Here is a 115,343-nt window from a genome sequence, read left to right on the forward strand (position 1 = left end):
CGGTACGGCGGAGAGCAGCGCCTGCGTGTACGGGTGCGTCGGCCGCTCGTAGATCTCCGTCTCCGTGCCCACCTCGACGATCTTGCCGAGGTACATGACCGCCACCCGGTCCGCGATGTGCCGGACCACTGACAGGTCGTGCGCGATGAAGATGTAGCTGAGCCCGAATTCGTCCTGCAGCCCTTCCAGCAGGTTGATCACCTGGGCCTGGATTGACACGTCGAGCGCGGACACCGGTTCGTCGCAGACGATGACCTGCGGGCGGAGCGCGAGCGCGCGGGCGATGCCGATGCGCTGACGCTGGCCGCCGGAGAACTGGTGCGGGTACCTGTTGACGTGTTCCGGGTTCAGGCCGACGACCTCGAGCAGCTCCTGGACTTTGCGGCGGCGTTCACCGCGGGGCGCCGCGTCCGGGTGGATCTCGAACGGTTCGCCGATGATGTCGCCGACGGTCATGCGCGGGTTGAGCGAGGTGTACGGGTCCTGCATAACCATCTGCACGTTGCGGCGCAGGCGGCGGAGTTCGGCGCCGCCGAGCGAGAAGATGTCCCGCCCTTCGAGCAGTGCCTTGCCGCGGGTCGGCGTCTCCAGCCGCATGAGCAGCCGGGCGAGCGTGGACTTGCCGCAGCCGGATTCGCCGACCACGCCGAGCGTCTCGCCGCGGCGCAGCTGGAAGCTGACGCCGTCGACGGCCTGCACGGCGCCGACCTTGCGCTTGAAGACCACGCCCTGGCTGATCGGGAAGTGCTTGACCAGGTTCTGCACGTCGAGGAGCACTTCGCCGTGCCGCGGGTGGTGCTGGGTGACCGAGGACGCGAAGCCCCGGGCGGCGGGATTAGTTGCCACTGGTGACGACCTCCTGGGCGAAGTGGCAGGCGCTGTAGCGCGGCCCGAGCACGTGCTTCGCCGGTACGACCTCACGGCAGACCGGCTGGACGTACGGGCAGCGGGGGTGGAACGGGCAGCCCGGCGGGATGTTCGTCAGGTTCGGCGGCAGGCCCTTGATCGTCGTGAGCTGCTGTCCGCGCTGGTCGAGGCGGGGGATGGAGGCCAGCAGCCCCTTGGTGTACGGGTGGGCCGGTGCCTCGTAGATGTCGAAGACCGGCGCCTCCTCGATGATCCGGCCCGCGTACATGACAGCGATCCGGTCCGCCACGTCCGCGACCACGCCGAGGTCGTGGGTGATCAGGATCAGGCCCATGTTGAGGTCGCGGCGCAGGTCGCCGAGCAGGTCCATGATCTGGGCCTGCACTGTGACGTCGAGCGCGGTGGTGGGCTCGTCCGCGATCAGCACCTTCGGGTCCTGCGCCAGCGCCATGGCGATCATGACGCGTTGCCGCATGCCGCCGGAGAACTGGTGCGGGTAGTCCCCGACACGCTCGCGCGAGGCAGGGATCTTGACGAGGTCCATCAGCTCGACGGCCCGCTTGCGCGCCTCGGCCCGGGACTTGCCTTCGCGTTTGCGGAGCACCTCGCCGATCTGCCAGCCGACCGGGAAGACCGGGTTCAGTGCGGAGAGCGCGTCCTGGAAGATCATGGCGATCTCCTTGCCGCGCACCTCCCGCCGCTTGTCCTCGCTGAGTTTCAGCAGGTCGACGCCGTTGTAGAGGACCTGGCCGGACGGAATCGCCGCGGGCGGCGTCTCCAGGATGCCCATGATCGCCTGGGCGGTGACGGACTTGCCGGACCCGGACTCGCCGAGCACCGCGAGCGTCTCACCGGGATCCAGGTGGTACGAGACGCCGTTGATCACCTTGGCGACGCCGTCCCGGCTGCGGAACTCGACGAAGAGGTCCTTGACCTCGAGGAGGTGATGTTTCACAGGGACAGTCATCGGGTCACCGCAGCTTCGGGTCGAAGGCGTCGCGGATGGCGTCGCCGAGCATGATGAACGCCAGCACGGTCATCGCCAAAAACATCGACGGCGCGACCAGCGGCGGAGCGGACTCGCGATAATGCTTCGACGCGGTGGAGATGTCGATGCCCCACGAGATCGCGTTGCCCTTCAGGCCGATGCCCAGGAACGACAGCGTCGCCTCGGTCGCGATGAACTGCCCAAGCGCGATGGTGAGCACCACAATGAACGGCGCGATCGCGTTCGGCAGAATGTGCCGGAACATGATCCGCATGTTGTTCGCGCCGAGCATCCGCGCGGCCGCGACGTAGTCCTGGCTCTTGGCCGAGATCACGGACGACCGCATGACACGGGCGGCAGTGGTCCAGCCGAGGATGCCGAGCACGACCACCACGGCCATCAGGCCGGACGAGCCGCCGGTGTCACCGTTGGCGAGGCGTTTGCCGAGCACGATCGCGGCGAGCAGCAGTGGGATGCCGAGCACGATGTCGGTGATCCGGGACAGGATCGCGTCCAGCCATCCGCCGAAGAACCCGGAGGTTAGGCCGAAGATCAGCCCGATGGCCGAGGCCAGCGCCGTGGACAGCACGCCCACCCAGATCGACGCGCGGGCGCCGTAGACGGTCCGGGCGTAGATGTCGCAGCCCTGGAAGTCGAACCCGAACAGCGCCCAGCCGGTGCCCCCGGCGTGCTGACGCGACAGCGAGCAGTCGCCCGGGTCGTTGGGGGTGAACAGCGACGGGAACGCGGCCATCAGGATGACGATCAGCGCGATCGCGGACGCGAACCAGAACACCCAGTTACGCCGCAGATCCCGCCAGGCATCCTGGCCCAGGCTGCGGGACCGCTCCACCGACGGGATCTCGGTGGCGGCCATGGCCTGCATGTCACTCATAACGGATCCTCGGGTCCAGGACCGCGTAGAGCAGGTCGACGATCAGGTTGGCCAGGATGAAGACGATCACCAGGACACTCACGAAGCCGACCACGAGCGGGCCGTCCTCCGTGGTGATGCCCCGGAACAGTGCGGAGCCGACGCCCGGGACGTTGAAGACGCCCTCGGTGATGATCGCGCCGGCCATCAGGCTGCCGAGATCCACGCCGATGTAGGTCACGACCGGGATCAGTGAGTTGCGCAGCACGTGCACACCGATCACCCGGTTCCGGGTCAAACCCTTGGCCTTCGCGGTACGCACGTAGTCCGCCCGAAGGTTCTCCACCACCGACGTCCGCGTCAGCCGGGAGTAGGTGGCAAGCGAGCCGGCACCAAGCACGATCGCCGGGAGCATCAGCGCGTAGAACGACGGGCTGGAACCCGCGGTCGGTGGGAACAGGCTCAGCTGTACGCCGAGGAACAGCTGCAGGACCGGTGCGAGGACCACGATCGGGATCGAGATCAGCACCAGCGTGATCACAAGCGTGATGTTGTCGAAGATGCCGGCCCGGCGGATGCCCGCCACCACGCCGGCCACGACGCCGATGAGCGCGGCGAACACCACGGCCATGACGGCCAGCTGGGCGGTCACCGGCCAGGCCCGGTCCAGCAGGTCGGCGACCGGGCGGCCGGTCAGCGAGATGCCGAAGTCGCCCTGGAACAGGCCGCGCATGTAGTAGCCGTACTGGACGATGAACGGCTCGTTGAGGTGGTAGCGCTCGGTGAGCGCCTGGCGGACGTTGTCCGAAATCGGCCGCTCGCCGGCGAGCGCCTGCAGCGGGTCGTTCTGGTTGGCGAACATGAGCGCGTAGACCACGAACGTGGCACCGAAGAACGTGAGCACGCCTTGGAGCAGGCGTCGCACGATGTAGCGAATCACGCGAGGAAACCCCCAGGAGAGGGCGACGCGTCCCCTGGGTCAGGGGGAGGACACGCGCCTAGAGACAAAGGTGTGGCGGCGTCACCGGCCTGTTGGACCGGTGACGCCGCCACCGTCACGCCCAGCTGGTCAGCTGACCGCTTCGATCTTGAACAGATCGACCCGCTGGAACAGGTCGAGGTTCACGTTGCGCACCTTGGCCGAGGTACCGAAGTTGTTCTGGCCGAAGCGCAGCGGGATCACCGGCATGTCGGCGGCGAGGAGGTCCTCGGCTGCCTGGTACTTGGCGATTGCCGCGTTCTCGTCAGCCGCCTTGGTGCCCTCGGTGACGAGCTTGTCGAACTCCAGGTTGCTGTAGCCGTAGTAGTTCGACGAGCCCTTGGTGGTGAAGATCGGGCCCAGGTAGTTCTCCATGGACGGGTAGTCCATGACCCAGCCCATCCGGAACAGGCCGACGTTCTGCTTCTTCTCGACCTTGCTCAGCAGGTCCGCGAACTTGGCCTCGGCGACGGCGGTGCACTCCACGCCCAGGTTCGTCTTGAGCTGGTTGCAGGTCGCGTCGACCCAGTCCTTGTGGCCGCCGTCACCGTTGTACGAGATCTGGATCTTCGCCGGTCCGCCTGCCGCGGTGTACTGCGTCTTCGCGGTAGCCGCGTTGAACTGGCAGGACGCGCCGCAGGTGTCCTCGCGGTACCCGCCGACGACCGGCGACACGAAGGAACGGGCGGACTGCTGCGAGTTCTTGAAGATCGACTTGATGATCTCGTCGCGGTCGATCGCCATCGAGATCGCCTTGCGGACCTCGGGCTTCGAATACTCGGTCTGGAACGTCGGGAACGCCAGGAACTGGAACGTCGACGCCGGGCTGGTCGCGTAGCGGTCACCCAGGTCGGTCGGCGCGTTGCCCATGTTCTCGGTCGGGATCGTGACGATCACGTCGAGGTTGTCGGCAAGCACGTCCGCGTAGGCCGCGGTCAGCTGCTGGTAGATCCGGAACTCGACGCCGCCGATCTTCGGCTTGGTTGCCGGGTACGCGTCGTACGCGGTGACCTCGATCTTGGCGTCGTGCTGCCAGGTGCCGTTCATCTTGAACGGACCCTGCCCGATGACCGCCTCTTCGAAGCCGTCCGCGAGCACGCCCTCGGCGGACCAGGCCGCCGCCGGCAGCGGGTAGAACGCGGTGTAGCCGAGCATCGTCTTGAAGTCGACGTACGGCTCGGCGAGCGTCACCGTGAACGTGAGGTCGTCCACCTTGGCCAGGCCGGACAGCTTGTTGGCCTTCGGCGTTGGCGCGGCCTGCGGGCCGTCGTCGTCCGGGTCGACCGACTGCAGGTCCGCGTAGCCCTTGACCTTCTCGAAGAAGTACGAGTTGCCCTGGGCGTTCGGTGCGTAGGCGCCGTAGTTCCACGCGTTGAGGTAGCTGTCGGACGTGACCTTCTCACCGTTGTGGAAGGTGAAGCCGTCCTTGAGCTTGATCGTCCACGTGGTGTTGTCCGTGGAGCTGACCGACTCGGCGGCGTTCTCGATCGGCTTGTTGTCGGCGTCGTAGCTCACGAGCGGCGTGAACAGCGAGGCCAGCACCTGCGACCCGGCGGTCTCGTTCGTGTTCGTCGGAATCAGATGCTGCGGTTCGGCGATCTGGATCGAGACCACCGCGGTCGTGTTGCTCTCAGCCGCATCGTCGCCGCCTTGGCCGCACGCGACCAGGCCGAGGGACGTGACGACGGGGAGAGCGGCCAAGGCCGCGAATCTGCGGACCTGCATGGAGCCTCCTTGTTTCCTAACGCTGCGCAGCTTCGCCCCTGTGTGAGTAACGCTGAGCAACGCCCGGGCAAAGGTAGGGCGGGTCTGTCCCTCCAACAAATCGGTGGATTGCGGAGGCCTGCTCTGGCACGTCTCCATCGATTTGCGTTATCCCTGCTCACCCTGGTAGCAGCCGCGACAATCACCCAAGTGGTTAATAGGCATTATGCACCATTATTCGGACTAATCGGCCCGGTCTTGGCGGGTTGAACGAACGCGAGGTTGCTGCCCGGCTGACCGTTTTGTAACCACAACACAGCTCACAGTGTGGGAAGTGCCACAGTCGAGGTTACATAGCGTTAAGTGCAGGAAATCTACGCAGTGTCACCTACGGGCGGTATCCGGCGCCTTACTTAACGATCATTGGACCGCCGACGGCAGCGCGTAACCCGATTGATACGGTCGGGAAAAACCGCCTCGTCCAGAGAAGAGTGACGCGACATGGGCAAGAAGGTCACAGTCGTCGGCGCCGGGTTCTACGGTTCGACGACCGCGCTACGCCTCGCCGAGTACGACATCTTCGAGACCGTCGTCCTCACCGACATCGTCGAGGGCAAGCCGGAGGGTCTCGCGCTCGACATGAACCAGTCCCGCGCGATCGAGGGCTTCGAGACCAAGATCGTCGGCCAGGCCACCGGCAAGAACGGTGAGGGCTACGAGGCCATCGCGGGCTCCGACGTCGTCGTGATCACCGCCGGCCTGCCGCGCAAGCCCGGCATGAGCCGGATGGACCTGCTGGAGGTCAACGCCGGCATCGTCCGCGGCGTCGCCGAGCAGGTGAAGAAGCACGCCCCCAACGCCGTCGTGATCGTGGTCTCCAACCCGCTCGACGAGATGACCGCGCTGGCCCAGATCGCCACCGAGTTCCCGAAGAACCGGGTGCTCGGCCAGGCCGGCATGCTCGACACCGCGCGCTTCACCAACAACGTGGCCGAGGAGCTCGGCGTCAAGGTGAGCAGCGTCAAGACGCTCACGCTCGGCTCGCACGGCGACACCATGGTCCCGGTCCCGTCCCGCTGCACAGTCGACGGCAAGCCGCTCGCCGACCTGCTCCCGGCCGAGAAGATCGAGGAACTGGTCGTCCGCACCCGCAACGGCGGCGCCGAGGTGGTCGCGCTGCTCAAGACCGGTTCGGCCTACTACGCGCCGTCCGCCGCCGCCGCCCGCATGGCCAAGGCCGTCGCGGAGGACTCCGGCGAGGTGCTGCCGGTCTGCGCCTGGGTCGACGGCGAATACGGCATCTCCGGCGTCTACCTGGGCGTCGAGGCCGAGATCGGCGCCGAGGGCGTCAAGAAGGTCGTCGAGACCGCGCTCACCGACGCGGAGCTGGCTGACCTCAAGGCCGCGGCCGAGGCCGTCCGCACCAAGCAGGCGGACGTCGCCACGCTCTAGCCGACACGCTCCAGTCGCCACGCGAATGCCGGGTCTCGATCACCGAGGCCCGGCATCGCTGTTCCCCCGCCCAGACGGAAGCCACCTCCCGTGACCCGGCCAGGGCACTTCCCGTGTCCAGGTCACAGGCACGATCGTGTCCAGGTCCAAGGCACGATCAAGCGCCAGATCACGATCAAGATCTGGCTTTCCCGCTTCCGGCGTGGTGCGACCCGCATGCTCCCGCGGGCACCGGTCGGCCCCCAGGGGGCCTCCCTTCCGGTTCCGCCGCTGGTCGCCACAACCCCAGCTGGTCCCCGCCCCGGCCGGCTCCCGGTCGCCCCCGCCGACCGGCCCGCTGATCCGCCCCGGCTGGCTGCGGGTCGTCCCCGCCGGCCGGGCCGCTGGTCCGCCTCGGCTGGCTGCGGGTCGTCCCCGCCGGCCGGGCCGCTGGTCCGCCCCGGCTGGCTGCCGGTCGTCCCTGTCGACGGGGCGGCTGGTCCGCAGCGGCTGGGATCCCGGCGGCTCGGCCGTTCTGCTCCGTCTGATCGGCTGACCTGCCCGCGGCGGATCAGGCGCGGAGGGGGAACGCGTCCTGGTCGTCGTGGACGTCGTAGATCGGGCCGGCGTAGGGCGTGGATCGTGCGAGTGGCCGCGCCTCCTGAGAAGCCACCTGGACGCCCGGCCGTCCCGCCTCCGTGACGAACTCGGCCGCCGTGTGGATCGCGGCGTCGTCGGTCCAGACGCTGTCCACCACGCGCAGGTGGGAGAGCAGGCGCTCGGCGGTCACGTCGCACACGACGTACCCCCGGCGGTTGTCGATGTATTTCCAGTGTGGGCTGTCCGCCATGATCGGGTCGTAGGTGGCGTGGAAGCCCGCGATGTCCGGGTTGCCGCCGGAGGTGATCGAGGTGCCGGTCAGTTCCGCGCCGACCACCGGCGACGCGGGATCGTCGAAGTCGGTCCGCAGGTCGCACACCCAGGTGCAGTGCCGGTCGCCGGTGAGCACTACCGGATTCTGCACGCGCCCGGAGCCGAAGTAGTCAAGGAGTCGACGCCGCTGTACGCGGTAGCCGTCCCAGTTGTCGAAGCTGAAGACCGCCTCCGGCCCAGCCCGGCGATCATTTTGCGCCCACATCACCTGGTTCGCCAGCAGGTTCCATCGGGTGCCGGAGGTGCCGAGCCCGTGGACCAGCCACTCCTCCTGATGCGGGCCGGTCATGGTCCGCGCCGGGTCCTGCGCGGCCTCCAGGCTGCCCGGCTGGTCGCTGCGGTACTGCCGGGTGTCAAGCACGTGCACGCTGGCCAGGTCGCCGAACCGCAGCCGCCGGTATACCTGCATGTCCAGCCCTTGCGGCAGCGCGGAACGGCGGAGCGGCATGTGCTCGTAGTACGCCTGGAACGCCGCGACCCGCCGCGCCCGGAACGCCTCAGGTGTCTGCAGCGCCGGGTCCCGCGGCACCTCGTCCGCCCAGTTGTTGTCGATCTCGTGGTCGTCGAGCGTGACGATCCACGGGTACGCCGCGTGCGCCGCCCGCAGGTCCGGGTCGCTCTTGTAGCGCGCATGCCGGTTCCGGTAGTCGGCGAGCGTGTACGGCTCGCCCACGCCGTCGTGCCTGCGGAACGCGTTCGGGTTCGGCGCACCCTCGTAGATGTAGTCGCCGAGGAACGCCACGAAGTCCAGCTCCTCGTCCACCAGGTGCCGGTACGCGGTGTACTGCCCTGCCTGGTAGTCCTGGCAGCTGGCGAACGCGAACCGCAGCCGCTCCGGTTGCGCGTGCACGTCCGGGGCGGTCCGGGTGCGCCCGGCCGGCGAGATCTCCGCGCCGGCCCGGAAACGGTAGTGGTAGTACGCGCCCGCACGCAGTCCGCGCACGTCCACGTGCACGGAGTGGCCGAGCGCCGGGTCGGCGATCGCGACGCCCCGGCGGCGTACCTGCCGGAAGCCGTCGTCCTCCGCGACCTCCCACTCGACCTGCACGGGCCGGTCGGGCATTCCGCCGCCGCGCAGCGGGTCCGGCGCGAGCCGGGTCCAGAGGACCACGCCGTCCGGAAGTGGGTCGCCGGATGCCACGCCGAGTGTGAACAGCCCGGCCGGGAGGGGTTCCTGCACACCCGCTCTGACGTGTGTGAAGCCTCCTTCGGGGCGCAGGAGCAGCAGGCCGGCGGCGGCGCTCGCGACCAGGCGGCGCCGGCGGACGGGAAACGCGAAAGGTGGCGACATGCCTCGATGCCTTCGGTCGTGGGTTATGGCAGCTCCAATACCGTCCGTCAGAACGGGGGGACAGTAGGCGACAATTCGGGAAAGTCCGATTTGCCCATCGGGCGTGTCGCGCACGGTGCTTGACTGATGGGGGTCCGAGGGGACGCGCACAGTCGTTGCAGTACGCTCGTACTGCTTGAGAGTCCACAGTTCGCGAAAGGGCACAGCCCCCGAGAGGAGCGCCGGCGGATGGCGAAGATCAAGGTAAACAAGCCGGTCGTGGAGCTCGACGGCGACGAGATGACCCGGATCATCTGGAAGCAGATCCGTGAGCAGCTGATCCTGCCGTACCTCGACGTCGAGCTCGAGTACTACGACCTGTCGGTCGAGAAGCGTGACGAGACGAACGACCAGATCACGATCGACGCGGCCAACGCCATCAAGACGCACGGCGTCGGCGTCAAGTGCGCCACGATCACGCCGGACGAGGCGCGGGTCGAGGAGTTCGGCCTGAAGAAGATGTGGCGCTCGCCGAACGGCACGATCCGCAACATCCTCGGCGGCGTCGTGTTCCGCGAGCCGATCATCATGTCGAACGTGCCGCGGCTCGTCCCGGGCTGGACCAAGCCGATCATCATCGGCCGTCACGCCCACGGTGACCAGTACAAGGCCACCGACTTCGTGGCGCCCGGACCGGGCACGATGACCGTCACGTTCACGCCGGACGACGGCTCCGCGCCGATGGAGTTCGAGGTCGCCAAGTTCCCCGGCGGCGGCGTCGGCATGGCGATGTACAACTACGACGACTCGATCCGGGACTTCGCGCGGGCCTCGTTCCGCTACGGCCTGGACCGCAACTACCCGGTCTACCTGTCGACCAAGAACACGATCCTGAAGGCGTACGACGGCCGGTTCAAGGACCTGTTCGCCGAGATCTTCGAGGCCGAGTTCAAGGACGACTTCGCGAAGGCCGGCATCACCTACGAGCACCGCCTGATCGACGACATGGTCGCGGCGGCGATGAAGTGGGAGGGTGGCTTCGTCTGGGCCGCCAAGAACTACGACGGTGACGTGCAGTCCGACACCGTCGCGCAGGGCTTCGGCTCGCTCGGCCTGATGACCTCCGTGCTGATGACGCCGGACGGCCAGACCGTCGAGGCCGAGGCCGCGCACGGCACTGTCACCCGGCACTACCGGCAGTGGCAGAAGGGCGAGAAGACGAGCACCAACCCGATCGCCTCGATCTTCGCCTGGACCCGGGGCCTGGCGCACCGCGGCAAGCTGGACGGCACGCCGGCCGTGACCGAGTTCGCGGACACGCTCGAGCAGGTCGTCATCGACACCGTCCAGGGCGGTCAGATGACCAAGGACCTGGCCGCGCTGATCGGCCGCGACGCGCCGTGGCAGACCACCGACGAGTTCATGGCCACGCTCGACCAGAACCTGGCCAAGCGCCTCGGCTGAGCCTGTGGCAGTACAGAAGCCCGTACCTGTTGGTACGGGCTTCTGTGCGTATTCGGGATAAAAGTGCGTTTATTGGCGTAACTGTGAGGTATTGCCCGTCGTTTCTGTACATAGACGATGCACGGTCACACTCCGAGCCGTCCCTTCCCTCGTGCGGGAGGCCCTGTCCCGGGCCTCCCGCACACCCCCTTACAGCGCCACCTCGCGCAGTGCGGTGGCTGCCTGCTCCGGCGTCACGTCGTTGATGAAGACGCCCATCGCGGACTCGGACCCGGCCAGATACTTCAACTTGCCGGGCGCACGCCGGATGCTGAACAGCTGCAGGTGCAGGTAGCCCAGCTCGCGGCCCTCGTTCACAGGTGCCTGGTGCCACGCGGAGATGTACGGCATCGGCCCGTCGAACAGCCCGTCGAAGCGCTTCAGAATCTCCAGGTAGATGGTGGCGAACGCGTCCCGCTCGTCCGAGGACAGCTCCGGGATGTCCGCGACCCGCCGGTTCGGCGCCAGGTGCACCTCGAACGGCCAGCGGGCGGCCGCCGGCACGTACGCGGTCCAGAACTCGTTCGACGCCACGATCCGGTCCCCGGCCGTGATCTCGGCGGCCAGCACGTCCGCGTAGAGGTTCCGCCCGGTCTTCTCGTGGTGCCGGCGGGACGCCGCCTGCATGGCCACCGTCTTCGGCGGCAGGAACGGGTACGCGTAGATCTGCCCGTGCGGGTGGTGCAGCGTCACACCGATCTCCACGCCCCGGTTCTCGAAGCAGAAGACCTGCTCGATGCCGGGCGTCGCGGACAGCACCGCGGTACGGTCCGCCCACGCGTCGACGACCAGGCGCACCCGGGACGGCGGCAGCGCGGTGAACGCGGTGTTGTGGTCCGAGGTGAAGCAGACCACCTCGCAGCGCCCGAAGCCCGGCTTGATCGGCACCAGGTCGGTGATGGTGTCCCCGGGAGAGTCCACGGTCCGCGCGCTGAACGACGGGAACCGGTTCTCGAACACGGCCACGTCGTAGTCGCCCGGGATCTCGGTCAGGAACTCGTCGGTCGACGGGTCGAGCGGGCACTCGTTCGCAGGCGGCAGGAACGTGCGCGTCTGCCGGTGCGCCGCGACCGCCACCCACTCGTCGGTCAGCGGGTCGTACCGCAGCTGGGACGCGGCCGGCGGCGGGGGCAGTTCGCGCCGGTCCACAGTCTCCCGGACCGCATCGTCGTTCTCGTCGAAGTAGATCAGCTCGCGGCCGTCCGCAAGCGTGATCGGGGTGCGCTTCATGGTTCCACCACTCGTAGGTCCGAAACGTAATCTGCAAGTACCGCCCGCGCCGGGTCGGGCAGACCGGCGTCGGAGATCAGGGTGTGGGCCTCGCCGAGCGCGGCGAAGGACGAGATGCCGACCGTGTCCCACTTGGTGCCGTCGGCAAGCACCACAAGCCGCTCGGCCGCCTCGACAAGCGCCCGGTTGGTCTCGGACTCCTGCAGGTTCGGCGTGGTGAAGCCGGCGCGCTCGCTCATCCCGTGCACGCCGAGGAAGACCAGGTCCAGGTGGAGCGAGCGGATCGCGGCCACGGCCACCGGCCCGACAAGCGCGTCCGACGGCGTGCGGACGCCGCCGGTAAGCACCACCGTCGAGTCCGGGCGCCCGGCCCGGTAGAACACGTCCGCGACCGGGATCGAGTTCGTCACCACAGTCAGCGACGGGACGTCGATCAGGCGGCCGGCCAGCTCGACAGTGGTGGTGCCTGCGGACAGCGCTATCGCGGTGCCGGGCCCGACAAGCGTGGCCGCCTCCGCCGCGATCGCGGTCTTCTCCGGGCGCTGCTGTGCGGACTTGGCCGCGAAGCCGGGCTCGTGCGCGGAGCCGGGCAGCCCCGGCGTGGCGCCGCCGTGCACCTTGGCCAGCAGGCCACGGTCGGAGAGCAGGTCCAGGTCGCGGCGGATGGTCATGTCGGAGACGCCGAACTCCGCGGCCAGCTCGCTGACCCGGGCGCCGCCTGCCGACCTGACCCGCTCCAGGATCGCCGCCTGCCGTTGCTGAGCGAGCATCACGCCTCCCGGAGCACGACGACGCCGCGACCCGGCACCTCGGCCGGGCCGGTCCAGGCCGTGCCGGTCAGCAGATCGGTGCCGCGCGCGTCGACCACGGCCGGGCCGTCGCCGTGGTTGAGCAGGAAGAGGTAGGAGTTACCGCCGTCGTGTCGCCGCCGCACGGCCTCGACCTGCGCCGGGACCCGGTGCGTGACAGGCGCGCCGGTGGCGGAGGCGAGCAGGGCGGTGAGCGCGTCGTCGGAGAGCCGGGTGCCGAGGTACCACGTCTCGCCGAAGCGGGTGATCGCCGGCTCGCCCGCGACCGGGCCGTCCAGGTAGGACGCGAGCACTGTGGCCTCGGTGACTGACAGCTGCTCGGTCCAGACCGCGGCCGTGGAGCCGTCGTCAAGCGCCACGCTCGCGGCCTCCGGAAGCGGGAAGAGCTCCTCCACCCGTACCCCCAAGAGCTTGTGGAATGCTCCTGGCAGCGGCGCGGTGCGGAGGTGGTCGTTGCGGTCCACGAGCCCGCTGTACGGCCCCATGATCAGGGTGCCGCCGGACGCGGTGTAGTCGGTGATGTTCGCGATCGCGTCGTCGTCGGCCAGGTAGAGCGAGGGCGCCAGCACCGCCACGTAACGGCTCAGGTCCGCGGCCGGGTGCACGAGGTCGGCCGCGATGCCGGCCCGCCAGAGCGCCGCGTGCCAGCGCTTGATCTCGTCGAACGCGCCAAGGTCGGTGCTCGGCTGGTTCGGCGCCTCCTGGGCCCAGCCGGACGGGTAGTCAAGCAGGATCGCCACGTGCGCGACCACCCGCGCGCCCTCGACCTCGGCGAGCCGGCGCAGCGCGCCGCCGAGCGCGACGACCTCGCGCCACACCTTCGACGCGGTGCCGGCGTGCGGAAGCATCGCGGAGTGCCACTTCTCCGAGCCGGCCCGGCTGGCCCGCCACTGGAAGAACATCGCGCCCTCGGAGCCGCGCGCCACGTGGCCCAGGCTCTCCCGGAGCAGCGCGCCGGGCGCCTTCGCCAGGTTGCGCGGCTGCCAGTTGACAGCGCTCGTGGAGTGCTCCATGAGCAGCCAGGACCCGCCGCCGGCCAGGCCACGGGTGGCGTCCGCCGCGTAGGCGGTCTGCGCGGCCGGTGGCGTCGGTGCCTCGGCGAGCACGTAGTGGTCGTTGGAGATCACCGGTAGCTCCCGCGCCCACTGCCAGTAGTCGAGCGCGTAGCAGCTGGCGGCCATCAGGTTCGTGGTGATCGGCACGCCGGGCGAGACGCGCGTGAGCACGTCGCGCTCAGCCGTGAAGTTCGCCAGGTGCGCGTCCGAGGAGAAGCGGCGGAAGTCGAGCAGCTGCGTCGGGTTCGACGAGGTGACTGTGGCACGCGGCGGCTGTACCTGCGCCCAGTCCGTGTAGGTCTGCGACCAGAACGCGGTGCCCCACGCTGCGTTCAGCCCGTCGAGGTCGGTGTACCGGGCCTGCAGCCAGGCCCGGAACGCGTCCGCGGAGATCTCGCAGTAGCAGTGCGCGTTGTGGCACGCGTACTCGTTGTGCACGTGCCACATGGCCAGCGCAGGGTGCTCCCGATAGCGCTCGGCCAGCCGCTCAACAAGATCAAGCGCCTTTCGCCGGTACGCCGGGGAGCTTGGGCAGAACGCCTGGCGACTACCGTAGGTGAGCGTCCGGCCGTCCGGGTCCACAGGCAGCGACTCCGGGTGCGCGACCGAGAACCAGGCCGGTGGCGACGCGGTGGCCGTGGCCAGGTCGACTGCGACGCCGCCGGCGTGCAGGATGTCCATCAGACGGTCGAGCCTGTCGAACTCGTACCGGCCGTCGGCGGGCTCGAGCCACGCCCAGGCGAAGATGCCCAGGCTGACCACGGTGACGCCGGCCTCGCGCATCAGCGCGACGTCCTCCGCCCAGACGCTTTCCGGCCACTGCTCGGGGTTGTAGTCCCCGCCGTAGCTGAGGCCTTTCACTCTGGGTGCCAGCCGCTCGGACACTCAACCTCCCGGGGTGGGTCAACGCTTCCGCACTAAAACCAACAGAAACGAACATACCCTGGCCCGGTGGCGAACGAGAAGAGCCTTCTCCTTTAAATACCCCGGCCGTGTCGGTGCAGCGTGGCCAGCACGTTCTCGACCTTGACCGCGCCGGTCATCGCGGCGAGCGCGATCGCGGTCCGGGGCTCCCGCCAGTTCGCGCGGACCGCCTCCTTTGTCCAGCGCCAGGCGTCCGGGCGGTTGCCGGTCGCGGCGGACCAGCAGGCCAGCTGGCCGTAGACGCGGGCCGCGCCCGGTGCACAGCCGGAGATCTCCGGGTGCCGCGACATCATCCAGCGCAACGACGAGATCTTGGTGCCGTACTCGTAGGCGTAGTGCGAGCTGCGCCCCCACAGCACCCGGACCAGCGGCTCGTCCACATGCACGATCGGCGAACGGCGGGCCGCGCGCAGCAGCAGGTCCCAGTCCTCGTTCTGGCTGCCCGGCGCGTCCTCCGCGACCAGGCCGAACCCGTGCTTGCCGAGCAGTGCCTCGCGCCGGATCAGGAAGCTCGACGAGTGAAGCATCGCCATCCGCGAGCGGGCCAGCTCCTGCACCGTCACCCGGTCCTGGCCGGCCAGCCGTGCGGTGCGCCGCCCGTCGAACTCCACCTCCATGCCGCACGTGACGAACTCCGCCTGCGGCTCGGTGAGCAGCGCCGCGACCTGCTTGCGCAGCTTCGCCGGCGTCCACTGGTCGTCGTCGTCCAGGAACGCCACCAGCTCGGTGTCGAGCGCGGTGATGCCGGTGTTGCGGGTGCCGGCCAGCCCGGGGGTACGCCAGTTCGCGAGCATCAGCACCGGCGGGCCGTCCGGCGCGGCAAGCGAGAAGTCCGGCTCGGTGCCGTCGAACACCACGATGATCCGGATCTTGCCCGGGTAGTCCTGGGCGCGGACCGAATCGACGGCCTTGCGCACCAGCTCGGGTCGACTGCGGGTCGGGATCACCACGCCGACCGTGGGCCAGCTGGTCACGAGATCTCCTTATAGCCGTATTTATGGAGCATGGGCGCGCACACCGCACCGACAAGCGCGCGCTGGCGGGGCGGGAGCGCCTGCCGCCACGCATCGTCCCGGCGCAGCGGCACCCGGCCGACGGTGAACCGCATCGGGTTTCCCGCGGCGCTGTGCCCGGTGCGCAGCTGGGCCGCGTCAGTGCTGACGAACGCGAGGTCCTCGTCGCGTACCGGCAGGTCCGCGTGGGTGGCGAGCCTTCTCAACTCCGCGTGCGGGTCTTCGAGTAAGTGCTCGTATCGGAGCCGGACCGTGGGCACACCCCGGCGGGCCAGCAGGCCGAACGCGGCGTTGTGGCCGGTCCAGAGCAGCGCCGACCGTCCGGCCGAATAGCGCGTCATCTGCTCGGCGCCGTCCGTCTCCGGCCGGTCCACCGACTTCGTCCACGAGTACGCGACGCCGCGCGGGTCCCGGACCACGTGCGCCACCCGCAGGTCAAGCGCCGGCGCCCAGCGCAGGCAGTGCGCAAGCGCGCTGTGCTTGGAGGAGTCGACGATCACCCGGGCCCCGGAGACGAGCGCCGCAGCCTCGTAGACCGCGGTGTAGAACGACGTGTACTCGACGACGGCCTCGCGCAGCCCGCTCGGAAGCGTCTTCCCGGCCAGGCGGGGAATGTGCCGGGTCCGCTCCACGGTGGCCCGCAGCCGGGTGATCCGGTCCACGTCGACGTGGCCCCAGCCGCCGAACGCGGCCTCGCCGATCTCCTGCCAGAACTCGCATACGGAGAAGCGCAGGCCGCAGCCGCAGCGCTCGTCGTCCCGGAGGTCTCGTTGCCAGAGGTGCACCACCTCGCCGAGCGCACAGATCCCCGGCAGTTCACCGAGGAGGCGTTCTACGAGGGTTGTACCACTTCGCCCTAAACCACCGAGAAAGAGTACCCGTGCCACTTTCACCACTTTCGGTCGTTTCGTTAAGTAACGAGTGATCGAGCGTGGGGGAGTGCTTACGGTGCGCGTCGTCCTTGACGGGACGGGCTTCGACCCGGTCACCGAGTCGCAGGTGGTCACGCATGTCCGCCACGCCCTGGAACGGGGCGAGGGCGGCCGGATCGTCACCCCGAACGTCGACATCCTCCGCCAGGCCCGCACCTCACCCGAGGTGCGCGACCTGCTGTCCGTCGCGGAGCTGGTGGTCGCGGACGGCATGCCGCTGGTCTGGGCCAGCCGGCTCGCCCGCACGCCGGTCCCGGAGCGCGTCGCCGGCTCCAGCCTGATCTGGTCGCTCTCCTCCGGCGCCGGTGACGACGGCCGCTCGGTGTTCCTGATCGGCGGCGCCCCGGACAACGCCTCCAACGGGGCCGAACGCGCCGCATCCCGCCTCGCCGCCGCCTGCCCCGGCCTGCGCATCGCCGGCTGTGCGAGCCCGGGCTTCGGCTTCGAGCGCCGCCCGGCCGAGCTGGCGGCGATCTGCCGCGAGGTGGTCGAAGCCAAGCCGGACCTGGTCTACGTGGGACTCGGCTTCCCCAAACAGGAGTGGGTGATCTCCGCGCTCACCGACTACCTGCCGTTCACCTGGTTCCTTGGCTGCGGCGCCGCGATCAACTTCGTCGCCGGGGACGCGCGCCGGGCGCCGGGCTGGATGCAGCGCTCCGGCCTGGAATGGGTGCACCGGCTGGCCGGCGAGCCCGGCCGGATGGCCCGGCGCTACCTCGGCCACGACGCGCCCTACGCGATGCGGCTGCTTGTCGGCGCGATGGTGGGGCGGGTCCGTTAGGTCCTCTGCCGTCGCGGCGCCGCGGGCTGGTTGAACCACGGGTCGCGGGTCAGCTCAGCGAACGCGTCGAACGCGGGCGGGTCGCCGGTCAGCTGGAACTGCTTGCGCGGCCCGTTCCCGTCCGGGTTCGACTCAAAGTAGCAGACGCCCTTGATCTGCGGATTCGCCTTGAACAGCCGGGTGGCGTCGCGCAGCCACGCGGCGCGCGCCTGCGATCCCCACGCGGCGGCCACGCCGTACTCCCCGATCAGAATTGGTTTCGGGCGTTCCGCCGCCCAGCGCAGGAACGGGTCGAGCAGATCGCCGAGCGACCTGAAGTCCTCGCCGGCGTAGACGTCCACGCACGTCCAGTCGACCGCGTCGTCGCCCGGGTAGAAGGCCGGTGCCTCGCCGTTCTCGAAGCCCTCCGACGTCGGGCACCACACCCAGGACGCGTTCCGGGCGCCCTGCGCGTCGAAGATCCGCCGGACGTGCCGCCAGGCCGCGATGTAGTCGTCGCCGGACCACATGGACGGCCGCAGATTCGCCCGGTCCATCTCCCAGCGGAACCGCAGCAGCACCGGGCGCTTCACCTTCGCCACCCGGCGGGCCTGCGCCTGGATCAGCTCGTCGTGCTCGCCGGACGTGATCGACCGGGTGTCGCCTGATGCCCAGCTCAGCATGACCGTCGCGCCGGAGTCGATGAACTCCAGATCCGACCGGGTCCCGAAAGCCTCATCCCATTTCCGGTACGTGTGGACGATGTCGAGATCCCGGTCCAGCCGCGTCTCCAGGCCGTCGATCGCCTCCAGCCGGCCGGGCTGGCTGATCACGGCCGGCTTCACCCACGCGCCGAGGTAGGCGCCGAGCGACGGCACCCTGATCGGGCCGGCATCGTAGGGGCCGGCGTTCACCGCGATGGCCGGGGGCGGGCCGTCCAGATCCGGGGACGGCGCCGGCGCGGGTGCGGGGCCGTCCGCGTGGGTGCACCCGGCGACGCCGAGCGAGACCACGAGCAGCAGCGATGCGACGACGGCGAGGCCGCGGGCCGCCCCGCGCGCCGGGCCGCGGGTCGTGACATGCGCCGGGCCGCGGGTCGTCACGCGCGCTGGGCCACGGGTCGTCACGCGCGCCGGGCCGCGGGTCGTGACATGCGCCGGGCCGCGGGTCGTCACGTGCGCCGGGCCACGTAGAGGACGTTCACCGCGACTCCGGACAGGAACGGGAGCCGGGACGCGACCCGGTCCGCCAGCCGGGCGAGCGACCGTGCGCCGCGCCGGGCGTAGACCGACTGCGGGAATAGGCTGAAGCCGCGCCGCTCCACAAGTGTGAAGCCGTGCCGGGCGAACAGCGCGGAGACCTCCGCGTGGGACAGCTCCGCGAACCACCGCTTGCCGGAGCGCCGGCGGGCCGCGAGGTGACGCAGCGAGTGGCGGTTGCCGTGGTTCTCCACCACGAGCAGGCCGGCCTCCGGTGTGGGCAGCGCCGCCGCCGCGAACTCAAGCAGCCGGTCGCGGACCGACTCGTCCACGTTGAGCAGCAGGCGGAACGAGGTGACGAGCACCGGGCCGTCCTCGAGCACGGGCGCCGGCACCGGCCCGTCCTCGGTGATCCGGTGCAGCCGGGCCGCGGTGCCGACGGTGGCGGCCTTGGCCAGCATCTCGGCTGACGTGTCGTAGCCGTGTGCGCCGCGGACCATGCCGTGCAGCAGCCGGATCGCCCGGCCGGTCCCGCAGGCGAAATCGTGCTGGATCGGGCGGCGTACCGGGAAGGAGCGCTTGATCAGATCCCGGAGGTACGCGCGCTGCCGCTCGTTGATCGCCGATCCGTAGCTGTCCGGCGCGTAGGTGACTGTCTCGTACTTCTCGACCGCATCCGCGTTCTGGAACACTGAAGCGTAATTTGTCGACATAAATCCTCCAAAGGGGGTTAGGAACGGCGGAGACGGGCGAAGTCGGAGAGGCCGAGCAGCTCGCGAAGCCGATGGACGCCAAGCGCGTACAGGCCGCCACCGATCACGACCGCCGCGGTCAGGCCCGGCACTGTCGCGCCAAGTGAGGCCACCGAGAGCGCTGCCACGCCCCCGAAGCAGACGACCGCCAGCCCGCCCGCCACCATCGTGCCGCGCCCGAACGGATGCAGCCCGAGCGAGAGCCCCACCTGCAACAACGGCACCAGGTTGTTGATCAGCACGGCCACGGCCAGCCCGATCGCCGCGCCCAGCGCGCCAAGCGGCGGGATCAGCAGCAGGTCGAGCGAGATCGTGACGACAAGCGCGAGCACCACGTTCCACAGGTTCCAGGTGGTACGGCCGGCCATGGTCAGCACCGAGTCGACCATGCCGCACCCGGTGGAGAAGAGCATCGCGCTGCCCAGCACCACCACGATCGCGCCCCCGGTCCGGTAGTCGTCGCCGAACGCACCCAGGTAGACCGGCGCGAACATGATGACAAGCAGGTACAGCGGCCAGGTGGCGAGCACCAGCCAGCCGGTCGCGGCCTGGTAGAGCGCGTTCGCCCGGCCCCGGTCGCCTGTTGCCAGCGCCTCCGCCAGCCGTGGCTGCACGGCCTGCCCGATGCCCTGGTTCGCGAACTGGCCGAGCACCACGAACCGCCCGGCTACCGCGTAGAGCGCGGCGGCGGCCAGCCCGCCAAACGCGGCGACAAGCAGCACGTCAAGGCGTTGCAGCGCGAGCTGGGCCACGCTCGCCACCGCGCGCGGGCCGGTGAAGCGCCAGAAACGGCGGCGCAGCAACCGGCGGGCCCGCGAGGTCGGCTCCGCGGCCGGTTCCCGGGCGGTCAGGTAGACGCGGCGCAGCGCGTACCCGCCGAGCAGCGCCACCGGCAGGTAGGGGCCGGCCCAGGCGAGCGCGTACCAGCTCGGGGGCAGCGCCACCCAGGCCGTGGCCAGCGCCAGGCCGCCGATCCCGGCCAGCTGCAGACCCGGCCGGATGATGCGCTCCAGCATGATCGTCGGCCGCAGCATCCGGTAGCCGCGGGTCGCGGTGAGCACCGCGTCCGCGACCGCGGCCAGCGGCAGGAAGACCGCGAGCACGCGCAACTGGCCCGCGTGGTCCACCACCAGGTCCGGCGTGGAGTGCGGCGCGGTGAGCCGGGCCAGTACGGGCGCGCAGGTCCACAGCACGCCGGCCATCACCAGCGCGACCGCGCCGACCGGCGTCAGCCCGGTCCGCAGGCACTCGCCGAGCAGGTTCGTGTGGCCCCGCGCGCGCAACCGGGCCGGCCAGTAGACCAGCCCGGTCTGGGTGCCGAGCCGGGCCAGCCCGACCGCGAGCGCGAACAGCGCGGTCGCGGCGAAGAACGCGCCCGCGTGGTCGGTGCCCAGCCCACGCGCGACAAGCCAGGTCACGGCCAGCCCGGTCAGCCCGGTGAAGCCCACGCCGATCAGGTTCGCCAGCCCGCCGCGGGCGGCCCCGCCGACGCCGGTCCGGGCCGCCGGCTGCCGCAGCGTGTCGTGTGCGCAGAACATGCCCGGCACGCTGCTGCACATGGAGTGGTCGACGGTGCGGGGCAGGGCGCGCGCCGACGCCCCCATCAGGCGCGCCAGACCGGAGTGTGCCCGAGCCATGACGCCAGCGCGCGGTCGTGCGGTGCGAAGTGGGCGGTCAGGTCCGCGCGGACCTCGGCCTCCATCGGCGCGCCGCGCGGCCGGGCGTTGTGCTTCTCGAACGGCGGCCGTTCCAGGTGCGGCAGCTCCAGGAAGTCGAGCACCCGGTCGTAGACCTGCTCCGGGTCGGCGAAGAAGCGCTCGCTCTCCACCACGAGGATCTGTTCGCGCGGGATGTGGCAGGCGACCTGGTCGAGGTAGCGGGCGTACTCGCCGCGGGCCCGGTAGGCGTGGTGCTGGTGCGAGAACGAGTAGTACTCCGGGTCCTCGGCCAGCCGCTGCTCCTCGCGGTGCAGCCGGGACGGCTCCAGCGCCAGCGCCCTGCCGAACGACGGCTCCTGCTCGAAGCCGCGGGCCAGCTCGTGCGCGTGCTGCGAATAGGCGCGCTCGACCGGGTCGCGGACCAGCGCGATGAGTCGTACCCCCGGAAGATCTTGAGCGATCCTGGAGGCGGCCTGCGGATGGTAGAGGTAGTAGGGGCTCGACTCGAACGTCTGAGCCGGTGCGCCGTAGCGCTCGGTGACCCGCCGGCCCGCGCTCTGCCGGGGGAAGTGCCCGCGGTACCAGTTCAGCCCGCGGTCGTACGACGTGTCGAAGTAGTGCACGCCCTTGTGCAGGACGGCCTTCAGCACGGCCGGGTGCTCGGCGAGCGCCCGGTAGAGAGACGTGGTCCCGCACCGCTGGCCGCCCGCGATCAGGAACGACGGCAGCATGCGCGAACCCGAGGTGAGCCGCCCGTAGGACCGGGACCCGAGGTGCACGATGTGCTTCACCGCACCCGGAACCCGCGACGATGTGATCATTTCTGGTTGCCCTCCACACGACGGATGAGTACCGGCAGCAGCCAGCTGCCGAGGACGCCGAGCCGCGCGCCGGCCTCGGCCTGCCGGTCGATCAGATAGCGGGCGGCCAGGTCGACCAGGTAGAGCAGCGCGGTCAGCTCCCGCGCGCCCGGCGCCACCTCGAACGGGTGCAGCAGCTCGCCGGCCCGCTGCATGGTCTCCTCGAGCGCGGCGGTCGCGTCCGGCGTGGACTGCACCCGGCGCTGCAGCTCGTGGTGGATCGCGTCGAACCCGGCCGGCACACCGGCGGTGAACCGCTCCCAGTCCCAGAGCAGGATCGTGTCGTCGAGGCAGGCCATGTTCCACGGCGCCCAGTCGCCGTGCCAGGCGCCGTACCGCAGGCTGATCCCGCCGGCCCGGTCCGCGAGCAGCCGGGCCGCGCGGCCGAGCTGCGCGCCCTCCGGCCGGTCCGCGATCTCGGCCAGCCGGCTGGTCAGCGTGGCCCAGTACGGGCTGGAGGTCAGCGGCGCATACGTGTATCCGAGGCACCCGGCCACGTCCCGCATCGCGGTGGCCAGCCGCCGCGGTGAGAGCGAAGCCCGGGACCGCCACACCGGCAGTGCGGACTGCACAAGCACCTGATGCGCGCCCCACCGCCCGGCGTGCAGCACCCGCGGCACGCTCAGGTGCGGCAGCGGCGCGTCGGCGAGCGTGGTCAGCGCGACAGTCTCCGCCTGCACCAGGTCGCGGGTCAGCGGCCCGGTGCCGAGCTTCACGAACCCGCGGGTGGCGCCGTCGTCGTCGAGCAGCTGAAGCACCGGCTTGCGGTTGGCCCGCGCCGGGCCGATGTGGACGCTCATCGCCATCCGGGCGCCGAGCGCACGCTCCAGGTATGCGTCGATCGAAGCGTCCCGCGGCCCGCCGATCCGGATCCGGTCGCGCAGCAGCAGGCCGGACGCGCCGGTCTGCAACGCGGCGACCACGGCCTCACGTTTGAGCTTCGCGCCCCGGGACTGCGGCTCGGCATAGCGGCGGACCGCGGCAGCCGCGATCCGGCGCGGGCTGGACGGGACCAGCAGCCGGGCACGGGCGCGGTCCGGGACGACCACGAACTCGAACAGGCCGGGCCCCTCCGTGGTGAACATGGGTGGCGGGTAGAGCACCGCCAGCACCTCGTCCAGGTACTGCGCCCGCAGCGCGGCGTCGTCCGCCGTGAGGCGTACCGGCGCGGTTTTGACCGTCACGTGGGGTCTCCCTCGAGTGTTTCGTTTCGCCATAGCAGGGCGTAGGCGAGGAACATGAACGCCAGAGGGGTGACCAGCGCGTTGTACCAGAGCGTGGCCGAGAACGACGCGACGATCGCGCAGCTCGCGGCCAGCCCGGACGGGGTGCGGTCGCGGCGGAACCGCCACAGGCCGTAGCCGAAGAATCCGAAGTAGGCGATCGTGCCGGTCAGCCCGTGCGCGTAGAGCAGCTGCCAGAGCTGGCCGTTGCCGCCGACAGTGAAGTTGCCGCAGCGCTCGCAGGCGGAGCTCTCGCCGACCGCGATCGAGTTCCGGCCGCCGATCGTGGTGCGGGTGGAGCCGTACCCGATGATCGGGGAGTGCACCGCGCCCTCAAGCGCCAGCCCGACAAGGAACGAGCGCACACCGTCCGACTTGCCGTTGTCCAGCCGCGCGCTGACAGTGGCGCCGAGCGGGCTGACCAGGATCACAAGGACCAGCAGCGCGCTCGCGCCGACCACGCCGAGCAGCGGCAGGATCCGGCCGGACCGCAGCGCCAGGTAGAGCACCGAGACGCCGAGCCCGATCCACAGCCCGCGGTTGAGCGACTCGACCACCGGGACCAGCGAGACCAGCAGGCACAGCGCGGCGAGCACCCGGTGCCGCCGCGCCGCGACCAGGAAGAAGCCGGCCAGCAGGCAGAAGTTGTTGCCCCAGGTGTTGGTGTAGCCCCACGGCGCGGCCGGGCGCGGGCGGCTCTCACCCACCACGTCCATGATCTGCGCCGCGTACGGATGCACCATCGACTGCACGAAACCCCGGCTCCGGACGCCGTGCGGCAGGATCATCTCGACCGGCGAGGTGAACGCGAAATGCCCGGCGAACACGCCCAGCAGCCCGCCGGCCACTGTCACCACGAACAGCCAGCCGAGCAGGTTGATCAGCCGGCGGCGCGGCAGCTCACGCTCGGTGAGGTTGCCGGCGTAGACAAGCAGCACGGTCAGCGACAGGTACTGCGCCAGCCGGAACGCGACGCCCACCACGCGCGCGCCGGCCCGCTCCGGCACCGTACCGGCCGGGTCCGCGCCGAGCGCGCCCACGCTGATCACCACGACCGCGAGGAAGACCAGCCACCACGCGAAGCCGGGCGGCATCTGCACCGGGCGCCCGCGCGCGGCGCCGCGGATCAGCAGCACGACCATCGGCGCCGCCATGATCGGGAAGATCAGCACGCCAAGGCCGAGCGCCCACCACAGCGGATAGAGCAGCAGCAACCCGGCGAGCGGCCACGCGGGGAGCGCGGTCTCACCACCTTCCCGGGTGTACGCCGCCGCCCGTGCCGCGAGGTGGGCCGAGCTCACCGGCCCGATCCGTCGCGGTCCGGGCGCTTACCGGCGGCCGGCTCGTCCCGTCCGGTCGCTGCCGCGGCGGCGTCACGCCCGGCGGCGGCGTCACGCCCGGCCGCGGCCACGGCGGCGACGTCGATGATCCGGGTGTCCGCGTCCGACTCACCGAGCCAGGCCGGGATCTTGGGCTCGGACTTCTCCTTGGCCGCGTTCTTCGCCGCGGTCCCCGTCCCGTACGTGCGCGGCGTCGGCTTCTTCGGCTGCGGCTGCGGCTTCGGCTGCGGCGGCGCGAGCGTGGGCCTCGGCGGCGGCAGCTCCTCCGCGGCCTTCGGCTCGATCCGCGGCAGCACCACGGCGCCGAGCAGCGGCGTCCCGACCCGGCGCAGCTGCTCCGCCGCGTCTGCCACCTCCGGGCGGCGGGCCCGGCGCATCTCGACCGCGAGGATCGCCGCGTCCGCGAGGCTGGCCAGGCTCTGCGCGTCCGCGCTGCTTGACGTGGACGGCGCCTCGATCACCACGAACGCGGCCTGCCGGCGCAGCGTGGCAAGCATGTCGGAGAGCGCCTGCGACTGCATCAGCCCGCCCGCGGCGGCGGTCCCGCCGGTGGTCACCACGCGAAGCGACGGCACGCGTGGTGCCTGCTGGACCGCGTCGGCAAGCGGCGCGCGACCGGCAAGCACCTCGGACAGGCCGGGCTTGGCCGCGATGCCGAAGATCCGGGCGATCGGCGCGATCTCCACCATGCTCTCCGGCAGGTGCGCGCCGATCAGCACCACCTCGTTGCCGGTACGGGCGAGCGCGGTGGCCAGGTTCGCCGCGACAAGCGTGGTGGCGGAGCCGCGACTGGCGCCGGTGACCACCACGATCTGGTCGTCCCGGTCCAGGCTGGCCAGCACCTCGTTGCGCAGCCTGTTGAACGTGCGGCCGCCCGGGCCGTACGGCTGCAGCACGTCGTCGAACCGGGGCGCGCTGCGGCCGTTGAGCACGGCGAGCACCGGCACACCTGCCTGTGTCACGTCGGACGCGGATCGCACCCGCCGGTCCAGCCGCTCCCACAGCACCGCGATCAGCAGGCCGGCGAGCAGTCCGATCATGCCGCCGGTGGCCAGGTTGAGCATGGTGTTCGGGCTGCTCGGCCTGGACGGCAGCCGGGCGTCGCTGATGATCGAGCCGACGCTGACGGTGGTGGTGGTCAGCTCGTTGAGCTTGCCGTTCAGCGAGTTCAGCTGGTTCTGCGTGGTCTGCCGCTGGCTCTCCAGGTTCGGCCGCTGCGGGCTGTCCCGGTCCACCCGGGCCAGCTGGTTGTTGACGTCCGTGAGCGTGGAGCTGAGCTGCTTCACCTTGTCGGCGAGCGCCTTGATCGCCGCCTCGGTGCTTGCCGTGGCGGTCCGCTCCCGGTTGCGCAGGTACGCCTCGGCGAACGCGTGCGACCCGGCCTGCGCCGCGGCCGGCTCGGTCGCGGAGTACGTGATGACAAGCACGGACGTGTTCGCGGGCACCTCGACGCGGAGGCTCTTCGCCAGCTCGTCCGGGGGCAGCGGGCTGCGCAGGAGTTCGGCCGCGCCGGTCGCGACCGCTGTGGAGCGGACCAGCTGCGCCTCGGTGTCGAGGTTGACCTCGCCCTTGGTCCGCCCGCCGGACACGTTGGTGTCCTGGCCGGCCGGGGTGACGAGCACGCTCGTCGAGCTGTCGTAGGTTTTCGGCATCTGGGAGGTGACGCCGGCTGCGATACCCAGTCCGAGTAGCGACAGGACCGCGAATACCCACCAGTGTCGCCGGAGTATCCCGAAATAGTGGGACATGTCATGGGACACCGGAGGAGACGCGTCCATGGGTGAGGCGGCCCTTTCCACGGGGTGCCGACCGTACCGGTCGTAGGCGGGGCCGCCGGGAAAACACCACAAAGCGGCCGAGAGCGGCGAATCGCCCCCACAGGGGTTCAACGCCCGTCTCTCGGCTACGTAACTATCAAGCTGTCGACCCGATCGAGTCGTGTGCTCGGGAGCAGGCCCGAGGGCTCGCTCAGCGGCGCGGCTCGGACCAGCCGTGCTCGGTCAGGAACTCAAGGATCGTCTTCACCGACTCGGCAAGCGACAACTCACTGGTGTCGATTGTCAGCTCAGCGTCCGTGGGCGTCTCGTACGGGTCGTCGATGCCTGTCATCCCGGTCAGCTCGCCGGCCCGCGCCTTCGCGTACAGCCCCTTGCGGTCGCGCTGCTCGCAGACCTCGAGCGGCGTCGACACGTGCACCAGGACGAACCCGGCACCGGCCTGCGTCGCCCTCCTCCGCGCGTCGGCACGCGCCTCCGCGTACGGCGCGATCGGGCAGCAGATCACCAGACCACGGTGCCGGGCCACCTCGGCCGCGACCCAGCCGATCCGGCGCACGTTCAGATCCCGGTCCGCCTTGCTGAACGTCAGGCCGGCCGACAGCTCCCGGCGCACCACGTCGCCGTCGAGAAGCGTCACCGTCCGCTCGCCGGCCTCCCGCACGGTGTCCGCCACCTGGCGCGCCACCGTGGACTTGCCCGAACCGGACAGCCCGGTCAGGAACACCACAAGACCCCGCTGGCGGCGCGGCGGACGCGCCCTCACCAGCTCCTTCGCCACGGCCGGCGGCGTGTGCCACTCCGGAAGCGGGAAGCCGCGGTCAAGCAGATCGTTTATCTCCAGCTGGGAGAGCGCCAGCTTGCGGCTGGGGGGCGGAATGTCGTCCCGCCAGCGCCACTGGCCGTCCCGGTTGTCGTAGGCCAGCTCGCGCGGCACAAGCACGCGCAGCCCGCCACCGGAGAGTGAATCGCCTGTCGAGAGCAGGTGGGTAACGCCGTACGCCGCGGCCACCCGGGCCCGCAACAACGCGTCCGCGATCTCCTGGCCACGCCGGATCAGCGACACCGCGACAAGCGTCGCCGAGGGAAGACGGTCCCGCGCGGCGAAGATCGACCGGACCAGCGCCTCGGGCGGCAACCCGTCCGGGCTCGCCTCCGCGGTCGGGATCATCACCAGCACGTGCGCGCTCAACTGCTTCGCCGCGTGCGCGATCTGGGCGAGCTGCGGGCGGTGCAGCGGCTTGTCCGCGATCACACCGAGGACCCTGCCTGCCGGCAGAAGAGCCTTGATCTCCTCGGGGGTACGCCGCAGCCGCTGGAACGGGCCGTGCGTGCCGTCACCGAGCCGGCGCACGTCGCCGCCGACGCCGTACATGCCGTTCTTCGTCGGCCAGGAGTCGGAGACCTCCATCGCCGCGACCGGTGCGCCCTCCAGATCGGTGAGGACGATCGCGCGGCCGAGCGGGCTCGCCAGATCGAGCTGCTCCGCGATCGAGGCCGGGATCTCCAGCGTCACCGCCGCCGGCCACGAGCGATCGTCCGCGAGCCGTCCGCGGCGCGTCAGGCTCGCCAGGTCCTCGCGGCCGAGGAAGCCGGTCAGCGGGGCATAGGCGCCGGAGAGCAGCAGCTCAAGGTCGGCAAGCTCGTACGCCCGGGGCGTATAAGCCGGCGCGTCCCGCAGCACATCCTCAGGCAGCAACCAACCACCGCTGTTCATCCCACCCCCAAGACCAAGTAAGGCAGACAGTCTCTCAGCAGAACGCCCGATCGTGAAAGTCGGAGGGGGTCGGAGCGACAAAAGCTTTCGCGGGTCGTTGTGCGGTGGAGGTAGTTCGGCGGCACGTCTGGAGGATCTTCGGTATGCGCGGCCGGTCCCGCCTCATCCTGGCACTGATCGTGATCGCCGTCCTGGTCGCGGGGTTCGGCCTGCTCTGGGCGGGACGACGGGACGGCGGCGGGCTTCCACCGTCCGCACCCGGGACGGTCCCGCCGCCGCGTGCGGGCGCCGAGCCGACAGTGGCGCCGCCGCCGGGTGGGCCGTCCGCCTCGGCCGGCCTGGGTGTCGCGCCCACGCCGTCGACCTCGTCCTCCGCGGGGAAGGACTGCCGGGCCGGGGCGAAGCTCGTGCCGACCTGCAACGTCCTCTGGGGAGCGGCGCCCGGGGCGTTCACCGAGGAACGGGGCGCGCCGGCACTTGCCGAGTACGAGGAGAAGACCGGGCGGACGCAGACGGTCTACCACGCGTACCACCGGGGCATGAACGGTCTTTTCCCGACCGAGGAGGAAGTGGCGATCGCCGGTGATCCGGCGCGGCCGCGGGTGCTCTTCCTGAACTGGAAGCCGTGGGACGCGAGCTGGGCGGAGATCGCGTCCGGTGCGGCTGACGACTATCTGGATCGGCTCGCGGAGCACATCAACGCCTCCTACGACGCACAGTTCTTCTTCACCGTGCACCACGAGCCGGAGGAGGAGGTGCGGGAACGGGCGGGGTCGGGCTACACCGCGCGGGACTACCGCGAGATGTTCCGGCATGTGGTGGACCGGCTGCGGGGGCGGGGCGTGGACAACCTCGTCACAGTGGTGGTGCACATGGCGTATGTGCCGTATGTGAGCGAGCCCTGGTTCGAGGATCTGTATCCGGGCGACGACGTGGTGGACTGGGTCGCCTGGGATACGTACGCGTACAGCGAGCAGGGGCAGTACGGGCACGGTGACTTCGCGGAACTGATGAACCGGACGTCGGATGCGTCGCCGAGCTGGCCCGGGTTCTACAACTGGGCGGCGGAGCGTCATCCGTCGAAGCCGCTGATGGTGGCGGAGTGGGGGGTCTGGGCCAGCGCGGAGAATCCGGGTCATCAGGCGGATTTCTACCGGAGTGTGGCGCGGCAGATAACCGACTTTCCGCGGATCAAGGCGCTTGTCCATTTTGATACGCCGAGCGATCAGCGCGGGCGGGACTCACGGCCGGAGCGGACGTCTGATGGTCTGGCGGCGTACCGCGAGCTGGGGCAGATGCCGATCTTCCAGGTGAAGGTGCGGTAGTGCGGTTCTGCCGCCGAGCTTCACACCCGGCCGGTGCCCGCGAAAGCGCGAGCACCGGCACGTCAGAGGTGAATTCCTCAGCTCGTCTCGGAAGCTGCGGTGAACGACCGGAGGCGGAAGACCGCGTAGATCAGGCAGAGCACGGTGATGATGATGCTCATGGAGATCGCGACGGGCAGGGAGACGTTCGCGTCGAGGAACTCGGACGGCGCGATGCGATCCGCGTAGCTCAGGGTGTACTGCTCGACGGAGAGGACGCGGGTGCCGCTGACCAGGTTGCCGAGCAGGCCTTCCCAGATCAGCACGTAGAGCAGGCCGACCAGGACGGGGCGGCGGCTGAGCAGGCTGAGCAGGAGGAAGATGGCGGAGTAGACGACGGCGCCGATCGCTGCGGCGGCGGCCAGGCCGAGGCCGAAGCGGACGCTTTCGATCAGGACGCCGACGACGTAGAGCGGGATGGCCGCGGTCAGGGCGGTGACGCCGGAGGCGACAAGGAACTTGGCCCAGACGATCTCGGCGCGGGACAGCGGCTTGGTGAGGATGTGGACGATGGTGCCGTCGTCGATCTCGGAGCCGAGGACGCCGGTGCCGACGATGAGCGCGATGACCGGCAGCAGCACGGCGAAGCCGAGGCCGTTGACGACCGGCTGGGCCCAGTCGCCGGTGTTGATGCCTGTGACACGGGCGAAGACGGCCAGGGCGATCAGCATCAGCGGCAGGGGCAGCAGCAGGAGGAAACGGCGGCGGCCGAAGAGGCCGCGTGCGGTCATCCAGGCGATGGTGGTGTTGATGGGCATGGTCAGGCCTCCACCAGGTAGGAGAAGACGCTCTCCAGGGACTCGTCCGAGGGGGTGAGCCGGCTGACCCGGATGCCCTCCTTGAGTGCGATCTTGGGTAGGGACCGGGTGAAGCCGCCGTAGTCGCTGGCGCGGACGGTCAGGCCGCCGGTGGCCAGTTCGACGCCGGCGACCGACGGCTGTGCCATCAGGGCGACGGCGAGGCGGCGGTCGTCTGTGGAGGAGACCGCGAAGACGTGCGGGCGGTTCGACATCAGGCGGCGGATCTCGCGGTAGTCACCTGAGGCGGCGAGCCGGCCGGAGACCATGACCTGCACGGTGCCGGAGAGCTGCTCGACCTCCTCAAGGATGTGCGAGCTGAACAGGATGGTGCGGCCCTCGCCGCCGAGGCGGTGGAGAAGCTCCATCATGTGCATGCGCTGCCGCGGGTCCATGCCGTTGAACGGCTCGTCGAGCAGCAGTACCTGGGGGTTGTGGACCAGCGCGGCGGCCACCCGGGTGCGCTGCCGCATGCCCTTGGAGTAGGTGGCGATGCGCCGGTCCTTGAACTGTGTCATCTCGACCAGGTCGAGCGCTGCCGCCGCCGCTGCCGCGGGGTCGGGGAGTTTGTGCAGGCGCGCACTGGCCAGGACGAACTCGTCGGCGCTGAGGAAGCTGTGCACCGCCTCCCGCTCGCTGACCAGGCCCAGGTGGCGGTAGACGGCCGGGTTGCGCCAGGCGGGCTGGTCGCCGACCGTGACGGTGCCGCGGGACGGCGACAGGAAGCCGGCCATCATGTGCAGCAGCGTGGTCTTGCCTGCGCCGTTCGGCCCGAGCAGGCCTGTAACGCCCGGCTCAAGCGTCATGGTCACGTCGTTGACGGCCACCACGTTCCCGAACCAGCGGGACACGCCGTCCATGGTCACCGTGGTCACGAGGCCACCTTCCGGTATCGGACGAGCAGGAGCGAGACGCAGAGAACGATGAGGCCGAGCGTCACCGCGCCGTAGAGCGGGCCGAACCCGCCGATGCCGAGCTCCTCGGGCATGCCCTCCGGCCTGCCGAAGATCCACAGGCCGACGCCGCCGACAAGCGTTGCCGGGCTGGCCAGCTGGGCGAGCTGCTGACCCGTCGTGGTGGTGGCGAACGCGAGCACGCCGACCACCGGTGCGGTCACCAGGAACACCGCGACAGTGGCGCCGGCCGCGACCGCGCGCCGGGCGACGAACGAGGAGACAAGCAGCGCGATCGAGCTGTAGACGAGCGCGAACAGCAGCGCGTACGCCAGGCCGGGCGCGAACTCCTTGGCCTCGTCCCAGACCGCGCCGATCCCGTCGCCGCTGAACGCTGCGGTCAAGAACATGATCAGCATGGGTACGGCCATCACGGCGAACGCCGAGGTGATCATCGCGGCGAGCTTGGCCAGCGGGTAGTCCGCGCGGCTCAGCGGCCGGGAGAAGTAGAGCGGGAGCACGCCGCTGCGCAGGTCACGGGAGACCAGTTCGGGCGCGACCACGGCACAGAAGAGGATGAGCAGCATGCTCATCTGGTCCGGGTACGTCTCGTAGGTGAGCAGCTCCAGGTTGGTCTGCGACTTGACCGCGGCCGCGACCACGCCGACGACGAGCATGATGCCTGCCACCGACCACGGGAAGATCTTAGCCTTGAACGTCCGGCCCAGCCCGAACGCGGCCCGCATGCCGTGCACGTAGAGCGAGGCGAAGACCGACCCCCGGCCGAGCCGTGGCCCCTGGTACCGGCGATAGCCGATGTCGTGGATGACGGACATCAGGCGTCCTCCCTCGCGGCGAAGAGCTCGGCCACCCGGTGCCGGCGCTGTTCCAGGCGGTGCAGCGGCAGGTCCAGGTCGGCGACCGCGGCAAGAATCGTGTCGTATGCGGCATCAGGTGCGGAACCCAGCGGCACCAGCAGCAGCCGTCCCTCGCGGGTCGGCGGCAGTCCGGCCGCGGCGAGCCGCTCGCCCAGCTCGTCCGTGCCCTCGCTGACCTCCACCGCGAGCAGGTCGGTGGCGGTCGTCATCGTGGAGAGCTCGGCGGACCGCAGCAGCTTGCCGCCGTCGATGGCGATAAGCGAGTCGCAGATCCGCTCGACCTCGCCGAGCAGGTGCGAGCAGACCACCACGGAGATGCCGAACTCGGAGCCGATCCGCGCGATCAGGTTGAGCATCGCGTCGCGGCCGGCCGGGTCGAGGCCGTTCGTCGGCTCGTCGAGCAGCAGCAGGTCGGGGTCGTGGACAAGCGCCTGCGCCAGCTTCACCCGCTGCTTCATGCCTGTCGAGTAGCCGCCGATCTGCCGGTAGCGCTCCTCGTACAGCCCGACGTGGCGCAGCGCCTCGGAGGCGCGCTCCCGGGCGGCGGTGCGCGGAAGTCCGCTTATCCGGCCGAGGTGGGTCACGAACTCGGCCGCGGACAGCTCCGGCGGCAGGCAGTCGTTCTCCGGCATGTATCCGACGCGCTTACGCACGTCGGCAGCCTGGGTCGTCGGGTCCATCCCCAGCACGCGCAGGGAGCCGCTTGTCGGCGGCATCAACCCCAGCAGCAGCTTGATGAGGGTGGACTTGCCGGCCCCGTTCGCGCCGACCAGGCCCACAACGCCCGGCCCCACGCTCAGCGTCAGGTCCGACAGCGCGGTGACGCGTCCGCCGTAGACCTTCGTCAGGGATTGGGTCGCGATCAATGTCACGGGGTTGAGCCTAGGCGGCGCGCGCATCCGGGGCCTCAGGAATCAACCCTGCAAAAACAAGATCAAAACCCTGAGACCCCATCAGGGGTACGGTCCGGTGCCTGCCGGACCGTACCGCCGCCGAAACGCTCAGCCCGTGTTGCGCATGCCGGCCGCGATGCCGTTGACAGTGGTCAGCAGCGCCCGCTCAAGCGCAGTCGCATCGCTGTAGCCGCGCCGGGCGCCCGGCTTGGTGACGACCGTCTGGCTGGCGCCGCTGTCGCGGTACTGCCGGAGCAGCGCGACCTGCAGGTGGTGCAGCGGCTCCAGGTAGGTGTCCCGGACGCCGAGCGTGCGGGACAGCACCGGGTGCGCCTTCAGCAGGCCTGACTCGCCGGTGATCGCAAGGACCTCGCGCACGGTCCGCGCGTACTCCTCCTCGATCGTGCCGAAGATCGGCTGCAGCTCGTCCGGGACCAGCGTCTCGACGTACCGGCGGGCGATCGACAGGTCGGTCTTGGTGAGCATCATCTCGACGTTGGACAGGAACGTCCGGAAGAAGTGCCAGTCCTTCCACATCTCGTCGAGCACGTGGCCGAGGCCGGCCTCGCGGGCGGCGGCCAGGCCGGTGCCGACGCCGAACCAGCCGGGCACGATCTGGCGGCTCTGCGTCCAGCCGAACACCCACGGGATGGCGCGCAGGCCGCCGAGCCCGGCGTCCGCGTTGGGGCGCTTGGCCGGGCGGGAGCCGATGTTGAGCGCGCCGAGCAGCTCGGTCGGCGTGGACGCCCAGAAGTACGCGGGCAGGTCCGGGTTCTCCACAAGCCGCCGGTACGCCCCGAACGCCGCCTCGGACGCGGTGTCCATCGCGCCGTCCCAGCGCTCCAGGTTCTCGTCGGAGACGCGCGGCTCGGTGTGCAGCAGCGTGGCCTGAAGCACCGCGGCCACCGTCAGCTCCAGGTTCTCCCGGGCCAGCGCGGGCAGCGTGTACTTGTCGGAGATGACCTCGCCCTGCTCGGTGACCTTGATCGCGCCGTCCAGCGTGCCGTACGGCTGGGCCAGGATCGCCTCGTGGGTGGGGCCGCCACCGCGCCCGACAGTGCCGCCACGGCCGTGGAAGAGCCGCAGCCGGACGCCGTGCCGGGCGGCCACGTCCCGCAGCGAGCGCTGGGCCTTGTGGATCTCCCACTGCGAGGTGGTGATCCCACCCTCCTTGTTGGAGTCCGAGTAGCCGAGCATGATCTCCTGCACGTCGCCGCGCGCCTTGACGATCGCCCGGTACGCCGGCAGCGACAGCAGCTCGTCCAGCATCTTCCCGCCGGTGCTCAGCTCCGCGGGCGTCTCCAGCAGCGGCACGATGTTGATCCGCGCGCGCCGGGAGTGCACGTCGATCAGGCCGGCCTCGCGGGCCAGCACGGCGGCGGCGAGCACGTCGTCCGCCCCGAGCGTCATCGAGATGATGTAGGTCTCGACCACGTCGTCGCCGAAGCGCTCCTGCGCCTGCCGGATCGTGCCGAACACGTCGAACGTCTTGCGGGCCGCGTCGGTAAGCGGCGTGTCCGCGCTTGACAGCGGGCGGCGGCCAGTCAGCTCCGCGGCAAGCAGCGCGGTGCGTTCCACCCGGGTAAGCGTGTCGTAGTCGCCGACCTCGCCGAGCTGCCCGTACATCTGGGCGAGCACCGCGTGGTGCGCCTCCGCGTGCTCGCGCACGTCGAGCGTGGCCAGGTGCAGGCCGAACGCGGAGACGGCGCGGATCGTGGACGACAGCCGGCCGACCGCGGTGAGCTGCCCGGAGTTGCGGGCCAGCGACGCGCGCATCAGCTCCAGGTCCGCGATCAGTTCCTCGGTGCCGAGGTAGTCGCGGCCGGGCACGTGCGGCGTGCTCTGCGACAGGCGGGTGCGCGTGTTCGCCAGCTTCGCCTTGATGCAGCGGATCTTCAGCCGGTACGGCTCCTCCGCGTTGACCCGGCGGAAGCGTGCCGCCACCTCGGGCAGCGCGTCCAGGTCCTTGGCCAGGCTCGCGGAGAGGTCGAGCGAGACGCCGCGCAGCCGGCGGGACACCGAGATCTCGGTGATCAGCGAGTCCATCGCGGCCTCGGTGGCCTGGATGCCGTGCTCGTGCTGGATGATCAGCACGTCCCGGGTGACGGCAGGCGTGACGAACGGGTTGCCGTCCCGGTCGCCGCCGATCCAGGTGCCGAACGTGATCGGCCGCGCGGTCGGCGAGGTCTCCACGCCGAGCGAGCGGAGCGTCTCGGCGAGGTCGTCGAGTACCTGCGGCGCCGCGTCCGCGTAGAGCTCCCTGAGGTAGAAGACCGCGTTGCGCGCCTCGTCCGTCGGGTCCGGCCGGTCCAGGCGCAGCTCGTCGGTCTGCCAGATCAGGTCGATCAGCTCGGCGAGGCGGCGGGTCGCGGGGGCGTCGTCCCGCGCGCCGTAGAGCACCGCGGCTGCGGTCTCCGCGTCGAGCTGGTCGGCGACCGCGCGCAGCTTGGTGAGCACGGACCGGCGGGACGCCTCGGTCGGGTGCGCGGTGAAGACCGGGCGGATCGCGAGCCGGCGGGCCGCGGTGGCCACCTCGTCGGCCGGTACGCCGGCCTCCGCGATGAGCTTGGCGGCCTGGTCGAGCCAGCCGCCCTGGGTGGCCCGCTGGCGGCGCAGGTCCCGCGCCCGGTGCACCTGCTCGGTGATGTTCGCCAGGTGGAAGTAGGTGGAGAACGCGCGGGCCAGCTGGGTGCCGGTGCCGACCTCCATCGCGGTCAGACGAGCCGCGGCGGCGCCCGGGTCCGAACGGACCTGCGCACGGATCTCCTCGACCAGGTCGAGGAGCGGCTTGCCCTCCTGCCGCGCGAGCGTCTGCCCCAGCAGCGTGCCCAGCCTGCGGATGTCAGCGCGAAGTGCTGCGTCAGGACCGTCGTGGTCGCTGTGCTCGGTCACAGAAAGCGCTCCTTCCATGCGAACGAAGGACAGCGCTGTCCGACTTGTGCGCGATCGTATCGGCGAAGCGTAGCGCCGGGGTCACGGTGGTGAGCCTTGTCTCAAGCTGTGGTCCCGGCTACACCCTATGACGCGCTGACGGTCCGGTCGTGGCGTTCCTGTGCCTCGACCAGCGCCTCCGTGTTGCTGCCGAACCAGATCATCATCGCGGTCAGCGGCTCCGCCAGGCTCTCGCCGAGCGCGGTCAGGCTGTAGGTGACCTGCGGCGGGATCGTCGGCTCCACCGCGCGGGCGACCAGTCCGTTCCGCACCAGCGCCTTGAGGTTCTGGGAGAGCATCTTCTGGCTGATGCCGCCGATCTTCTGGTGCAGCGCGGAGAACCGGTGCGGGCCGGTGATCAGCGCCGCGATGATCAGCGTGCCCCACCTGGTGGTGACCTGATCCATGATCGGCCGCGACGGGCACCTGCTGTCGAAGGTGTCACCCGCGAGCAGGCGGTGTGCGGACTTGAGCTGCTCACTCACTGTCATAGCAGCAGCTTACAAAAAGGTACGTACTTCCCGCTGGTAATCAACTCTCCTAACGTCACCGGCCATGGACATCTCTCTGCAGGACCGCACCGCCATCGTCACCGGCGCCTCCAAGGGCATCGGCGCCCGGATCGCCGCGGACCTCGCGTCGGCCGGCGCCGCGGTCGTCGTCACCTACCACTCGGACGAGGCCGGCGCGGACCGGGTCGTCAAGGAGATCACCGCGGCGGGCGGCCGGGCGCTCGCGGCCCGGGCCGACGTCGGGCGCCGCGCGGACGTGACAGCGCTGTTCGAGACCGCCCGGGACGCGTTCGGCACGGTGGACGTACTCGTCAACAACGCGGGGATCAGCGTCTTCGCCCCGATCGAGGCGATCACCGACGAGGACTACCGCCGGCACGTGGACACCAACCTGTGGGGCACGCTGCTCACCACACAGGCGCTGATCGGCCAGCCCGGCCTCGACCGCGCCTCGATCATCAACGTGTCGACCGCGGGCACCACGTTCCACCCGGCCTACAGCGCGCTCTACATCGCAACGAAGGCGGCCGTGAACGCGGCGACGCTTGTCGCGGCCAAGGAACTGGGCCCGCGCGGCATCCGGGTCAACGCGATGCTGCCCGGCTACTCGGACACCGAGGGCACCCGCGCGATGGGCTTCGTCGGCTCGCCCGCCGCCGACCAGGCCGTGGCAGGCGTGCCACTCGGCCGCCTCGGCGTCCCGGACGACTACGGCTCCCTCGCGGTCTTCCTCGCCTCCGACGCGGCCCGCTTCATCACCGGCGCACTCATCCACGCCAGCGGCGGCGTGCGCTGACCCTCAGATCCACAACCATGTTCTTCCGCTCTGCTCATCGAAGCCGGGAGTTCCGCAGGACGCGGGCCGGTCGCGGCACTTCGGCAGGCGCTGGGCGGAGGCGAGGCGAAACACCCAAATCCGATATGTTCCGTCACGGCCTACGCTCACCACCCGCCGTGCTGAACTTTCGAAGCCAAGGTCTGGCGCCGAGGCTGCGGCACCGTCGAGGACATCGACTGCCAGGTGCTGCGCAGCCGAACTTCGGTATTCACCGACCTTCCGCAGTCAGGTTGAGCGCGCGTCACAGGCACCTATATAACGAAATTTCGGGCACGGAGTGCCCGATTGGGTGAGGACCTCGCGGTCGCGCAGGCCGCGAGCCCGCACCCCGACGGCGAAGCCTCGGGATCACCCAAGCGCGGCCCGTGCCCTGCCCCGGAAGATCAGTAAGGCCGAATCAAGATCCTTGCGGCTCTGGTGGCCCCTACCAGGCCTTGATATGGGCCACCAGAGCCGCAAGGATCTTGCTACCCGCAGGGTGCGGCACTCTTCGCGATCTGTTGTCCCGGCCGCCGCGCGCCCCTGGGTTGTGCCCTTGCGCGCACGGCACGTGCAGAGAGGCCCCTTGGGGCCGACCGGTGCCCGCGGGAGCTCGCGAGGCTGGACCTCGGCGGAGCTGGGACAGCGATCTAGATCTTCGGCTTCTGCTCCGCACCGCCGTCGCCTTCTGCACCGCGGCCTGCTTCTGTGGCGCGGCCCGCCTCTGTGGTGCGGCCCGCCTCTGCGGTGCGGTCCGCCTCTGCGGCGCGGACGGCCTCGGCGTGGGTCAGGGCGGCGCGGCGCAGGGCGGCTTCGGCGTCGAGGTCGGCCGCGTGGGCTTCGGCGACCTTGTGCAGCAGCTCAGAGCCAAGGTCAAGGGCTTCTGGCAGGGGTACGGTGATGCCTGCGCGCGCGGCCCGCTGGAGGATCTTGGCGGTCAGGGAGAGGGCGGGCTGGGCGAGTGCGATGCCGTCCATCGAGGAGCCGCGGGCCTTTTCCGCACGCTTGATCTGCTCCCAGTTGGTGATGATCTCGTCGATGCCGCTGACCTCGGTGTCCGCGAAGACGTGCGGGTTGCGGCGGATCATCTTGTCGACAAGCGTGCCGGCCACGTCGTCGACGTTCCACCGCTCGTCCTCGGGCAGTTCCTCGGCCAGGCGTGCGTGCAGCACCACCTGGAGCAGCACGTCGCCCAGTTCTTCGCGGAGCGTGTCAAGGTCGCCGGCGTCGATCGCGTCGATCGCCTCGTAGCTCTCCTCGAGCAGGTACTGCGCGAGTGTGGCGTGGGTCTGCTCCCGCTTCCACGGGTCGCCGCCGGGGGAGGCCAGCCGGTCGATCACGGTCACCGCGTCGAGCAGGCGCGCGCCCGGCGGGTCCCAGGAGCCGTAGCGCAGCTCCAGCTCGGCCAGGCCTGGCTCGCGGGCCAGGCGCAGGCCGAGCGCGCGGGCCATGTCCTGGTCGCCGGTCGGGCCGGCCAGCCAGACCACTGTGTCGTGGGCGGCCGCGGCGGCCAGCACCGGCGCGGGATCGGGTTCGACGACTGTCACGTCCGCGCCGGCGGCCCGCAGCGCGGCGGCCTGCGGGCTCTCCTCGGAGGCGAGCACCGGGTGCCTGCGGACCAGGTCCCAGGCGTCGGCGGTCAGCAGGCCCGCGGGCAGGCGCGGCGAGGTGACGAGCAGGACGATCTGCGGCATGCGGACCAGCATGCCGCAGCGGGTCAGCGGGTCGCGACGACGGTCCCGTCCTGGAGGTACGGCATCCGGTACGCGAACGACCTGTCGTTCGCCGAGGCGATCATGGGTGCGGCGGCCGGCAGGTACTTCGGGTTGACCACGGCGCCGGCCTTCTCCGCCTGGGCGTGCAGCGCGTCCGAGATGGCCAGCGGCCCGCCCGCGAAACCGCCGTTGCCGAACTGCTCGCGCACCACAGGCACGGACAGGCCGTCATCGATCGCGTCCGCCTCGACAAGCGCCTGGTAGACGGTCATCAGGCCGTCGTCGGAGACCTGGGCCGGCGCGATGCCGTCCTGGAGCGCGCCGTAGACCTGGTACCAGTCCTGGTAGAGCGACACGTACCGGGTGGCGGCGGGCACGCCGAGCACGGACTCGACCAGCTCGGCCGGCACGCGCTCGCCGGTGACCGGCAGGTTCCGCTCGGCGGCGGCGCGGCGGCCGAGGTCCAGCGTGAGCAGCAGGTCGACCACGTGACGCCGGGTGATCGGCACGCTCGGCCGCTCCGGCCCGCCGCCCGGCGCGTTCTCGGCGGCAAGCTTCTTCTGCTTGTCGTCGAAGGCGTCCCGCGCCTCGTCGAAGATCGCGTCGACTGTGTGCTGCGTGTAGGTCACGTCGCCGACGTATGCGGCGACGGCCGGACTCTGCTTGGCACAGCCGGAGAGGGCAAGCGCGGCCACGGCCACAAATGCCGCATAACGGGCGGATCGCATAGAGATCACTCTATCACGCCGGTAGGTGACCACTCAGCGACCCGCCGCCACCGGCTCGCCAAGCACGTCCTTCAGCAGCTGCGCGCACCACTCCAGCAGCGCCTGGTCACGCACCGGCTCGCCGCCGACCCGGCGGGTCATCGGCCGTGGCACGCTCACCTGCTCAGTCGCCGGCTTGTAGACCGAGTCCGGGTGGTAGCGCTTGAGCCGCATCTGCTTCGAGTCCGGCAGCGGCAGCGGGCCCAGCCGCACGTGCTTACCCTGCAACGTCACCTCGGTCAGGCCGTACGCCTTCGCCACCAGCCGGAACCGTGCCACCGCCAGCAGGTTCGCCACCGGGGCCGGCGGCTCGCCGTAGCGGTCGGTCATCTCGGCCACGATCTCCTTGAGCGCGACCTCGTCCCGCGCCTCGGCCAGCTTCCGGTACATCTCCAGGCGCAGCCGCTCCACGCCGATGTAGTCGTGCGGCAGGTGCGCGTCCACCGGAAGGTCGATCTTGACCTCCTGGACCTCGTCCGGCCGCTCGCCCTTGAACTGCGACACCGCCTCGCCGACCATCCGCACGTAGAGGTCGAAGCCGACGCCCTCGATGTGGCCGGACTGCTCGCCGCCGAGCAGGTTGCCGGCGCCGCGGATCTCCAGGTCCTTCATGGCCACGTACATGCCGGCGCCCAGCTCGGTGTGCTGCGCGATGGTGGCCAGCCGCTCGTGCGCGTGCTCGGTAAGCGGCTTCTCCCGCGGGTAGAGGAAGTACGCGTACGCCCGCTCGCGGCCACGCCCGACCCGGCCGCGGATCTGGTGCAGCTGGGCCAGGCCGAGCAGGTCGGCGCGCTCGACGATGAGCGTGTTCGCGTTCGGGATGTCGATGCCGGACTCGACGATCGTGGTGCAGACCAGGACGTCGAACTCCTTCTCCCAGAACCCGACCATCACCTTCTCGAGCGCCTCCTCGGACATCTGCCCGTGCGCCACCGCCACCCGCGCCTCCGGCACCAGCTCGCGCAGCTTCCGCGCGGCCCGGTCGATCGACTCGACGCGGTTGTGCAGGTAGAAGACCTGGCCGTCGCGGAGCAGCTCGCGGTGGATGGTCGCGGCGATCTGCTTGTCCTCGGACGGGCCGACGAAGGTGAGCACCGGGTGCCGCTCCTCCGGCGGCGTGGCGATCGTGGACATCTCCCGGATGCCGGTGATCGCCATCTCAAGCGTGCGCGGGATCGGCGTGGCGGACATGGTCAGCACGTCCACGCTGGCCCGCAGCGTCTTCAGATGCTCCTTGTGCTCGACGCCGAACCGCTGCTCCTCGTCCACGATCACGAGCCCGAGCTGCTTGAACCGGGCCGCGGCGGAGAGCAGCCGGTGCGTGCCGATCACGATGTCGGTCGTGCCCTCGCCGGCCATCTTCAGCGTCTGCTCCGCCTCCTTCGGCGTCTGGAAGCGGGACAGCTGCCGGATCTCCACCGGGAACTGGCCCATCCGCTCGGTGAACGTGTTGAAGTGCTGCTGGGCCAGGAGCGTGGTCGGCACCAGCACCGCGACCTGCTTGCCGTCCTGCACCGCCTTGAACGCGGCCCGCACCGCGATCTCGGTCTTGCCGTAGCCCACGTCGCCGCAGATCAGCCGGTCCATCGGGACCTGCTGCATCATGTCGTGCTTGACCTCTTCGATCGCGGACAGCTGGTCGGGCGTCTCGGTGTAGGGGAACGCGTCCTCCAGCTCGCGCTGCCACGGCGTGTCCGGGCCGAACGCGTGACCCTTCTGCGCCTGGCGGGCCGCGTAGAGCTGGATCAGCGAGGCGGCGATCTCCCGGACCGCCTTCTTCGCGCGCGCCTTCGCCTTCTGCCACTCGCTGCCGCCCATCTTGTGCAGCGTGGGCGTCTCACCGCCGACGTAGCGCGACAGCTGGTCGAGCTGATCAGTGGGGACGAACAGGCGGTCGCCGGGCTGGTTCTTCTTCGCGGCCGCGTACTCGATCACCAGGTACTCGCGGTCGGCGCCGTTGACCTTGCGCTGCACCAGCTCGACGTACCGGCCGATGCCGTGCTGCTCGTGCACCACGTGGTCGCCGGTCTTGAGCTCAAGCGGGTCGATCGTGTTACGCCGCCGGGACGGCATCTTGCCCATCGCCTTGGCGGTCGAGCCACGCCCACCGGTCACGTCGTTGCCGGTCACCACCGCGAGCCGGGAGCGCTCGTCCACGAAACCGTGGTTCAGCCCGCCGCAGACGATGGTGATCTGCCCGGCGGGCGGTGCCTTCTCGATCGTCTCGGTCGTGATCGTGCCCAGGCCGGCGTCGCGCAGCACCTCGGCCGCGCGGTTCGCCGGGCCCTTCGCCTCGAAGACCAGCACCACCGACCAGCCGTCGCCGGCCCAGCGCTTCAGGTCGTCGACAAGCCGCCCGGTCTCACCGTGGTAGAGCGGCGCAGCCTGTGCCGCGAGCGTGATGTCGTCCCCCGCGTCCGGCGTGACCTGGGTCTGCACGGAGTCCTCCCAGGGCGGGGTCTCCGTCTCCCCGGTGTCCAGCCCGAACGGTGACACCGACCACCATGCCTGGCCCAGCCGGCCCGCCTCCGCGCGCACCTCCGACAGGCTGCGGAACGCGGCCGCGCCCACGTCGATCGGGGCCTCGCCGCCGACCGCCGCCGCGGCCCAGCTGGCCTGCAAGAACTCCTCGCTGGTACGCACCAGGTCGTGCGCCCTGGTGCGGATGCGCTCCGGGTCGCACAGCAGCACGTGCGTGTCTCGCGGCATGCAGTCCAGCAGCAGTTCCATGCTGTCAGTGCCGTCCAGCAGCGCCGGGGCCAGCGACTCCATGCCCTCGACCGGGATGCCCTCGGCCAGCTTGGTCAGGATTTCGCCCAGCTCCGGGTGGGCGGCGGCCAGCGCGGCGGCCCGCTCCCGCACCTGCGGCGTGAGCAGCAGCTCCCGGCACGGCGGCGCGAACAGCTCGGCCGCCGGCTCGATGGTCCGCTGGTCCGCCACCGCGAACGTGCGGATCTCCTCGACCTCGTCGCCCCAGAACTCCACGCGAAGCGGGTGCTCCTCGGTGGGCGGGAACACGTCCAGGATGCCGCCGCGCACCGCGAACTCGCCGCGCTTCGTCACCAGGTCGACCCGCCCGTAGGCCAGCGCGACAAGCCGCTCGACCGTCTCCTCCAGGCCCGCCTCGACCTTCGGGCGCAGCACCACCGGCTCCAGGTCGCCGAGGCCCTTGAGCTGCGGCTGCAACACCGACCGGACCGGCGCCACCACGACCCGCACCGGGCCGGACTCGCCCGGGTGCGCCAGCCGCCGCAGCACGGCCAGCCGGCGGCCCACCGTGTCGGACCGGGGGGAGAGGCGCTCGTGCGGCAGCGTCTCCCACGCCGGGAACGCCACCACCTGCTCGGCCGGGATCAGGCAGCCCAGCGCGTCGACCAGGTCGTCCGCCTCGCGGGAGGTGGCGGTCACCGCGAGCACCGGACGGCCCGCGCCGCCTGATGCCGCCGCGGCCGCCACGGACGCGACGATGAACGGCCGCAGCGGCGCCGGTGCGGTCAGACCCAGCTCAGCGGCCTCCGGCCCACCGGCGCGGGCGAGGTCGCGGGCACGGGCCAGGCCGCCGTCGGCGAGCGCGGCGGGAAGGAGGCCGGCGAGCTTCATGAATCCCCCGTAGGACGGCACGGTGTTCTACCCCGCGCCCAGCATGGACGGGGGGTACGACAAACCAGCCTACGCCGGTCGGGCGGCCGTCCCGTGGATCAGCTGTGGGTCGGCCGTCCGATCCGGTCCGGCGATCGGCTGAATCCGAACGTGGCGGGCTTCCCGCCGTCGCACCGGGAGTGCGACCGCCCAGCTCGGAGCGCTTGCAAGGTCGTGCGGCCGGGCTTTGACGATCTTTTCCACACCATCACGCGAGGAGGACCACACGGTGCGGGTACTACTGCTCGTCTCCGCCTTCAACGGACTCAGCCAGCGTGTCTGGTGCACGCTCCGGGAGGCGGGACACGAGGTCGGTGTGCTGCTCGCGACCGGCGAACGGGACATGGTCGAGGGGGTCCGAGCCGCGCGCCCGGACCTGATCCTGTGCCCGTTCCTGACCCACCGGGTCCCGGCCGAGGTGTGGGCCAACTGGCGCACGATCATCATCCACCCGGGACCGGTCGGCGACCGTGGGCCGTCCTCGCTCGACTGGGCGATCACCGAGGCGGAGCCGTACTGGGGTGTCACCGCGCTTCAGGCCGAGCAGGAGATGGACGCCGGCCCGGTCTGGGCCACCCGCATCTTCCGGCTCTCCAGCACCGCGCCGCGTAAGTCCGCGCTCTACAACGGCCCGGTCGCGGACGCGGCGATCGCCTGCGTGCGGGAGGTGCTGGCGAAGGCGGCCGACCCGTCGTTCGCGCCGGTCCCGGCCGCGCGCATGCCGCACGAGGTCCCGAACGCGCGGTTGCGACCGCCGATGCGCCAGGCGGACCGCGCGTTCGGCTGGGAGGAGCACAGCGAGCGGATCATCCGGCGGATCCGGGCCGCGGACGGTGCGCCAGGCGTGCGTACCGAGGTCCTCGGCATGCAGGTCTTCGCCTACGACGCGCACCCGGGCGCGATCTACAGCGGCGCGAAGCCGGGCACCGTGCTGTGCCGCCGGCAGGGCGCGATCCTGGTCGCGACCGGGGACGGCAGCGTCTGGATCGGTCACCTGCGCGCCGCCGAGCCGGAGACTGTCGCGTCCGGCGGCGAGGGCCCGGCCGGCACCTGGCCCCGGGGCGTCAAGCTGCCCGCCGCGGTGGTGCTGGGGAAGCGGCTGCACGGCGTACCCCATGCGCCGTTGCCGTTGGGTTCCGAGGCCGAGGTGCCGGGCGCCTACCGGCAGATCAGGTACCGGCGGACCGCGGACGTCGGCTGGCTCACGTTCGACTTCTACAACGGCGCGATGTCGGCCGGGCAGTGCCGCCGGCTGCTCGCGGCGCTCCGGCACGCCGCCGCGCAGGACACCCGGGTGCTTGTACTGCGCGGCAGCACTGAGGCGTTCAGCAACGGCATCCACCTGAACCAGATCACTGCCGCGACCGACCCGGCCGGCGCGGCGTGGGCCGCGATCAACGCGATCAACGCGGTCTGCACGGAGATCATCGAGTGCACGCGGCAGGTGGTGATCGCGGCGTTGCCCGGCAACGCCGGCGCGGGCGGCGTGATGCTCGGCCTCGGCGCCGATCTCGTGGTCGGCCGCGAGGACATCATCCTCAACCCCTACTACGACATGGGGTTGTACGGTTCCGAGCTGCACACCTACACGCTGCCCCGGCGGGTCGGCGCGCTCTGCGCGGAGCGGCTGCTGGGCGAGAAGCTGCCCGTCGACGCCGCGCACGCGCGCACGATCGGGCTGCTGGACGAGGTCGGGCCGCGCCACCCGGACGCGTTCGCGGACTGGCTGGCGGACCTCGCGGCCCGGCACACCGAACCGGTGCTCAACCGGCGGATGCGTACCCGTAAGACGCGCATGCTGTCGTCCGGCATGCCGCTCGCCGTGCATGAGGTGCGGGAACTTGCCGAGATGAGCCAGGACATCTTCGACGACCGGTCCGGGTTCGCGGCGGCGCGGCACGCGTTCGTCCACAAGGTGCGGCCGACCTCGACGCCGGCCCGGCTGCTGCTGAGCACGCCGTCCGAGGCGTTCCTGCCCGGCATCAAGCGGCCCGCGCCCCCGCCGCCCGGCGCGCAGAACCAGGGCAAGAACCGGCAGCACGTACGCCCGCGGCCGGCCCCCTCCTCGGACGGGCCGCAGCCGGTGCGCCCGGCTGTGCCCGTGCAGGCGGGCTGAACGGACCTTGAGGCCGGTCGACCGGTCACGACCGGCCTTTCTGGCGGGCCCCGTCGGGCGGGTGGTGCGCCGCGACGGGGCCCGCTCCCCATGTCTGCGCCCGGTGGGCAGCCGACCGGGCGGCCCAGCTCAGATCCGGACCCCGGGCGGAGTCCCGGGCCGGCTCCCGGCCGACTCCCCGGCGGGCTCCCGGGCCGTCATCGCGCCGCAGACCACGGCCACCGCGGCCAGCACCAGGCGCCCGGCCGGGCGGCGGCCGGCGAGCAGCGGGCCGAGCAGCGGGCCGAGCAGCGCGAGCCCGAGCGGCGCCGCGCCGATCATCGTGCCGACCACGGCCGGGTCCGCGTGCCGCAGCGCCAGCAGCACGCACGCGTTGAATCCGGCGAGCCCGCGCCGGACGTGGTGGCGCACACCGGCTCGGCGAGCAAGGCGCTCGCGCCCGGCCTGCGGATCGGCTGGCTCGTCGTCCCCCCGGAGTGGTCTGGATCTGTTCTTGCCGCGAAGGAGGCGGCGGACCTGGGCGGCCCGGTGCTGGAGCAGCTGGCGTTCGCGGAGTTGATCGCGGGCGGCGGGTACGACCGGCATCTGCGCGCGGCCCGGCGGGAGCACCGGCGCCGGCGGGACGCGTTGCTCGACGCGCTCACCCGGCACCTGCCGCGGGCGCGCGTCACAGGCATCGCGGCCGGGCTGCATCTGGTGGTGGAGCTGCCGCCCGGCACTGACGACCGGCGGATCGCGGAGGACGCGGCGCGGGCCGGGATCGCGCCGATCGCGCTCAGCACGCTGAGGCTGGACGCGCCCGGGCCGCCGGGGCTCGTGCTCGGGTACGCCCGTGACTCACCGTCCGTGCTTCACGCCGCAGTGTTCACCCTGGCCGGGGTTCTCCGGTTAGATTGATCGCCATGTCGGATTTCGAGCCCGTGGCCGAGCGCATCGTCGACGCGATTCTCGCGAGCGAGCCGGTCACCGCCTTCTTCGCCGGTGACCACAGCCAGGACCGGCACCTGCCGGACTACTCCGCCGGCGCTGTCGCCGAGCGCACCGCCATGCTCCGGGACGCGGGAAACGCGCTGGCCCAGCTCGACGCGGACGCGCTCGACCCGCAGGACCAGGTGGATCACGCGATCCTCACCACGATCGTCGAGCAGCGGCTGCTGGAGGCGACCGAGATCCGCGAGCACGAGTGGAACCCGCTTGTGCACAATCCGGGACCGCTGCTGCACGGCCTGATGTCCCGGACGTTCGCGCCGCTCGGGGAGCGGCTGGAGTCGCTGGCCGCCCGGCTCGACGCGGTGCCGGACGCGGTCGCCACCGCGCGCGAGGTGCTCCGCGACTGCCCGCGGGTGCATGTGGAGACCGCGACCGGGCAGTTCGCGGGCGCGGCCGCGCTGATCCGCGACGAGCTGCCCGCGCTGCTGGCCCAGGAGCCGTCGCTTGCGGGCCGCCTCGCAGCGCCGGCCGCCCGCGCCGTCGCCGAGCTGGACGGGTTCGCGGACCACCTGAGGACGCTTGACCAGGACGGCAGGTCGCCGCGGCTGGGTCGGCGACTCTGGGAGGCGCGGCTCTGGCACACGCTCGACACCGAGCTGTCCGCGGCCGAGGTGCTGCGCCGCGCGGAGGCGAACCTGGAGCAGGTCACCGAGCGCATCCGTGGGGCCGCGGCGGAGCTGACCGGCGGGCCGGCCACTGACGACACCGTGCGCCGTGCGCTCGCCACGCTTGCCGAGGAGCGGCCGGACAACGACTCGATCGTGGACCTGGCCAAGGCCACGCTTGCCGAGACGACCGACTTCGTCCGTGAGCACGGGATCGTCACGGTCCCCGGCGACGAGTGCGTCATCGAGCTGATGCCGGAGTTCGCACGCGGCATCAGCGTCGCCTACTGCGACCCGCCCGGCCCGCTGGAGACCGCGGACGTGCCCACGTTCTACTGCATCGCGCCGGCGCCGTCGGACTGGACGCCGGAGCGGGTGGACTCGCTCTACCGCGAGTACAACAACCACATGGTCCGTAACCTCACCGTCCACGAGGCGATGCCGGGCCACTTCGTCCAGCTCGCGCACGCCCGCCGCTACCGGGGGAACACCCGGGTCCGCTCGCTCGGCTGGTCCGACCCGTTCGTCGAGGGCTGGGCCGTGCACGCGGAGGAGTCCATGGCGGACCACGGCTACGGCGGCCTGCCGGTACGCCTGCAACAGCTGAAGATGCAGCTCCGGATGACGATGAACGCGATCCTGGACCAGCTCACCCACTGCGAGGAGCTGTCCGAGGCGGACGCGATGGCGATGATGACCGGCCGTGCGTTCCAGGAGGAGGGCGAGGCGGCCGGCAAGTGGCGGCGCGCGCTGCTCACGTCGACGCAGCTCTCCACCTACTTCGTCGGCTACACCGAGGTGTCGGCGATAGCGGCCGCCCGCCCGTCCGGCACCCCGGTCGGAGCCTGGCACGACGCGATGTTGTCGCACGGCTCGCCGGCGCCACGCCACCTCCGCACGCTGCTTGACGTCTAACGGTCCTTCGCGCGGGCCCGGGCGAGACGCTGCAGGTTCATCACGTGGCGGCGGATCGCCTGGGCCTGGCGCTCGTCCGCGTCAAGCATCAGGACGATCTGGATCTCGGACGTGGCGGCCTGGTCGACGACGCGGTAGACCTTGCCCTGCAGCGTCATCTGCTCGTCCTCGAGCATCAGGCGCAGCGAGACCTCGGTGCCCGCCGCGATGTCCAGGCGTTTGAACACGGCCTTGACGCTTCGTTCGCTGACGTCGATCGCCTCGCCGCGGTGCGTCTCGCCGCCCTCGCCGACTGTCAGCTCCACCGGTTCGCCGCCGCCACCGCGTACGTATTCGCGGTTCTGCTCGATCTCCGGCGTCGAGGTGATCTCCACGACCCAGGTGCTGACATGGCTGTGCACGACGCGGTTGATCACGGCGTCGGCGGCGTACCTGCCGCGTTCGCCCGCGATCCAGCGCACGGTCAGCTCCAGGCCGGCGTCCGGGACGTCGGTGACCAGGAGGTCGAGCGGCGCGGCCAGGGAGAGCAGCGCGCCGTCCACGTCTTCCACGCGGGAGCGGTAGGTGCCACCGCGCCTCACCGTGATCTCGACGCGTTCGTTGATGCCGGGGGACGTAAAACTCACGTACACCCATCGGTCGTCCGCGCGTCGCTTCTGAGGGTTTTCCCCAGCAGCGCACCGAGGGTCTTTGTGCGGGGCCCGCGCTCGGCTGGATAGGCTCAGCATCGTGGTCGGCCGCAGGGTGGCGGCGATCCGGGGTTCGGCTCATGGCCTGCCACGCGGGCCGGCGAAACACACATCAAGGAGCGACACGACAAAATGGCCACCATCGAGGGAATTGTCGCCAGGGAGATTCTCGACTCGCGGGGTAACCCGACGGTCGAGGTCGAGGTCGGCCTGGACGACGGCACCATCGCGCGCGCCGCTGTCCCGTCCGGCGCCTCCACCGGCGCTTTCGAGGCGATCGAGCTCCGCGACGGGGACTCGGGCCGCTACCTGGGCAAGGGCGTCGAGAAGGCGGTCGCCAACATCGAGGACCGCATCGTCGACCAGCTGCTCGGCTACGAAGCCAGCGAGCAGCGCCTGATCGACCAGAAGATGCTCGACATCGACGGCACCGCGGACAAGTCCGAGCTGGGTGCGAACGCGATTCTGGGCGTGTCGCTTGCGGTCGCCAAGGCCGCCGCCGCCTCCGCCGAGCTGAGCCTGTTCCGCTACCTCGGCGGGCCGAACGCGCACCTGCTGCCGGTGCCGATGATGAACATCCTCAACGGCGGCGCCCACGCGGACTCGAACGTCGACGTCCAGGAGTTCATGATCGCGCCGATCGGCGCCTCCACGTTCCGTGAGGCGCTGCGCTCGGGCGCGGAGGTCTACCACGCGCTCAAGTCCGTGCTGAAGAAGAAGGGCCTGGCGACCGGCCTGGGCGACGAGGGCGGCTTCGCGCCGAGCCTGCCGACCAACGCCGCCGCGCTGGACCTGATCGCCGAGGCGATCGAGAAGGCCGGTTACACGCTCGGCACCGACTTCGGCCTGGCGCTGGACGTGGCCGCGACCGAGTTCTACAAGGACGGCGCGTACACCTTCGAGGGCGGCTCCAAGTCGTCCGAGGAGATGATCAACTACTACGCGAAGCTGGTCGAGACGTACCCGATCGTCTCCATCGAGGACCCGCTGAACGAGGAGGACTGGGCCGGCTGGACCGCGATGACCGCGGCGCTCGGCGACAAGATCCAGATCGTCGGCGACGACCTGTTCGTGACGAACCCGGTCCGCCTGGGCCGCGGTGTGGTCGAGAAGGCCGCCAACGCGCTCCTGGTCAAGGTGAACCAGATCGGCTCGCTGACCGAGACGTTCGACGCGGTCGAGTTGGCACACCGCAACGGCTTCAAGTCGATGATGAGCCACCGGTCCGGCGAGACCGAGGACACCACCATCGCGGACCTGGCCGTCGCGGTCGGCTCCGGCCAGATCAAGACCGGCGCACCGGCACGGTCCGAGCGCGTCGCGAAGTACAACCAGCTGCTGCGTATCGAGGAGGAGCTGGCGGACGCCGCGCGCTACGCCGGTGCCTCCGCCTTCCCGCGATACAAGGCCGCAAAGTAACCCAGAGTCACCTAACACCCACGTAGGTCGCTTGGGCCGAGGGCACTTTCCGCATGGGTTTGCAGTATCTGATCAAAAAACCCGTGGATTTGCCCTCGGCCCCCGCGCCCGTCATGGTTGCTTAGCGTGAGACTGGGTACGGCGGGGGCAAGGGGGTGGGTGTCGTGACGCAACGGCGTACGCCCGGCGGTCAGGGACCCGCCCGGAGCGGACACGGAACGCGACCGACCCGCAGGGCCGGTGCCGCCTCGCGGGGCGCCCGGGGTGCCCGAACCGCGATCCGCGACTCGAGCATCGTCCGCGAACCCCGCCCCACCGAGGCCGGCCGTTCCGCGAGCCGTCCCGCGGCCGCACGACGCGCCGCGGCCGCCGGCGCCGCGAAGCGGACCACCGCCACCCAGCCCCGCCGCTACACAGGCCGGGCCGCGGTGCTGATCGTGGTGCTGATCGCGCTCGCCCTGGCCTACACCTATCCGGTCCGCCTCTACCTGTCGCAGGAAGCGGACATCGCCGCCATGGAACAGTCCCAGGCGGAGCAGCGGGAGCGCATCCGGCAGCTCACCGAACTCGTCGACAAATGGCAGGACGACGAGTACGTCCGCACCCAGGTGCGCAATCGTTTCTACTACGCACACCCCGACGAGACGCTGCTCATCGTGATGAACCAGGATGCCGTGGCCGCTCAGGACGCGGGCGGCCTCACCGCCGCGCCGGCCGAGAGCCCCGACAAGTGGTACGACACGTTGTGGTCAAGCATCGAGGAAGCCAACAAATAAGTGACTGAGACGTCCCCCCACGAGCCCGCCACCGAGGCCGATCTCGCCGCCGTCGCCGCCCAGCTCGGCCGCACCCCGCGTGGCACCCGCGCGGTCGCCTACCGCTGCCCCTGTGGCAACCCGGCGGTCGTCGAGACCACCCCGCGGCTCGCCGACGGCACGCCGTTCCCCACGCTCTTCTACCTGACCTGCCCGCGCGCGACAAGCGCCTGCAGCCGTCTCGAGTCGGGCGGGCTGATGAAGGAGATGACCGCCCGCCTGGCCGACGACGAGGACCTGGCCGCGCGCTACCGGGCCGCCCACGAGGACTATCTGGCCCGCCGCAAGGCGATCGGCGACGTCCCGGAGATCGACGGCGTCTCCGCCGGCGGCATGCCGGGCCGCGTGAAGTGCCTGCACGTCCACCTCGGCCACGCACTCGGCGCCGGCCCCGGCGTCAACCCGTTCGGCGACGAAACCGCGGAACTGGTCGGCGAGTGGTGGGCCGACGGCCCTTGCGTCGCACCCGAGTGACGCCCTGACCCGAGGGCCGGTCGCCTCCGGCCGGCCCCGGGCGAAAGATCAAGATCCCGAAATCCGTCTCCCGCCTCCGCGGTGGCCCGGTTCCGCGAGCTCCCGCGGCCGTCAGATCCGTGGATGGCCGGGAAACCCCACCGCGGGTTCCCGCCCGTGCCACGGCGGAACCGGCTCCGGAGCGACGTGCGAAGCGACGTGCGGAGCGCCAGCGGAGCCCGGCGCTCCGGTTTGCCCGCGGGAGCGAGTCTGTTGCCCATTCGCGTCCGGCCGCCTGGGGATCCAGGATCGCGGGCTGGGGCGTGGTGAGTGGCTTCGCCTGTTCGTTGCGATTTGCGGAGGTCGAGAGCAGCACGCCGTCGTCTCGGCGACTGCGGACCGAGGCGACTGCGGACCGAGGCGACTGCGGACCCAGACGACTGCGGACCCAGACGACTGCCGACCCAGACGACTGCGGACCGAGGTAACTGCGGACCGCGGTAACTGCGGCGTGGGTGGGCGCAAGGGCCGGCATCGAGGCCGCGAGTTCCGCAGGTGTGCGGGTCTGTCGCGGCACTTCGGCAGGTCTCAGGGCCAGGCATGAACGCGGAGCTACACCGGATCCGCATATGTCAGGACACAGCCCGCGCTCGCGACCCGCGTCAGGTGGAGATCCGCGATAAGTGCCCAAAGGTTCGCGCGCTACGCGCCGGACATTTCCTTATTTGAGTGCCTCCCTGTGCGTTCTTCCTGACGTCGAAGGGTCAGGAAAGGCCCACGTCAAGATCCTTGCGGTTCTGGTGGCCCTTATCCGCGCGCAATAAGGGCCACCAGAACCGCAAGGATCTTGCATCCCGCCAGATGGACGCGAGATCCCACACAACGAACCCAGCTCGGCGCGGAGCGCCCGAGCTGCCGTTGCCCTGGCGCGGCGACACGCGAGAGCCAAGATCGACTGACGTTTCAGCAAGCTCTCGGCTTCGGTGCTGGCCTTTGCGACAGCTCAGGTCGAGCCCAACCGCCCTCCCGCAAGCCCCGGCACCGGTGCTGGCCTTTGCGACAGCTCAGGTCGAGCCCAACCGCCCTCCCGCAAGCCCCGGCACCGGTGCTGGCCTTTGCGACAGCTCAGGTCGAGATCAACTGACTTCCCGGCCGCATCGTTCTCTCGGTGCCGGTCCTTGCGACAGCTCAGGTCGAGATCAACCGACTTCCCGTCGACATCGTTCTCTCGGTGCTGGCCCTTGCGACCGCCCAGGCCGCGGCCGCCCAGATCAGCCACCGCTTAGACGATGACCGCGCTGCCCCCGCGTGCAGCGAGACCGCCGACCAGCCGGAACGGCCCGTCAGACTCCTGGCCTCGATGCCAGCCTTCGATCGTGAGGCCCCAGACCACCGCATGCGAATGGGCAACAGAGTCGGGAGTGTGCGGGCCGGGACCACCGCGGGAGCGGGAAACCGCACCGGATCTTGATCTGGCCCGGCCACGCCGCCGCGCAGGCAGTGGAGGCGGCAGGAGCGCGCTAGGCCACCAGCGAGGACGAGTCCGCCGACTCGGACAGCCGCGTCAGCTCAAGCGTGGTCTCGCCGTCGCCGCGGAAGGAGGCCAGGATGCCGTTGTCAGTGACACAGACCGTGAAATCGGACATGCTCTGCACGTCGGCGCAGAGTGCTTCCTCGCCGGCGAACGATTCGGTGGACAGGGCCACGTCCGCGCCGGGGGTGTGGGCGGCGGCGGTCACCATCGCGCGGACCTGCTCGGGAGTAACTATCCCGGTCGCGCCCGGTGGGTCGTCGGCGCCGGGCGGGCGGGAGCAGGTGCCGTCCTCGCAGGCGATCACGCCCTCCGGGCCGATCAGCAGCCGGTCGTCGCCGCTTATCGTCGCGGTACGCGGCGGCGCGCTCACCACTGTCGCCATCTCGCCGGTGCCGAGCGCGTAGACCGCGGTGTAGGTCTGCGAGGCGGCCCGCCCGAGCCGGTCGGTCAGCTCCGCCAGGCGCGTGCCGGCGTCCATCGTGTCCCGGCCGTCGTCGGCCGAGGCGCAGCCGGTAAGCGTGAGGCAGCCGGTCAGCGCGATCGCGGCGGCGAACGCGGGCAGGCGCGGGGGCACGCGGGTCATGTCTACGAGGATGCGCCACGGATGCCGCTTTCCGGCTCCTGCGGTCGGGGACAGTAGGGTTGGCCGTATGGAGGTTGTGGTTCGCCGCGCCCGGACCGCCGACGTGCGCCGCATTCGTGCGCTGATCGACACGTACAGCGGTGAGCGGCGTCTGCTGAGCAAGGCCACTGTCACGTTGTTCGAGGACGTGCAGGAGTTCTGGGTCGCGGAACGCCTTGCCGACGGCGCGATCGTGGGCTGTGGCGCGCTGCACGTGATGTGGGAGGACCTGGCCGAGATCCGCACGCTCGCGGTCGACCCCGCCTGCCGCGGGCAGAAGATCGGCCACCGGATCGTCACCGAACTGCTCAACAACGCGCGGGATCTCGGTATCGCCCGGGTCTTCTGCCTCACGTTCGAGACCGGGTTCTTCGCCTCGTTCGGGTTCGTGCCGATCGACGGTGCGCCGGTGCCCGGCCCGGTCTATGAGCAGCTGCTGCGGTCGTACGACGAGGGTGTCGCGGAGTTCCTCGGCCTGGAGCGCGTCAAGCCGAACACGTTGGGGAACACCCGGATGCTCGTGCATCTCAAGTCCGCGGACGTAGGCTGACCGGCATGGCACGAGTTGCGGCGATCGACTGCGGCACCAACAGCATCCGTCTGCTGGTCGCCGACCTTCCGGCCTCCTACGCGGGCCCCGGCGCCCAGCTGCTCGACGTCACCCGGCGGATGGAGATCGTCCGGCTCGGTGAGGGTGTGGACCGGACCGGCCGCCTCGCACCGGCCGCGATCGAGCGCACCCGGGTCGCGCTGGCCGGGTACGCGGAGGCGATCTCCGAACTCGGCGCGGACCGGATCCGGATGGTCGCCACGTCCGCCACCCGCGACGCGGAGAACGCGGACGACTTCCGCGCCATGGTCACCGAGACGCTCGGCGTGCCGCCCGAGGTGGTGACCGGCGACGAGGAGGCGCGGCTCTCCTTCACGGGCAGCGTGCACGGCCTGCCGCCCGGCACCCATGCGCCGTACCTGGTGGTCGACATCGGCGGCGGCTCCACCGAGTTCGTGCTCGGCGGTACGCACGTGGACGCCGCGATCTCGGTGGACATCGGCTGTGTCCGGATGACCGAGCGCCACCTGCACAGCGATCCGCCCACGATCGAGGAGATCGACGCGGCCCGGGCGGACATCACGGCCGAGGTCGACCGCGCGCTCGCCGCCGTTCCCGGGCGGGAGGCGCAGACGCTTGTCGGGCTGGCCGGCTCGGTCACCACTGTGGTCGCGATCGCGCGTGGGCTCACCACGTACGACCCGTCCCGCATCCACCACGCGCGCCTGAGCTACAGCGAGGTCGCGAAGGTCACCGACGACCTGCTCGCGGCGACCCGGGCCGAGCGGCTGGCGATCCCGGTCATGCACCCGGGCCGGGCCGACGTGATCGGTGCGGGCGCGCTTGTGCTGCGCACGATCATGGAGCGCGCGGAGCTGTCCGCGGTCGTGGCGAGCGAGCACGACATCCTCGACGGCATCGCCTGGAGTCTGCGCTGATCGGTGCTCGGATCACCCCGTCACCGTCCGATTCCTGAGAGTGGCCTGAGCGGTCGCTGTACGACTTTCAGTCATGGGATCCTGCCCCTTCGGCCGTCACCCTCGTCCGGTCGAAGGGCGGGTCGGAGTTGCCTCGACCGATTACCGTGTCGAGGCACTTCCATGTGAGCCGGCCCGGCCGGTATCCGTGAATGATTGAAACGGGGATTACGACAGTGACCGATCAGCCCGCCGGCTTCCCGCCGCCGCAGCACAACTCCGGTTTCGGCGCACCCGGCGCGCCTCAGTACGGCCAGCCGCAGCAGGGCCAGCCGCAGTTCGGCCAGCCGCAGCAGGGCCAGCCGCAGTACGGTCAGCCGCAGCAGGGATTCGGCGCGGCGCCGCAGGACCAGGCGGGCTTCGGCGCGGCCCCCGGCCAGCCGGTCTCCGGCGTTCCGGGTCAGCCAGCGTACGGCGCTCCGGGCCAGCCGGCCTTCGGCGCCCCCGGTCAGCAGGCGTACGGCGCTCCCGCCTTCGGTGCCCCCGGCCAGCCGCCAGCGTTCGGCGCCCCGGGCAGCTACACCCCGGATGAGCCGAAGAAGGGCGGCAAGGGCAGGCTCGCCGGCATCCTCGGTGTCGTGGGCGTGGTCGGCATCGGCATCCTGATCAAGGTGGTGATCGGCCTCGGCATCGGTGCCGGTGCGGCCGCCGCCGGGCTGTACGACGACCCGACCGCGAACGCGAAGGTCGGCGACTGCCTCGACGACACCCCCGAGCTCAAGGAGGGCCAGGAGGGTAGCGCCAACAACGTCGGCCTGGTGGCCTGCACCGACGCGGACGCGACAAGCGTGATCATCGGCCGGGTGGACAACCTGACCCTGATCCAGGCCCAGGACGAGGAGCAGTGCTACAGCTTCGTCCAGGAGGGCGAGTCCTTCACCATGCTGTGGCCGACTCAGGCGGACGCGAACAAGTACTACGTCCTCTGCCTCAAGGACAAGTAACCGGATCTTCGCCGACGGCGCCGTCCCGCACCCGCGGGGTGGCGCCGTTCGTGCCTCTTCCCCCGCAGTCGGCATCGTGGCAGGCTACGCGCACGCACATCACTCATATGTGTGAATTGGTAACTCTGTGCGACCAGCCAACGATGACTGATTGAACAGGAGGCGGCCATGGGCTCGATGGTGAGCTACCGCAGCAACGGGGGAACGAGCGAGGGATACCTCGCGAAACCCGCGTCCGGCACCGGCCCGGGTGTGATCGTGATCCAGGAGTGGTGGGGGCTCGTCGAGCACATCACCGCGCTCGCGGACCGTTTCGCGGAGGCCGGGTTCGTCGCGCTGGCCCCGGATCTCTATCACGGCCGGCAGACCACGTACCCGGACGAGGCCGTCAAGCTGCTCATGGGCCTGGCCATCGACCAGGCCGCCAAGGACATCGCCGGTGCCGCGGACTACGTGGCCGAGTTGCCGGAGACCAGCGGGAAGATCGGCGCGGTCGGCTTCTGCATGGGCGGCAGCCTGGCGCTCTGGTCCGCCACGCTCTCCGCCCGGATCGTCGCCACGTCCGGTTTCTACCCGGCGGTGCCGTGGGAGCGGATGGCCCCCAAATGGGACAACTACGCCGGTAAGGCCGCGATCGTGCACTGCGCCGAGGAGGACGGGCTCTCCGCGGCCGAGGGGCCGCAGGCGGCGAAGGCGGGCATCGAGTCGGCCGGCGGCGAGATCACGCTGCACGACTACCCGGGCACCGCGCACGCGTTCTTCAACGACGACCATCCGGGCACCTACGACCGGCCGGCCTCCGCCACCGCGTGGGCGCGCACGCTTGAACTGTTCCGGACCCGGCTGTAGAGCGTGGCCGTCCGCCGTGATCTGCTACAGATCATGGCGGACGCCCTGCACAGGCTCGACGACGAGATCAGTGACTGCTTCGCCTGCCCGCGCCTGGTCGCCTGGCGGGAAGAGGTGGCAGTGGTGAAGCGCGCGGCGTTCCGGGACCAGACCTACTGGGGGCGCCCGGTGCCCGGCTTCGGCCCGGGTGACGCGCGGATCGGGATCCTCGGGCTGGCCCCGGCCGCGCACGGCGGCAACCGGACCGGCCGGATCTTCACCGGCGACCGCTCCGGCGACGTGTTGTTCGCCGCGATGCACCGGGCCGGCCTGGCGAACCAGCCGACGAGCGTGTCCGCCGACGACGGGCTGACGATCAACAACACCAGGATCTTCGCGGCGGTACGCTGCGCGCCTCCCGACAACAAGCCCACGCCCGAGGAACGGGACCGCTGCGCGCCGTTCCTGCACCGCGAGCTGACGTTGATCCGGCCCACGCTGCGGGTGGTGATCGCTCTCGGCGCGTTCGCCTGGGCCGCGTGGTGGCCAGCGATGCGCGCGGTCTACGGCGTGCGCCCGCCCAGTCCCCGGCCCGCGTTCGGCCACGGTGCACAGTGGACGGCGGAGAACGTACCGACGCTGCTCGGTTGTTATCACGTCAGCCAGCAGAACACCTTTACCGGGCGGCTCACACCCGCGATGCTTGACGACGTGTTCGCCCGAGCCCGGTCGCTGGCCGCATGAGCCTCGCATCGCTGCGCCGGTGGTGGCCGGTCGCCGCCGCCGTCCTGATGGTCGTGCTGATCGCGGTCGCGGCGGAGAACTCGTCGATGGGCCTGCGTGACGCGCCGCCGCTGGGCCAGCAGCAGTTGCCGACCGACCTTCCAGAGCTTGAGGAGCCTCCGCCGGCGGCCGGCGGCGGAGGTCCCCCGCTTCCGGAGAACGACGCCGGTTTCACGTTGCCGTCGTGGCTGAAGACCGCGGCGATCGTGCTCGCGATCGTGGCGCTCGCGGCCGTGCTTGCGACAGCGGTGGTGGTCGCGGTCCGGGACCAGTTGCGCAGGCGGGCCGACGCCCGGCCGGCGCGCCGCCGGGGTACCTCCACCGAGGAGATGGTGGCCGCGCTCGATGCCGGGCTCCAGGAGCTGGCCACCGACCGGGACCCGCGCGGCGCGGTGATCACCTGCTGGGTCCGGCTGGAGCAGGCCGCCGCGGACGCCGGGACCCCGCGCCGGCCCGGCGACACCCCGGGTGAGCTGGTCACCCGGCTGCTGCGCGAGCACGCGGTCGACGCGAGCGTGCTGGCCGGGTTCGCGGAGGTCTACCGGCAGGCGCGCTATGCGACGCACGTGGTGGACGAGCGCATGCGCGCGGAGGCGGTGGCCGCGCTGCACCGCGTCCGCGACGATCTGACCGCGGTGGAGACGGCATGAGGGTGGCGGCGCCACGGCGTACCGGCGAAGGGGGCCGGTGTGGGGATTGAGGATCTTTTCTCGTACAGCGACGAGCGGCCGGTCCAGGTCCGCACCCGCCGTCCCCGGGTGCGCTGGTTCACGTCGGTGCTTGCCGCCGCGGCCGGCACCGCCATCACCTACTTCCTGCTTCGCGCGTCGGAGCTGACCGCCTCGCTGCCGGTCCTGTTCGCCTCGTTCCTCGCGCTCGCGGTGCTGTATCGCGTGGTCACGTCGGTCGGCATCCCCCGGCGGCCGGAACGCTCCGGCGGGCCGGCCGGCGGCGAGGAGCCCGGCCACTACAACTGGACCGGCGGCGACGGCCTGCGGCGCGCGGTCGGCCGCTGGGAACGCGTGCTGACCTGGAGCACCGAGGACGCGAAGCGGTTCCACCGGCTGACCGTCCCGGCGCTGCGTGAGCTGGCCGACGAGCGGCTGAGGCAACGACACAACGTCACCATCGCGTCTGACGAGCAGCGGGCCCGTGAGCTGCTCGGCGACCAGCTGTGGACCCTGTTGACCACGCCGCCCAAGCGCGCACCGAAAGCACGACAGTTTGCGTCGCTTGTCACCCGCCTGGAGGAACTATGACGGAGATGCCGCTGCTGCCCCACGAGGTGGGCACGCTCGCGCGGGCGGTGCTTGACGCGGTCGGCACGGTCGTGGTCGGCAAGCGGGAGCCGCTGGAGCTGGTGCTGGCCGGCATCCTGGCCGGCGGGCACGTGCTGCTTGAGGATCTGCCGGGTCTGGGCAAGACGCTTGCGGCCCGCAGCTTCGCCCAGGCGCTCGGGCTCGACTTCCGGCGGCTGCAGTTCACGCCGGACCTGATGCCTGCGGACGTGACCGGCTCGTTCCTCTATGACCAGAGCCGCCACGACTTCACCTTCCGGGCCGGCCCGATCTTCACGAACCTGCTGCTCGCCGATGAGATCAACCGCACGCCGCCGAAGACGCAGGCCGCGCTGCTGGAGGCGATGCAGGAGAAGCAGGTGTCGGTGGAGGGTGTCACGTACCGGCTGGACGCGCCGTTCCACGTGCTCGCCACCGCGAATCCGATCGAGTACGAGGGCACCTACCCGCTCCCCGAGGCGCAACTGGACCGGTTCCTGCTGCGCGTCTCGTTCGGCTACCCGAGCCACGAGGAGGAGTGGGAGGTGCTGCGCCGCCGGATCGCCCGCCGCCGCGAGGAGGCGGAGATCGCGCCGGTGGTGGACGCGGAGACGCTGTTGCGCATGCAGGCCGGTCTGGAGCGGGTCGCGGTCGAGGACTCGATCGGCCGGTACATAGTCTCGCTCGCGGCCGCCACCCGGGAGCACCCGTCAGTGCTTGTCGGCGCGTCCCCGCGCGGCTCGCTGGCGTTGCTGCTGCTCTCCCGCGCGCGGGCCGCGATGGCCGGCCGGGACTTCGTGATCCCGGAGGACGTCAAGGACGTCGCGATCCCCGCGCTTACCCACCGGATCACGCTGCGCCCGGAGATGTGGCTGCGCCGGGTCGACCCCGCGTTCGTGGTGACCGAGGTGCTGGACGCGACGCCCGCCCCGGCCAGCGGCGCGATGCCCAGCTACGCGGGCGCCGGCGGGCACGCGCAATGAGTTCGCTGCGGCCGGCGGTGCCGCCGTCAGCCGCCGCCGGGCCGCTCGCACCGCAGCCCGGCGCGGACGGCGCGCCCGCCTGGCGGCCGACCCGTGCGCTCGGGCGTGCGGTGCTGGTCTCCGGGCTGCTCCTGATCATCGGGGTGGTGCTTGGCCGGACCGACGTGGTGCTGCTGGCCACGCCGTTCCTGATCGGGACCGCGTACTCGCTTCGCGTCCGGCCTGTCGTCCCGCCGGATCTGGCGATCACGATCGAGGCGATCAACCGGGTCGAGGGCGGCGAGGTGGTCGCGGAGCTGGAAGTGATCAACGCGGATCGGGTGCGCTACGACCTGGTGCTGGTCCGGGTACGCCGGTCCAGCTGGCTGCGGGTGGACGCGGCGGATCGCGCGCACGGGCTGGCGGTCGAGGCCGGCACCGGCGGCGTGATCATGCTGGAGGGCGAGGCGATGCGCTGGGGCCGGCACGACCTGGGCCCGGTGGCGGCGGCCGCGGCGGCCTGCGACGGCCTGTTCGCGTCCGCGCCGGTGGTGCTGCGCGCGGCACGGATCGCTGTCTACCCGCGCACCGAGCCGTTCCAGGCCGTCGACGCGATGCCGAACGCGGCCGGTCTGGTCGGCGGCCACCGTTCCCGGCGCCCCGGGCAGAGCGGCGAGTTGGCGGGCGTCCGCGTGTTCGGGCCCGGCGACCGGCTGCGGCGCATCGACTGGCGGACGTCGCTGCGCACCGGTCAGCTGCACGTGGCCGCCACGCTCTCCGACCGGGACGCGGAGGTGGCGCTGCTGCTTGACGTGACGGCCGAGACCGGCAATTCCGGCGGCGTGCACGGCGGCGCGTCAGTGCTCGACACCACGGTCCGGGCCGCGGCCGCGATCGCCGAGCACTACCTGCACCGCGGCGACCGGGTCTCGCTGCTCGAGTACGGCCCGGCCGCCCGCCGGTTGCGCGCCGCGGCCGGCCGCCGTCAGTACCTGACCGTGCTGGAGTGGCTGCTTGAGGTGCGCCAGCAGGGCAGCGTCGACGGCGGTGACCCGGTCGCCGCCCACCTGGTCTCGTCGAATGCGCTCGTGGTGGTGCTGACGCCGCTGCTCGACCCGGGCGCGGCGGAGATGCTGGCCCGGCTCGCCAGGTCCGGCCGGTACGTGGTCGCTGTGGACACGCTGCCCACCTCCGGCCTGACGGTGCCGGCCGGCGGCCCCTGGACGGAGATGGCGCTGCGACTGTGGCGGATGGAGCGGGAGAACACGCTGGGCCGGTTGCGTGAGCACGGTGTGCCGGTGGTGAGCTGGGCCGGAGCGGGCAGCCTGGACCTGGTGCTGCGGGACATCGCGCGGTTCGCGGGCGCACCCCGGCCGGGCATCCGATGATCATCGTCGACCGTTACCGGCGTCTGGAGGCCCGGGTTCGGCGCACCACTGCCGTACCGCTGATGGTTCGGCTCGGTCTGCTCGTCGCCTCGGTGACCGCGCTGCTTGTGGCGCTGCCGCTGCCGTTCCTGGACCTGCGCGCGTGCGGGGTGCTGGTCGTGGTGGCGCTGCTCCCGGCGGTGCGGCCGGACAGCGCCCTGCCCACTGTCGTGTCAGTGGCCGCGATCGGGCTGTACCTGGTCGCCACGGCCGGGTACGGCGAGCGGATCACGATCTGGCGGGTGCTGGCGCTCGCCTGCCTGCTCTACGCCGTGCACAGCCTGGCCTCGCTTGCGGCATGTCTGCCCTACGACGCGGAGGTCCGCACCGAGGCCGTCACCGGATGGGTGATTCGGCTGCTCGGCGTGCTGCTCGGATCGGCGGCCGTACTCGTCCTGGCGCTGGCAGCGGTCGGCCGGTTAACGCTCGGCGGTTACGCAGCGTTCTCGATCGGTGGCTTGGTGGCAGCGGTCGGCGCGACCTGGCTGTTGGCCCGGATCTCTCGATAAACGCCGCTGACCTGCACTTATGCTGGCGTAACACGGTGTTAACCTGGCCCGGGACGCGTCGTGGATCACAGAACTGGCCATCCCCCGCACAAGGTCAAGAGGTTAGGAGAAAGATAACCCTCGTGAGTCCTCAGCGGATCCTTGTGGTTGGAGCGGGGCACGTCGGCCTTTTCGCCGCACTGCGCCTCTCCAAGAAGCTCAGCGCGCGCGAGGCAGAGGTAATCGTCGTCGATCCTCAGCCACACATGACCTATCAGCCGTTCCTCCCCGAGGCGTCGGCCGGCAACATCTCCCCGCGGCACGCCGTTGTGCCGCTGCGACGGGAGCTGCGCCGCTGCACGATCATCTCCGGTGAGGTCACTCGCATCGACCACGCGAACAAGAAGGTCCTGGTCGAGACCATCTCCGGGCCCGCCCGCGAGGTCGAGTACGACCACATCCTGGTCGCGCCCGGCTCCGTGTCCCGCACGCTGCCCATCCCGGGGCTCCGTGAGCAGGGCATCGGCTTCAAGACCATCGGCGAGGCCATCTACCTGAGGAACCACTTCCTCGACCGGCTGGACGTCGCCGCCACCACCACCGACGCCGAGACCAAGAAGCGGGCGCTCACGTTCTGCTTCGTCGGCGGCGGGTACGCGGGCATCGAGGCTCTGGCCGAGATGGAGGACATGGTCCGCGCCGCGCTCAAGTACTACCCGGAGCTCAAGCAGGACGAGGTCCGGTTCGTGCTTGTCGAGGCGACCCAGCGCATCCTGCCGGAGATCGGCCCGGACATGGGGGCGTACGCGGCCCGTCAGCTGCGCAAGCGCGGCATCGACATGCGACTCGGCACGTTCCTCGAGTCCTGCGTCGGCGGCCACGTGAAGCTCTCCGACGGCGAGTCGTTCGTGACCGACACCGTGGTCTGGACCGCCGGCGTGAAGCCGTCCCCGATGCTTGCCAACACCGACCTCCCGCTCGGCCCGCGCGGCCACGTCAACTGCCTGCCCACGCTGCAGGTGGCGGACGGCGAGACGGTCGTCGAGGGTGCCTGGTCCGCCGGTGACTGCTCGCAGGTCCCGGACCTGACCGGCGGCGTCGGCGCCTGGTGCTCGCCGAGCGCCCAGCACGCGGTCCGGCAGGCGGTCGTGGTGGCCGACAACATCGCGCGGACCATCCACGGCCGCGAGCCGAAGACCTACCGTCACAAGTACCTGGGCTCCGTCGCGGGCCTCGGCCTCTACAAGGGCGCCGCGAAGGTCTACGGCGTGAAGGTCCCGGGCTTCCCGGCGTGGCTGATGCACCGCTTCTACCACGTCAGCCAGATCCCGTCGTTCAACCGCAAGGTGCGGGTCGTGGCGGACTGGACGCTCGCGTTCTTCCTCAAGCGTGAGGTGGTCGCGCTCGGCCAGCTGCACGCGCCTCGCGAGGAGTTCACCGAGGTCACCCCGCCGCTGGAGCCGAAGCCGGCCGAGACCGCCAAGCCGGTCGAGACCGCGGAAGCACCAAAGGTCGAGGCGACCGCCTGATCGTCGTCGAAAGGGGCAGGCCCGAACGGGTCTGCCCCTTTCTCATGCCCGCCAGTACACGACGTCGGCCGATCGGGTTCCCGGCACGCCGAGCAGCGTCTCCATCGTGGCCCGCAGCGCCGGCGCGTTAGGCGTCGAGTCCGCCACCACCACGCACGACGCGCTCCAGTACTCCAGATCCAGCCGTACGTTCGCGCGCTTCTGATCATCGATCGTCGCCGGCTGCCCGGTCTGCAGCACCTCGGTGGCGATCACCGACAGCGTCCGCCGGTACGTGCCCATCGCGGGTGTCCCCTCCGCGCCGTAGGGCCCGATGAAGAAGCCCTCCGGCAGCCCGAACTCCGCGTCCGCCGCCGCGGCCCAGCGCATCGGCCACGGTTCCTGCGGCGTCGGCAGCGGCAGCGGCACCAGCACGCCGCCGGGCGGCACGCACTCCCGCCAGTGGCCGTCCGCGATGAAGACCGGCAGCGGGGGCCGGTCGCCTGTCGCAAGCGGCACCGGTGTCAGCGGCAGGAGCGCCACGGCCACAAGCGCGGGCGCGACGTAGCGGGCGGGACCGGCGAGCGTCAGACCGTGCCGGACGCCGCGCACGATCACCACCGCGATCACCGGGATCAGCGGCAGCGCGAACCGCATCGGCAGCGCCGCGTCCACCACCGGCACGTCCTCCAGCAGTGCGAACGGCCCCGGGATGTCAAGGTTCTCGCGGTTGAGGACGAGCGACGGCCCGAGCGACAGCGCAGCCATGGCCAGCCCGGCGAACGCGGCGGCAAGCACCGCCCGATCCCGCCGCAGCCACACCGCAAAGCCGGCGAAGAGCAGCAGCACCGGCCAGCCGAAGAAGGTGTTGTACTCGCTCGGCCCGGTGGTCAGGTCCGCCGCCTCCGGCCCACCGCCGACCGTCAGCGGCGAGAACGCGGCGAAGCTCGCCAGGTCCGTGACGAAGAACCCGGGCGCGAACAGCACCCCGCTCACCCCGTGCGAACCCGAGAACTGCACCCACAGGGGGTACGCCAGCAGCGCGCCCGCCACCACCGCGGTGATCGACATCCCGGCCAGGAACGGGCCGCCCACCCGCCGTGCCTCGCCCGGGAGCAGCACCGCGTAGCCGGCCGTGAGCAGGGCAAGCGTGCACGCGGTGAGGAAGAGCACCTCCTCGCCGATGAAGACCTGTGCGACCACGGCAGCGGCCAGCCCCAGCGCGGAGGTGATCACCCGGCGGCGGTGGCGCTCCCCGGCGGCCCGGTACAACCGCACCACAAGCCACACCATCACCGGGACCAGCCACTGCGCGGTCATGTGCAGGTGGCTCACCGACTGGGAGACCATGCCCGGCGCGAAGCCGGCGAACAGGCCGCCCAGCCCGGCCGCGAGCGGCGAGGCGTCAAGCACCCGGCGGAACAGCACGTGCCAGGCGATCGCGGTGCCGGCCAGGTTCAGCGCGACAAGCAGCGCGAACGTCACCGGCACGCCGAACGCCAGCGTCACCGGCGTCAGCAGCACGCCGAGCAGGATCACCGAGGTGTTGGCGAGCAGGTTCACCCCGTCCGGCACGTTCAGACGATCAGTGATCAACGTGACATCGCCGGTGGCTATCCGGGTGTCGTACGCCAGGAACCACTCGTAGAGCGTCTGATCGGCTGGATTCAGCGCCAGTACCCGTGCGGCCGGGTCAGGCCACAGCCCGGCCGTCAGCCAGCCCGCCAGGAACAGGTAGAAGGCGCAGAAACCCAGGTCAACAGGGTCGAGCCGGGACCACCATCGGCCGGTCGCCGGGTCGCCGGAAGCGTCCGTCCCGGTGGGTGTGGGGCTCGTCACGGGAACGACAGTAGTGTGCCGGAGGGCTGCCGACGCGCCCGGCGGGCTCGCAACCACTACCGTGGCATCTGCGACGCACACCCGGCCCGGGTGGTGGAATGGCATACACGGCCGCCTTAAAAGCGGCTGCCGAAAGGCATGCGGGTTCGACCCCCGCCCCGGGCACTCTCCTTTACTCCCTCGGTGTCCGCTCCCACAAGATGTAGGTCCACCTGTTCAGGAATCTCACAGGTCTGCGGGTCCTCCTTCCTGGTGACCACCCCTTACTCTTGGCAGGAGTGTCATTACTGGCAGGAGGCCATAGACGTGAAGACAAGCAACCCGGTGCTGAGCCAGCTCGGCCGGGCTGCCGAGCGCGAGCGGGCCGGCGCGTACGGCGCCTACGGCCCGGGCGGCGCGCCCGGCTACGGTCCGGCGGGGTACGACCAGCCTTACCCGTCCCAGGCGTACCCGGCGGCACCCCCCGCCGTCCGCCCGATGACCGTCGATGACGTCGTCGTCCGCACGGTCGCACTGCTCGCGATCACGGCGCTCTCCGCCGCGGCCGCCTGGGTCCTCGTGCCGAACGGGCTTGCGTTCCCGCTTCTGATCGGCGCCGCGCTCGTCGGCATGGTGCTCGGTTTCGTCATCTCGTTCATGCGGATGGCCAACCCGGTCCTGGTCAGCGTCTACGCGGTCGTCGAGGGCGCGTTCCTCGGCTTGGTCAGCAAGGCGTTCGAAAGCTTCTACGACGGCATCGTCCTGCAGGCCACCACGGCCACGTTCGGCGTGTTCTTCCTGATGGCGATCCTCTACCGGGCCCGCGTCATCCGCGCGACCCCGAAGTTCGCCCGCATCATGATCGCGGTCATGACCGGCCTGTTCGCCGTCATGATGATCAACCTGGTGCTCTCGCTCTTCGGCGTCAACACCGGCCTGCGTGACGGCGGCGCGCTGGCGATCGGCTTCAGCCTGGTCTGCATCGTCGTCGCGTCGCTGAGCTTCGTGCTCAACTTCGGCGAGATCGAGGAGAGCGTGCGGATGGGCCTGCCCCAGAAGTACGCATGGACCGCGGCCTTCGGCATCCTGGTCGGCCTCATCTGGCTCTACCTGGAGATCCTGCGCCTGCTGAGCTTCCTCCAGGACGATTAGCCGCAGGACCCACATGAACGAGAAGCCCGCCCGAGCCCTCCCCGGCCCGGGCGGGCTTTTCCATTCCTACCCCACGCCGGCGATCCGACACGACCGAGGGGCACCGGTAACCTCGGCGTGTGAGCACCGCGACCCTCGATCAGGCCCTGGAGCGTTTCGTCCGGCAGACCGGCCACTGGGAGGCCCCGCGCTGGGCCCTTCCGCTCGACGGCACCCCCGGCACCCGCGCGGACGCGCTCCACGCCCTGATCACCTGGGTGGCGGACGCCGCCGCCGACGCCGACGGCGAGCCCCACCGCCCGGTCCCGCGCCTGCCCCACGACCCGGCCCTGATCGATCAGCTGCGGGTGGTCACCGCCGACCTCCGGGCCGCCACCCCACCCGACGCGATCCTCACCGAAGCCGCCGGCCGCCTGACCGCGCTGCGCAGCCGGCTCTGAACAAAGGCGGCAGATGCGGAGGTGCCCACTCACGTCGTGGGCACGCCCGTTTGCTCCCGCGGGCAACCTGCCCCGCGTCACCCGGTCAAGATCAGCTCAGCCGCTCGATGACCATGGCCATGCCCTGGCCGCCGCCGACGCACATGGTCTCCAGGCCGATCGTCTTGTCGTGCCAGGAGAGCGAGTTGAGCAGCGTGCCGGTGATGCGGGCGCCGCTCATGCCGAACGGATGGCCCACCGCGATCGCGCCGCCGTTCACGTTCAGCTTGTCGATCGGGACGCCGAGCTGCTGGTAGGACGGGATGACCTGGGCCGCGAACGCCTCGTTGATCTCGACCAGGTCGACGTCGTCGATTGTCATGCCGGCCCGGGCCAGGGCCTGGCGGGACGCCTCGACCGGGCCGAGTCCCATGATCTCGGGGGAGAGCGCGGTGACACCGGTGGAGACGATCCGGGCCAGCGGCGTGATGCCGAGCTCGCGGGCGCGCACGTCGCTCATCACGATGACCGCGGCCGCGCCGTCGTTGAGCGGGCAGCAGTTGCCGGCGGTGATCTTTCCATCGGGGCGGAAGACCGGCTTGAGGCCGGAGACGCCCTCAAGCGTGACGCCGGGCCGCGGGCCGTCGTCCGCGCTGACCACGGTGCCGTCCGGCGTGGTGACAGGCGTGATCTCGCGGGCCCAGAAACCGTTCGCGATGGCCTTCTCCGCGAGGTTCTGACTGCGGACGCCGAACTCGTCCATCTCCTCGCGGGAGACGTCGTAGAGTCCCGCCAGGTTCTCCGCGGTCTGTCCCATCGTGAGGTAGATGTCCGGCAGGTCGCCGTCGGCGCGCGGGTCGTGCCACACCGGGGCGCCGCCCTTCGCGCGGTCGGCGTTGCGGGCGACCGCGTCGGCGAAGCGCGGGTTCTCCCACCCACCGCCGACAAGCGCCTGCGCGGCCGAGGGGAGGCCGTCGGAGCTGCCCCGGGCGTACCGGGAGACGGTCTCGACGCCGGCCGAGATGAAGACGTCGCCCTCGCCGGCCTTGATCGCGTGCATCGCCATCCGGGTGGTCTGGAGCGAGGAGGCGCAGTAGCGGGTCAGCGTGGCGCCGGGCAGGCCGTCCAGGCCGAGCAGCGTGGCGACCACCCGGGCCATGTTGAAGCCCTGCTCGCCGCCGGGCAGGCCGCACCCGAGGTAGAGGTCCTCGACCGTGGCCGGGTCGAGTTGGGGCACCTTGTCGAGCGCCGCCTGCACGATTGTGGCGGCCAGATCATCGGGGCGCAGGTCACGCAGGGAGCCCTTGGCAGCGCGTCCGATGGGGGAGCGGGCAGTGGCAACGATGACAGCTTCCGGCATGAACGAACGTTAACTCACCGGTAACATCATGTCACTGGGTACGGCGATTTGTCATCGATGCCGCATGCGCCACGGACGGCAGCAGCGCGTGCGCCCACACCCGATACCCGTCCGCGGACGGGTGGTACCCGTCGTAGCAGAGCGTCCCCGCGTCGGCCCGGAACACGGCGCCGGTCTCGACGGCCAGGTCCACCACCGTGCCGCCCGCCTCCCGCACGGCTCTGGCCTGCGCGTTCGCGATCTGGCGGCCGAGCACGCCGACGAGCTGCCGCAGCGGCTGGGCCAGCGCGCGTGCCGCCCCCAGGTCCGGGCAGGTGCCGACCACGACCTCGACGCCCGCGTCGCGAAGCCGGCGCACGGCCGCGCTCAGGTGCGCGCCGGCCTCGGCGGGGCGGCGCAGCGAGGTGGCGTCGTTCGCCCCGATCAGGATGACTGCGACGTCCGGCCGCTCACCGAGCAGCGCGCGGGCCACCTGGGTGGCCAGGTCCGTCGAGCGGGAGCCGGAGACGCCGACGCTTGACAGGTGCACGTGCCGCTCGCCGTGCCCGGCCGTGCCCTCGGAGAGCAGCCGGGCCAGGTGCCCGCCGACCGTGTCGGCAAGGAACTCGACGCCCACGCCGAGCGCGCCGGAGTCGCCGAGCAGCACCAGACGCAGCGGCGTGGCACTGGCCGGGCCCATCGAGGTGCGCAGGCCGAGGCCCATGGAGGGCTTGGCGTAGCGGCGGCTGCGCGCAGCGATGATCTCGCCGGCGAGCAGTGCGGCACCGCTCACGGTGCCGGCGAGCGCCGTCATGGCCGCCGCGCGGCCGATCTGGCGAGCCTCCCGACTCATGCTCATCACCGTCCTCCTCCATGCGTAGCTGACATCACATCATGCCTTCGATGCGCCGGGCCGGTCCGGCAAGGGGACGACCGGAGATCAATCCTCGTGGCTCAGACCGTCCTCCGACAATCGGCTGCTTTTCCCTGTTTCCGACAAAACCCCTCCCAAGGGTACGACCGGCGTCTCCCCGTCGTGGGCCTGCTGACGCGGCACCACGGCCAGCCGCCGCAGCCGCACCCAGCGGCCCAGCGGACCCCTGTCGTGCCCGGCCACCCGCTCGGCCGACACCTCAGTGCCCGCATGCTTGACCGCCACCTGCGCGGCGTCGGACAGCGAGTGGACGCCCTGGTCCAGGCGCAGCGCGGACGCCGGTGTGCCGCCCGGCGCGCCGAGCGCGGACACCACTGTCGGGAGCATTGCGGCGGCCGCCAGTGCGTACCCGTCGGCGGAGGGGTGGAAGTGGTCCCAGGCGAACATCCGGGTCGGCTCCGCGAAGAAGCGCGGGCCGAGCAGGTCGCCGAGCGACACGGTGCGCCCGCCGGCCTCGATCACCGCGATCGTCTGCGCGGTCGCCAGGTCCCGGCTCCACTTGCGGGCCAGCCAGCGCAGCGGCGGCTTGACCGACCGGATCGTGCTCAGGTCGGGGCAGGTGCCGACGACCACCTCGGCGCCGACGCCGCGCAGTGCGCGCACGGTGTCGGCCAGCTGGCGGGACGCGACCGCGACAGGCGTCCGCTTGGTGACGTCGTTCGCCCCGATCAGGATCACCGCGACGTCGGGACGCGCCTCCAGCGCGTCGACAAGCTGGTGCTTCAGCCCGTCAGTGATCGCGCCGACCACGGCGAACCGGTGCAGCCGGACCGGCCGGCGCAGGCGCCGGGAGAGCCCGTTGGCCAGCAGTGCGCCAGGCGTCTCCCGGGTGCGCAACACGCCGTAACCGGCCGCGGTGGAGTCCCCGAGCACGGCCATGACAAGTGGCTTTCCGGCGAACTTGGCGCCGAAGACACCGTCCGCGCGCGGCGGCGGCCCCTCGGCGAGTGGGATGGTGCGGCGGGCGTGCTCGGCCTGTGAGGCAAGCAGGCCCACCGATGCGATCGTCGCGCCGGTCAATGCGCCGGCCGACAGCACCGCGGCCTTGGCGATGCGTCGTGCGGTCCGCCCGTTCATCAGCGCCCCTCGACGGTGTGTTGCTGTCCGCGCCCGTGGTGTGGGCGGCGGAGTTCGAGATTAACGCGATCGTGCGAGCGGCACCCGGTGCACCCGGGGTGCTTTCCGGTTCGTTCTCGCACAGTTCAGCAATCAGGTGCTGTGGATCACCGGGGTGGGTACACAGGGGTTGCCGGGGACGGTCACCATTGAGGGGCGTAAGCGAGGAGCTGGGGAGAGATGGCGAACAATCTGCGGCGGGTAGCGGCATTCAAGGCTCTGTGGGGCGCGTTCACCGCGAGTCGGCGCGGTGGCCCGTCCGTCGGACAGCGGCTCGCGGCGCTCCCGCGAATGATCAAGGCAGTCGTCAAGGGCGAGTACGACGGCGGCAAGTCGCTGCTGCTGATGGCAGGCGCGCTTGCCTACCTGGTGTCCCCGATCGACGTGGTACCGGAGGCGTTCCTGCTCCTGGTCGGGCTGGTGGACGACGCGGTGATGATCACCTGGCTGGCCGGGTCCGTGCTGTCCGAGACCGACCGGTTCATCGAGTGGGAGAAGGACCGTGATCGCATTCTGATCGGGAAGCCGCACTAACTTCCCGAACTCCGGGACGTAGGCTGTGGGCGTGCGCTACTACGACACCGTCGTCGACCTGATCGGCAACACGCCCCTCGTCCGCCTCAACCGGGTCACCGAGGGCATCGAGGCCACCGTGCTGGCCAAGGTGGAGTACGTCAACCCCGGTGGCTCGGTCAAGGACCGGATCGCCCTCCGGATGGTCGACGATGCGGAGGCGGCCGGGCTTCTCAAGCCCGGCGGCACCATCGTCGAACCGACAAGTGGCAACACCGGCGTCGGCCTGGCCCTGGTGGCGCAGCAGCGCGGCTACCGGTGCGTCTTCGTCTGCCCGGACAAGGTGAGCGAGGACAAGCGCAACGTCCTTCGCGCCTACGGTGCGGAGGTCGTCGTCTGCCCGACCGCTGTCGCACCCGAGGACCCTCGCTCCTACTACAACGTGTCGAACCGGCTGGCCACCGAGATCCCCGGCGCGTGGAAGCCGGACCAGTACTCCAACCCGGCCAACCCGCGCTCGCACTACGAGACCACCGGCCCTGAGCTGTGGGAGCAGACCGACGGCCGGCTCACACACTTCGTGACAGGCGTCGGCACCGGCGGCACAATCTCCGGCACCGGCCGCTACCTGAAGGACGCGTCCGCCGGCCGGGTCAAGGTCATCGGCGCGGACCCGGAGGGCTCGGTCTACTCCGGCGGCACCGGGCGTCCCTACCTGGTCGAGGGCGTCGGCGAGGACTTCTGGCCGGACTGCTACGACCGTACCGTCGCGGACGAGATCGTCGAGGTCACTGACAAGGCGTCGTTCGCGATGACCCGCCGCCTGGCCCGCGAGGAGGGCCTGCTGGTCGGCGGCTCCTGCGGGATGGCCGTGGTCGCCGCGCTCGAGGTCGCCCGCCGCGCCGAGCCGGACGACGTGATCGTGGTGCTCCTCCCGGACAGCGGCCGCGGCTACCTCTCCAAGATCTTCAACGACGACTGGATGGCCCGCTACGGCTTCCTGGAGACGTCTGGCACCGAGGCCACGGTCGCGGAGGCGCTGGCCACCAAGGGCGGCGGCATCCCGCCCATGGTCCACCTGCACCCCACCGAGACCGTCCGCGACGCGATCGACTACATGCGCGAGTACGGCGTCAGCCAGCTCCCGGTCCTCAAGGCCGAGCCGCCCGTGGTCACCGGCGAGGTCGCCGGCGCCGTCGCCGAGCGCGAACTCCTCGACGCGCTCTTCTCCGGCCACGCCCACCTGCACGACACCATCGAGCGCCACATGGCCGAGCCACTCCCCATGATCGGCGGCGGCCAGCCCGTCAGCGAGGCCGTCAAGCTGCTCGAACAGTCCGACGCCGCAATGGTCCTGATCGACGGCAAGCCCGCCGGCGTCCTCACCCGCCAGGACCTGCTCGCCCACCTGTCACCCACAACCTAGAAACAGCAACCCCAACCCAGGAACAGCCAACCCGTTTTCCCGCTCCCGCGGTGATGCGGCCCGCCTGCTCCCGACTCTGTCGCCCATCCGCGTGCGGCGGTCTGGGGCCCGGCGATCGAAGGCTGGCATCGAGGCCGGGAGTGTGGCGGTTTGCTCCGGCTGATCGACGGTCTCGCGGCACGCGGGGGCGGCAGGGCCATCATCTAAGCGGCGGCCGGTCCGGGCGATCGCGGCCAGGGCGGCTGCGGTCAGGGCGGCTGTGGTCAGGGCGGTCGCGGTCTGGGCGGCTGCGGTCTGGGTGGTCGCAAGGGCCTGCACCGAGGGAGCGATGTGGCCGGGAGGATAGGTTGATCTTGGGCTGGGTGGTTGCAAGGACTGGCACCGAAGCCGAGAGCTTGCCGAAGGCAAGTCGATCTTGGCTCTCGCGTGTCGCCGCGCCAGGGCCACGGCAGGTCGGGCGCTCCGCGCCGAGATGGGTTCGTTGTGCGGGATTTCGCGTCCATCTGGCGGGATGCAAGATCCTTGCGGCTCTGGTGGCCCTTATCGCGCTCGGATAGGGGCCACCAGAGCCGCAAGGATCTTGACGTGGGCCTTCATGCGCCTTCGGCGTCAGGAGGAACGCACAGGCAGGCACTCATATAACGACATGTCGGGCGCGTAGCGCTCGGACCTGGGCATTGGCCGCGGGGCCTCCACCTGACGCGGGTCGTGAGCGCGGGCTGCGTCCTGACATATGCGGATCCGGTGTGGTTTTGCGTTCATGCCCGGCCCTGAGGCCTGCTGAAGTGCCACGACCGACCCGCACGCCTGCGGAACCCCCGGCCTCGGTGCCGGCCCTTGTGCCCGCCCAAGCCGCGGCTGCCTCGGTTCGCGGCTGCAAGAGCGGTTTGTGGCCGTCGCGCTCGTGAATGTCGCGTCGGCGGACAGCGAGGTATCGCCTCCACGCCCGAGGGCTGGGGTGTCGGGCCTTTGTTCTCGGGCGGGGGTGAGCGGCGGGAAACGCGCCGGGTTTGCCCCGGCCCGCGCGGGACCGGCTCCGATGGGGTGGGGAAAGCGGAGCGCCAGCGGAGTCTTTGCCCGCCCCGAGGTTTGCCCGCGGGAGCATGCGGGCTGGACCACCCGCAGAGCGGGAACCCGAATTAAGCGTTGTGGGGTGTTCGGGCTATGAGAGTTCGGCTGGGATGGTGACCACGTCGACCATGGCCTGACGGCGGTAGAGCGTCAGTGGGAGCCGGGTGCCGATGGCCGGGCCGAGCATCAGCTTGAGCAGCGTCTGGACGTCCTGGGTGGGGCGGCCGCCGGCGGAGACGATGACGTCGTCGAGGAAGATGCCGGCCACGCCCGCCGGGGAGCCCGGGACCACCTCCACGACGCGCAGGCCGTGACGCTGGCCGAGACGGGTGGCGAGCGGCGGCGGGAGCGGCACCGGGACGCTGGCGACGCCGAGCCAGGCGCGGCGCACGCGGCCGGCGGAGACCAGCTCGTCGATGATCTGCCGGGTGGTGGCGTTGATCGGGACGGCGAGGCCGAGGCCGTAACCGGCCACCGCGGTGTTGACGCCGACCACCGTGCCGTTCGAGGTGGCGAGCGCGCCGCCGGAGTTGCCCGGGTTGAGTGCGGCGTCGGTCTGGATCACGTCGTCGATCGGGCGGACCCGGCGGCCGTCCCGGGCCGGGATGGAGCGGCCGAGTCCGGAGACCACGCCCGCGGTGACGGAGCCGGCCAGGCCCATCGGGTTGCCGACCGCGACCACGAGCTGGCCGATCCTCAGCAGGTCGGCGTCGCCGAGCGGGGCCGGTGGGACGTGGCCGCCGGTCCGGGTGCGGAGTACGGCCAGGTCGGAGAGCGGGTCCGCGCCGACCACGTCGAACCGGGACTGTGAGCCGTCGGCGAACGAGGCGGTCCCGGAGCGGGCGCCGGCCACCACGTGCGCGCTGGTGAGCAGCAGTCCGTCGGCGGCGAACGCGACCGCGGAACCGGCGCCGGCGCCCCGGTCGGTGCGGACCGCGAGCGCGGCCACGCTGGGCAGGATGCCGGCCGCCACCCGGCTCACCACCTGGCTGTATGCGTCGAGGGCTTCGCTGTCTGCATCGCGCTTGTCGGCGTCCATGTCAGCGGCAACGCCGGGGGTGGGCAGCTGAATGCCTTGCTTCGCCGAAGGCGAACAGGGCCCTCTGTGCCGAAGGCGGGCAGGGGGCTCTGTGCCGAAGGGGAACAGGGGGCTCTGTGGCGGAGGTGGACAGAGGGCTCTGTGCCCAACGTGAACAAGGGCTCTCCGCGTCGACGGCGAATGGAATTTCCGCGGGACAAGATTTCGAAATATTGAGATGGACAGAGGAAAAGCTGTCATCTGCGCGCGAATTCGTGAGTGAATAGATGAGCGCGAGTAATGCACGATATCGATCACGCATATCCGCAGCTCAGCGCCATCTATCCGCAATGCGAAGAGTAACCGTCCACATCGCGCAATCGCACACGGTGTCCGGCGTTCGAACGCTCGCCGACGGTTGACTTCGTCGTACGGAGGTTCCGAAACCTCGGTGGATTACCTCCGGTACAGGAGGGAAAGACTAAGGGGGAGGAATGGTCGTCGTTGACCATGCCGAGCCGCCCGACATCATGGATCGTCTGCTGTGGCGGGACGCCCAGGTCATGCTCGGACGGCACGCGGGACCGGATCAGGACGGCGGCGGTTGTGTGTGGTGCGGGTGGCCCTGGCCATGCCCGCCGCGCCAGCTGGCCGAGCGTGCGGCCGCGGTCTCACGCGAGGCGTGGCATGAGGGCCGGCACACGGCCCCACCCTTTCCGTAGTCGACACGGCCACCGACAACCGCGGCCACGAACAACACACGGCCACTAACAACACAGCGACTTACAACGGGATGCCACGCCAGAGCTTGACCGTCCCCCGGCGAGCAAAGACAAGTGGCATCCTCCCGCGGTTGACACCTCGTCGCCCCGCCAGCTTCGAGGCGTCCCGCACAGAACCCATCGAGTCCCGGCGACCGGCAGGCCTCCGCCGATCGTCGAACGCCTCCGGCCAGGCGTTCGATTCCGGGCGTGATGGGAACGGCGGGCGAGGGTGCGTGGGTAACCGGTTCCCCCGCAACGAACGGTCACGTGCCCTCGCCCCTGCCTGACCGCGCTCCGCCGATGATGGAGTTATCTCCCGCTAACCGGCCGTTATCGGGGGATAACTCCATGATCGACGGAGCGGCTGTACCGCACCTGCGGCACCATCGCGGTGCCGATCGGGCCGACCCGGGTGGTTCCGTCCAGGCGCCAGCCGTGGTGCTCGTAGAAGCCGCGGGCGCGGGCGTTCGCCTCAAGCACCCACAGCGTGGCCCGCGTCCACCCGGGGTGGGCGCGGAACCAGGTCTCCACGTCGGCGAGCAGCGACCGGCCGAGCCCGGACCCGATCCGGCCCGGCGTCACGTGGATCGCGTGCAGGACCGCGGCGTCCGGCTCCTCGTCCGGGCCCGCGTAGGTGAAGCCGATGATCGTGCCGCCGTCGTCCGCGACCATGAACCGGTGGTCGTCCCGCTCCCAGCGCCACCGCTCGCGCCACCACTCGGCCATCGCGGCAGGTGTGGTGTCGTCAAGCTCGCCGGCGGGAATGATCCCCGCGTAGGCCGTCACGCGGGACGCAAGATGCAGCGCGCCGACCGCCTCCATGTCCGAATCGGACGCCTCGCGGATCACGGTGGTCATGCGTCGATCTTCACACGCGGCGGCAGGTCCACCCGCATGAGATCCTCGGCGAGCACGATGTCGCCGTCGAACTCCGCCCGCGCCTCCGCCAGGTAGCGGCCGTCCGGGCCGAACTCCTCCGGGCCGTACCGCTGGGAGAAGTGGGTGAGTACCAGACGGCGTACCCCGGACTCCCGCGCCACGCGTGCGGCCTGCGCGGCGGTGAGGTGCCCGGCCTCGGCGGCGAGCGCGGCGTCCGAGTTGAGGAACGTGGCCTCGATGACAAGCAGGTCCGCGCGTTCGGCCAGCGCGAACACGTTGTCGCACAGGCCGGTGTCCATCACGAACGCGAACCGCTGACCGGGCCGTGGCGCGCTGACCTGGTCGAGCGTGACCGCACCGAGGCGGCCGGTGCGCTGCAGCTCGCCGATGCCGGGACCCGTGATGCCGTGCGCGGCCAGCAGTTCCGGCACCATCCGGCGCGAGTCCGGCTCGGCCAGCGCATATCCGCAGGCCTCGACGGAGTGGGCGAGCCGGCGCGCGGTAAGCGTGAACGCGCCGAGGTCGGCCGTCCAGCCGTCGGTCACCGGTGCCGCGGTCATGGTGGCGGTCTCGTAGAACGAGCTGGCCTGCCGGAGACGTGCGAAGTACTCATCGCCACCGGCGGGAAAGTGGACCGGCACCTCGTGCGTCACCCGGTCGAGTGACAGGCGCTGCACGATGCCGGGCAGGCCGAGACAGTGGTCGCCGTGGAAGTGGGTGATGCACACGCCCGTGATGTCGCCGGCCGCGACGCCGGCGCTCTGCATCTGCCGCTGGGTGCCCTCACCGGGGTCGAAGAGGAGCCCGTGCAGGCCGTCCCACCGGAGCAGGTAGCCGTTGTGGTTCCGCCGCCGGGTCGGCACCTGGCTGGCCGTGCCGAGGATGACCAGTTCACGCGCGCTCACGATGACGACCCCTGAGAAGTAGCAACCCCCGGGGCTTCTGCGCGAACGCAGACCGGCTGGACTGGGCCGGAACCCCGGGGGTCGGATGGCTGCCTGGTATTCGCCGCACCGCTGCCACACGGTCTCGACGTCAATCAACTGTCAAGGACAGCGGCTAGCGGACAGCCACCTCACGAGTCCGATTGCTACACAAAGCTAGGACCACCTCCTCTCACGTGTACCGCCACGGTAACCACTCCTGCGGAGATCGGCAACGGTTTTCCTGGAGAGCTGAAGAACACTCCTGACCAGGGAATATTCAGCGGAGCCAGGAGCGTGCGCGGGACTTTGCGGCACGGCGGCGCGCCTTCGGCAGGCCGGTGAGTGCGCGTACCCCCGCGTCGGCCTGGCGGGCGTGCAGCAGGCCGTAGGTGAATGTCTCCTCGCCCCGTTTGGCGGCGGCGCCGGCCGCGTCGAGCAGCACCGCACCGGTGATCACCGAGTCCTGGTGGGCGCCGAGCACATCCTGCAACGCGCTGAGCCGCTTCGCCAGCCGGCGGGCCGGGCGGCCGGCGGCGGGGCGGGTGACCTCCACGGCGTACCGTGCGCGCTTGTAGGCCTTGCGGGCCTCGTGGAGGCGTGCGTCCGCCTCCGGGGCCTTCCGGTCGCGGACCGCTGTGGAAAGCATCTTGTCGGCCCGGCGGACCGCCTTGCGGGTGCGCTTGCGCAGCCAGGACGAGGAGCTGCCGTCCGTGGCAAGCACCAGCCGGTTGAGCCGCTCCAGCAGCACCCGGTAGCGCTCGCCGTCCAGCGCGCTGCGCAGGCCGGCCCTGCCCGCCGCGATGCGGTCACCGAGGCCGTCCCGCAGGCTCTCCGCGACCGGGCCGCGAACCAGCTCGGCCGGCTCCGCCTCGATCGCGCCGGCCAGCCGCTCGGCCATCACCTGGCCGTCGCGGACCGGTCCCAGCTGGTCGGCGATCCACTTCAGCTCGATGCGCAGCCACTCGGCGCGCTCGGTGTCCCACAGACCGCGGAACGTGCGAAGCGTGCTGCGCAGCCGCCGGATCGCCACCCGCATGTCGTGGACCGCCTCGGCGTCGCCACGGCGGGCGCCGGCTTCGGTCCACCGGATCGTGTCCCGCTGGGCGCGGACGTACTGCAGCACGAGGTTCGTCGGCATGCGGTCATCGTCCGACGGGGCGACAGGCGACGCCGGCAACGGCGAGTCGGCCACGGCCGCGGTATCGATGACCTCGAACTTGCGCCGGAAACGCGTCGCGGTGACCATTTCTCTGTGCTACCCCCGCAGGACGCCACTCATGTGAACGAGTGGCGAACTTTCACTCGATGGTTTGCCGAACAGCTCTGACGGGGTGGGCGAAACTGCGCTGACGGGTGAGCCGGACAGCACTAACGGGGTGGGTCGAGCCATCGCTCGTCCGGCCCGGCGCCGCGATCGCCGTCCACGAGATCTTCCTCGGGGGCCTCACACCACACCAACCCGGAACCCTTGCAGGCCATGCACGGGAGGCGGTTGCGGTCCCCGGTGCCGTGGCACGAGAGACAGGTGCGCAGGACGGGGGAAAAGTCCGACATCGCCACACCGTCCCTTGTCACCGAGCTGATCGCGCCTACCGTAGTACACGCCCGGCGACCGTGCTCAACGGCGGGTTCAGATCATCAAGATCAATACCTCGTGGGTACGCCCGGGAGGCGGAACGCATGGTCCACATGAGGGATGCCGCCGTGGCACGAGGTCGATACCGTGACAGGGACTTCGTACCGTTTCCGCCCTGGAGGCCGGTTTGCCGACGCCTGACCGGAAGTGCTTCGTCGCGATGCCCATCAGCACTCCCGCAGAGCGCGTAGCCGCCTACGGAGGTGACGCCGACCATTTCGGGCACATGCTGGAGTACCTCATCATGCCGGCGCTGAAGGAGGCCGGTTACGAGGCGATCCCGCCGGCCGCGTCCGGCTCTACGCTGATCTTGTCCGACATCGTGCGAAATCTGGAGGACGCGGACCTGGTGCTCTGCGACATGTCCACGCTCAACGCGAACGTCATGCTCGAACTCGGCATCCGGATCGCGCTGGACCGCCCGATCTGCCTAATTCGCGACGACCAGACGCCCATGCTGCCGTTCGACACCTCGGTGATCAACACGTACATGTACGACAGCACCAGCCTGCTCCCGTGGAAGACACGCGAGCAGCAGCGTGCGCTCGCCGCACACATCCTTGCCACCCGCAACAAGTCGGACGGCCGCAACCAGCTGTGGAAGGTTTTCGGTCTGACCCAGCGTGCCCAGTCCCCGGTCGAGAAGATCGACGAGACGGACCCGCGGCAGGCTCGGATCGAGCTGCTCGAGCAGCAGGTGGCAGTGCTCATCAAGCAGTTGCAGTCGGGCAGCGGCACCGCGGCCCAGGCCGTCCCCGACTCGGTCACGCCCGAGCAGTCCGCCCAGGAGGAGCTTGCCTTCCCCGACGCCCCGCCCGCGGTCCGCGACCTGCTCCGCGAGGCCTCCCGCATCGCCGGTGAGGTCAATGCCCGCGTCACCCCCGTCGAGATCAACGGCGACGAGGTCGTCCTCGACCTCGGCGTCTACGTCCTCGGCCTCTCCCGCCGCGAGGACATCATCAACTCCGGCCACCGCCTGGGCCTCCGCGTCCGCTTCCTCGGCGGCCAGAGCCCCGACTCCCCGGCCGGCTGATCACCGGTTCGCCAACTCCCGCCGCCAACTGGCGAACACCGAGCGCACCAGCGCGATGACCTGCTCACTTACCCCGTAGGCCGCGAAGGTCTTCGCGCTGATGTGATCGGCTACGCCAAGCGCTTGGGCGAATATCGCCCGGTCGAAGCCGGAATCGGCGTTCTCGGCCAGGGCCAGTAGCCGCTCGCGGGTGTAGCGACCGCTGTCCAGGATCGCGTAGACATCGAGAAAATCGCGTGCGACTGCCCCCGTCCGTAGAGCGCGGCCATTTTGTTGGCGACGGCGTCGTCCGGATGCAGTACCGATCCGACATCCAGCCGCACGGGCGGATGGGAGCGCCAGTCCGCCGCTATTTCCACCTTGTCGAACCGGTCGCCGGAATCGTCGGCGTGCGCGACGAGAAGACGTGCGAAAGTTTCTGCCCGTATGTCGATGGTCACGGTGAATCCCGCACGCCGCAGCGACTCGACGACGAGATCCACCGCGCCCGGAAAGTCGGCACGTCGCTGCCAGTCGGTAAAGAGGTCGACGTCGGCGCTGGGGCGTTCCCCCATGCCGTGTGCCTGTACCGCATAGCCGCCGGCCAGCGCGAGCCCGTGTTCTTCGCCCGCGGCAGCGAGCGCGATCTCGGCGAGACGCCGATGCCGGGGATCCATGAGCCGGATGCTACGCAGCGGCGCGAGTGCCGTCCGACCGGGGCAATTCTGGAAACTGCTGCTCCCAGGTGCTGCGCAGCTCCGGTGGCAGCCAGAGTGACGGCCAAAGCCGGATCAATGTCGCTCTATCGAGGTACGTATGAAGGTCGGACGGCTTGGTCGCCTCGATCAAGACTGTGCGGTAGTAGTCGACCTGCCGCGCCGGATCGTCTAGGTCATATTCCGGGGAACCGGACCAGTCGAGGTGAATCGGAAGGCTGATCGAGCCGGCGGACGGTCCATGCAGCTCGTCCAGGCTGTCGGCAGTCACGATCGGCTTGGCGTAGCGGCGCATGCATCCACCCCCTCCCGCCCAAGGATACGGCCGCCGCCGAGATGGCGACGGCCGCAATGGCACTTCGGCGGGTCAGCGGGTGCCCGGGGCCTCGATGGAGGTCTGGGCGGGCATGTTGCCGATGCCGATGGGGCAGCTCAGGCCGTTGGGGCCGTGGTTGCAGTAGCCGTTCGGGTTCTTGGCGTCCGAGAGGTACTGCTGGTGGTAGTCCTCGGCGAAGTAGTAGTGCTTGAGCGGCCCGATCTCCGTGGTGATGGTGCCGAGGCCGGCCTGGGAGACGACCGGGGCGAAGGCCTCGCGGGACGCCTCGGCGGTCGCCCGCTGCGCGTCGGTGGTGGTGTAGATGGCGGAGCGGTACTGGGTGCCGACGTCGTTGCCCTGGCGCATGCCCTGGGTCGGGTCGTGGTTCTCCCAGAAGGCCTTCAGGATGGTCTCGAAGGCGATCTTCGCGGGGTCGTAGACGACCTGGACGACCTCGGTGTGGCCGGTCTGCCCGGAGCAGACCTCCTCGTACGTGGGGTTTTCGGTGAAGCCTCCGGCGTAGCCCGCGGACGTCGAGATGACGCCGGGGAGTCGCCAGAAGATGCGCTCGGCGCCCCAGAAACAGCCCATGCCGAAGACCGCTACTTCGGCGCCGTCCGGCCAGGGTCCGGTGAGCGAGGTGCCCAGGACGGTGTGGCGGTCGGCCACCGGCATCGACACCGACCGGCCGGGGATCGCCTGCGCCTCGGTGACCAGGTCCAGCTTCTTGAACCGCAAGAACACGGTGAGCTCCTCTCGTGCTTCCACAAGCATCCAACACCGGCGGGCGCACGATCCTTACCCCGGGCGATTTGTCACGACATATCCGTACCCTCGAGGGCGTTTGTGATCTGTGAGGTGAAGGTGCGGGCCTCGTCGTCGGAGGAGTAGCGGGTGCGGGGCCAGAAGAAGCCCCGCAGGCCGTCGCCCTTGGTGCGCGGCACCACGTGCGCGTGCAGGTGCGGCACCGACTGGGAGACCCGGTTGTTCATCGCCACGAACGTGCCGCCGGCGCCCAGTCCGGTCTCGACCGCGGCCGCCAGCCGCCGCACAAGCGTGAAGAACGGCCCCACAGCATCAAGATCAAGATCAGTCAGCGTGGGTACGTGCGCCCGCGGCACGACCAGCACATGACCCTTGAACACCGGCCGGGTGTCCAGGAACGCGACCCCGGCGGGTGTGTCGGTCACCACGAACGCGGGCGTGGTGCCCGCCACGATCGCACAGAAGACACAGTCCGCCACCCCGGCAGACTAGCGTTAGCCGCATGACGCACGGCTTCGAAACGCTCGCGATCCACGCGGGCCAGGACCCGGAGGCACGCACCGGTGCGGTGGTGCCCCCGATCTTCCAGACCAGCACGTATGCACAGGATGCGGTCGGCGCTCCACGGCTGGGTTACGAGTACTCCCGGTCCGGTAATCCGACCCGCGACGCGCTGCAGGAGTGCCTGGCCGCGATCGAGGGCGGGCGCCGGGCGTTCGCGTTCGCAAGCGGGCTCGCGGCGGAGGACACGCTGCTCCGCGCGGTGCTCCAGCCCGGTGACCACGTGATCATCCCGGATGACGCGTACGGCGGCACGTTCCGCCTGTTCGCCAAGGTCGCGGAGCGGTGGGGGGTGAGCTGGTCCGCCGTGGACATCACCGATGTGGACGTGGTCCGCGCCGCGATGTCGCCGCACACCCGGATGATCTGGGTGGAGACGCCGACGAACCCGCTGCTGTCCATCGCGGACATCGCCACGCTCGCGGGCGTCGCGCACGAGCGGGAGGCGCTGCTTGTGGTGGACAACACGTTCGCCTCGCCGTACCTGCAGCAGCCGCTGGCGCTCGGCGCGGACGTGGTGGTCCACTCGACCACGAAGTACCTCGGCGGGCACTCCGACGTGGTCGGCGGCGCGCTCGTGGTCACCGACCCGGAGCTGGCCGACCAGATCGGCTTCCATCAGAACGCGATGGGCGCGATCAACGGCCCGTTCGACGCGTGGCTGACCATGCGCGGCATCCGGACGCTCGGCGTACGGATGGACCGGCACTGCGACAACGCGGAGAAGATCGCCGAGTACCTGACCCGGCAGTCCACCGTCTCCCAGGTCATCTACCCGGGGCTGGACTCGCACCCGGGCCGGGACGTGGCGGCGAAGCAGATGCGCCGGTTCGGCGGCATGATCTCGTTCCGCGCGGCCGGCGGGCCGGAGGCGGCGGAGCGCATCTGCAACAGCACCAAGCTGTTCATTCTCGCCGAGTCGCTCGGTGGCGTGGAGTCGCTGATCGAGCACCCCGGCCGGATGACCCACGCGAGCACAGCCGGATCGCCGCTTGAAGTTCCCGCCGATCTCGTGCGACTGTCGGTCGGCATCGAAACCGTCGATGATCTCATCGCGGATCTCGACCAGGCGTTGCGCTGATCTATCTCGGGGCCCTCTGACCGGAGGGCCCCATACACAGGCGGAGGGGTCATGACGGAGCCGGTGCCCAACTGGGTGGGTGCCACGGCGAAGCAGATCGCCCGGGGAGTGCGCCGTGGAGACACGTCCGCCACGCAGGTCGTCGCCGACCACCTCGAGCACATCGCCTCCCGTGACCCACTGCTCGGCGCGCTCCGCATCGTCCGCGGCGGCGAGGCCGCGACCGAGGCGGAGAAGGTCGACGAGCAGCAGGACCTCACCCGTCTCCCGCTGGCCGGCGTGCCGGTCGCGGTGAAGGAGAACACCGCGATCGCGGGCCTGCCCACCTGGAACGGCTCGGCGGCGGCCCGCGGCCCGATCGCGGAGGAGGACCACGAGGTGGTCCGCCGGCTCCGCGGCGCGGGCGCGGTCGTGGTCGCCACCTCCCGCATGCCGGAGCTGGGCATGTGGGCGACGACCGACTGCGACGAGGTGCCGACGCGCAACCCGTGGGACCTGACCCGCACGCCGGGCGGCTCCTCGGGTGGCGCCGCCGCGGCGGTCGCGGCAGGTCTGGTGCCGATCGCGCACGGCAACGACGGGTTCGGCTCGATCCGCATCCCGGCCGCGTGCTGCGGGCTTGTGGGCCTGAAGCCGGGCCGGGGCGTGGTGCCCCCGCCGCCGGTCGCGGACTCCTTCTTCGGGATGACCGAGCACGGCGTGCTGGCCACCACCGTGGCGGACGCGGCGATCGGGTTCGCGGTGCTGGCCGGCCGCGACTCGGCGAAGCTGACCGAGCCGTCCCAGCTGAAGATCGCTGTCTCCACCCGCTCGCCCGCGCCCGGCATCCGCGTCGACGCGCCGAACCGTGATGCGGTCGCCGCCGCGTCCCGCCTGCTGCTGGCCGCCGGGCACACCGCTGTCGCGCGCGATCCGGCGTACCCGGTCTCGCTCGGCGTCCGGGGCATCGCCACCTGGCTCGGCGCCGCCTGGGAGAAGGTCGAGCAGGAGGGCCTGCCGGTCGCGTCGTTGCAGCGCCGCACCCGCCGCCACGCACGACTCGGCAAGATCACAATCCAGCGGGGGTACGTCCGGGAGCGCGACCGGGAGGACTGGCGCGACCGTTCGATCGCGTTCTTCGCCGACAACGGATTCGACCTGCTCATCACGCCGGCGCTGGCCGCCACCCCGCCGGTGGCCGACGGCTGGGCGACGAAGTCCTGGTCGGCGAACATGCTGGCCTGCATGCGGTACGCCCCGTTCGCCGCACCGTGGAACCTGGCCGGCCTGCCCGCGCTCGTGGTGCCGGTCGGCGTGCGCCCGGACGGCCTGCCGCTCGCAGTGCAGCTGGTCGGCCCGCCCGGCGCGGAGACGACGTTGCTTGCAGTGGCCGGTCAGTTCGAGATGGCGGCGCCCTGGCAGCGGCACGCCCCCACGGTCTTCCCGGCGCTGCGGTAGAGCCTGTGTCATAGGTATGACGGGCTCGTGCCTCGCACCGGCCGCGATACCCCGGGCTTGCCACCGCCTCCCCGGGTGCGACGATCGGGGGATGGGTGATCTCGTCTCGCTGCCTGACGTCGAGGCGGCCCGGAAGCTGATCGCCGGGGTGGTCCGCACGACGCCGCTGGAACCGTCCCGCCCGCTCTCCGCGCTGCTCGGCGTGCCGGTCTGGCTCAAGTGCGAGAACCTGCAGCGGGCCGGGTCCTACAAGGTCCGCGGCGCGTACGTGCGCATCTCCCGCCTCTCCGCGCCGGAGCGGGCCCGCGGTGTGGTCGCGGCCAGCGCCGGGAACCACGCGCAGGGCGTCGCGCTCGCGGCCGGCCTGCTCGGCATCTCGTCGACCGTGTTCATGCCGGTCGGCGCGCCACTGCCGAAGGTCGCGGCCACCCGGGGGTACGGCGCCGCCGTCGAGTTCCGTGGCGACACCGTGGACGAGGCGCTCGTGGCCGCGCGCGAGTTCGCGGACCGGACCGGTGCGATGTTCATCCACCCGTTCGACCACCCGGACGTGATCGCCGGGCAGGGCACGGTGGCGCTTGAGATCCTGGAGCAGTGCCCGGAGGTCCGCACCATCGTCACCGGCGTGGGCGGCGGCGGCCTGGTCTCCGGCCTGGCCGTCGCCGTGAAGGCGCTGCGCCCGGACGTGCGGGTGATCGGTGTGCAGGCGTCCGGCGCGGCCGCGTTCCCGCCGTCCCTGGCCGCGGGCGCGCCGGTGCGGCTTACCGGCTTCGGCACGATCGCGGACGGCATCGCGGTCGGCTGCCCCGGTGACGTGACGTTCCAGCACGTGTCCGAGCTGGTCGACGACGTGGTCACGGTGTCCGACGAGGACATCTCCCGGGCGCTTGTGACGTTGCTCGAGCGCGGCAAGCTGGTGGTGGAGCCGGCCGGGGCGGTCGGGGTGGCCGCGCTGCTGGCCGGCGCGATCGAGGTCGACGGCCCGGTGGTGGCCGTGCTGTCCGGCGGGAACATCGACCCGCTGCTGCTGGTCCGGCTGATCGAGCACGGCCTGGCCGCGGCCGGGCGGTACCTGCGCTTCGCGGTGCGCTGCGGCGACCGGCCGGGGCAGCTGGCCACGCTGCTGACCAGGATCGCCGAGCTGCAGGCGAACGTCGTGGACGTCGAGCACCTGCGGCACAATCCGCTGCTGCGGATCGGCGAGGTCGAGGTGGCGCTCTCGGTCGAGACGCGCGGTGCCGACCACAGCGAGGTGCTGCTCAGCACGCTGCGCGGGGCGGGTTATTCGGTGCGGCTCGCGCCGGCCGGCGTACCCCCGCGTGGTTGAGGTGGTGATTTTCCGCAGGCGGAGGTCAGCCGCCTGCGGAAACGGCGGCTAACCGGAGAAGGGCTCGAATTTTACGACAGTGACCTTTATGTCGGCGCCGCTCGGGGCCGTGTAGGTGCAGGTCTGGCCGCCGGAGGCGCCGAGGATCGACTTGCCAATCGCGGACTCCGGGCTGTAGACGGTGTAGTCCGTCGTCGCGGAGATCTCGCGCGAACCGAGCAGGAACGTCTCGGTGTCGTCCTTGTCGTCGTCGAAGTAGATGGTGACGACCATGCCGGGGGCGACCTTGTCGGCGGTCGGCGCGTCACCGACCGCGGCGTCGCGGAGCAGCTCCTTCAGGTACAGGATGCGGTGCTCCTGCTTGGCCTGCTCCTCGCGGGCGGCGTGGTAACCGCCGTTCTCCCGCAGGTCACCCTCCTCCCGCCGCGCGTTGATCTCCGCTGCGATGACGGGGCGCGCCGCGATCAGCTGGTCGAGCTCGGCCTGCAGCCGGTCGTACGCGTCCTGGGAAAGCCAGGTCGTGGACACAGACGATCTCCTTTGATTTACCGGCATGAGCAGTACTTTCGACGAACAGAAACGGCTTACGGCGAACAGGGTTGAACTACCAACTTACCAGCGGTGCCCAACCCATTTCACTACCGAGTTTTACCGGCAGTGATGGCGTGGGCGCTCAGGAGTTAGCGCGGCAGCGCAGAACCTCGCCGATGAAGGGCCGTTCGGTGGTGACCAGGCGGTGATCGACGGTTACCGGATCGCCGCCCGGGATGCCGCTCACCGGGACCTCCGCGGACCCGACCGTGGCGCCGGCCCGGTTGCGGGCACGGACCGCGCAGGTGGCGCCGCCGTTCTCCGGCACGTTCACCCGGAAGTGCACGACGATCCCGATGTCGGAGATGTCCGTATAGCTGATCACCTGGGCGTCATAGGCCGGGTCGCCGTACTTCTGCCACTCGGAGTAAGCGATCATGACACCGGCTGCCAGCACCACCGCGACCGCGAGCGCGACCACCCACGGGCGGCGTCTGCGCTGCTCGCGTCGGCGGCCGTAACGACCCGGGGGGAACACCGGGGTCGCCGCGGGCGTTGTCGCGGGCGTCTCGGTCACCGGAGCCACACTCCTGCGGTTGGGTACGTCGGAGGCCGGTCGGCCAGAATGAGTCCGGTTCATTCTCGCAGCAGGTGGGAAGGAACGAACCGGCAGGTCACGAGGGAGAGTCAGCGTTGTCCGAGCAGTTGCGTCTCATGGCGGTGCACGCCCACCCCGACGACGAGTCGAGCAAGGGCGCCGCGTCGAGCGCGAAGTACGTCGCGGAAGGCGTCTCCGTGCTGGTGGTCACCTGTACGGGCGGGGAGCGCGGCAGCGTGCTGAACCCGAAGCTGGACCGGCCGGAGATCTGGGCCGACATCGCGAACATCCGCCGTAAGGAGATGGACACGGCGCGGGAGATCCTCGGCGTCGACCAGGCCTGGCTCGGGTTCGTCGACTCCGGTCTTCCGGAGGGCGACCCGCTGCCCCCGCTCCCGGAGGGCTGTTTCGGCCTGATGGACCCGGAGGTGGCCGCGGAGCCGCTGGTCAAGCTGATCCGCGAGTTCCGTCCGCACGTGATCACCACATACGACGAGAACGGCGGATATCCGCACCCGGACCACATCATGACCCACAAGGTGGCGGTGGCGGCCTTCGACGCGGCCGGCGACCCGGACCGGTTCCCGCAGGCCGGCGAGGTGTGGCAGCCGCTGAAGCTGTACTACAACTCCGGTTTCTCCAAGGACCGGGTGCTGGCGCTGCACGAGGCGATGCTTGCGGCGGGCCTGAAGTCGCCGTACGAGGAATGGATCGCCCGCTGGGACGCCAGCCGGGACCGGGGCGAAAAGATCACCACGCGGGTGGAGTGCGGTGAGTACTTCACCGTGCGGGACGACGCGCTGCGGGCACACGCCACCCAGGTCGACCCGGACGGCTTCTGGTTCCACGTGCCGATGGAACTGCAGCTGAAGGTGTGGCCGACCGAGGACTTCGAGCTGGCCAGGTCGCTGGTCGACAGCCAGGTGCCGGAGACGGACCTGTTCGCGGGGATCCGAGACTCGGTGACCGCGCGCTGATCGGGCGGGCGTACGGTGGGCGGGAAGAACGAGGAGGTGGCGCGATGGGCTTGGACGTGCTGGCGCAGAACAACTTCGGTGACACGCGTACGGGCGGTCTGACCGGCCCGATGGGAGCGCTCGTCATCGTGCTGCTGGCGATCGCGACGGTGTTCCTGATCCGGAGCATGAACAAGCGCCTGCGCCGGCTGCCGGAATCGTTCGATCCGCCCACCGCGCCGAAGTCCGAAGAGTCTGATGGCGAGCGGAAAGTCCTTGATCCGACAGAGTCTGAGGGCGACGCCACGGCGAAGGAAGAGAGCGGGAGCGCTCCCAAGAATTGAGCGTCCGCCGCTGACCAGCCATTGTGGCTGGACCGGCACTGAGGCAGGGCCGTCAACCCCTGTTGCGCGCTGCACGATTGGCCTAGCCTTCCGCCGGGGGGTGTAATTACCCCTGGACCCTGCGCGGAAAGGGGCGGTCGCCGATGCCTACGATGAGTGATCGTCCGGCTGCCGGCGGTGTCTCCACTGTGCTTATTGGCTCGGGGTTCAGCAGCTCTGGGTTCAACGGCTCTGGGTTCAACGGCTCTGGGTTCAACGGCTCGGGGTTTTTCGGGGACTCGGGCGGCCCGGGATGACGCGCGCGGTCCGCACCCTGCACGCCTCGGTCCTCGCCGTCGCGCTGACGTCGGCGCTTGTCGGCCTCTTGCTGCCGGTCTCCGGTCCGTCCACGGCGGACGGCCTGCCCACCTGGCTCCGCTGGATCGTCGTGGCTGGCCTGGTCGCCTGTGGACAGCTGGCCCGGGTCCGGGTCCAGGTCGCCACCGGCTCGGTAAGCGTCACCTGGGGCGAGGCCGCGCTGCTCGTCGGCCTGCACCTGCTGCCCGCCCAGTGGCTGCCCGCGGCCACCGCGGCCGGTGCGGTACTGGCCTGGACCGTCCTCTCCGCCGGCCGGGTGCACCGTGCGACCGCCGAGGCCGTGCACGCCGGATCGTCCCTGGTGGCCGGCGCGACCGCGGCCTCCGTGCTGGCGCTGGCGATCGGGCTCACGCCGGGCACTGCGCTGACCTTCGCCGGTGCGCTGCAGCTCACCGCCGCCGCGCTGGCGTACCTCGTGGTCTCGGTGGGCCTGGCCGTGATCACGCTCGCGCTGCGGCACGAGCTGCCGATCGCGGTGCTCAGCTGGCCCGCGCTGCGCGTCAAGCTGCCGCTCTTCGCGGGAAACGTGCTTGTCGGCCTCGCGTCCATCGCGGTGATCGAGGTGGATGCGCGCTGGCTGGTCTTCATCCTGCCGACGCTCTGGTTCGTCCACAACGCGTACGGCCACCGGCTGCGCGACGAGGAGAACAAGCGGACCTGGATCACGTTCGCGGCGGCGACCGGTGCACTTGACGGGCCGGACCAGCAGGCCGTGGCGACCGCGGGCGCGGAGGGCGCGCTTGACCTGTTCGGCGCGGAGCGGGTCGAGGTGGACGTGGTCACGGCCGGCGGTACGAACCGGTACACGGCGGACCGCAACGGCCTGGTGGTCGCCGCTCCTCCGGTCACCGAACCCTCCGATCCCGACAGTGTGCTGTTCGCGCGCTCGCTTATCGCCGCCGAGCGCGACCTCGGCGAGATCCGCGTGCACTTCCCGGCGTCCACCGGGGCTGCCTTCCGGAACGAGGCAGTGCTCTCCGCGTACGGTGACGCACTCGCCCTCGCTCTTGGTAACGCGGCGATCAGCGGGCAGGTTCACGATCTCACCGAACAGGCGGTCTACCAGGCCGCCCACGATCCGCTCACCGAGCTGACCAACCGGGTGGCGCTGCTGGCCGAGGGCGACCAGGCGCTCGGCGAGCTGGACCGGGACGCGCCCGCCGCGCTGCTGCTGTTCGACGTGGACCGGCTCAAGCGGGTAAACGAGGCGATGGGCCACGCGGCCGGTGACGTGCTGCTGCGTGGCCTGGCCGAGCGGCTGCTGGCGCTGGCCCGGCCCGGCGAGCTGCTGGCCCGGCTGGACGGCGACGCGTTCGCACTGCTGCTGACCGCGGCGGACGGGCCGCGCGCGTCCCGGGCGACGCCGCCTCCCCGGCCGATGATCGCGGTCGCGCCCGAGAGGCCGCAGGAGGCGCCGCCGGCCCCGGCCGAGCCGCCGATCCTGCGCCGCGCCCGGCAGATCGCGCAGCGCCTGTCCGAGCCGCTCGACGTCTGTGACGTGCCGATGTCCGTAGAGGTCACGGTCGGTGTCGCGGTGAGTCCGGCCGCCGCGGCGGACATGGCCGAGCGGGTGCGCCAGGCGGAGCACGCGATGTACCGGGCGAAGTCCGCGAACATCCGGATCGCCGCGTACGACGGCGCCGCCGACTCCACCACCGTCGACCACCTGTCGCTGCTGGCCGAGATGCGTACCGCGCTCGTCGCCGACGACCAGCTGGTGCTTGACCTGCAGCCGGCCGTGGACCTGGCGACCGGCGCGCCGACCGGCGTGGAGGCGCTGATCCGCTGGGAGCACCCGCGCCGCGGCCTGCTCACGCCTGTCGACTTCGTCCGGGCGGTGGAGGAGAGCGAGCTGCTGGCCCGCTTCACCGGATATGTGCTCGACCAGGCGCTGTCCACGGCCGGCGAGTGGCGCGTGCAGGGCCTGGACGTGCCGATCTCGGTGAACCTGTCCGCCCGCAACCTGCTCGACCCGCGCCTGCCCGGCGAGGTCGGCGCGCTGCTTCGCCGCCACCACGTGCCCGCGCACCTGCTGGTCCTGGAGATCACCGAAACCGTGGCGATGAGCCGCACCGACGTGGTCGACGAGGTGATCGACGGCCTGCGCGACCTGGGCGTGCAGCTCTCGCTCGACGACTTCGGCACCGGCTTCTCGTCGCTGAGCTTCGTCACCCGCATCCCGGTCGACGAGCTGAAGGTGGACCGCTCGTTCGTCCGGGACATGGCCGACTCCGCGCGCGCCACAGCGGTCATCCGCGCCACTGTCGAACTCGGGCGCCGCCTCAACGCGCGGGTGGTCGCGGAGGGTGTGGAGACGGCGGATCAGCGGGCCGCGCTTGTCAGCCTCGGCTGCGACTCCGGTCAGGGCTACCACTTCTGCAGGCCGGTCCGGCGCGACAAGATCATCATGCTGCTGCGGACGCTTCGCGACTCCGCGGCGCGCGCCACAGTGGTCCCGCTGCGCGCGGCTGACGACGCTTCCTGACCGGGCGCGGACGACGCTTCCTGACTCGATAAATGCATTGCCCGCGGTGATTGCTTACCGCACAGTTGAGGCAGAGACATCGCAGGTTAGCCGGATTTATCGGCCTTTCGTGGACAGGTGACTGTCTCTGGTGGCTTGCCGTGATGAGTCACCATTCGAAGTGATCGGGACGAGGTGCCGGGCGGTGCGCGCGACCGCCCGGACAGGGCCCGGTCCGTCCGCCACGGCCGCCGGAAAATGTCGTACGGCGACCGTAGAATAGAACAAACGTTCGAGATCGAGGGGGCCGTCATGGTGCGCAAGGTTCTGTCCCAGCACAACGGCAGCGAGTGGTCGTAACAACGACCAACGGGGCCGCACATCCCTGAATTGAGCACTTTTCAACCTGGCGAGCGGGCAACGCCACGCTGAGGTCGACGGGCCGGGCGTGCACGGGTTGGACCAGGTTGCAAAAGGCTCAATAATCGGGCGGCGGGGCCTTGGCCTCGCCGCCCTCGTCGTGCCGCTACAGGCGGTCGAGGTCGTAGACGTCCCCGTCGGTGAGCTGATCCGGCGGGCACGGGCGGGAGAAGATCCAGCCCTGGCCGTAATCCGCGCCCAGATCGCGGAGGATGCGCAGCTCGCCCGGCGTCTCCACGCCTTCCGCGATCACCTTCGAGCCGCTGCCCTGGGCGAACGAGATCAGCGCCCGGCTCAGCGCCTGCCTGATCTCGTCGCCCTCGATGCCGCGGACCAGGCCGATGTCCAGCTTGATGATGTCCGGGCGCAGCTGCACCACCCGGTTCAGGCCGGCGTACCCGGCGCCCACGTCGTCGATCGCCACCCGCAGTCCCAGCTCCCGCAGTGGCGCGAGCGCGGCGCGCACGTCGGTGAGGTCGTCCATCTTCTCCTGCTCGGTCAGCTCGACCACGAACCGGTCCAGCGGCAGGCCGGCGAAGAGCTCAAGCGTGCCGGGCGCAAGGATCGTGGTGGGGGAGAGGTTCACCGACATGAAGCCCGGCGTGACCCGGCTGGCGGCAAGCGCGTTGCGGATCGCGGACCGCTCCAGCGCGATTCCCTCGCCGACCCGGGTCGCCTCCTCGAACCAGGTAAGCGGCGAGCCGGTCGGAAAGCGGCTCAGCGCCTCCGCCCCGGCGAGTTTGCCGCTTGTCAGGTCCACGATCGGCTGGACCACCACCACCGGGCCGCCGCCGCGCTCCAGCTCGGCCAGGCCGTCCCGGATCCGGGCGTGCTCGCGCCGGCTCGCATCCGCCGCGCTGAGCGTGACCGTGACGATCTCCGCCACGTCGTTGAGGTAGTCCAGGTCGCGGGCGTTGAGCGTGCGGTCCGGTGCGGAGGAGAAGCAGCACAGCGTCCCGTAGATCTCACCGCTGCTCAGCCGCAGCGGCGTGCCGATGTAGTTGCCGATCTGCAGCGCCCGGGTGACGTCCAGCGCCTGGGTGACCGGGTTCTCGGACGTGTCCGGCACGATCCCGGCCAGCCGGCCGTCCACCACGCGCTGGCAGTAGGACTCCTCAAGCGGGTCGCCGAGGCCGGGACTCAGGCCGGAGATCGGCTCCTCCGCGTCGACCCAGCGGAAGACGCGCCGGTCGCCGACGAACTCGGAGATGAACGCGACGTCCATGCCGAGGCGGCGGCGGACCACCTGCAGCACCTGCTGCAGCGCATCCGTGACGGCGGCCGTGGGGGGCTGGCCGTGCAGCGCGAGCAGCGGAGTGAGGGGCATGTCCCCAGTTATCGGCAGCTGTCACGCCGGTCCGAGAGATCCGTGGGAAGGAGAAACAGGGACTCCCGGCGTACCCGCGGAGGGTTTTGATGGTGTGTAAGGGTTGGGGTATGAATCGGCTCGCGGATGCCACCTCGCCCTACCTGCTTCAGCACAAGGACAACCCGGTCGACTGGTGGCCGTGGGGCGAGGAGGCGTTCGCGGAGGCGCGGCGGCGCGAGGTCCCGGTGCTGATCTCGGTGGGTTACGCGAGTTGCCACTGGTGTCACGTGATGGCGCACGAATCGTTCGAGAACGACGAGATCGCCGCGCTGATCAACGAGGGGTTCGTAGCGATCAAGGTCGACCGGGAGGAGCGGCCGGACGTCGACGCGGTGTACATGACCGCGACGCAGGCGATGAGCGGGCAGGGCGGCTGGCCGATGACCGTCTTCGCCACGCCGTCGGGTGAGCCGTTCTTCTGCGGCACCTACTACCCCCGGCCCACCTTCGCCGGGCTGCTGCGATCGGTGACCAAGGCCTGGTCGGAGCAGCGCGACGAGGTGATCAAGCAGGGCGCGGCAGTGGTCACCGCGATCGGTGGCGCGCAGCTGGCCGGCGGGCCGACCGCGCCGATCTCCGCGGAGCTGCTCGACACGGCCGCGACCCGGCTGGCGGCGGAGCACGACGAGCGGCACGGCGGCTTCGGGGGCGCGCCGAAGTTCCCGCCGCACATGAATCTGAGCTTCCTGCTGCGGCACTGGCAGCGGACGGGCGGCGCGCGGTCGCTTGAGATCGTTCGGCACACCGCCGAGGCGATGGCCCGCGGCGGGATCTACGACCAGCTGGCGGGCGGGTTCGCGCGCTACTCGGTCGACGCGCACTGGACAGTGCCGCACTTCGAGAAGATGTTGTACGACAACGCGCTGCTGCTGCGGGTCTACGCGGAGCTGTGGCGGCTGACCGGCGACCCGCTGTCCCGGCGGGTGGCGGGCGAGATCGTGGAGTTCCTGACCACTGTCGAGGGCGGTTCCGGCGGCTTCGCCTCCGCGCTTGACGCGGACACGGACGGCGTGGAGGGGCTGACCTACGCCTGGACGCCGGACCAGCTGCGCGAGACGCTCGGCGAGCAGGACGGCGACTGGGCCGCCGATCTCTTCGCGGTGACCACCGAGGGCACGTTCGAGCACGGTACGAGCGTGCTGCGCCTGGCCCGGGACATCGACGACGCGGACCCGGCGATCGTCGCGAGGTGGCGGGACGTGCGGACGCGGCTGCTCACCGCGCGGGCCGGGCGCCCGCAGCCGGCGGTGGACGACAAGGTCGTGGCCGCCTGGAACGGGATGACGGTGACCGCGCTCGCGCACTACGCCATGCTGCTGGACGCGGCCGAGCGCGCGGTTCCCGCGGACCTGGCCGTGCGTGCTGCCGAACTGCTCGCGTCCGTGCACCTGGTGGGCGGGCGGCTGCGGCGCGTCTCCCGGGACGGCGTGGCGGGCTCCCCGGCCGGCGTGCTCGAGGACTACGGCTGCGTGGCCGAGGCGTTCTGCGCCGTGCACCAGTTGACCGGCGACGGCGTCTGGCTGGAGCGGGCCGGAATGCTGCTCGACACCGCGCTTGAGCGGTTCGGGAACGGGGCCGGAGGCTTCTTCGACACCGCGGACGACGCGGAGAAGCTGGTCACCCGCCCGGCGGATCCGACGGACAACGCCACCCCGTCCGGCATGTCGTCGATGGCGAACGCGTTGATCGCCTACTCCGCGCTGACCGGCGAGACCCGCTACCGGGACGCGGCCGAGGCGGCGCTGCGCACGATCGCGCCGATCGCGGACAAGCACCCGCGCTTCACAGGCAATTCGCTTGCCGCGGCGGAGGCGCTTGTCTCCGGCCCGTTCGAGATCGCGGTCGTGACCGAGAACCCGGACACGGACCCGCTGGTCGCGGCCGCACGACGCCTCGCCCCGCCCGGCGCGGTGGTGGTCGCGGGCCGCCCGGACCAGCCCGGCGTGCCGCTGCTCGCGGACCGGCCGATGATCGGCGGAACGGCGACCGCCTATGTGTGCCGCGGCTTCGTCTGCGACCGCCCGGTCACCTCGGAGGAGGAGCTGGCGGCCACGCTACGCTGATCGACGAGATGGATACCCGAACCGGTCTGCCCGTTGTCGGCATGGTGGGCGGTGGCCAGCTGGCCCGGATGACCCACCAGGCCGCTATCGCTCTCGGTCAGTCACTGAGAGTGCTGGCCCAGTCTCCCGACGACGGCGCCGCGCTTGTCGCCGCGGACGTCCAGATCGGTGAGCACACCGACCTGGACGCGTTGCGCGAGTTCGCGAAGTCGTGCGACGTGGTCACGTTCGACCACGAGCACGTCCCGTCCGCGTACATCCAGGCCCTGGCCGCCGAGGGGTTCACGGTGCACCCGGGCGCGGAGGCGCTGCAGTTCGCTCAGGACAAGCTCCTGATGCGGACGCGGCTGACCGAGCTGGGCTTTCCGGCGCCGCGCTGGCGTACCGTCGAAGGCCTTGATGATCTGGTGAACTTCGGCGACGAGGCCGGCTGGCCGGTGATCGCCAAAGCCACCCGCGGGGGGTACGACGGCCGTGGCGTCTTCCCGCTCGCGGACGCGGACGCGGCCGCCGCGCTTGTCGCAACCGGCACGCCGCTGATCGTCGAGGAGCGGGTGCGGCTGGTCCGGGAGCTTGCCGTGCTTGTCGCCCGGTCGCCGTTCGGGCAGGTCGGGGCGTACCCGGTGGTCGAGACAGTGCAGCGGGACGGCATCTGTGTGGAGGTGCTGGCCCCCGCGCCGGACCTCGACGAGGAGCTGGCCGTCGCCGCGCAGGAGCTCGCGATCGGCGTCGCACAGCAGCTCGGCGTGGTCGGGCTGCTTGCGGTCGAGCTGTTCCAGACCGCTGATGGCCTGCTTGTGAACGAGCTGGCCATGCGCCCGCACAACTCAGGCCACTGGACCATCGAGGGCGCGCGCACGTCGCAGTTCGAGCAGCATCTGCGTGCGGTGCTCGACTATCCGCTCGGCGAGACCGCGCTGGCCGCGCCCGCGGTCGCGATGGCGAACCTGCTCGGCGGCGAGCCCGGCGACATGAGCCTCGACGAGCGGCTGCACCACCTGTTCGCGGAGGACCCGGGCATCAAGGTCCACCTGTACGGCAAGCAGGTCCGCCCCGGCCGCAAGATCGGGCACGTGACCGCGCTGGGAACTGACATGACGTCGGTACGGGCGCGGGCCGCCCGGGCCGCGAGATGGCTTCGAGAGGGACAGTGGTGACGGTTTCCGTTGGCGTGATCATGGGGTCGGACTCGGACTGGCCGGTCATGAGGGCGGCGGCCGAGGCGCTCGACGAGTTCGGCGTCGCGCACGAGGTCCGGGTGATCTCCGCGCACCGCACGCCGCAGGGCATGCTCGACTACGCCACCGGCGCGGCCGGGTGGGGACTCAAGGTGATCATCGCGGGTGCGGGCGGCGCGGCCCACCTGCCGGGCATGGTCGCGTCCGCGACGCCGCTGCCGGTGATCGGGGTGCCGGTGCCGCTGAAGTACCTCGACGGCATGGACTCGCTGATGTCCATCGTGCAGATGCCGGCCGGGATCCCGGTCGCCACCGTGTCGATCGCGGGCGCGCGTAACGCCGGGTTGCTTGCGGTCCGCATCCTGGCCGCCTCGGACGCGTCGTTGCAGGCCAAGGTCATTTCGTTCCAGGAGTCGCTCACCGCGATGGTGGCCGAGAAGGACGCGAAGCTGCGCGCTCCGCTCTAGGTGCGCGCCCCTCTGTCGGGGGGCTTCTGTGCACGGTAGCTTTTCCGTGTCGAGTACATGCGGAAAGGCACGTGATGGATCAGGCTGATCGGCAGTTCGAGGAACTGCTCCTCCACCTGAAGGAGGCGCGCGGCTTCGACTTCACCGGGTACAAGCGTTCCAGCCTGGTGCGACGGGTCGGGCGGCGGATGGCCGTGTTCCAGATCACCGACTACACCGATTACCTGGATTACCTGCAGGTCCATCCGGACGAGTTCACCGCGCTGTTCAACACGATTCTGATCAACGTGACCTCCTTCTTCCGGGACCCGGAGGCGTGGGAGAGCCTGCGCCGGTCGGTCCTGGAGCCGATGGTGGCGGCCAAGCCCACGGACGCGCCGATCCGGTTCTGGAGTGCCGGGTGTGCGTCCGGCGAGGAGGCGTACACGCTGGCGATGCTGCTCGGCGAGATCCTCGGGACGGACGGGCTGCGGGACCGCGTCAAGATCTACGCTACGGATGTCGACGACGAGCAACTCGCCGAGGCGCGGCATGCGACGTACGACCGGTCGGCGATCGCCGCTGTCCCACCGGAGTTGGCCGCGAAGTACTTCGAGGAGACCGGCGGGCGTTTCCAGTTCCGGCAGGACCTGCGCCGCTCGGTCATCTTCGGCCGAAATGACCTTGTGCAAGACGCCCCTATCTCCCGAATCGACCTGCTTACCTGCCGGAACACGCTGATGTACTTCACCCCGGAGACGCAGGCGCGCATTCTTGCGCGCTTTCATTTCGCGCTCGGGGACGGGGGTGCGCTCTTTCTCGGCAGGGCTGAGACGCTGCGCCACCACAGCGGCCTGTTCCTGCCGGCCGACATCAAGCACCGCATCTTCCGGCGGACCGCACGCGCGGCCGGCTACCCGGCGACGACCGTGAGCTGGCAGCACGCCGTGCGTACCGGCGACGACTCGCTCGGCGTGGATCAGATGCGCCTCGCCGCGCTGCTGGCCGGCCCGGTCGCGCAGATCGTGGTCAGCTCGGACGGGCTGGTCGTGATCAGCAATCAGCAGGCGGAGCGGCTGTTCGGCGTCTCCTTCCGAGACGTGGGACGGCCGTTCCAGGACCTGGACGTGTCATTCCGGCCGGTGGAGCTGCGGACCTACATCGAGAAGGCCTTGGCGGAGCGCCGCACCGTGTATCTGAAGGACGTGCGGCACCACGCGACGTTCCTGGAGGTGCAGGTCACGCCGCTTCAGGAACGCGAGGGGGACCCGCTCGGCGTGGCGCTGGTGTTCCAGGACGTCACCGCGGCCCGGCGGCTGCGCGATGATCTGGAGACGGCGAACCGCGAGCTGGAGGCCGCGTACGAGGAGCTTCAGTCGACGAACGAGGAGATGGAGACCACGAACGAGGAACTTCAGTCTACGGTCGAGGAGTTGGAGACCACGAATGAGGAGCTCCAGTCCACGAACGAGGAGCTGGAGACCACGAACGGGGAACTTCAGTCCACCAACGACGAGCTGCAGAACAGCAACGAGCGCCTGCGCCGTAAGACCGCGGAGCTGGACGGTGCGAACGCGTTCATGGACGCGATCCTGTCCAATCTGCAGGCCGGCATCCTGGTGGTGGACCCGAGCCTGAAGATCCGCTCCTGGAACCGTCAGGCGGAGAACATGTGGGGCCTGCGCTCGAGCGAGGCCGTCGGCAGGCACCTGCTCAACCTGGACATCGGACTTCCTGTCGACCAGCTGCGCCCGGTGATCCGGCAGGCGCTCGGCGGCGAGCCGGAGCCGGGTGAGCTGGAACTTCAGGCGGTCAACCGGCTCGGGCGGCAGATCACGGTCCGGATCGCGTGTAGTCCCATGCTCGACGAGGGCGTGCCGGTCGGCGCCATCCTCGTGATGGAGGAGTAGCACTTTTGGATGCCGCCGGGTCGGGTACCCATCCCCCGGAACCCGAGGAAGGGGCCACGGTGCTGACCTGGACCGTTGAATCGCGTGACGACCGTGTGACGGTCTCGGTGCGTGGCGACCTGGCCGTCTCCGACACCACGGGCCTGCGGGTCGCATTGCTGAAGTGTCTGGCGGATCAGCCGGAGGCACTCCTGATCGACCTGTCGGAGATGCGGGTACGGGAACCGCACGCATTGAGCGTGTTCACGCTTGTGGTCCGGCAGGCGGCCATGTGGCCGGGCACGCCGGTCGTGCTCTGCGCGCCGCCGCCCGAGACGGCGGAACTGCTGACCGGTGGCGGCTTCGGTGCGCAGCACATCGTGTCCGGGCTGGCCGAGGCGCGCGCGCAACTGGACAGGGGCCACTCCGGCATGTTGACGGTGAGTGATGAGCTGTTGCCGGTGCGTGGCGCATCCCGGCACGCCCGGGACGTGGTCACGGATGCCTGCGCACGCTGGTCGCTGCCGCACCTGGTCGGGCCGGCGTCGGTGATCGCCGGCGAGATGGTGGCGAACGTGATCGATCACGTCGGCACGATGATGACGCTGCGTGTGTCCCTGCGGCGGCGGCACCTGCACGTGACGGTTCGGGACGGCTCGCCGGAGCCGCCCGTGCCGCTGCAGCCGCCGTTCCGCCCCGGGTCCGGGCTGTCCCTGATCGACGCGTCCGCGACGCACTGGGGGTGGATGCCGGCCACGGACGGCAAGGTGGTGTGGGCAGCCCTAGGGCTGAAGGAGGAAGCCTAGGCCGGTCGTGCTGATCAGCCGGGCCAGGTGCGGTGCCACGCCGGTGATGGTCAGCTCCACGTCGCGGCCCTGGGCGGCGGTGTGCACCGCGACCAGCGAGGCCAGGCCGGCGGCGTCCATCCACGGCACGCGGTGCAGGTCCACCACCAGCCGTCGAGGCTGGGCGGCGCAGAGCGCGGCGAGCAGACGGGCGCGCAGCTGGGCCGCGCTGTCCCGGTCGACCTCGCCGTAGACGTACGCGCGGCGGGTCCGGTTGGGGCCGGCGCGCAGCTCCACCCGCACCTCCGGCTCACCGGTCGTGCCCGGCCAGGGCGGCACGACGTCGCTGAGCAGCGTGATCCGCAGCCAGGAGAGGGACCGGGCGAGCAGCCGGGAGATCTGCATCTGCGAGACGCCGAACTGCTCGGCGATCTCCGCCTGGGTGAAGTTTCCCCAGAAGCGCAGCGCCAGCATGCGCCGGTCCCGCTGCGGCATGCGCTCAAGCAGGCGCCTCATCGCGGCGCGGTCGTCGACCGCGGCAAGTGACGGGTCGGGCGCGCCGAGCAGGTCGCCGAGTTCGGTGTCCTCCTCCTCGGTGACCTGGCGGTTGAGCGACAACGGCAGGTAGGCGGCGAGGGACGCCCGGGCCGCCCGTACGTCGGCGTCGCCGACACCGAGGAAGTCGGCCAGTTCAGCGTCGGTGGGCGTCCGCGCGTACCGGGAGGAGAGCGTGCCCGTGGCACGGTTCAGGTCGAGGCCGAGATCCTGCATGCGGCGTGGGACGTGGACGCCCCAGGTGTGGTCGCGGAAGTGACGCCGCAACTCGCCCCGGATGGTCACCACGGCGAACGCGGTGAACGAGCCGCGGTGCTCCTCGTACCTGTCGATCGTCTTCAGCAGGCCGAGCCGGGCGACCTGGTCCAGATCCTCCGGCGGCTCACCCCGCCCGTAGTACCGGCTGGCCAGCCGCCCGGCGAACGGGAGCGCGACGTAGACGAACTCCTCCCGCAGCCGGCCCCGCTCGGCGTCGGCGGCGGTGGCTCGGGCCCGGACATATCGCCCCGCGCAGACGTCGAGGTCCGGGTCCGGGCTGTTCTGCTCGAACATCACGCCTCATCTCTTCGCGCTTGACGCTCGCGCGACAGGGGACCATCCGAAATCTAATGCCGCGTCGCGCGCGACGTCGTCGAATCCTCCATCGATCTGTCCCCCCGATGAAGATTTCCCCCGTGCAGGTGTCATCTACCGCATCGTTCCGCCACCCGCACCCTCATCGTGCGGCCTGCGCGGCGTCAGGGGAGCGGAAGCACACGAGGGTGGCGTTATGTGCGCAACCACCCACCGTGGGTTACCGCATGCGGCCGATGTTGCCGCGGAACGCCATCGCCCGCCGCCGGTTCTCGTTGTTGGCGCCGAGCAGGAGCAGCACGCCGCCGACCGGCAGCAGCACCCACCAGGCGCTGACCATGGTGACGATGAAGTGAAGCGTCGCGATCGTGGTGACGACCGCGCCGATGACCAGCGGCGCCTGCTGCTGCCAGCGTGAGCCGATGATCAGGCAGACCAGCGCGCCGAGCAGCAGCGCGATCTGCCGGACGCCTGTGGTCTCGCGCGAGATGACCAGTACCAGCGTGGGCAGGAACGCGGCGATAAGCGCCGGGCCGTACGCGTACCAGCTGTTCAGCTCCTCGCGGTAACGCGACTCCAGCCAGCCGATGAGCAGCGCGAGCGCGGCGAACGGCAACGTGTACGCCTCCGGCAGCGCGACGTCCGCCACAAGCATGAGCAGCAGCCACGCGCCGACCTCCAGGCCGACCGAGATCCAGAACAGCATGCGCCGCTCCGACTCGGGGCGGCCGGGCCGGCTGGACGCGAGGCCGAGCACCGCGCCCCACGCGGCCAGCAGCGCGGCGACGTGCCGGGCCGAGTCGAACGCGAGCGCCAGCGCCAGCAGCGCGGCCGCGTAACCGGCCCACTCGACCGCGTAGGCCTCGCGGACTGTGCGCGGGTCGCGCAGCCGGGGCAGCATCGAGCTGGCGATCAGCAGCGCGGCCCCGACCGCGAGCACGGCGAACGCGGCCCAGTAGCGGTCCCGGCCCGCGGTGAGCAGCAGCGTCACCACGAACAGCTGCGCCATCACCGCGGCGAACAGCCAGCCGAGGATCCGGGCGATCTCGACGCGCCCGGCGAGCGCCGCGACCATGCCCACGCCGACCGCCGCGGCAAGCGTGAAGAGCGTGAGCGGGCGGGTGGCGAGCGCGCCGGTCAGCCCGGCGCCGCCGGCCATCAGGCCGATCACGAACACCAGGCTGCGGGAGGCGCGCAACGGCCTCGCCGCGGCGGTGTGCAATGTGGGCGTGAGCGCCAGGCCGAGCATGGCGATCGTGAAGACGGCGAGCGCGGCAAGCGTCGACGCCGGCCAGTTGTAGTCGAGCGCGACCGGCATGATCAGGATGGTGACCGCCAGGCCGGGCAGGATCACCGGCACGGACAACAACGGCCGGTCCCCGCTGAAGCCGAGCGCGGCGAGCGTGGCCACGCCGGTGAGCAGCAGCGCGGCAAGCACGCTGGTGCCGTCCAGCGGGCGGTCCGGCAGCGGGTCAAGCAGCGCGTCGACCGGGCCACCCCAGATCAACTGCAGCTGCTGGTACGGCGTGACAAGCGACGCCACCAGGTACGGCAGGATCAGCACGACCGCGATGATCGCCGGGATCGCGCCCGCGTAGAGCGCGCCCATCGCCGGGCTGACCGTCCACCGCCGGCTGACCGTCACCGCGCGGGAGAAGAAGTCCTGGAAGCGGCCGCTCGCGGTCGGCGACCACGTCTGCGTCGTGGTGACCACCCGGGTCGGCGGGCTGGTGCTGCCGCGTAGCAACTCGGCGAGCACGCCCAGCAGCGCTGCAGCGGCGGCGTAGAGCGCGGCCGGATGGTCGGTCGGCAGTGAGGCCAGCGCCGTGACTGTGGCGCCGCCGGTGACGCCGATCGTGGTGTACGGCAGGTACTGCGGAATGTTCCGCCCGACCACGGCCAGCACGGCCAGCCCGAGCGCGGACCCGGCCAGCGCGGAGAGCAGCACCACGTCGACGCCGCGGCCGAGGTGCGCGGCCACGCCCGCGAACACGCCGGGCAGTGCCAGCAGCGCGCCACCGGCCGCGAAACCGCCGATGACGGAGAGATGCCGGGGCAGCTCGATCTGCGCGGCCTCCAGGTCGCCACGGGTGGCGCGGGCGGCCCGCACCCGGCGCGCGATCGGCCCCTGGTCGCCGGCGAGCGCCGCGACAAGCACGCCGATGGCGGCGATCATGGCGAGCGCGGCCGAGGTGGTCCACGGACGCACCAGGCTGGCGGCCGCGGCGTGCAGCGAGACCGCGATCGCGGCCGCGACCCGGGCGTACCCGGCGGACGGCACGATTGTCATCACGGCCAGGACACCGCAGACGGCCGCGACGAGGCAACCGACCACGATCGGCGACCACCAGGGCCAGCCGAGCGCGGCCGGCGCGGAGACTGTGGCGAGCGCGACGCAGGCGGCGGCCGCGTTGTAGGCGAGCGGCCGGTTCAGCGCGAGCACTGCGGCACCGGCCAGCATGAGCAGCGCGAGCGGCACCTCGGCGCCGCCGGTGGCCGGGGACGTGGTCCAGGAGTTGAGATCCGCGTCCCAGAGCGAGCCGGAGATGGCGAGCGCGCGCAGGCCGGCGCCGATCGCGAGGTACCCGGCGATCGCGACGACGACCGCGCCGGCCACTGTGACGCCGGTGGTCGGCCCGCGCCGCCAGTCGGCCGGCAGCAGCCAGGCGCCGGCCGCGACAAGCAGCACCATCAGTGCGGCCACGCCGAGCTGGGCGTCCGGAAAGACGATCGCGCCGACCCGGGCAAGCGCGCCGATGACCGCGACCGTGGCCGCGGCCGCGGCCACGTCCGCGCCGTCGAGCACCCGGTCCGAGCGGCGGCCGGAGTCTATCTGCGGGGTCAGGAACAGCAGCACGGCCGCGACAAGCATCAACGCGCCGACCAGCGCGTCCGCGGCCGAGGCCCGATCGGCGCCGAACGATGCGGCGGTCACCGCGAGCGCGCCCAACCCGGCGCCGACCGTGACCGGCATGCTTACCGCGCGGTGCGCGACCTGGCTGATCGCGGCGTAGCCGAGCGTCACCGAGACGGCCAGGAACGCGGCGGCCAGGATCGGCAGCGTGGCACCCTGGTCGCCGGGGGTGGAGATGGCCGCGACTGCGGCGGCGACCGCGCCTGGGAACGCGAAGGCGGCGCCGCCCTTGGCCCAGTCGCCGATCACCCAGGCGAACAGCCGCTCGCGCGGGATCAGCTGCGAACCGACCGCGATCATGACGCCCGCACCGGCCAGCGCGGTGAGCACGGCCGCGGTCAGCCAAGGGCGGGACACGGCCGCACCCGCACCGGCCAGCCCGACCACGGCGGCCGCGATGACGTGCGCGTACGCCGCGTTCCTGGTGCGGGCCGCGAGCCCGGCCAGGCCGATGCCGATCGCGCCGACCACGAGCGGCCACGGCGCCTCCGACCAGAGCAGGCCGAGTGACGCGGGCACGGTCAGCGCGGTGACCGCGACGCCGGCGACCGCGCTCTCGTAGCGGACCTCGCCGGGCAGCGCCAGCGCGGCCGCGATCGTGACAAGCAGCGCGCTCAGTGCCAGCTGCCAGCCTGGCTCTCCGGCGAACTCCGCCATCCGGGCCGCGTGGGTGGACAGATCGGTGCCCCAGGGCGGGAGCGCGGCGCGGATCGGGGCGATCGAGGCCGGGATCGCCTGGAGCGCGATGACAAGTGTCAGCACGGTCAGCGCGACAGCGGCCGCCAATTGAGGGCCGCGGCGCAGGTAGGCCGGGAGCAGCCGGATGCCGACGCCGGTCAGCGCGGCCGCCGCGGCGATGGTGACGAGCGCGCGGCCGGGTACGGCGACAGACGCTATCCGGGCGATCGCGCCGATCACGGCGAGCGTCATCGCGCCGGCCGCGAGGTCGCGCAGCCCGGGGCGGCGCAGCAGCATGGCCCCGGCCAGCCCGGCGCCGGCCGCGAGCAGCAGAACCAGCGCGGAACGGTACGCCGCAGGCGGTGTGCCGGCCCGGAGCACCGCGATGGTGGCGAAGAACAGCGCGGTCGCGACCGCCACGCCGAACAGCGCCCAGATGAGCTCCGTCAGGTACCGGCCGGACGGGGCTCTGCGCTCCGTGGTGTTGTTCAGCACCGCGTCCGGCTCTTCGTCGTAGCCCTCGGGACGCTGCTCGGCGCCCCTCCGCTGCGGCGGCACCGTGACGGTGCGGCCGCCCGGCCAGGACGGCGCGAGCGTGCCGAAGCGAAGCAGCACCCGGGTGAGCGCCAGGTCCAGCACCGCGACAAGCGTGAGGATCAGCGCCCAGGCGGTGGCGCTGTTACCGGCGGCCCGGCTGAGCAGCAGCGGCAGCACCGGCTGCAGCGCCAGCACCATCGCGTAGCGCGGCGTGGCCAGCGAGGTCACGCCCGCATAGGCCGCGGCGATGCCCGCGGTCACCGCGAACGTCACGCCGAGGAAGATCTCGTCGGAGGCGGTGCTGACGACCTCGTGGATCGCGTAGCCGCCCAGCGGCACCAGCACGATCCCGATCGCGGAGATGGTCTCCGCGGTGGAACTGAGCCCGCGCCGCTCCACCACCGGCGCGAGTGCCAGCGCGGCGACCGCCGCGACCAGAAGCACGCCGACACGGGCGACGGAGTCGACGTTGCCGATCGCGACCGCGGCGAACACCACCGCGGCGGTACCGAGCACAAGCCAGGCGAGCCCGAGGATGAGGTTCTGCACCGAGCGGGACGAGGTCTCGGCGTGCTCCGGCAGCGGCTCCTCGGACATCGGCTGCACCCGTGGCCGCCGGGGCGGGGGCGGCGGCTCATCCATGATCACCGTGGTGGTGCCGGCTTCCGCGGTGGGGCGCGGGGACGCGGCGGGACGCACGGTGCGGCGGCGGGTGCGGCGGGTCTGGGTGCGCGCCTTCTCCTGCGCCTTCTCCCGGACGGTGTTGGCGGCGCGGAGCGTGTCGCGCTGGAAGATGGCGGTGTTCAGATCGGCCGCGAGCTGGGCGCGCTCCTTGGCGAGCTTCATGTCCTTCTGCTTCAGCTCGGCCATGGCCGCGTCGATGCGCGAGATCTCGTCCTGGAACGTGTTGACCGTGCCGCAGTAGGGACACCGGACGGCCGGATTGATCATCCGGCCGCAGGAAGCGCAGGGATAGGTTGCCATGCGTCACCCTCCACGTTCGCTTCCGCTACTGCCCTCATAGGAAGCATGCCGAAGCGCACGGCCGGTGGGTAGTCCTGGCGATCAATTTCCACACAAGCGGGCACGGAAACGGCCGGGACCCGATGGGATCCCGGCCGTGTCGTTCCTGAGTGTTACGGGCGGCCCATGCCGCGGTACTCCCAGCCGGCGCCGGTCCACAGCGTGCTGTCCAGGCAGTTCCGGCCGTCGATGACCTTCTTGCCCCGGGCGATCTCGCCGAGCGAGGTCGGGTCGGCGTTGCGGAACTCGGCCCACTCGGTGAGCACGCAGACCAGGTCCGCGTCCTGCACGGCGGCCTTCATGGTGTCCTCGTAGGTCACCGTGGGCAGCGCGCGGGCGGCGTTCTCGTTGCCCTGCGGGTCGTAGGTGTGCACGTCCGCGCCGGCCTTGCGCAGCAGCGCCGCGACCGCGAGCGCCGGGGCGTCGCGGACGTCGTCGGAGTTCGGCTTGAACGTGGCGCCGAGCACCGCGATCTTGGTGCCGGACAGGTCCGGGCCGGCCGGGCCGAAGCGGCGGCCGAGCAGATCCGCGGCGACCTGCAGCACCTTGGTACGGCGGCGCAGGTTGATCAGGTCGACCTCGTGCAGGAACCGCAGCGCCTCACCGGCGCCCAGCTCCTGCGCGCGGGCCTGGAACGCGCGGATGTCCTTCGGCAGGCAGCCGCCGCCGAAGCCGATGCCGGCCTGGAGGAAGCGGTTGCCGATGCGCGGGTCGTACCCGATCGCCTTGGAGAGCTGGGTGACGTCCGCGCCGGCGACCTCACAGACCTCGGCCATCGCGTTGATGAAGGAGATCTTGGTGGCCAGGAACGCGTTCGCCGCGACCTTGACCAGCTCGGCGGTGGCGAAGTCGGTGACCACCATCGGCACCTCGCGGTCCTCGGTGGCGGCGAGGTCGAAGACACCCTTGTGCGCGGCGAAGAGCATGCTGTTCGCCCACTCGCTCTTGATGCCGACCACGATGCGGTTCGGCCGGAGCACGTCCTCGACCGCGAAGCCCTCCTGGAGGAACTCGGGGCTCCAGGCGACCTCGATGCCCAGGTCCGGGTCGGCGTGCTTGCCGACCAGCTGCTCGATCCACTCGGCGGTGCCCACCGGGACTGTGGACTTGCCGACGATCAGCGCCTTGCGGGTCAGGTGCTGGGAGAGGCCGCTCACCGCCGCCTCGACGTAGGAGAGATCGGCGCCCTGGCTCTCGGCGCGCTGCGGCGTACCCACGCAGATGAAGTGCACGTCGCCGTGCTGCGCGGTCTCGGCGTAGTCGGTGGTGAACCGCAGTCGGCCGGAGGCGAGGTTACGCCGCAGCAGCTCGTCCAGACCGGGCTCGTGGAAGGGCACGGAGCCGGCGGACAACTTGGCGATCTTGGCCTCGTCCACGTCGAAACCCACCACCTCGTAGCCCAGCTCCGCGAAGCAGATCGCGTAGGTGGCCCCGAGGTAGCCAGTGCCGAGGAACGTCAACCTCGGCCGCGCAGCGCCGGACGGCGGGGTCACCGGGGCGATCGCTTGCACGGACTGGCTGGTGGGGTAAGGGATCGTCACGCCTTTTCTCCGCTCACAGCATGTTTCGGCCTTGGGCGCAGGCGACAATAGTCAGAGTTCCTACGCGTCGGTAACAAGGATCTGAATGACGGTCGGTATCCTCGCACCCGCGCAGGTTGCTAGCAAAGGGAAGGGCCGCAATGTCGACAATCCCATCATTCGATGCCTATCGAATTCCAGAAGATCATGATGCGGTGCGTGAAGCGGTTCGCGCAGTGTGTGACGCCAAGGTAGCTCCAAATGCCGCGGAAGCGGACGAAAAGGCAGAATTCCCCATCGCCTCCTACGATGCGCTGCGCGCTGCGGATTTTCACGCACCTCACATCCCGGAACGCTTCGGCGGCGCCGGCGCGGACGCACTCGCCACCGCAATCGTGATCGAGGAAGTGGCCCGCGCGTGCGCCTCCTCCTCGCTCATCCCCGCGGTCAACAAGCTCGGCACCATGCCGTTGCTGCTGGCCGGGAGCGAGGAGCTGATGGAACGCTACCTACGCCCGGTCGCGGCCGGCGAGGCCATGTTCAGCTACTGCCTCTCCGAGCCCGAGGCCGGCAGCGACGCCGCCTCCATGACCACCCGCGCCGAACGTGACGGTGACCACTACGTGCTCAACGGCGCCAAGCGCTGGATCACAAACGCGGGCGTCTCCGACTTCTACACCGTCTTCGCCGTCACCGACCCCGCCGCCCGCTCCCGCGGCATCTCCGCGTTCGTCGTGGAAAAATCGGACGACGGCGTGAGCTTCGGCGCACCGGAGAAGAAGCTCGGCATCAAAGGCTCGCCCACGCGCGAGGTCTACTTCGACAACGTGCGCATCCCCGCCGACCGCATGATCGGCGAGCCCGGCACCGGCTTCGGGACCGCCATGCGCACGCTCGACCACACCCGCGTCACCATCGCGGCCCAGGCCGTCGGCATCGCACAGGGGGCGCTCGACTTCGCACTCGGGTACGTCAAGGAACGCCGCCAGTTCGGCAAGGCCCTCGCCGACTTCCAAGGCCTGCAATTCATGCTCGCCGACATGGGCATGAAGCTCGAAGCGGCCCGCCAGCTGACCTACGTCGCCGCCGGCAAATCCGAACGCGGCGACGCCGACCTCACCTACTTCGGCGCAGCGGCCAAGTGCTTCGCCTCCGACGCCGCCATGGACATCACCACAGACGCGGTCCAACTGCTCGGCGGCTACGGCTACACCCACGACTACCCCGTCGAACGCATGATGCGAGACGCCAAAATCACCCAGATTTACGAGGGTACGAACCAGGTCCAGCGAATCGTCATGTCGAGGCAGCTGCTCAAGGGCTGATCTCCGAGTTTTAGCAGTTCAAGGCCCTATTTGAATGTCGCTGCATCGAAGTTTGAAGATTAAAGGTGCCTGAATGGCAGTGATCTACGAGTTGCGCCTGGGGCAACTGGCGAGATTGGCGTTTCTGTACGTCAAGAGGGGTGCGTTGGGCTGCGGTCCTGCCTGGTTCTCTGGGGAATGCTGGGCGAATCCTGACCTAGGCGTTCGCTGCATGTCGATGTGGCGATGGATGTGAGGCACCTTGTCCGGCGCATGGCTTCGTTGTGCCATGGCTGGACACGGTGCTTCCTGGCCTCGGGCGTCCGTGCCGTCCCGGGGCCGGGTGCTCGTCTCCTCGAGGGTACCGTTCGGTGTTCGGTATTGACCGAACACCGAACGGCGGTGATTATGGGGCTTGTGGCTGTCGAGGCTTTGCTGACCGACGCCTTCGCTCAGCTTGGGATCGTTGCTCGTGCACCGACCGTGACGCCGGACGAGGGCCTGGAGCTCGATCTCGATGTCAACGGTGTACAGCTGGCGATTTACGTTAAGCGTCGAGCTCTTGTCGATGGCACCGTTGCGGAACGTGCCCTCAAGGAACCTGGTCCATCCGACGCCACCCTTCTGATCGTTGGCGACCGGGTGACCGAGGACGCCAGAGGAATCCTGACTGCCGGAGGTGCCGGTTATTACGACCTGCGGGGCCGACTCGCGTTGCGCGCCCGCGGTCTGGTGGTGGATGCCGAGGTGACTCCGCTTCGTGAACGCCCTCAACGGGCGGGCGCCCTGCGTGGCAAAGCTGGATTAGAAGTCGCCTGCGCCCTGCTGCTGCGGCCCGGGCAGGGAACTGCGGTCCGTGAGCTGGCTCGTCGACTGCGGCGTTCCGCCAGCACCGTCTCCGAAATCCTGTCTGCGCTTCGCAACGACGGGCTGGTGGACGAGATGAACGCCGTAACGGATTCTCGCCTGTTCTGGCAGCTGGTCGACCACTGGGCGACGCCGCGCGTCCACCTCTCGCAGCTACCGCCGCCGGGTGATATCTCGCTGGCTCGGGCGTTGCGACTGGGCCTGGAGGAAGCGGAGTCGGGAACCGGATGGGCCTTGACGGCCTCGGCGGCTGCGGCTGCTTATGGTGCGCCGGTGGCTTTTCGGTCGGGACAGATCCTTGACTTCTATGTCCCTGACCAAGCCGTGCTACGTCGCGCCATGACATTGCTTGGCGTAGCGCCCACATCGGCCCTGGCCCACGCCACCATCTGCGTAGCCCCTGCTCCTGTTGTCGTACAGTCCCGCCTGAGCCCTGCCGCCAATCCGTTGGAATGGCCCCTCGCGCATCCCCTGTTTGTCGCGCTCGACTTGGCGCAAGACCCCGGTCGCGGCCGGGAGATCCTGGACGCATGGACACCTACCGGCGGGTGGCCTCGTGTCTGGTAACCACGTCGTCTTCCTTGGAGACGCCATGGCCATCGTGATTCAGGGCATCATCGAGGTCCAGAAGCTGCTTCGACAACCCCCGGTCATTGTCGGAGGTAGCTGTACTTTCACGGCTGTCGAACCCCTATCGCGCCACCGTGGACCTCGACGTGGTCGACCGCCTGCACGGCGACGTACCCCACCTCGAGGTTCTGAGATCCGCCCTCGGTGCCGAGCCGGCCCTGCCAGCCGTGGTCCTGCTGCCGACGCCCTACGGTCAGGTTAAAGTCGATGTCCTGGAGGTCCCGCAGATCGAACTCGATGAGCCCAGCGACGATGCCGGCGACCGGCTTCATGCGTCGTCACATGCGTGGGCCAACGACACCGCAACTGAAATGACCCTTGGCGTCAGTCAATCCAACGGCGAGAGTATCGAAGCCACCACCCTTGTAGCCGAGCCGGGACCGCTGGTAGCCATGAAGTTGCAAGCAGTCATGAATCGTTCGACTGCAAAGCAGGGCACCGATTTCCTCGATATCACCAGGATCATGCTCGACAGGGCTACCCGACCCGCGGCGATCGAGCAGATCGGCAACGTCGAGGTGTCCGTCGCGAGCGACATCGCGCTGCACGTCGATCTCTGGCTCGTAAGCCGCCAGGCGCAGGCGTTACGGCTCATCAACGCAGTCGGCGGTGCCGACATCACCTCGGACGACATCGCCCTGGTCTCGGAGTTTCTTATCGACGCATGCGAGCGCTGATAGCCCGGCGGATTCAAACTCGCAGTTAACTTCGTACATGACAAGCCGACTGGGAAGTTGGTGTTAAGTCGGCAACCTGGTCCGCGCGTTGCCGCCTGGTAAGCAGGAGCCCGCGGCGATGCTGGGAAATGCTGGACAGGCCGACCGGGAGTCGAGTTTCGTCAGCTCCGCGACGTCCCAGCTCCATCGGCTGGTGAAGTCCTCTGTCACTCCCAGCGCTCGTACGACTCGTACTCGCCGTACTCGTCCTCGACCCAGCCCAGATCGCGCCAGGTGCCGCTGCCGTCCAGGCGGCCGTCGAGTTCCAGCTCGATGTAGCTGCCGTCGTGCTCCGCCAGCCGGATCCGTTCGCCACGGCTGTAGAAGAACATCGACACACTGATGTGCGGCTGTCCGTCGATGATCTGCATGCCGAACACACCGTTCCATGCCAGGCCGAAACCGGTCGGGGAGGCCGCCGGGCCGCGCACCGACACGGAGAACGCCTCCGCCATCTCGGTGGCGCGGAGCACCTCCACCCGTTGCCGGAGATGCTGGGACAGCGAGTCGGCGATCGCGGCGATCTCCTGACGCCACCGGCCGGTGTAGTCCTGTGTCTCTCGGGCGTCGCTCATCAGGGCCAATCCTGTTCTTCCCAGCGCTGGCGGTTCGGGTAAATTACCGTATTCGCCGGGCTCGGCTGGACCTCGACGTAGGCGGCGTCATCGGCCCATTTCTCCGGCTTGACGGGCTTCGGGTTCGCGTGCGTAGTGTCGGCCTTGCCGTAGGCGGTGATAACCGAGTCCTTCTTCCCGGCCTCGGTGATGGCGACCGAGCCGTCCTTGTAGTAGATGTCCACCTCGCGGCCGTTCTTGTTGTAACCGGTGAACGTCCGCTCGGGGTTGTTCAGGATGTCGGCCTGTGCCGCCCGGTCGACACCGTGCTTCGAGTCCGCGTGACCGGCGGGTCGGCCCGTAGCGGACGGTGGCGCGCCGCGAAGCTCGTTGGGTTCCACCCGGCGCCGGAAGTTGTCGAAGCGGTCCTGGACGAGGTCGCGCTTCGGGTCGCCGGAGCGGTGCGGCCACGGCGATGGCGTGTCGCGGCCACCCGGTCCGCGCGACGAGGAGTGGCCGCCGCCTCGCTTGCCGTCCTTGAAGACGTTATCGAGCGGTTTCAGGATGCCCTTGGCGACGGCGCCGGCGGCCTTGCGCTTGCCGGACGAGTTGTCGTTCGACCTCCCGGACGAGGAGCCTCCCGACGAGGAGTTGCCACCTCTAGCCATTTAGCACCGCGTCGATCGCCATGCTGAGCAACTGGTCGAGGATCAACTGCGTCGCGATCTTGAAGAACGGGATCTCCAGCAGCGACGCGCCGAACGTGGCCACCGCGGTCGCGATGGCCTGGGCTATCTCGATGGCCAGGATCGTCAGCTGCACGATCACGTTGATCTTCAGGGCGAGAACCACGCCCGCCATCACCATCAGGCCCGCGCCCATGATCTGCGCCCCGGTCTGCGCGTCGGCCAGCTGCGCGGTTGGGCCGTCCGCCGCCGCCCACGCGGTCTGGAACGCGGTGATCGCCTCACCGCGGTTGCCCTGCCAGGCCCCGGCCGCCGCGGCGTCCGCCGCGGACACGTGACCGCCGATCATGCCGGCTGCGTTCATCCAGGACTGGCCCAGCTCGAACAGCCGTTCCTCGTCGGCCTCTGGCCAGGTGAAGCCCAGCAAGCCGAGTACCTCGATCAGTTCAGCGGGCAACTGCAGACCCACTCCATGCCTCCCCCGTGTGCCGTGCGCCGCCGGGCTAGCCCAGCGCCGATCCGATCCGGCCCATCTGCTGCGCGATCTCCTCCTCGACCGCGTCGTACGCGTCGGCCGCGACCGCCAGCTGGTAGCTGTAGTCGCCCATCGTGTCCAGGTTGGAGTAGAGGCAGTTGAACGCCATCGCGTACGCGCCCTGGTAGACCTCGCCGATGAGCTTGCCCAGGTCGTCGCCGCCCCACGGCGCGTCCTCCGCGGCGGTCTCGGCATCGAGGCGCTCGAAGTCGGCGAGCGCGGCCTGGAAGACGGATCCGATCCGATCGTCGGTGGCGCGCATTGACTCGGGGTTGACCTCGAAGCCGCTCATCGGCGCGTCTGCTGTTCGATCTGCCGCATCGCGTCGCGCAGGCCCTCGGTGATCCGGTTCATCGACCGCATCCCCTGCTCCTGGACCTCCGCCAGCCGGGCCGCCAGCTGCGCCGGATCCGCAGCGGATACGGACGCCTCCGCCGCGTTCGCGCCGCGCAGCGACGCCCAGGCCGCATTCACCGCCTCGATGATCTCCTGTTGCAGTTCGTTCCGGGACATCGACGCGGTACGGTCGTCCAGCAGCAGCCCGACAAGTCGCCCGTCCGCGGCCATCTGCGCCCGTACCTGCCCGTCCGCCGCCAGCCCGACCCCCACCGCATGCGGATCGTCCAGCATCGACGGCGGCTTCGGCGGCGCGGCGGCCGAGACTTGGGCCCGGGCGCGTTCCAGCAACTCAGCAAGATCGATCCCCGCACGGTCTACGCTCATCCCGTCCCCCTCGTCTCCAGCCGCGCCATCGTAGATGCATGCCGCAAACAGTTTCGCTGGTTGAGCATGTCTGGCAGCCCGGACCAGGCCCGGTTGGGCGGGTAACCGGCCGCCCGGCGTGGCACGCCTTGTGCGACGGGCTGTGTGACGGCTGATGCGATGCCAGGTGGGACTCGTATGACGCCGGGGGTGAGAGGCCTGCGGTGGCCCCTCACCCGCGGTGTTCAGGCGAACGATTTGAACTGGCGCCAGTCGGCCTCGATGATGTTGCCGATCGGGATGCCGATGGCGGTGCTGCTGGGGTGGTAGAGCTGGAGGTATCCGGTGCTGCCGTTGCGTACCCACAGGTCTGGGATCTTGTCGCCGTTGGTGTCCGGGATCCCGATGATGGCGCTGGCCGCGGCTGTGGTGAAGCCGGTGCCGACGGTCACGTCGGAGGAGGCCGGGACGAGTGATTCCAGGGTGACGCTGCCGGTGGCCGGGCCGGGTCTGCCAGGGCGGAGTGAGACGACGCCGCTGGACGGGTCGCGCCAGAGGAGGTCGGGCGTGCCGTCGAGGTTGATGTCGGCGATGTTGAGGATCTCGCGTCGGTCCCAGGCGTTCTTGTCGAGTTCGACGGCCTGGGTGAAGCTGGCGCCGGTGTAGCCGGTCAGTGCCCACAGCGAGGTGCCGGTGCGCAGGAACAGGTCGGGGTGCTTGTCGCCCGTGACGTCGCCGACGGCTTTGATCTGGGTCCAGGACGAGGGGGCGGGTGCGTTCGCCGGGAGCAGGATCCGGAGGCGTTTGCCGACGTCGAAGCTGCCGTATCCGTCGCCGGGATAGACCCAGAAACCGCCGTCGGGGGTACGGGCGAACAGGTCCGTGACGCCGTCGCCGGGGTAGACGTCGGAGTGTTTGGTGATCAGCGCGGGTGTGCTGCTGCCCCAGTCGTACCAGTGGCCCTCGGGGTTGGGTGTGCCGTCGGCGGTGTAGGAGGCGGCCAGCGACTGATCGAGTTCCCCGCCGACATCGCCGGGATAGGTGCGCAGCTGGGCGTTGTGGTTGATGGCGATCAGGTCCGGCAGCCCGTCACCGGTCACGTCGCCGGGTCCGTCCGCGCTGGACCGTGGGGCGACCCAGAACGTGTAGGTGGTCGCCTCGCTGCGGTTGCCGGCCGCGTCGTAGGAGCGGACCACGATCGTGGTCGGTCCGGAGTGCCGTGGCTTGAGGTCCGGGATGGTGACGGTGCCGTTGGACGCCGCGACGGTGACCGGGTTGATGCTGTCCAGCGCGTAGGTGAACGAGGCCGCGCCGGCCGCGGTGAACGTGAACCGGCCGCCGGTGCCGAACGGGACCTTGGACCAGACCCGCCCGTCGATGGTCGCCTCCGGGAAGTCTTCGCTTGTGACGACGGGTGCCGGGGGAGCGGTGGCGTCGATGGTGATCCGGCAGGCCCAGTCGGTGCTGGGCGGGTAGTTCGTCGAGTAGGCGCCCATCTGGTCCTCGCTTGTCACCTCCCAGTTGTAGGTGGCCTTGTCCTCGAGCATGGTGCTCGGGATGGTCACGCTGACCCGCTGGCCGTTCGACGCCGGGATCTCGGTGCCGTTCGGCCAGCCCTCGCCGACCTTCCAGAAGCGGAAGCGCAGGCCGCGGAGGTTCTCGTCCGGGTCGTAGCCGACCGCGCTGAGCACGATGTTCGTCTTGGCGACGGTGACGGTGCGGTCCGGGCCGGGCACGCAGGGGCCGCCGGGCGTGGAGATGCCGTCGGTCGGCTCCTGGGGCGCGCGGTTGTAGACGGTGGTCAGCACGGCGGTGTTGGCCTGGAAGAGCCGCCAGGTCTCGGTGTCGGACTCGTTGGTGGCGCGCATGCCGACCGTGATGTCGGACCAGCCGCCGTTCGCCGCGCTCTGGGTGAGGGCCTGGAGGTTGAAGGAGACGTAGTCGTCGTTACAGGCGGTGCCGTACCCGCGTGCGAAGCTTTTCCGTTCCTGCTGACTGTTCCAGATGGGCTGGTTGTTCCAGGTGGTGGCCGTGCCGATGGCGCCGGTCCACCAGAGTTGCATCTCCCGGGGCGAGCAGGACCAGGAGTGGGTGTTGAGGACCTTGAACGTGGCGGAGGCGATCGCCGCACCGCGCATCTGGCCGGTGAAGCCCATCTTCCAGAACGCGCGCCCGGTGTTGCCCTGCTGCGACTCGTAGCCGACCCGGGTCAGCGACGTGGTGCTGCCCGCGAAGTTCGTGCCGTTCATGAAGTTCTGGGCCGGGTTCTTCTTGTACGCGAACGTCCAGCCCACCTGAGCGGTGATGAACGTCGGGTCAAGGAACAGCGGGTAGACGGCCGCGTCGTCGGACAGCAGGCCGGTGGCGTCCGCGTCGAGGTGAATGCGGGCCGTGCCGGTGGTGTCGCCGTCCACCCGCAGCGGCATGGCCGCCTGGCGTGCGTGCGTCTCGATGTAGCCGAGTCCGGCGAGGTTCAGCACGTCCGCGGCCGTGGCGGTGGACGTGCTGCCGCCGCCGGAGGAGTCCCAGGCGTAGGGCGTGGGGACGGTGGAGATCTCCTTGCCGGTCTGGTCGCGGACGGTGACGCCGCCGGTCTCCGCCTGGTGGTGGAAGGTGGCGGTCTCGGAGAACAGCCCGAAGTCCGGGTGCCGCACGCGGTCCTGGGCCGCGGCTTCACGGGTCTTGATGATCAGCATCTGCCCGAAGCCGCCCTCGGGCCGGACCACAAGCAGCAGGTCGACGCCGGGCAGCACCTCGGGGTAGAGCGCGCGGGCGCCGTCGACCACCGGCGTCGGCAGCGGGCCGGGCCAGGTGTAGGAGATCGTGTGGCCCTCGACGTCCACTTCGGCCAGGGTGGACGTGACGCCGGTGCCGCCACCGGTCCCGCCGCTCTCCGGCTTCGATGTGTCGCCGGCGTGGAAACGCACCGGCGTGACCGCGTTGACCGGCTGCAGTGTCCCGGCGCTCTGATCGAGGGTCAGCGTGGTGTCGATCGGCGCCCACTCGCCGGCCGCGTTCT

At 70.6% G+C, this 115,343-nt stretch carries 94 protein-coding genes, 1 tRNA gene and 2 pseudogenes (2 of these 97 only partly in view); 42 read left to right on the forward strand and 55 right to left on the reverse strand.

Annotated elements, in window-relative coordinates:
* The 5 genes from ACIA8K_RS27110 to ACIA8K_RS27130 form a co-directional block, all read right to left on the reverse strand.
* Window positions 1–777, reverse strand: the 5' portion of a protein-coding gene (locus ACIA8K_RS27110; protein ID WP_396064312.1) for an ABC transporter ATP-binding protein. The gene continues 216 nt to the left of window position 1, outside the view; only the first 777 of its 993 coding nucleotides appear in the window; its start codon is at window positions 775–777; its stop codon lies beyond the left edge, outside the window.
* A gap of 58 nt (window positions 778–835) precedes the next feature.
* Entirely contained in the window at window positions 836–1,834 is a 999-nt protein-coding gene (locus ACIA8K_RS27115) for an ABC transporter ATP-binding protein (protein WP_396064048.1), read from the reverse strand.
* Window positions 1,835–1,838: 4 nt separating this feature from the next.
* Window positions 1,839–2,750: an ABC transporter permease gene (locus tag ACIA8K_RS27120; protein ID WP_396064050.1), complete on the reverse strand. Its 912-nt coding sequence runs from the start codon at window positions 2,748–2,750 to the stop codon at window positions 1,839–1,841.
* Complete coding sequence (locus tag ACIA8K_RS27125) at window positions 2,743–3,669, reverse strand: ABC transporter permease (protein ID WP_396064052.1); 927 nt, start codon at window positions 3,667–3,669, stop codon at window positions 2,743–2,745. The genes ACIA8K_RS27120 and ACIA8K_RS27125 overlap by 8 nt, the downstream gene beginning before the upstream one ends.
* A gap of 129 nt (window positions 3,670–3,798) precedes the next feature.
* Complete coding sequence (locus ACIA8K_RS27130; protein ID WP_396064055.1) at window positions 3,799–5,433, reverse strand: ABC transporter substrate-binding protein; 1,635 nt, start codon at window positions 5,431–5,433, stop codon at window positions 3,799–3,801.
* A gap of 480 nt (window positions 5,434–5,913) precedes the next feature.
* Here ACIA8K_RS27130 and mdh point away from each other — a divergent pair, with 480 nt between their 5' ends.
* Window positions 5,914–6,864: a malate dehydrogenase gene (gene mdh / locus ACIA8K_RS27135; RefSeq protein ID WP_396064057.1), complete on the forward strand. Its 951-nt coding sequence runs from the start codon at window positions 5,914–5,916 to the stop codon at window positions 6,862–6,864.
* A 550-nt stretch (window positions 6,865–7,414) separates the two neighbouring features.
* Here mdh and ACIA8K_RS27140 read toward each other — a convergent pair.
* The gene (locus tag ACIA8K_RS27140) at window positions 7,415–9,067 is read right to left on the reverse strand and encodes an alkaline phosphatase D family protein (RefSeq protein ID WP_396064059.1); all 1,653 of its coding nucleotides are present in this window, start codon (window positions 9,065–9,067) and stop codon (window positions 7,415–7,417) included.
* Between the two features lie 228 nt (window positions 9,068–9,295).
* Between ACIA8K_RS27140 and ACIA8K_RS27145 the strand changes: the two genes are divergently transcribed.
* Window positions 9,296–10,510: an NADP-dependent isocitrate dehydrogenase gene (locus ACIA8K_RS27145; RefSeq protein WP_396064061.1), complete on the forward strand. Its 1,215-nt coding sequence runs from the start codon at window positions 9,296–9,298 to the stop codon at window positions 10,508–10,510.
* Between the two features lie 189 nt (window positions 10,511–10,699).
* Here ACIA8K_RS27145 and galT read toward each other — a convergent pair whose 3' ends face one another.
* The 5 genes from galT to ACIA8K_RS27170 all read right to left on the reverse strand — a co-directional run bounded on the left by galT (window position 10,700) and on the right by ACIA8K_RS27170 (window position 16,467).
* Window positions 10,700–11,779: a galactose-1-phosphate uridylyltransferase gene (galT, locus tag ACIA8K_RS27150; RefSeq protein WP_396064063.1), complete on the reverse strand. Its 1,080-nt coding sequence runs from the start codon at window positions 11,777–11,779 to the stop codon at window positions 10,700–10,702.
* Window positions 11,776–12,549 carry a DeoR/GlpR family DNA-binding transcription regulator gene (locus ACIA8K_RS27155; protein ID WP_396064065.1) on the reverse strand — a complete coding sequence of 258 codons (774 nt, stop codon included), beginning with the start codon at window positions 12,547–12,549 and terminating at the stop codon, window positions 11,776–11,778. The genes galT and ACIA8K_RS27155 overlap by 4 nt, the downstream gene beginning before the upstream one ends.
* On the reverse strand, window positions 12,549–14,528 hold the full coding sequence (locus tag ACIA8K_RS27160) for a beta-galactosidase (protein WP_396064067.1): 1,980 nt from the start codon (window positions 14,526–14,528) through the stop codon (window positions 12,549–12,551). Before ACIA8K_RS27160 ends, ACIA8K_RS27155 begins: the two co-directional genes overlap by 1 nt.
* Window positions 14,529–14,620: 92 nt before the next feature.
* A complete protein-coding gene (locus ACIA8K_RS27165) occupies window positions 14,621–15,541 on the reverse strand; it encodes a glycosyltransferase family A protein (RefSeq protein WP_396064069.1) in 921 nt (306 codons plus the stop codon).
* The gene (locus tag ACIA8K_RS27170; RefSeq protein WP_396064071.1) at window positions 15,538–16,467 is read right to left on the reverse strand and encodes a sulfotransferase family protein; all 930 of its coding nucleotides are present in this window, start codon (window positions 16,465–16,467) and stop codon (window positions 15,538–15,540) included. Before ACIA8K_RS27170 ends, ACIA8K_RS27165 begins: the two co-directional genes overlap by 4 nt.
* A 61-nt stretch (window positions 16,468–16,528) precedes the next feature.
* On the opposite strand from ACIA8K_RS27170, the gene ACIA8K_RS27175 reads away from it, so the two are divergent.
* Complete coding sequence (locus tag ACIA8K_RS27175) at window positions 16,529–17,293, forward strand: WecB/TagA/CpsF family glycosyltransferase (protein WP_396064073.1); 765 nt, start codon at window positions 16,529–16,531, stop codon at window positions 17,291–17,293.
* Here the strand turns inward: ACIA8K_RS27175 and ACIA8K_RS27180 are convergent.
* From ACIA8K_RS27180 to cysC, 8 genes are all read right to left on the reverse strand, one after another.
* Complete coding sequence (locus tag ACIA8K_RS27180) at window positions 17,290–18,375, reverse strand: glycoside hydrolase family 26 protein (protein WP_396064076.1); 1,086 nt, start codon at window positions 18,373–18,375, stop codon at window positions 17,290–17,292. The genes ACIA8K_RS27175 and ACIA8K_RS27180 overlap by 4 nt on opposite strands.
* A 68-nt stretch (window positions 18,376–18,443) precedes the next feature.
* Window positions 18,444–19,184 carry an SAM-dependent methyltransferase gene (locus ACIA8K_RS27185; protein WP_396064078.1) on the reverse strand — a complete coding sequence of 247 codons (741 nt, stop codon included), beginning with the start codon at window positions 19,182–19,184 and terminating at the stop codon, window positions 18,444–18,446.
* Between the two features lie 17 nt (window positions 19,185–19,201).
* Complete coding sequence (locus tag ACIA8K_RS27190; protein WP_396064080.1) at window positions 19,202–20,860, reverse strand: lipopolysaccharide biosynthesis protein; 1,659 nt, start codon at window positions 20,858–20,860, stop codon at window positions 19,202–19,204.
* On the reverse strand, window positions 20,827–21,702 hold the full coding sequence (locus ACIA8K_RS27195; RefSeq protein ID WP_396064082.1) for a sulfotransferase: 876 nt from the start codon (window positions 21,700–21,702) through the stop codon (window positions 20,827–20,829). The genes ACIA8K_RS27190 and ACIA8K_RS27195 overlap by 34 nt, the downstream gene beginning before the upstream one ends.
* Window positions 21,699–22,925 (reverse strand): hypothetical protein, encoded by a 1,227-nt coding sequence (locus ACIA8K_RS27200; RefSeq protein WP_396064084.1) that lies wholly within the window; start codon window positions 22,923–22,925, stop codon window positions 21,699–21,701. Before ACIA8K_RS27200 ends, ACIA8K_RS27195 begins: the two co-directional genes overlap by 4 nt.
* Complete coding sequence (locus tag ACIA8K_RS27205; RefSeq protein ID WP_396064086.1) at window positions 22,922–24,265, reverse strand: O-antigen ligase family protein; 1,344 nt, start codon at window positions 24,263–24,265, stop codon at window positions 22,922–22,924. The genes ACIA8K_RS27200 and ACIA8K_RS27205 overlap by 4 nt, the downstream gene beginning before the upstream one ends.
* On the reverse strand, window positions 24,262–26,082 hold the full coding sequence (locus tag ACIA8K_RS27210) for a Wzz/FepE/Etk N-terminal domain-containing protein (protein WP_396064089.1): 1,821 nt from the start codon (window positions 26,080–26,082) through the stop codon (window positions 24,262–24,264). The genes ACIA8K_RS27205 and ACIA8K_RS27210 overlap by 4 nt, the downstream gene beginning before the upstream one ends.
* A 190-nt stretch (window positions 26,083–26,272) precedes the next feature.
* Window positions 26,273–27,796, reverse strand: a complete 1,524-nt coding sequence (cysC, locus tag ACIA8K_RS27215; RefSeq protein ID WP_396064090.1) for an adenylyl-sulfate kinase — start codon at window positions 27,794–27,796, stop codon at window positions 26,273–26,275.
* Window positions 27,797–27,939: 143 nt separating this feature from the next.
* Between cysC and ACIA8K_RS27220 the strand changes: the two genes are divergently transcribed.
* Entirely contained in the window at window positions 27,940–29,121 is a 1,182-nt protein-coding gene (locus ACIA8K_RS27220) for a glycosyl hydrolase (protein WP_396064092.1), read from the forward strand.
* A 77-nt stretch (window positions 29,122–29,198) separates the two neighbouring features.
* Here ACIA8K_RS27220 and ACIA8K_RS27225 read toward each other — a convergent pair whose 3' ends face one another.
* From ACIA8K_RS27225 to ACIA8K_RS27250, 6 genes are all read right to left on the reverse strand, one after another.
* Window positions 29,199–29,918 (reverse strand): ABC transporter permease subunit, encoded by a 720-nt coding sequence (locus tag ACIA8K_RS27225; protein WP_396064094.1) that lies wholly within the window; start codon window positions 29,916–29,918, stop codon window positions 29,199–29,201.
* A gap of 2 nt (window positions 29,919–29,920) precedes the next feature.
* Window positions 29,921–30,817, reverse strand: a complete 897-nt coding sequence (locus ACIA8K_RS27230) for an ABC transporter ATP-binding protein (RefSeq protein WP_396064314.1) — start codon at window positions 30,815–30,817, stop codon at window positions 29,921–29,923.
* A gap of 11 nt (window positions 30,818–30,828) precedes the next feature.
* Entirely contained in the window at window positions 30,829–31,686 is an 858-nt protein-coding gene (locus tag ACIA8K_RS27235) for an ABC transporter permease (protein WP_396064096.1), read from the reverse strand.
* Window positions 31,686–32,600 (reverse strand): ABC transporter ATP-binding protein, encoded by a 915-nt coding sequence (locus tag ACIA8K_RS27240; protein ID WP_396064098.1) that lies wholly within the window; start codon window positions 32,598–32,600, stop codon window positions 31,686–31,688. The genes ACIA8K_RS27235 and ACIA8K_RS27240 overlap by 1 nt, the downstream gene beginning before the upstream one ends.
* A gap of 129 nt (window positions 32,601–32,729) precedes the next feature.
* Complete coding sequence (gene ppc, locus ACIA8K_RS27245) at window positions 32,730–35,513, reverse strand: phosphoenolpyruvate carboxylase (protein WP_396064100.1); 2,784 nt, start codon at window positions 35,511–35,513, stop codon at window positions 32,730–32,732.
* A gap of 125 nt (window positions 35,514–35,638) precedes the next feature.
* Window positions 35,639–36,043, reverse strand: a complete 405-nt coding sequence (locus tag ACIA8K_RS27250; RefSeq protein WP_396064103.1) for a winged helix-turn-helix transcriptional regulator — start codon at window positions 36,041–36,043, stop codon at window positions 35,639–35,641.
* 64 nt (window positions 36,044–36,107) lie between these two features.
* On the opposite strand from ACIA8K_RS27250, the gene ACIA8K_RS27255 reads away from it, so the two are divergent.
* Window positions 36,108–36,860, forward strand: coding sequence for an SDR family NAD(P)-dependent oxidoreductase (locus ACIA8K_RS27255; RefSeq protein WP_396064105.1), 753 nt, complete (start codon window positions 36,108–36,110; stop codon window positions 36,858–36,860).
* Between the two features lie 779 nt (window positions 36,861–37,639).
* Here ACIA8K_RS27255 and ACIA8K_RS27260 read toward each other — a convergent pair.
* The 3 genes and pseudogenes from ACIA8K_RS27260 to mfd form a co-directional block, all read right to left on the reverse strand.
* Window positions 37,640–38,575, reverse strand: a pseudogene (locus tag ACIA8K_RS27260) (MazG family protein); the annotation flags it as partial.
* A 23-nt stretch (window positions 38,576–38,598) separates the two neighbouring features.
* Window positions 38,599–39,324: a hypothetical protein gene (locus ACIA8K_RS27265; RefSeq protein WP_396064107.1), complete on the reverse strand. Its 726-nt coding sequence runs from the start codon at window positions 39,322–39,324 to the stop codon at window positions 38,599–38,601.
* A gap of 33 nt (window positions 39,325–39,357) precedes the next feature.
* Window positions 39,358–42,963, reverse strand: a complete 3,606-nt coding sequence (mfd, locus tag ACIA8K_RS27270; RefSeq protein WP_396064109.1) for a transcription-repair coupling factor — start codon at window positions 42,961–42,963, stop codon at window positions 39,358–39,360.
* 268 nt (window positions 42,964–43,231) lie between these two features.
* Here mfd and ACIA8K_RS27275 point away from each other — a divergent pair, with 268 nt between their 5' ends.
* Window positions 43,232–45,118, forward strand: coding sequence for a hydrogenase maturation protein (locus tag ACIA8K_RS27275; protein ID WP_396064111.1), 1,887 nt, complete (start codon window positions 43,232–43,234; stop codon window positions 45,116–45,118).
* Between the two features lie 129 nt (window positions 45,119–45,247).
* Here ACIA8K_RS27275 and ACIA8K_RS27280 read toward each other — a convergent pair whose 3' ends face one another.
* A complete protein-coding gene (locus ACIA8K_RS27280; RefSeq protein WP_396064113.1) occupies window positions 45,248–45,529 on the reverse strand; it encodes a hypothetical protein in 282 nt (93 codons plus the stop codon).
* On the opposite strand from ACIA8K_RS27280, the gene ACIA8K_RS27285 reads away from it, so the two are divergent.
* Window positions 45,518–46,015, forward strand: coding sequence for a hypothetical protein (locus ACIA8K_RS27285; protein ID WP_396064115.1), 498 nt, complete (start codon window positions 45,518–45,520; stop codon window positions 46,013–46,015). The genes ACIA8K_RS27280 and ACIA8K_RS27285 overlap by 12 nt on opposite strands.
* 5 nt (window positions 46,016–46,020) lie before the next feature.
* Window positions 46,021–47,628, forward strand: coding sequence for a DUF885 domain-containing protein (locus ACIA8K_RS27290; protein WP_396064117.1), 1,608 nt, complete (start codon window positions 46,021–46,023; stop codon window positions 47,626–47,628).
* On the opposite strand, the gene ACIA8K_RS27295 is transcribed toward ACIA8K_RS27290, so the two are convergent.
* Window positions 47,625–48,254 (reverse strand): PilZ domain-containing protein, encoded by a 630-nt coding sequence (locus ACIA8K_RS27295; RefSeq protein WP_396064119.1) that lies wholly within the window; start codon window positions 48,252–48,254, stop codon window positions 47,625–47,627. The genes ACIA8K_RS27290 and ACIA8K_RS27295 overlap by 4 nt on opposite strands.
* A 195-nt stretch (window positions 48,255–48,449) precedes the next feature.
* On the opposite strand from ACIA8K_RS27295, the gene eno reads away from it, so the two are divergent.
* The 3 genes from eno to ACIA8K_RS27310 all read left to right on the forward strand — a co-directional run bounded on the left by eno (window position 48,450) and on the right by ACIA8K_RS27310 (window position 51,025).
* Entirely contained in the window at window positions 48,450–49,736 is a 1,287-nt protein-coding gene (gene eno, locus ACIA8K_RS27300; RefSeq protein WP_396064121.1) for a phosphopyruvate hydratase, read from the forward strand.
* Between the two features lie 164 nt (window positions 49,737–49,900).
* Window positions 49,901–50,512 carry a septum formation initiator family protein gene (locus ACIA8K_RS27305; RefSeq protein WP_396064123.1) on the forward strand — a complete coding sequence of 204 codons (612 nt, stop codon included), beginning with the start codon at window positions 49,901–49,903 and terminating at the stop codon, window positions 50,510–50,512.
* Window positions 50,513–51,025, forward strand: coding sequence for a DUF501 domain-containing protein (locus ACIA8K_RS27310; RefSeq protein ID WP_396064125.1), 513 nt, complete (start codon window positions 50,513–50,515; stop codon window positions 51,023–51,025).
* 1,499 nt (window positions 51,026–52,524) lie between these two features.
* Here ACIA8K_RS27310 and ACIA8K_RS27315 read toward each other — a convergent pair.
* Window positions 52,525–53,121, reverse strand: a complete 597-nt coding sequence (locus ACIA8K_RS27315; RefSeq protein WP_396064128.1) for a hypothetical protein — start codon at window positions 53,119–53,121, stop codon at window positions 52,525–52,527.
* A gap of 67 nt (window positions 53,122–53,188) precedes the next feature.
* Between ACIA8K_RS27315 and ACIA8K_RS27320 the strand changes: the two genes are divergently transcribed.
* The 11 genes from ACIA8K_RS27320 (at window position 53,189) to ACIA8K_RS27370 (ending at window position 62,925) form a co-directional block, all read left to right on the forward strand.
* Window positions 53,189–53,710, forward strand: a complete 522-nt coding sequence (locus tag ACIA8K_RS27320; protein ID WP_396064130.1) for an amino-acid N-acetyltransferase — start codon at window positions 53,189–53,191, stop codon at window positions 53,708–53,710.
* Between the two features lie 5 nt (window positions 53,711–53,715).
* Window positions 53,716–54,648 carry an exopolyphosphatase gene (locus ACIA8K_RS27325; protein WP_396064132.1) on the forward strand — a complete coding sequence of 311 codons (933 nt, stop codon included), beginning with the start codon at window positions 53,716–53,718 and terminating at the stop codon, window positions 54,646–54,648.
* Window positions 54,649–54,863: 215 nt separating this feature from the next.
* Window positions 54,864–55,631: a hypothetical protein gene (locus ACIA8K_RS27330; RefSeq protein ID WP_396064134.1), complete on the forward strand. Its 768-nt coding sequence runs from the start codon at window positions 54,864–54,866 to the stop codon at window positions 55,629–55,631.
* A 168-nt stretch (window positions 55,632–55,799) separates the two neighbouring features.
* Window positions 55,800–56,480, forward strand: coding sequence for a dienelactone hydrolase family protein (locus tag ACIA8K_RS27335; RefSeq protein ID WP_396064136.1), 681 nt, complete (start codon window positions 55,800–55,802; stop codon window positions 56,478–56,480).
* 33 nt (window positions 56,481–56,513) lie between these two features.
* Window positions 56,514–57,203, forward strand: a complete 690-nt coding sequence (locus ACIA8K_RS27340) for a uracil-DNA glycosylase (RefSeq protein WP_396064138.1) — start codon at window positions 56,514–56,516, stop codon at window positions 57,201–57,203.
* Window positions 57,200–57,892 (forward strand): DUF4129 domain-containing protein, encoded by a 693-nt coding sequence (locus ACIA8K_RS27345; RefSeq protein WP_396064141.1) that lies wholly within the window; start codon window positions 57,200–57,202, stop codon window positions 57,890–57,892. The genes ACIA8K_RS27340 and ACIA8K_RS27345 overlap by 4 nt, the downstream gene beginning before the upstream one ends.
* A gap of 39 nt (window positions 57,893–57,931) precedes the next feature.
* Complete coding sequence (locus tag ACIA8K_RS27350; protein ID WP_396064143.1) at window positions 57,932–58,501, forward strand: hypothetical protein; 570 nt, start codon at window positions 57,932–57,934, stop codon at window positions 58,499–58,501.
* On the forward strand, window positions 58,498–59,502 hold the full coding sequence (locus ACIA8K_RS27355; protein ID WP_396064145.1) for an AAA family ATPase: 1,005 nt from the start codon (window positions 58,498–58,500) through the stop codon (window positions 59,500–59,502). Before ACIA8K_RS27350 ends, ACIA8K_RS27355 begins: the two co-directional genes overlap by 4 nt.
* A 17-nt stretch (window positions 59,503–59,519) precedes the next feature.
* The gene (locus ACIA8K_RS27360) at window positions 59,520–60,869 is read left to right on the forward strand and encodes a DUF58 domain-containing protein (RefSeq protein ID WP_396064316.1); all 1,350 of its coding nucleotides are present in this window, start codon (window positions 59,520–59,522) and stop codon (window positions 60,867–60,869) included.
* The gene (locus ACIA8K_RS27365; protein WP_396064147.1) at window positions 60,866–61,417 is read left to right on the forward strand and encodes a hypothetical protein; all 552 of its coding nucleotides are present in this window, start codon (window positions 60,866–60,868) and stop codon (window positions 61,415–61,417) included. Before ACIA8K_RS27360 ends, ACIA8K_RS27365 begins: the two co-directional genes overlap by 4 nt.
* 122 nt (window positions 61,418–61,539) lie before the next feature.
* Window positions 61,540–62,925: an NAD(P)/FAD-dependent oxidoreductase gene (locus tag ACIA8K_RS27370; protein WP_396064149.1), complete on the forward strand. Its 1,386-nt coding sequence runs from the start codon at window positions 61,540–61,542 to the stop codon at window positions 62,923–62,925.
* Window positions 62,926–62,967: 42 nt separating this feature from the next.
* Here ACIA8K_RS27370 and ACIA8K_RS27375 read toward each other — a convergent pair whose 3' ends face one another.
* Window positions 62,968–64,743: a hypothetical protein gene (locus ACIA8K_RS27375; RefSeq protein WP_396064151.1), complete on the reverse strand. Its 1,776-nt coding sequence runs from the start codon at window positions 64,741–64,743 to the stop codon at window positions 62,968–62,970.
* An 84-nt stretch (window positions 64,744–64,827) separates the two neighbouring features.
* Here ACIA8K_RS27375 and ACIA8K_RS27380 point away from each other — a divergent pair.
* The 3 genes from ACIA8K_RS27380 to ACIA8K_RS27390 all read left to right on the forward strand — a co-directional run bounded on the left by ACIA8K_RS27380 (window position 64,828) and on the right by ACIA8K_RS27390 (window position 66,314).
* Window positions 64,828–64,908: transfer RNA gene (locus tag ACIA8K_RS27380), tRNA-Leu, on the forward strand.
* Window positions 64,909–65,049: 141 nt separating this feature from the next.
* A complete protein-coding gene (locus ACIA8K_RS27385) occupies window positions 65,050–65,874 on the forward strand; it encodes a Bax inhibitor-1/YccA family protein (RefSeq protein WP_396064153.1) in 825 nt (274 codons plus the stop codon).
* Window positions 65,875–65,993: 119 nt separating this feature from the next.
* Entirely contained in the window at window positions 65,994–66,314 is a 321-nt protein-coding gene (locus tag ACIA8K_RS27390) for a hypothetical protein (protein ID WP_396064155.1), read from the forward strand.
* 91 nt (window positions 66,315–66,405) lie between these two features.
* On the opposite strand, the gene ACIA8K_RS27395 is transcribed toward ACIA8K_RS27390, so the two are convergent.
* From ACIA8K_RS27395 to ACIA8K_RS27405, 3 genes are all read right to left on the reverse strand, one after another.
* Complete coding sequence (locus tag ACIA8K_RS27395) at window positions 66,406–67,653, reverse strand: acetyl-CoA C-acetyltransferase (protein WP_396064157.1); 1,248 nt, start codon at window positions 67,651–67,653, stop codon at window positions 66,406–66,408.
* 31 nt (window positions 67,654–67,684) lie between these two features.
* Window positions 67,685–68,491 (reverse strand): SGNH/GDSL hydrolase family protein, encoded by an 807-nt coding sequence (locus ACIA8K_RS27400; RefSeq protein WP_396064159.1) that lies wholly within the window; start codon window positions 68,489–68,491, stop codon window positions 67,685–67,687.
* An 81-nt stretch (window positions 68,492–68,572) separates the two neighbouring features.
* Entirely contained in the window at window positions 68,573–69,643 is a 1,071-nt protein-coding gene (locus ACIA8K_RS27405) for an SGNH/GDSL hydrolase family protein (RefSeq protein WP_396064161.1), read from the reverse strand.
* Between the two features lie 219 nt (window positions 69,644–69,862).
* Here ACIA8K_RS27405 and ACIA8K_RS27410 point away from each other — a divergent pair, with 219 nt between their 5' ends.
* Both ACIA8K_RS27410 and ACIA8K_RS27415 read left to right on the forward strand, forming a co-directional pair.
* The gene (locus ACIA8K_RS27410; RefSeq protein ID WP_396064163.1) at window positions 69,863–70,216 is read left to right on the forward strand and encodes a YkvA family protein; all 354 of its coding nucleotides are present in this window, start codon (window positions 69,863–69,865) and stop codon (window positions 70,214–70,216) included.
* Between the two features lie 31 nt (window positions 70,217–70,247).
* Window positions 70,248–71,621 (forward strand): cystathionine beta-synthase, encoded by a 1,374-nt coding sequence (locus ACIA8K_RS27415; protein WP_396064165.1) that lies wholly within the window; start codon window positions 70,248–70,250, stop codon window positions 71,619–71,621.
* Window positions 71,622–72,783: 1,162 nt separating this feature from the next.
* On the opposite strand, the gene ACIA8K_RS27420 is transcribed toward ACIA8K_RS27415, so the two are convergent.
* The 4 genes from ACIA8K_RS27420 to ACIA8K_RS27435 all read right to left on the reverse strand — a co-directional run bounded on the left by ACIA8K_RS27420 (window position 72,784) and on the right by ACIA8K_RS27435 (window position 77,525).
* On the reverse strand, window positions 72,784–73,731 hold the full coding sequence (locus ACIA8K_RS27420; RefSeq protein WP_396064167.1) for a S1C family serine protease: 948 nt from the start codon (window positions 73,729–73,731) through the stop codon (window positions 72,784–72,786).
* Between the two features lie 1,073 nt (window positions 73,732–74,804).
* Entirely contained in the window at window positions 74,805–75,332 is a 528-nt protein-coding gene (locus tag ACIA8K_RS27425; RefSeq protein WP_396064168.1) for a GNAT family N-acetyltransferase, read from the reverse strand.
* Window positions 75,329–76,258 (reverse strand): ribonuclease Z, encoded by a 930-nt coding sequence (locus tag ACIA8K_RS27430; protein ID WP_396064170.1) that lies wholly within the window; start codon window positions 76,256–76,258, stop codon window positions 75,329–75,331. The genes ACIA8K_RS27425 and ACIA8K_RS27430 overlap by 4 nt, the downstream gene beginning before the upstream one ends.
* Window positions 76,259–76,556: 298 nt before the next feature.
* Window positions 76,557–77,525 (reverse strand): CHAD domain-containing protein, encoded by a 969-nt coding sequence (locus tag ACIA8K_RS27435; RefSeq protein ID WP_396064172.1) that lies wholly within the window; start codon window positions 77,523–77,525, stop codon window positions 76,557–76,559.
* Between the two features lie 616 nt (window positions 77,526–78,141).
* Between ACIA8K_RS27435 and ACIA8K_RS27440 the strand changes: the two genes are divergently transcribed.
* Window positions 78,142–78,948: a hypothetical protein gene (locus ACIA8K_RS27440; protein ID WP_396064174.1), complete on the forward strand. Its 807-nt coding sequence runs from the start codon at window positions 78,142–78,144 to the stop codon at window positions 78,946–78,948.
* Here the strand turns inward: ACIA8K_RS27440 and ACIA8K_RS27445 are convergent.
* The 4 genes and pseudogenes from ACIA8K_RS27445 to ACIA8K_RS27460 form a co-directional block, all read right to left on the reverse strand.
* A pseudogene (locus ACIA8K_RS27445) lies at window positions 78,949–79,604 on the reverse strand (nucleotidyl transferase AbiEii/AbiGii toxin family protein). It lies immediately after the preceding gene.
* A 10-nt stretch (window positions 79,605–79,614) separates the two neighbouring features.
* Window positions 79,615–79,938: a hypothetical protein gene (locus ACIA8K_RS27450; protein WP_396064176.1), complete on the reverse strand. Its 324-nt coding sequence runs from the start codon at window positions 79,936–79,938 to the stop codon at window positions 79,615–79,617.
* Window positions 79,939–80,010: 72 nt separating this feature from the next.
* Window positions 80,011–80,703, reverse strand: coding sequence for a peptide-methionine (S)-S-oxide reductase MsrA (gene msrA, locus ACIA8K_RS27455; RefSeq protein WP_396064178.1), 693 nt, complete (start codon window positions 80,701–80,703; stop codon window positions 80,011–80,013).
* A 71-nt stretch (window positions 80,704–80,774) separates the two neighbouring features.
* Window positions 80,775–81,203 (reverse strand): HIT family protein, encoded by a 429-nt coding sequence (locus ACIA8K_RS27460; protein WP_396064180.1) that lies wholly within the window; start codon window positions 81,201–81,203, stop codon window positions 80,775–80,777.
* Window positions 81,204–81,226: 23 nt separating this feature from the next.
* Here ACIA8K_RS27460 and ACIA8K_RS27465 point away from each other — a divergent pair, with 23 nt between their 5' ends.
* From ACIA8K_RS27465 to ilvA, 3 genes are all read left to right on the forward strand, one after another.
* Window positions 81,227–82,366: a cystathionine gamma-synthase gene (locus ACIA8K_RS27465; protein ID WP_396064182.1), complete on the forward strand. Its 1,140-nt coding sequence runs from the start codon at window positions 81,227–81,229 to the stop codon at window positions 82,364–82,366.
* Window positions 82,367–82,417: 51 nt separating this feature from the next.
* Entirely contained in the window at window positions 82,418–83,803 is a 1,386-nt protein-coding gene (locus ACIA8K_RS27470) for an amidase (RefSeq protein ID WP_396064183.1), read from the forward strand.
* 91 nt (window positions 83,804–83,894) lie between these two features.
* Window positions 83,895–85,130 (forward strand): threonine ammonia-lyase, encoded by a 1,236-nt coding sequence (ilvA, locus tag ACIA8K_RS27475; protein WP_396064185.1) that lies wholly within the window; start codon window positions 83,895–83,897, stop codon window positions 85,128–85,130.
* A 48-nt stretch (window positions 85,131–85,178) separates the two neighbouring features.
* Here the strand turns inward: ilvA and greA are convergent, their stop codons facing one another.
* Both greA and ACIA8K_RS27485 read right to left on the reverse strand, forming a co-directional pair.
* Window positions 85,179–85,685 (reverse strand): transcription elongation factor GreA, encoded by a 507-nt coding sequence (gene greA, locus ACIA8K_RS27480; protein ID WP_396064187.1) that lies wholly within the window; start codon window positions 85,683–85,685, stop codon window positions 85,179–85,181.
* Between the two features lie 118 nt (window positions 85,686–85,803).
* Window positions 85,804–86,238 carry a DUF4307 domain-containing protein gene (locus ACIA8K_RS27485; protein ID WP_396064189.1) on the reverse strand — a complete coding sequence of 145 codons (435 nt, stop codon included), beginning with the start codon at window positions 86,236–86,238 and terminating at the stop codon, window positions 85,804–85,806.
* Window positions 86,239–86,354: 116 nt separating this feature from the next.
* Between ACIA8K_RS27485 and mca the strand changes: the two genes are divergently transcribed.
* From mca to ACIA8K_RS27500, 3 genes are all read left to right on the forward strand, one after another.
* On the forward strand, window positions 86,355–87,236 hold the full coding sequence (gene mca, locus ACIA8K_RS27490; protein ID WP_396064191.1) for a mycothiol conjugate amidase Mca: 882 nt from the start codon (window positions 86,355–86,357) through the stop codon (window positions 87,234–87,236).
* A 44-nt stretch (window positions 87,237–87,280) separates the two neighbouring features.
* The gene (locus tag ACIA8K_RS27495) at window positions 87,281–87,559 is read left to right on the forward strand and encodes a hypothetical protein (RefSeq protein WP_396064193.1); all 279 of its coding nucleotides are present in this window, start codon (window positions 87,281–87,283) and stop codon (window positions 87,557–87,559) included.
* 292 nt (window positions 87,560–87,851) lie between these two features.
* A complete protein-coding gene (locus tag ACIA8K_RS27500) occupies window positions 87,852–90,401 on the forward strand; it encodes a putative bifunctional diguanylate cyclase/phosphodiesterase (RefSeq protein WP_396064196.1) in 2,550 nt (849 codons plus the stop codon).
* Window positions 90,402–90,906: 505 nt separating this feature from the next.
* Here ACIA8K_RS27500 and ACIA8K_RS27505 read toward each other — a convergent pair.
* Window positions 90,907–92,127, reverse strand: a complete 1,221-nt coding sequence (locus ACIA8K_RS27505) for an EAL domain-containing protein (RefSeq protein ID WP_396064198.1) — start codon at window positions 92,125–92,127, stop codon at window positions 90,907–90,909.
* A gap of 110 nt (window positions 92,128–92,237) precedes the next feature.
* On the opposite strand from ACIA8K_RS27505, the gene ACIA8K_RS27510 reads away from it, so the two are divergent.
* The 5 genes from ACIA8K_RS27510 (at window position 92,238) to ACIA8K_RS27530 (ending at window position 98,551) form a co-directional block, all read left to right on the forward strand.
* On the forward strand, window positions 92,238–94,232 hold the full coding sequence (locus tag ACIA8K_RS27510; protein WP_396064200.1) for a thioredoxin domain-containing protein: 1,995 nt from the start codon (window positions 92,238–92,240) through the stop codon (window positions 94,230–94,232).
* An 8-nt stretch (window positions 94,233–94,240) separates the two neighbouring features.
* A complete protein-coding gene (locus ACIA8K_RS27515) occupies window positions 94,241–95,389 on the forward strand; it encodes a 5-(carboxyamino)imidazole ribonucleotide synthase (protein WP_396064202.1) in 1,149 nt (382 codons plus the stop codon).
* 20 nt (window positions 95,390–95,409) lie between these two features.
* Window positions 95,410–95,877: a 5-(carboxyamino)imidazole ribonucleotide mutase gene (gene purE / locus ACIA8K_RS27520; protein WP_396064318.1), complete on the forward strand. Its 468-nt coding sequence runs from the start codon at window positions 95,410–95,412 to the stop codon at window positions 95,875–95,877.
* A 74-nt stretch (window positions 95,878–95,951) separates the two neighbouring features.
* Window positions 95,952–97,766: a CheR family methyltransferase gene (locus tag ACIA8K_RS27525; RefSeq protein WP_396064204.1), complete on the forward strand. Its 1,815-nt coding sequence runs from the start codon at window positions 95,952–95,954 to the stop codon at window positions 97,764–97,766.
* Window positions 97,767–97,825: 59 nt separating this feature from the next.
* Window positions 97,826–98,551: an ATPase gene (locus tag ACIA8K_RS27530; RefSeq protein ID WP_396064206.1), complete on the forward strand. Its 726-nt coding sequence runs from the start codon at window positions 97,826–97,828 to the stop codon at window positions 98,549–98,551.
* On the opposite strand, the gene ACIA8K_RS27535 is transcribed toward ACIA8K_RS27530, so the two are convergent.
* From ACIA8K_RS27535 to ACIA8K_RS27545, 3 genes are all read right to left on the reverse strand, one after another.
* Complete coding sequence (locus ACIA8K_RS27535; protein WP_396064208.1) at window positions 98,528–99,637, reverse strand: sigma-70 family RNA polymerase sigma factor; 1,110 nt, start codon at window positions 99,635–99,637, stop codon at window positions 98,528–98,530. The genes ACIA8K_RS27530 and ACIA8K_RS27535 overlap by 24 nt on opposite strands.
* A 241-nt stretch (window positions 99,638–99,878) precedes the next feature.
* Window positions 99,879–104,771, reverse strand: coding sequence for an SCO7613 C-terminal domain-containing membrane protein (locus ACIA8K_RS27540; protein ID WP_396064210.1), 4,893 nt, complete (start codon window positions 104,769–104,771; stop codon window positions 99,879–99,881).
* A 152-nt stretch (window positions 104,772–104,923) separates the two neighbouring features.
* Window positions 104,924–106,351, reverse strand: a complete 1,428-nt coding sequence (locus ACIA8K_RS27545; RefSeq protein ID WP_396064212.1) for a UDP-glucose dehydrogenase family protein — start codon at window positions 106,349–106,351, stop codon at window positions 104,924–104,926.
* Between the two features lie 140 nt (window positions 106,352–106,491).
* Between ACIA8K_RS27545 and ACIA8K_RS27550 the strand changes: the two genes are divergently transcribed.
* The 3 genes from ACIA8K_RS27550 (at window position 106,492) to ACIA8K_RS27560 (ending at window position 109,808) form a co-directional block, all read left to right on the forward strand.
* Entirely contained in the window at window positions 106,492–107,655 is a 1,164-nt protein-coding gene (locus ACIA8K_RS27550) for an acyl-CoA dehydrogenase family protein (protein ID WP_396064214.1), read from the forward strand.
* A 396-nt stretch (window positions 107,656–108,051) separates the two neighbouring features.
* Entirely contained in the window at window positions 108,052–109,068 is a 1,017-nt protein-coding gene (locus ACIA8K_RS27555) for an ArsR family transcriptional regulator (protein WP_396064216.1), read from the forward strand.
* Between the two features lie 137 nt (window positions 109,069–109,205).
* Window positions 109,206–109,808, forward strand: a complete 603-nt coding sequence (locus ACIA8K_RS27560; RefSeq protein WP_396064218.1) for a hypothetical protein — start codon at window positions 109,206–109,208, stop codon at window positions 109,806–109,808.
* A gap of 206 nt (window positions 109,809–110,014) precedes the next feature.
* Here ACIA8K_RS27560 and ACIA8K_RS27565 read toward each other — a convergent pair whose 3' ends face one another.
* From ACIA8K_RS27565 to ACIA8K_RS27590, 6 genes are all read right to left on the reverse strand, one after another.
* Window positions 110,015–110,422, reverse strand: coding sequence for a hypothetical protein (locus tag ACIA8K_RS27565; RefSeq protein WP_396064220.1), 408 nt, complete (start codon window positions 110,420–110,422; stop codon window positions 110,015–110,017).
* Window positions 110,422–111,069, reverse strand: coding sequence for a hypothetical protein (locus ACIA8K_RS27570; protein WP_396064222.1), 648 nt, complete (start codon window positions 111,067–111,069; stop codon window positions 110,422–110,424). Before ACIA8K_RS27570 ends, ACIA8K_RS27565 begins: the two co-directional genes overlap by 1 nt.
* Window positions 111,062–111,556 carry a hypothetical protein gene (locus tag ACIA8K_RS27575; RefSeq protein ID WP_396064224.1) on the reverse strand — a complete coding sequence of 165 codons (495 nt, stop codon included), beginning with the start codon at window positions 111,554–111,556 and terminating at the stop codon, window positions 111,062–111,064. Before ACIA8K_RS27575 ends, ACIA8K_RS27570 begins: the two co-directional genes overlap by 8 nt.
* Window positions 111,557–111,590: 34 nt before the next feature.
* Complete coding sequence (locus tag ACIA8K_RS27580; RefSeq protein WP_396064226.1) at window positions 111,591–111,914, reverse strand: hypothetical protein; 324 nt, start codon at window positions 111,912–111,914, stop codon at window positions 111,591–111,593.
* Window positions 111,911–112,345, reverse strand: a complete 435-nt coding sequence (locus tag ACIA8K_RS27585; RefSeq protein ID WP_396064228.1) for a hypothetical protein — start codon at window positions 112,343–112,345, stop codon at window positions 111,911–111,913. Before ACIA8K_RS27585 ends, ACIA8K_RS27580 begins: the two co-directional genes overlap by 4 nt.
* A gap of 224 nt (window positions 112,346–112,569) precedes the next feature.
* Window positions 112,570–115,343, reverse strand: partial view of a DNRLRE domain-containing protein gene (locus ACIA8K_RS27590; RefSeq protein ID WP_396064230.1) — the 3' portion only. The gene runs 298 nt beyond the window's last position; the window shows 2,774 of its 3,072 coding nt (coding positions 299–3,072); its start codon lies beyond the right edge, outside the window; its stop codon occupies window positions 112,570–112,572.

The sequence above is a fragment of the Catenuloplanes sp. NPDC051500 genome (genome assembly GCF_044454585.1).
Taxonomy (GTDB): Bacteria; Actinomycetota; Actinomycetes; order Mycobacteriales; family Micromonosporaceae; genus Catenuloplanes.

What these genes read in the sequence shown, in the direction of transcription:
- ACIA8K_RS27250 (WP_396064103.1), bottom strand. Translation starts at nt 36,043, where the DNA reads ATGACAGTGAGTGAGCAGCTCAAGTCCGCACACCGCCTGCTCGCGGGT.
- ACIA8K_RS27585 (WP_396064228.1), bottom strand. Translation starts at nt 112,345, where the DNA reads ATGAGCGTAGACCGTGCGGGGATCGATCTTGCTGAGTTGCTGGAACGC.
- ACIA8K_RS27525 (WP_396064204.1), top strand. Translation starts at nt 95,952, where the DNA reads ATGGATCAGGCTGATCGGCAGTTCGAGGAACTGCTCCTCCACCTGAAG.
- ACIA8K_RS27340 (WP_396064138.1), top strand. Translation starts at nt 56,514, where the DNA reads ATGGCGGACGCCCTGCACAGGCTCGACGACGAGATCAGTGACTGCTTC.
- ACIA8K_RS27420 (WP_396064167.1), bottom strand. Translation starts at nt 73,731, where the DNA reads ATGGACGCCGACAAGCGCGATGCAGACAGCGAAGCCCTCGACGCATAC.
- ACIA8K_RS27570 (WP_396064222.1), bottom strand. Translation starts at nt 111,069, where the DNA reads ATGGCTAGAGGTGGCAACTCCTCGTCGGGAGGCTCCTCGTCCGGGAGG.
- ACIA8K_RS27510 (WP_396064200.1), top strand. Translation starts at nt 92,238, where the DNA reads ATGAATCGGCTCGCGGATGCCACCTCGCCCTACCTGCTTCAGCACAAG.
- ACIA8K_RS27440 (WP_396064174.1), top strand. Translation starts at nt 78,142, where the DNA reads ATGCTGGAGTACCTCATCATGCCGGCGCTGAAGGAGGCCGGTTACGAG.
- ilvA (WP_396064185.1), top strand. Translation starts at nt 83,895, where the DNA reads ATGGGTGATCTCGTCTCGCTGCCTGACGTCGAGGCGGCCCGGAAGCTG.
- ACIA8K_RS27145 (WP_396064061.1), top strand. Translation starts at nt 9,296, where the DNA reads ATGGCGAAGATCAAGGTAAACAAGCCGGTCGTGGAGCTCGACGGCGAC.
- mdh (WP_396064057.1), top strand. Translation starts at nt 5,914, where the DNA reads ATGGGCAAGAAGGTCACAGTCGTCGGCGCCGGGTTCTACGGTTCGACG.
- ACIA8K_RS27450 (WP_396064176.1), bottom strand. Translation starts at nt 79,938, where the DNA reads ATGCGCCGCTACGCCAAGCCGATCGTGACTGCCGACAGCCTGGACGAG.
- ACIA8K_RS27130 (WP_396064055.1), bottom strand. Translation starts at nt 5,433, where the DNA reads ATGCAGGTCCGCAGATTCGCGGCCTTGGCCGCTCTCCCCGTCGTCACG.
- ACIA8K_RS27500 (WP_396064196.1), top strand. Translation starts at nt 87,852, where the DNA reads ATGACGCGCGCGGTCCGCACCCTGCACGCCTCGGTCCTCGCCGTCGCG.
- ACIA8K_RS27425 (WP_396064168.1), bottom strand. Translation starts at nt 75,332, where the DNA reads ATGACCACCGTGATCCGCGAGGCGTCCGATTCGGACATGGAGGCGGTC.
- ACIA8K_RS27345 (WP_396064141.1), top strand. Translation starts at nt 57,200, where the DNA reads ATGAGCCTCGCATCGCTGCGCCGGTGGTGGCCGGTCGCCGCCGCCGTC.
- ACIA8K_RS27230 (WP_396064314.1), bottom strand. Translation starts at nt 30,817, where the DNA reads ATGGACGGCGTGTCCCGCTGGTTCGGGAACGTGGTGGCCGTCAACGAC.
- ACIA8K_RS27580 (WP_396064226.1), bottom strand. Translation starts at nt 111,914, where the DNA reads ATGAGCGGCTTCGAGGTCAACCCCGAGTCAATGCGCGCCACCGACGAT.
- mfd (WP_396064109.1), bottom strand. Translation starts at nt 42,963, where the DNA reads ATGAAGCTCGCCGGCCTCCTTCCCGCCGCGCTCGCCGACGGCGGCCTG.
- ACIA8K_RS27395 (WP_396064157.1), bottom strand. Translation starts at nt 67,653, where the DNA reads ATGCCGGAAGCTGTCATCGTTGCCACTGCCCGCTCCCCCATCGGACGC.
- ACIA8K_RS27290 (WP_396064117.1), top strand. Translation starts at nt 46,021, where the DNA reads ATGTCGGATTTCGAGCCCGTGGCCGAGCGCATCGTCGACGCGATTCTC.
- eno (WP_396064121.1), top strand. Translation starts at nt 48,450, where the DNA reads ATGGCCACCATCGAGGGAATTGTCGCCAGGGAGATTCTCGACTCGCGG.
- cysC (WP_396064090.1), bottom strand. Translation starts at nt 27,796, where the DNA reads ATGAACAGCGGTGGTTGGTTGCTGCCTGAGGATGTGCTGCGGGACGCG.
- ACIA8K_RS27255 (WP_396064105.1), top strand. Translation starts at nt 36,108, where the DNA reads ATGGACATCTCTCTGCAGGACCGCACCGCCATCGTCACCGGCGCCTCC.
- purE (WP_396064318.1), top strand. Translation starts at nt 95,410, where the DNA reads ATGGGGTCGGACTCGGACTGGCCGGTCATGAGGGCGGCGGCCGAGGCG.
- ACIA8K_RS27265 (WP_396064107.1), bottom strand. Translation starts at nt 39,324, where the DNA reads ATGCGATCCGCCCGTTATGCGGCATTTGTGGCCGTGGCCGCGCTTGCC.
- ACIA8K_RS27355 (WP_396064145.1), top strand. Translation starts at nt 58,498, where the DNA reads ATGACGGAGATGCCGCTGCTGCCCCACGAGGTGGGCACGCTCGCGCGG.
- ACIA8K_RS27550 (WP_396064214.1), top strand. Translation starts at nt 106,492, where the DNA reads ATGTCGACAATCCCATCATTCGATGCCTATCGAATTCCAGAAGATCAT.
- ACIA8K_RS27315 (WP_396064128.1), bottom strand. Translation starts at nt 53,121, where the DNA reads ATGACCCGCGTGCCCCCGCGCCTGCCCGCGTTCGCCGCCGCGATCGCG.
- ACIA8K_RS27210 (WP_396064089.1), bottom strand. Translation starts at nt 26,082, where the DNA reads ATGGACGCGTCTCCTCCGGTGTCCCATGACATGTCCCACTATTTCGGG.
- ACIA8K_RS27405 (WP_396064161.1), bottom strand. Translation starts at nt 69,643, where the DNA reads ATGAACGGGCGGACCGCACGACGCATCGCCAAGGCCGCGGTGCTGTCG.
- ACIA8K_RS27335 (WP_396064136.1), top strand. Translation starts at nt 55,800, where the DNA reads ATGGGCTCGATGGTGAGCTACCGCAGCAACGGGGGAACGAGCGAGGGA.
- ACIA8K_RS27115 (WP_396064048.1), bottom strand. Translation starts at nt 1,834, where the DNA reads ATGACTGTCCCTGTGAAACATCACCTCCTCGAGGTCAAGGACCTCTTC.
- ACIA8K_RS27225 (WP_396064094.1), bottom strand. Translation starts at nt 29,918, where the DNA reads ATGCCCATCAACACCACCATCGCCTGGATGACCGCACGCGGCCTCTTC.
- ACIA8K_RS27190 (WP_396064080.1), bottom strand. Translation starts at nt 20,860, where the DNA reads ATGGCTCGGGCACACTCCGGTCTGGCGCGCCTGATGGGGGCGTCGGCG.
- galT (WP_396064063.1), bottom strand. Translation starts at nt 11,779, where the DNA reads ATGAAGCGCACCCCGATCACGCTTGCGGACGGCCGCGAGCTGATCTAC.
- ACIA8K_RS27465 (WP_396064182.1), top strand. Translation starts at nt 81,227, where the DNA reads ATGACGCACGGCTTCGAAACGCTCGCGATCCACGCGGGCCAGGACCCG.
- ACIA8K_RS27565 (WP_396064220.1), bottom strand. Translation starts at nt 110,422, where the DNA reads ATGAGCGACGCCCGAGAGACACAGGACTACACCGGCCGGTGGCGTCAG.
- ACIA8K_RS27435 (WP_396064172.1), bottom strand. Translation starts at nt 77,525, where the DNA reads ATGGTCACCGCGACGCGTTTCCGGCGCAAGTTCGAGGTCATCGATACC.
- ACIA8K_RS27185 (WP_396064078.1), bottom strand. Translation starts at nt 19,184, where the DNA reads ATGTCGACAAATTACGCTTCAGTGTTCCAGAACGCGGATGCGGTCGAG.
- ACIA8K_RS27505 (WP_396064198.1), bottom strand. Translation starts at nt 92,127, where the DNA reads ATGCCCCTCACTCCGCTGCTCGCGCTGCACGGCCAGCCCCCCACGGCC.
- ACIA8K_RS27410 (WP_396064163.1), top strand. Translation starts at nt 69,863, where the DNA reads ATGGCGAACAATCTGCGGCGGGTAGCGGCATTCAAGGCTCTGTGGGGC.
- ACIA8K_RS27540 (WP_396064210.1), bottom strand. Translation starts at nt 104,771, where the DNA reads ATGGCAACCTATCCCTGCGCTTCCTGCGGCCGGATGATCAATCCGGCC.
- ACIA8K_RS27365 (WP_396064147.1), top strand. Translation starts at nt 60,866, where the DNA reads ATGATCATCGTCGACCGTTACCGGCGTCTGGAGGCCCGGGTTCGGCGC.
- ACIA8K_RS27470 (WP_396064183.1), top strand. Translation starts at nt 82,418, where the DNA reads ATGACGGAGCCGGTGCCCAACTGGGTGGGTGCCACGGCGAAGCAGATC.
- ACIA8K_RS27195 (WP_396064082.1), bottom strand. Translation starts at nt 21,702, where the DNA reads ATGATCACATCGTCGCGGGTTCCGGGTGCGGTGAAGCACATCGTGCAC.
- ACIA8K_RS27515 (WP_396064202.1), top strand. Translation starts at nt 94,241, where the DNA reads ATGGATACCCGAACCGGTCTGCCCGTTGTCGGCATGGTGGGCGGTGGC.
- ACIA8K_RS27235 (WP_396064096.1), bottom strand. Translation starts at nt 31,686, where the DNA reads ATGTCCGTCATCCACGACATCGGCTATCGCCGGTACCAGGGGCCACGG.
- greA (WP_396064187.1), bottom strand. Translation starts at nt 85,685, where the DNA reads ATGCCGGTAAATCAAAGGAGATCGTCTGTGTCCACGACCTGGCTTTCC.
- ACIA8K_RS27400 (WP_396064159.1), bottom strand. Translation starts at nt 68,491, where the DNA reads ATGAGCATGAGTCGGGAGGCTCGCCAGATCGGCCGCGCGGCGGCCATG.
- ACIA8K_RS27325 (WP_396064132.1), top strand. Translation starts at nt 53,716, where the DNA reads ATGGCACGAGTTGCGGCGATCGACTGCGGCACCAACAGCATCCGTCTG.
- ACIA8K_RS27155 (WP_396064065.1), bottom strand. Translation starts at nt 12,549, where the DNA reads ATGCTCGCTCAGCAACGGCAGGCGGCGATCCTGGAGCGGGTCAGGTCG.
- ACIA8K_RS27320 (WP_396064130.1), top strand. Translation starts at nt 53,189, where the DNA reads ATGGAGGTTGTGGTTCGCCGCGCCCGGACCGCCGACGTGCGCCGCATT.
- ACIA8K_RS27495 (WP_396064193.1), top strand. Translation starts at nt 87,281, where the DNA reads ATGGGCTTGGACGTGCTGGCGCAGAACAACTTCGGTGACACGCGTACG.
- ACIA8K_RS27120 (WP_396064050.1), bottom strand. Translation starts at nt 2,750, where the DNA reads ATGAGTGACATGCAGGCCATGGCCGCCACCGAGATCCCGTCGGTGGAG.
- ACIA8K_RS27220 (WP_396064092.1), top strand. Translation starts at nt 27,940, where the DNA reads ATGCGCGGCCGGTCCCGCCTCATCCTGGCACTGATCGTGATCGCCGTC.
- ACIA8K_RS27535 (WP_396064208.1), bottom strand. Translation starts at nt 99,637, where the DNA reads ATGTTCGAGCAGAACAGCCCGGACCCGGACCTCGACGTCTGCGCGGGG.
- ACIA8K_RS27140 (WP_396064059.1), bottom strand. Translation starts at nt 9,067, where the DNA reads ATGTCGCCACCTTTCGCGTTTCCCGTCCGCCGGCGCCGCCTGGTCGCG.